Annotated in this window: 94 protein-coding genes (1 of these 94 only partly in view); 35 read left to right on the top strand and 59 right to left on the bottom strand. The window is 71.0% G+C overall.

Annotated features, from left to right (window positions below):
• Positions 1–103 precede the first annotated feature (103 nt).
• Positions 104–961, bottom strand: a complete 858-nt coding sequence (map, locus tag ACYUD3_RS18385) for a type I methionyl aminopeptidase (RefSeq protein WP_470970931.1) — start codon at positions 959–961, stop codon at positions 104–106.
• Between the two features lie 94 nt (positions 962–1055).
• Here map and ACYUD3_RS18380 point away from each other — a divergent pair, with 94 nt between their 5' ends.
• The gene (locus tag ACYUD3_RS18380; RefSeq protein ID WP_470970928.1) at positions 1056–1286 is read left to right on the top strand and encodes a hypothetical protein; all 231 of its coding nucleotides are present in this window, start codon (positions 1056–1058) and stop codon (positions 1284–1286) included.
• Positions 1287–1519: 233 nt separating this feature from the next.
• On the opposite strand, the gene ACYUD3_RS18375 is transcribed toward ACYUD3_RS18380, so the two are convergent.
• Positions 1520–2821 carry an MFS transporter gene (locus ACYUD3_RS18375; RefSeq protein ID WP_470970925.1) on the bottom strand — a complete coding sequence of 434 codons (1302 nt, stop codon included), beginning with the start codon at positions 2819–2821 and terminating at the stop codon, positions 1520–1522.
• Between the two features lie 714 nt (positions 2822–3535).
• Positions 3536–4135, bottom strand: coding sequence for a hypothetical protein (locus ACYUD3_RS18370; protein WP_470970923.1), 600 nt, complete (start codon positions 4133–4135; stop codon positions 3536–3538).
• A gap of 738 nt (positions 4136–4873) precedes the next feature.
• Here ACYUD3_RS18370 and npdG point away from each other — a divergent pair.
• Both npdG and ACYUD3_RS18360 read left to right on the top strand, forming a co-directional pair.
• Complete coding sequence (gene npdG / locus ACYUD3_RS18365; RefSeq protein ID WP_470970920.1) at positions 4874–5578, top strand: NADPH-dependent F420 reductase; 705 nt, start codon at positions 4874–4876, stop codon at positions 5576–5578.
• A 299-nt stretch (positions 5579–5877) separates the two neighbouring features.
• On the top strand, positions 5878–6060 hold the full coding sequence (locus ACYUD3_RS18360) for a hypothetical protein (protein ID WP_470970918.1): 183 nt from the start codon (positions 5878–5880) through the stop codon (positions 6058–6060).
• Between the two features lie 10 nt (positions 6061–6070).
• On the opposite strand, the gene ACYUD3_RS18355 is transcribed toward ACYUD3_RS18360, so the two are convergent.
• Positions 6071–6871, bottom strand: a complete 801-nt coding sequence (locus ACYUD3_RS18355; RefSeq protein ID WP_470970915.1) for a site-2 protease family protein — start codon at positions 6869–6871, stop codon at positions 6071–6073.
• A 255-nt stretch (positions 6872–7126) separates the two neighbouring features.
• Between ACYUD3_RS18355 and ACYUD3_RS18350 the strand changes: the two genes are divergently transcribed.
• Positions 7127–10615: an AfsR/SARP family transcriptional regulator gene (locus ACYUD3_RS18350; protein WP_470970913.1), complete on the top strand. Its 3489-nt coding sequence runs from the start codon at positions 7127–7129 to the stop codon at positions 10613–10615.
• Positions 10616–10629: 14 nt separating this feature from the next.
• Here the strand turns inward: ACYUD3_RS18350 and ACYUD3_RS18345 are convergent, their stop codons facing one another.
• From ACYUD3_RS18345 to ACYUD3_RS18320, 6 genes are all read right to left on the bottom strand, one after another.
• Positions 10630–11448 (bottom strand): ABC transporter permease, encoded by an 819-nt coding sequence (locus tag ACYUD3_RS18345; protein ID WP_470970910.1) that lies wholly within the window; start codon positions 11446–11448, stop codon positions 10630–10632.
• Positions 11445–12464, bottom strand: a complete 1020-nt coding sequence (locus ACYUD3_RS18340) for an ATP-binding cassette domain-containing protein (RefSeq protein ID WP_470970907.1) — start codon at positions 12462–12464, stop codon at positions 11445–11447. Before ACYUD3_RS18340 ends, ACYUD3_RS18345 begins: the two co-directional genes overlap by 4 nt.
• A 60-nt stretch (positions 12465–12524) precedes the next feature.
• A complete protein-coding gene (locus tag ACYUD3_RS18335) occupies positions 12525–13748 on the bottom strand; it encodes an MFS transporter (RefSeq protein WP_470970905.1) in 1224 nt (407 codons plus the stop codon).
• Positions 13749–13910: 162 nt separating this feature from the next.
• Positions 13911–14954, bottom strand: a complete 1044-nt coding sequence (locus ACYUD3_RS18330) for an endonuclease/exonuclease/phosphatase family protein (RefSeq protein WP_470970902.1) — start codon at positions 14952–14954, stop codon at positions 13911–13913.
• 185 nt (positions 14955–15139) lie between these two features.
• On the bottom strand, positions 15140–15739 hold the full coding sequence (locus tag ACYUD3_RS18325; protein ID WP_470970899.1) for a TetR/AcrR family transcriptional regulator: 600 nt from the start codon (positions 15737–15739) through the stop codon (positions 15140–15142).
• Between the two features lie 58 nt (positions 15740–15797).
• On the bottom strand, positions 15798–17375 hold the full coding sequence (locus tag ACYUD3_RS18320) for an MFS transporter (RefSeq protein ID WP_470970897.1): 1578 nt from the start codon (positions 17373–17375) through the stop codon (positions 15798–15800).
• Positions 17376–17566: 191 nt separating this feature from the next.
• On the opposite strand from ACYUD3_RS18320, the gene panB reads away from it, so the two are divergent.
• Positions 17567–18433, top strand: coding sequence for a 3-methyl-2-oxobutanoate hydroxymethyltransferase (gene panB / locus ACYUD3_RS18315; RefSeq protein ID WP_470970894.1), 867 nt, complete (start codon positions 17567–17569; stop codon positions 18431–18433).
• 220 nt (positions 18434–18653) lie between these two features.
• On the opposite strand, the gene ACYUD3_RS18310 is transcribed toward panB, so the two are convergent.
• From ACYUD3_RS18310 to ACYUD3_RS18295, 4 genes are all read right to left on the bottom strand, one after another.
• On the bottom strand, positions 18654–20408 hold the full coding sequence (locus ACYUD3_RS18310; protein WP_470970892.1) for an NAD+ synthase: 1755 nt from the start codon (positions 20406–20408) through the stop codon (positions 18654–18656).
• Between the two features lie 98 nt (positions 20409–20506).
• Positions 20507–22450 (bottom strand): S53 family peptidase, encoded by a 1944-nt coding sequence (locus tag ACYUD3_RS18305; protein ID WP_470970889.1) that lies wholly within the window; start codon positions 22448–22450, stop codon positions 20507–20509.
• A 233-nt stretch (positions 22451–22683) separates the two neighbouring features.
• Positions 22684–23313 (bottom strand): DUF305 domain-containing protein, encoded by a 630-nt coding sequence (locus ACYUD3_RS18300; protein ID WP_470970886.1) that lies wholly within the window; start codon positions 23311–23313, stop codon positions 22684–22686.
• A complete protein-coding gene (locus tag ACYUD3_RS18295; protein ID WP_470970884.1) occupies positions 23310–23987 on the bottom strand; it encodes a DUF3105 domain-containing protein in 678 nt (225 codons plus the stop codon). Before ACYUD3_RS18295 ends, ACYUD3_RS18300 begins: the two co-directional genes overlap by 4 nt.
• A gap of 319 nt (positions 23988–24306) precedes the next feature.
• Here ACYUD3_RS18295 and glnA (ACYUD3_RS18290) point away from each other — a divergent pair, with 319 nt between their 5' ends.
• The gene (glnA, locus tag ACYUD3_RS18290) at positions 24307–25668 is read left to right on the top strand and encodes a type I glutamate--ammonia ligase (RefSeq protein ID WP_416967012.1); all 1362 of its coding nucleotides are present in this window, start codon (positions 24307–24309) and stop codon (positions 25666–25668) included.
• A gap of 60 nt (positions 25669–25728) precedes the next feature.
• Here glnA (ACYUD3_RS18290) and ACYUD3_RS18285 read toward each other — a convergent pair whose 3' ends face one another.
• Positions 25729–26100 carry a peptidase inhibitor family I36 protein gene (locus tag ACYUD3_RS18285; protein ID WP_470970881.1) on the bottom strand — a complete coding sequence of 124 codons (372 nt, stop codon included), beginning with the start codon at positions 26098–26100 and terminating at the stop codon, positions 25729–25731.
• A 153-nt stretch (positions 26101–26253) separates the two neighbouring features.
• Between ACYUD3_RS18285 and ACYUD3_RS18280 the strand changes: the two genes are divergently transcribed.
• Positions 26254–26523, top strand: coding sequence for a hypothetical protein (locus ACYUD3_RS18280; RefSeq protein WP_470970878.1), 270 nt, complete (start codon positions 26254–26256; stop codon positions 26521–26523).
• Positions 26520–26960, top strand: a complete 441-nt coding sequence (locus ACYUD3_RS18275) for a type II toxin-antitoxin system VapC family toxin (protein ID WP_470970876.1) — start codon at positions 26520–26522, stop codon at positions 26958–26960. The genes ACYUD3_RS18280 and ACYUD3_RS18275 overlap by 4 nt, the downstream gene beginning before the upstream one ends.
• On the opposite strand, the gene ACYUD3_RS18270 is transcribed toward ACYUD3_RS18275, so the two are convergent.
• The 3 genes from ACYUD3_RS18270 to ACYUD3_RS18260 form a co-directional block, all read right to left on the bottom strand.
• A complete protein-coding gene (locus ACYUD3_RS18270) occupies positions 26953–27966 on the bottom strand; it encodes a TolB-like translocation protein (RefSeq protein WP_470970873.1) in 1014 nt (337 codons plus the stop codon). The genes ACYUD3_RS18275 and ACYUD3_RS18270 overlap by 8 nt on opposite strands.
• A 247-nt stretch (positions 27967–28213) precedes the next feature.
• On the bottom strand, positions 28214–29746 hold the full coding sequence (locus ACYUD3_RS18265) for an MFS transporter (protein WP_470970871.1): 1533 nt from the start codon (positions 29744–29746) through the stop codon (positions 28214–28216).
• A gap of 121 nt (positions 29747–29867) precedes the next feature.
• On the bottom strand, positions 29868–30755 hold the full coding sequence (locus tag ACYUD3_RS18260; RefSeq protein WP_470970869.1) for an alkaline phosphatase family protein: 888 nt from the start codon (positions 30753–30755) through the stop codon (positions 29868–29870).
• Between the two features lie 223 nt (positions 30756–30978).
• Here ACYUD3_RS18260 and ACYUD3_RS18255 point away from each other — a divergent pair, with 223 nt between their 5' ends.
• Positions 30979–33975, top strand: coding sequence for a bifunctional [glutamine synthetase] adenylyltransferase/[glutamine synthetase]-adenylyl-L-tyrosine phosphorylase (locus tag ACYUD3_RS18255; RefSeq protein WP_470970866.1), 2997 nt, complete (start codon positions 30979–30981; stop codon positions 33973–33975).
• Here ACYUD3_RS18255 and ACYUD3_RS18250 read toward each other — a convergent pair.
• On the bottom strand, positions 33972–34787 hold the full coding sequence (locus ACYUD3_RS18250) for a phosphatase PAP2 family protein (protein WP_470970863.1): 816 nt from the start codon (positions 34785–34787) through the stop codon (positions 33972–33974). The genes ACYUD3_RS18255 and ACYUD3_RS18250 overlap by 4 nt on opposite strands.
• Positions 34788–34906: 119 nt before the next feature.
• Entirely contained in the window at positions 34907–35935 is a 1029-nt protein-coding gene (locus tag ACYUD3_RS18245; protein WP_470970861.1) for a LacI family DNA-binding transcriptional regulator, read from the bottom strand.
• Positions 35936–36167: 232 nt separating this feature from the next.
• Between ACYUD3_RS18245 and ACYUD3_RS18240 the strand changes: the two genes are divergently transcribed.
• The 4 genes from ACYUD3_RS18240 (at position 36168) to ACYUD3_RS18225 (ending at position 41101) form a co-directional block, all read left to right on the top strand.
• Positions 36168–37439 (top strand): extracellular solute-binding protein, encoded by a 1272-nt coding sequence (locus ACYUD3_RS18240; protein ID WP_470970858.1) that lies wholly within the window; start codon positions 36168–36170, stop codon positions 37437–37439.
• Between the two features lie 13 nt (positions 37440–37452).
• Positions 37453–38454 carry a carbohydrate ABC transporter permease gene (locus tag ACYUD3_RS18235; protein WP_470970855.1) on the top strand — a complete coding sequence of 334 codons (1002 nt, stop codon included), beginning with the start codon at positions 37453–37455 and terminating at the stop codon, positions 38452–38454.
• Between the two features lie 13 nt (positions 38455–38467).
• Positions 38468–39319 (top strand): sugar ABC transporter permease, encoded by an 852-nt coding sequence (locus tag ACYUD3_RS18230; protein ID WP_470970853.1) that lies wholly within the window; start codon positions 38468–38470, stop codon positions 39317–39319.
• A 105-nt stretch (positions 39320–39424) separates the two neighbouring features.
• Complete coding sequence (locus ACYUD3_RS18225) at positions 39425–41101, top strand: glycoside hydrolase family 13 protein (RefSeq protein ID WP_470970850.1); 1677 nt, start codon at positions 39425–39427, stop codon at positions 41099–41101.
• Positions 41102–41166: 65 nt separating this feature from the next.
• Here ACYUD3_RS18225 and ACYUD3_RS18220 read toward each other — a convergent pair whose 3' ends face one another.
• Complete coding sequence (locus ACYUD3_RS18220) at positions 41167–43245, bottom strand: carbohydrate-binding module family 20 domain-containing protein (protein WP_470970848.1); 2079 nt, start codon at positions 43243–43245, stop codon at positions 41167–41169.
• Between the two features lie 211 nt (positions 43246–43456).
• Between ACYUD3_RS18220 and pulA the strand changes: the two genes are divergently transcribed.
• Positions 43457–48808 (top strand): pullulanase-type alpha-1,6-glucosidase, encoded by a 5352-nt coding sequence (pulA, locus tag ACYUD3_RS18215; RefSeq protein WP_470970846.1) that lies wholly within the window; start codon positions 43457–43459, stop codon positions 48806–48808.
• 65 nt (positions 48809–48873) lie between these two features.
• The gene (locus ACYUD3_RS18210) at positions 48874–49221 is read left to right on the top strand and encodes a 5-carboxymethyl-2-hydroxymuconate Delta-isomerase (RefSeq protein ID WP_470970844.1); all 348 of its coding nucleotides are present in this window, start codon (positions 48874–48876) and stop codon (positions 49219–49221) included.
• A gap of 12 nt (positions 49222–49233) precedes the next feature.
• Here the strand turns inward: ACYUD3_RS18210 and ACYUD3_RS18205 are convergent, their stop codons facing one another.
• From ACYUD3_RS18205 to ACYUD3_RS18190, 4 genes are all read right to left on the bottom strand, one after another.
• The gene (locus tag ACYUD3_RS18205; RefSeq protein WP_470970842.1) at positions 49234–49923 is read right to left on the bottom strand and encodes a TetR/AcrR family transcriptional regulator; all 690 of its coding nucleotides are present in this window, start codon (positions 49921–49923) and stop codon (positions 49234–49236) included.
• A 56-nt stretch (positions 49924–49979) separates the two neighbouring features.
• Positions 49980–51005 carry a PDR/VanB family oxidoreductase gene (locus tag ACYUD3_RS18200; RefSeq protein WP_470970839.1) on the bottom strand — a complete coding sequence of 342 codons (1026 nt, stop codon included), beginning with the start codon at positions 51003–51005 and terminating at the stop codon, positions 49980–49982.
• On the bottom strand, positions 51005–51916 hold the full coding sequence (locus ACYUD3_RS18195) for a metal-dependent hydrolase (RefSeq protein ID WP_470970837.1): 912 nt from the start codon (positions 51914–51916) through the stop codon (positions 51005–51007). Before ACYUD3_RS18195 ends, ACYUD3_RS18200 begins: the two co-directional genes overlap by 1 nt.
• Positions 51917–52002: 86 nt before the next feature.
• Positions 52003–53928: a hypothetical protein gene (locus ACYUD3_RS18190; protein WP_470970834.1), complete on the bottom strand. Its 1926-nt coding sequence runs from the start codon at positions 53926–53928 to the stop codon at positions 52003–52005.
• Between the two features lie 173 nt (positions 53929–54101).
• On the opposite strand from ACYUD3_RS18190, the gene ACYUD3_RS18185 reads away from it, so the two are divergent.
• The gene (locus tag ACYUD3_RS18185; protein WP_470970832.1) at positions 54102–54566 is read left to right on the top strand and encodes a hypothetical protein; all 465 of its coding nucleotides are present in this window, start codon (positions 54102–54104) and stop codon (positions 54564–54566) included.
• An 87-nt stretch (positions 54567–54653) separates the two neighbouring features.
• Here ACYUD3_RS18185 and ACYUD3_RS18180 read toward each other — a convergent pair whose 3' ends face one another.
• The 8 genes from ACYUD3_RS18180 to ACYUD3_RS18145 form a co-directional block, all read right to left on the bottom strand.
• Entirely contained in the window at positions 54654–56222 is a 1569-nt protein-coding gene (locus ACYUD3_RS18180) for a DUF1996 domain-containing protein (RefSeq protein ID WP_470970829.1), read from the bottom strand.
• Positions 56223–56350: 128 nt separating this feature from the next.
• Positions 56351–57001, bottom strand: coding sequence for a LuxR C-terminal-related transcriptional regulator (locus ACYUD3_RS18175; protein ID WP_470970827.1), 651 nt, complete (start codon positions 56999–57001; stop codon positions 56351–56353).
• Positions 56986–58251: a sensor histidine kinase gene (locus ACYUD3_RS18170; RefSeq protein WP_470970825.1), complete on the bottom strand. Its 1266-nt coding sequence runs from the start codon at positions 58249–58251 to the stop codon at positions 56986–56988. Before ACYUD3_RS18170 ends, ACYUD3_RS18175 begins: the two co-directional genes overlap by 16 nt.
• 111 nt (positions 58252–58362) lie before the next feature.
• The gene (locus tag ACYUD3_RS18165; RefSeq protein WP_470970823.1) at positions 58363–59367 is read right to left on the bottom strand and encodes an NAD-dependent epimerase/dehydratase family protein; all 1005 of its coding nucleotides are present in this window, start codon (positions 59365–59367) and stop codon (positions 58363–58365) included.
• Between the two features lie 92 nt (positions 59368–59459).
• Complete coding sequence (locus ACYUD3_RS18160; RefSeq protein WP_470970821.1) at positions 59460–60026, bottom strand: winged helix-turn-helix domain-containing protein; 567 nt, start codon at positions 60024–60026, stop codon at positions 59460–59462.
• A 335-nt stretch (positions 60027–60361) separates the two neighbouring features.
• Positions 60362–61393: a glutamine synthetase gene (gene glnII, locus ACYUD3_RS18155; protein ID WP_470970818.1), complete on the bottom strand. Its 1032-nt coding sequence runs from the start codon at positions 61391–61393 to the stop codon at positions 60362–60364.
• Between the two features lie 213 nt (positions 61394–61606).
• A complete protein-coding gene (locus ACYUD3_RS18150; RefSeq protein ID WP_470970816.1) occupies positions 61607–61888 on the bottom strand; it encodes a hypothetical protein in 282 nt (93 codons plus the stop codon).
• A 188-nt stretch (positions 61889–62076) separates the two neighbouring features.
• Positions 62077–62394 (bottom strand): hypothetical protein, encoded by a 318-nt coding sequence (locus tag ACYUD3_RS18145; RefSeq protein WP_470970814.1) that lies wholly within the window; start codon positions 62392–62394, stop codon positions 62077–62079.
• 131 nt (positions 62395–62525) lie between these two features.
• On the opposite strand from ACYUD3_RS18145, the gene ACYUD3_RS18140 reads away from it, so the two are divergent.
• Together ACYUD3_RS18140 and ACYUD3_RS18135 are read left to right on the top strand one after the other, a co-directional pair.
• Positions 62526–62885 (top strand): ArsC/Spx/MgsR family protein, encoded by a 360-nt coding sequence (locus ACYUD3_RS18140; protein ID WP_470970812.1) that lies wholly within the window; start codon positions 62526–62528, stop codon positions 62883–62885.
• A gap of 63 nt (positions 62886–62948) precedes the next feature.
• Positions 62949–63632, top strand: a complete 684-nt coding sequence (locus ACYUD3_RS18135) for a hypothetical protein (protein ID WP_470970809.1) — start codon at positions 62949–62951, stop codon at positions 63630–63632.
• Between the two features lie 18 nt (positions 63633–63650).
• On the opposite strand, the gene pspAB is transcribed toward ACYUD3_RS18135, so the two are convergent.
• The 5 genes from pspAB to glnA (ACYUD3_RS18110) all read right to left on the bottom strand — a co-directional run bounded on the left by pspAB (position 63651) and on the right by glnA (ACYUD3_RS18110) (position 70355).
• Positions 63651–64229 (bottom strand): PspA-associated protein PspAB, encoded by a 579-nt coding sequence (gene pspAB, locus ACYUD3_RS18130; protein ID WP_470970807.1) that lies wholly within the window; start codon positions 64227–64229, stop codon positions 63651–63653.
• A 122-nt stretch (positions 64230–64351) separates the two neighbouring features.
• Positions 64352–65275, bottom strand: coding sequence for a zinc metalloprotease HtpX (gene htpX, locus ACYUD3_RS18125; RefSeq protein ID WP_470970805.1), 924 nt, complete (start codon positions 65273–65275; stop codon positions 64352–64354).
• Between the two features lie 141 nt (positions 65276–65416).
• Positions 65417–68242 (bottom strand): S53 family peptidase, encoded by a 2826-nt coding sequence (locus tag ACYUD3_RS18120; protein WP_470970802.1) that lies wholly within the window; start codon positions 68240–68242, stop codon positions 65417–65419.
• Between the two features lie 363 nt (positions 68243–68605).
• Complete coding sequence (locus tag ACYUD3_RS18115; RefSeq protein WP_470970800.1) at positions 68606–68878, bottom strand: SCO2583/SCO2584 N-terminal domain-containing protein; 273 nt, start codon at positions 68876–68878, stop codon at positions 68606–68608.
• A gap of 67 nt (positions 68879–68945) precedes the next feature.
• The gene (gene glnA / locus ACYUD3_RS18110) at positions 68946–70355 is read right to left on the bottom strand and encodes a type I glutamate--ammonia ligase (protein ID WP_470970798.1); all 1410 of its coding nucleotides are present in this window, start codon (positions 70353–70355) and stop codon (positions 68946–68948) included.
• Positions 70356–70579: 224 nt separating this feature from the next.
• Between glnA (ACYUD3_RS18110) and ACYUD3_RS18105 the strand changes: the two genes are divergently transcribed.
• Complete coding sequence (locus ACYUD3_RS18105; protein ID WP_470970795.1) at positions 70580–71047, top strand: RDD family protein; 468 nt, start codon at positions 70580–70582, stop codon at positions 71045–71047.
• A 61-nt stretch (positions 71048–71108) separates the two neighbouring features.
• Here the strand turns inward: ACYUD3_RS18105 and ACYUD3_RS18100 are convergent, their stop codons facing one another.
• From ACYUD3_RS18100 to lipB, 4 genes are all read right to left on the bottom strand, one after another.
• Positions 71109–71813 carry a DUF4191 domain-containing protein gene (locus ACYUD3_RS18100; protein WP_470970793.1) on the bottom strand — a complete coding sequence of 235 codons (705 nt, stop codon included), beginning with the start codon at positions 71811–71813 and terminating at the stop codon, positions 71109–71111.
• 91 nt (positions 71814–71904) lie between these two features.
• A complete protein-coding gene (locus tag ACYUD3_RS18095) occupies positions 71905–72105 on the bottom strand; it encodes an SCO2195 family GlnR-regulated protein (protein ID WP_470970791.1) in 201 nt (66 codons plus the stop codon).
• Between the two features lie 239 nt (positions 72106–72344).
• On the bottom strand, positions 72345–73310 hold the full coding sequence (lipA, locus tag ACYUD3_RS18090) for a lipoyl synthase (RefSeq protein ID WP_470970789.1): 966 nt from the start codon (positions 73308–73310) through the stop codon (positions 72345–72347).
• Between the two features lie 129 nt (positions 73311–73439).
• Positions 73440–74225, bottom strand: coding sequence for a lipoyl(octanoyl) transferase LipB (gene lipB / locus ACYUD3_RS18085; protein WP_470970786.1), 786 nt, complete (start codon positions 74223–74225; stop codon positions 73440–73442).
• 245 nt (positions 74226–74470) lie between these two features.
• Here lipB and ACYUD3_RS18080 point away from each other — a divergent pair, with 245 nt between their 5' ends.
• Positions 74471–75907, top strand: a complete 1437-nt coding sequence (locus ACYUD3_RS18080) for a regulator (RefSeq protein WP_470970784.1) — start codon at positions 74471–74473, stop codon at positions 75905–75907.
• Between the two features lie 82 nt (positions 75908–75989).
• Here the strand turns inward: ACYUD3_RS18080 and ACYUD3_RS18075 are convergent, their stop codons facing one another.
• The 3 genes from ACYUD3_RS18075 to ACYUD3_RS18065 form a co-directional block, all read right to left on the bottom strand.
• Positions 75990–77480, bottom strand: coding sequence for an NAD(P)/FAD-dependent oxidoreductase (locus ACYUD3_RS18075; RefSeq protein WP_470970782.1), 1491 nt, complete (start codon positions 77478–77480; stop codon positions 75990–75992).
• A gap of 191 nt (positions 77481–77671) precedes the next feature.
• The gene (locus tag ACYUD3_RS18070) at positions 77672–78565 is read right to left on the bottom strand and encodes a TIGR01777 family oxidoreductase (protein ID WP_470970779.1); all 894 of its coding nucleotides are present in this window, start codon (positions 78563–78565) and stop codon (positions 77672–77674) included.
• A 161-nt stretch (positions 78566–78726) separates the two neighbouring features.
• Complete coding sequence (locus tag ACYUD3_RS18065; RefSeq protein ID WP_470970777.1) at positions 78727–79911, bottom strand: MarP family serine protease; 1185 nt, start codon at positions 79909–79911, stop codon at positions 78727–78729.
• A gap of 256 nt (positions 79912–80167) precedes the next feature.
• On the opposite strand from ACYUD3_RS18065, the gene ACYUD3_RS18060 reads away from it, so the two are divergent.
• Positions 80168–80413, top strand: a complete 246-nt coding sequence (locus ACYUD3_RS18060) for a hypothetical protein (protein ID WP_470970775.1) — start codon at positions 80168–80170, stop codon at positions 80411–80413.
• Positions 80414–80425: 12 nt separating this feature from the next.
• Here the strand turns inward: ACYUD3_RS18060 and ACYUD3_RS18055 are convergent, their stop codons facing one another.
• The 7 genes from ACYUD3_RS18055 to ACYUD3_RS18025 form a co-directional block, all read right to left on the bottom strand.
• Positions 80426–80944 (bottom strand): DUF4240 domain-containing protein, encoded by a 519-nt coding sequence (locus tag ACYUD3_RS18055; protein WP_470970984.1) that lies wholly within the window; start codon positions 80942–80944, stop codon positions 80426–80428.
• Positions 80945–81016: 72 nt separating this feature from the next.
• Positions 81017–81985: a helix-turn-helix transcriptional regulator gene (locus ACYUD3_RS18050; RefSeq protein ID WP_470970772.1), complete on the bottom strand. Its 969-nt coding sequence runs from the start codon at positions 81983–81985 to the stop codon at positions 81017–81019.
• 186 nt (positions 81986–82171) lie between these two features.
• Positions 82172–84874: a pyruvate dehydrogenase (acetyl-transferring), homodimeric type gene (aceE, locus tag ACYUD3_RS18045; RefSeq protein ID WP_470970770.1), complete on the bottom strand. Its 2703-nt coding sequence runs from the start codon at positions 84872–84874 to the stop codon at positions 82172–82174.
• 277 nt (positions 84875–85151) lie between these two features.
• On the bottom strand, positions 85152–85775 hold the full coding sequence (locus tag ACYUD3_RS18040; RefSeq protein ID WP_470970768.1) for a GntR family transcriptional regulator: 624 nt from the start codon (positions 85773–85775) through the stop codon (positions 85152–85154).
• A 188-nt stretch (positions 85776–85963) separates the two neighbouring features.
• Positions 85964–87763: a 2-oxoglutarate dehydrogenase, E2 component, dihydrolipoamide succinyltransferase gene (gene sucB, locus ACYUD3_RS18035; RefSeq protein WP_470970765.1), complete on the bottom strand. Its 1800-nt coding sequence runs from the start codon at positions 87761–87763 to the stop codon at positions 85964–85966.
• Between the two features lie 54 nt (positions 87764–87817).
• Complete coding sequence (lpdA, locus tag ACYUD3_RS18030; protein WP_470970763.1) at positions 87818–89206, bottom strand: dihydrolipoyl dehydrogenase; 1389 nt, start codon at positions 89204–89206, stop codon at positions 87818–87820.
• Positions 89207–89459: 253 nt separating this feature from the next.
• Positions 89460–90986 (bottom strand): leucyl aminopeptidase, encoded by a 1527-nt coding sequence (locus ACYUD3_RS18025; protein WP_470970760.1) that lies wholly within the window; start codon positions 90984–90986, stop codon positions 89460–89462.
• 391 nt (positions 90987–91377) lie between these two features.
• Here ACYUD3_RS18025 and ACYUD3_RS18020 point away from each other — a divergent pair, with 391 nt between their 5' ends.
• The 5 genes from ACYUD3_RS18020 to ACYUD3_RS18000 all read left to right on the top strand — a co-directional run bounded on the left by ACYUD3_RS18020 (position 91378) and on the right by ACYUD3_RS18000 (position 98479).
• Positions 91378–93399 (top strand): hypothetical protein, encoded by a 2022-nt coding sequence (locus tag ACYUD3_RS18020; protein WP_470970758.1) that lies wholly within the window; start codon positions 91378–91380, stop codon positions 93397–93399.
• A gap of 80 nt (positions 93400–93479) precedes the next feature.
• Positions 93480–95042 (top strand): GT4 family glycosyltransferase PelF, encoded by a 1563-nt coding sequence (gene pelF / locus ACYUD3_RS18015; RefSeq protein ID WP_470970755.1) that lies wholly within the window; start codon positions 93480–93482, stop codon positions 95040–95042.
• A 31-nt stretch (positions 95043–95073) separates the two neighbouring features.
• Complete coding sequence (locus ACYUD3_RS18010; protein ID WP_470970752.1) at positions 95074–96990, top strand: hypothetical protein; 1917 nt, start codon at positions 95074–95076, stop codon at positions 96988–96990.
• The gene (locus ACYUD3_RS18005) at positions 96987–97652 is read left to right on the top strand and encodes a spherulation-specific family 4 protein (protein ID WP_470970750.1); all 666 of its coding nucleotides are present in this window, start codon (positions 96987–96989) and stop codon (positions 97650–97652) included. Before ACYUD3_RS18010 ends, ACYUD3_RS18005 begins: the two co-directional genes overlap by 4 nt.
• Entirely contained in the window at positions 97649–98479 is an 831-nt protein-coding gene (locus ACYUD3_RS18000) for an endo alpha-1,4 polygalactosaminidase (protein ID WP_470970748.1), read from the top strand. Before ACYUD3_RS18005 ends, ACYUD3_RS18000 begins: the two co-directional genes overlap by 4 nt.
• Positions 98480–98486: 7 nt before the next feature.
• Here the strand turns inward: ACYUD3_RS18000 and ACYUD3_RS17995 are convergent, their stop codons facing one another.
• On the bottom strand, positions 98487–99269 hold the full coding sequence (locus tag ACYUD3_RS17995) for an adenosylcobinamide-GDP ribazoletransferase (protein WP_470970745.1): 783 nt from the start codon (positions 99267–99269) through the stop codon (positions 98487–98489).
• A 69-nt stretch (positions 99270–99338) separates the two neighbouring features.
• Between ACYUD3_RS17995 and ACYUD3_RS17990 the strand changes: the two genes are divergently transcribed.
• Positions 99339–100085 (top strand): hypothetical protein, encoded by a 747-nt coding sequence (locus ACYUD3_RS17990; protein WP_470970743.1) that lies wholly within the window; start codon positions 99339–99341, stop codon positions 100083–100085.
• On the opposite strand, the gene ACYUD3_RS17985 is transcribed toward ACYUD3_RS17990, so the two are convergent.
• Both ACYUD3_RS17985 and cobT read right to left on the bottom strand, forming a co-directional pair.
• A complete protein-coding gene (locus ACYUD3_RS17985; protein ID WP_470970982.1) occupies positions 100007–100720 on the bottom strand; it encodes a hypothetical protein in 714 nt (237 codons plus the stop codon). The genes ACYUD3_RS17990 and ACYUD3_RS17985 overlap by 79 nt on opposite strands.
• Positions 100721–101567: 847 nt before the next feature.
• Positions 101568–102665, bottom strand: coding sequence for a nicotinate-nucleotide--dimethylbenzimidazole phosphoribosyltransferase (gene cobT, locus ACYUD3_RS17980; RefSeq protein WP_470970741.1), 1098 nt, complete (start codon positions 102663–102665; stop codon positions 101568–101570).
• Positions 102666–102814: 149 nt separating this feature from the next.
• On the opposite strand from cobT, the gene ACYUD3_RS17975 reads away from it, so the two are divergent.
• Complete coding sequence (locus ACYUD3_RS17975; protein ID WP_470970739.1) at positions 102815–103693, top strand: class I SAM-dependent methyltransferase; 879 nt, start codon at positions 102815–102817, stop codon at positions 103691–103693.
• 86 nt (positions 103694–103779) lie between these two features.
• Here ACYUD3_RS17975 and ACYUD3_RS17970 read toward each other — a convergent pair whose 3' ends face one another.
• Positions 103780–104979 carry a bifunctional adenosylcobinamide kinase/adenosylcobinamide-phosphate guanylyltransferase gene (locus ACYUD3_RS17970; protein ID WP_470970737.1) on the bottom strand — a complete coding sequence of 400 codons (1200 nt, stop codon included), beginning with the start codon at positions 104977–104979 and terminating at the stop codon, positions 103780–103782.
• A 159-nt stretch (positions 104980–105138) separates the two neighbouring features.
• Between ACYUD3_RS17970 and ACYUD3_RS17965 the strand changes: the two genes are divergently transcribed.
• Entirely contained in the window at positions 105139–105348 is a 210-nt protein-coding gene (locus ACYUD3_RS17965; protein ID WP_470970734.1) for a hypothetical protein, read from the top strand.
• A gap of 70 nt (positions 105349–105418) precedes the next feature.
• On the opposite strand, the gene ACYUD3_RS17960 is transcribed toward ACYUD3_RS17965, so the two are convergent.
• Together ACYUD3_RS17960 and ACYUD3_RS17955 are read right to left on the bottom strand one after the other, a co-directional pair.
• A complete protein-coding gene (locus tag ACYUD3_RS17960) occupies positions 105419–106120 on the bottom strand; it encodes a class I SAM-dependent methyltransferase (RefSeq protein WP_470970732.1) in 702 nt (233 codons plus the stop codon).
• A gap of 80 nt (positions 106121–106200) precedes the next feature.
• A complete protein-coding gene (locus ACYUD3_RS17955) occupies positions 106201–106830 on the bottom strand; it encodes a DUF3043 domain-containing protein (RefSeq protein WP_470970729.1) in 630 nt (209 codons plus the stop codon).
• A gap of 237 nt (positions 106831–107067) precedes the next feature.
• Here ACYUD3_RS17955 and ACYUD3_RS17950 point away from each other — a divergent pair, with 237 nt between their 5' ends.
• Positions 107068–107865, top strand: coding sequence for a PspA/IM30 family protein (locus ACYUD3_RS17950; RefSeq protein WP_470970727.1), 798 nt, complete (start codon positions 107068–107070; stop codon positions 107863–107865).
• Between the two features lie 37 nt (positions 107866–107902).
• Complete coding sequence (gene pspAA / locus ACYUD3_RS17945) at positions 107903–108181, top strand: PspA-associated protein PspAA (protein ID WP_470970725.1); 279 nt, start codon at positions 107903–107905, stop codon at positions 108179–108181.
• A gap of 43 nt (positions 108182–108224) precedes the next feature.
• Here pspAA and ACYUD3_RS17940 read toward each other — a convergent pair whose 3' ends face one another.
• Positions 108225–108500 carry a hypothetical protein gene (locus tag ACYUD3_RS17940; RefSeq protein ID WP_470970722.1) on the bottom strand — a complete coding sequence of 92 codons (276 nt, stop codon included), beginning with the start codon at positions 108498–108500 and terminating at the stop codon, positions 108225–108227.
• A 154-nt stretch (positions 108501–108654) separates the two neighbouring features.
• On the opposite strand from ACYUD3_RS17940, the gene ACYUD3_RS17935 reads away from it, so the two are divergent.
• From ACYUD3_RS17935 to ACYUD3_RS17920, 4 genes are all read left to right on the top strand, one after another.
• Positions 108655–109476: a helix-turn-helix domain-containing protein gene (locus ACYUD3_RS17935; protein ID WP_470970719.1), complete on the top strand. Its 822-nt coding sequence runs from the start codon at positions 108655–108657 to the stop codon at positions 109474–109476.
• A gap of 2 nt (positions 109477–109478) precedes the next feature.
• Positions 109479–109676, top strand: coding sequence for a DUF397 domain-containing protein (locus ACYUD3_RS17930; RefSeq protein ID WP_470970716.1), 198 nt, complete (start codon positions 109479–109481; stop codon positions 109674–109676).
• Between the two features lie 23 nt (positions 109677–109699).
• Positions 109700–110026 carry a DUF397 domain-containing protein gene (locus tag ACYUD3_RS17925; protein ID WP_470970713.1) on the top strand — a complete coding sequence of 109 codons (327 nt, stop codon included), beginning with the start codon at positions 109700–109702 and terminating at the stop codon, positions 110024–110026.
• A 193-nt stretch (positions 110027–110219) separates the two neighbouring features.
• Positions 110220–110346 carry the start of a Uma2 family endonuclease gene (locus ACYUD3_RS17920; RefSeq protein WP_470970711.1) on the top strand. 452 nt of this gene lie beyond the right edge of the window, so 127 of the gene's 579 nt are visible here — the first part of the coding sequence; it begins with the start codon at positions 110220–110222; the stop codon falls past the right edge of the window.

Below are 110346 nucleotides of genomic sequence, written 5' to 3'. Positions count from 1 at the left end.
GCGCCTGTCTAGACTGCTCGCCACCACACGTCAGTGATCACGTGTTGCGACGACCTCTGGAATCCGCCCGAGCGCGGGGCGGGCTTCGCGGAAAGAACGGGGCCTACGGCAGCGTCAGCACGTCCGCGCCGCTCTCCGTCACCACCAGCGTGTGCTCGAACTGGGCGGTCCGCAGGCGGTCCTTGGTGACGACCGTCCAGCCGTCGTCCCACATGTCGTACTCGTGCGTCCCCAGCGTCAGCATCGGCTCGATCGTGAACGTCATGCCGGGCACCATCACGGTCGTCGCGTGCGGGCTGTCGTAGTGCGGGATGATCAGCCCGGAGTGGAACGACGTGCTGATCCCGTGCCCGGTGAAGTCACGCACCACGCCGTACCCGAAGCGCTTGGCGTACGACTCGATGACGCGGCCGATGATGTTGATCTGCCGGCCCGGCTTGACCGCCTTGATGGCCCGCTCCAGCGATTCGCGGGTGCGCTCCACCAGCAGCCGCGACTCCTCGTCGACGTCCCCGACCAGGTACGTCGCGTTGTTGTCGCCGTGCACGCCGCCGATGTACGCGGTCACGTCGAGGTTGACGATGTCGCCGTCGTTCAGGACCGTCGAGTCCGGGATGCCGTGGCAGATCACCTCGTTGACGGACGTGCACAGCGACTTGGGGAAGCCCCGGTAGCCGAGCGTCGACGGATACGCGCCGTGGTCGCACATGTACTCGTGGGCGACCTTGTCCAGCAGGTCCGTCGTCACCCCCGGCGCGATGTGCTTCGCGGCCTCCGCCATCGCCCGCGCGGCGATCCGCCCGGCGGTCCGCATCGCCTCGACCGTCTCCGGGGTCTGCACCTCGGAGCCGGTGTACGGCGTCGGCGCCGGCTTGCCGACGTACTCGGGCCGGCGGATGTTTCCGGGCACGGATCGGATGGGAGACAGCTCCCCTGGTACGAGCAGCGACTGGCCTGACATGCCGGTGAGTCTAACGAGCGGGGATGGGGGACCATGTCAGAGGCGAGTCAAGTGCCGGTTCCGGTGCCGGATCCGGTGGCGAAGGGAGCCCGCGATGGCCTTGTTCAAGCGGCGCACGGCCGGCAAGCCCGGCGAGTGGTACTACTGCCTGGAACACCAGAAGGTCGAGGAGGGCCCCGACTGCCCCGGCAAGGACCGCTTCGGCCCGTACCCGTCCCGCCAGGAGGCGGAACACGCGATGGAGACGGCGCGCGAGCGGAACCTTCAGTGGGAGAACGATGCGCGGTGGCATGACGGGGGGAAGGGCGGGGAGGGGGGCTCCTGAAGGGGAGCCTGAAGCGGGGGCTCCTTTAGGGGGCTCGCGAGGCGGGCGGTTCTTGTGGCGGGGGCCCTTGGAGCGGGCGGTTCTTGTAGCGGGGGCTGCTGAGGCGAGGGTCCTTGAACGGGAGGCTCGCGAGGCGGGTGGCTCTTGTAGCGAGGGTCCTTGAAGCAGGCAGTTCCTGAAGCGGGGGCTCGTGAAGCGGGCGGCGGGTTTCTGGAGGTCGCCGTGCCCGAGGGCTACGACCCCGTCGGTGCCCCAGCCGCCTCGGCCGTCCCGGCCGCCGCCCGCTGCGCCCGTACCCTCTCCGCGTTCGCGTCCGTCCGGCCGTCGTACCGCAGCAGCGCCGGCAGGAATGCCGCCAGCAGCCCCACGGCCCCCACGCACAGCACACCCCCGGACCACACCGAGGCCCGTACCCCGAGCCAGGTCGCGACGGAACCCGCGCGGACCTGGCCGAGGGTCGGGCCCACCGTGTAGGACAGCACCTCGATCCCCGCGAGCCGCCCCCGCAGCTCGTCGGGGATCGTCTGGTTCCACAGCGCGGACCGGAAGATCCCGCTGATCATGTCGCAGCCCCCGGCGCACATCAGCCCGAGCAGCACCAGCCACACGTTCCGCGAGGCCCCCGCCGCAGCGATCGCGAGCCCCCACCCGGCGGCGGCGAGCACGACGGCCCGCCCGTGCCGGTGCACCCGCGTCGTCCACCCGCTCGTCACACTCACCAGCAGCGACCCGGCGGGCAGGGCCGCGTACATCAGCCCCAGTGCCCAGTCCGCGTCCAACTCGTCGGCCAGGAACGGCAGTACGGCCAGCGGCATCGCCAGGAACATCGCCGCGAGATCGACCGCGTACGTCCCCAGCAGCTCCTTGCGCCCCCACGCGTACCGGGCCCCCTCCGCGACGGCCCGCAGCGACGGCCGGGGCGCCTTTTCCGCGGCCGGGGAGGAGGCGACGCGGGCCATGAGGACGATCGACAGGGCGAACGTCAGCAGATCGGCGCCGTACGCCCAGCCGAGGCCGGCGTACGCGACGACCACGCCCGCCAGCGCGGGCCCCGCGACCGCGCCGATCGTCCGCTGGAGCGAGCTGAGCGCGGCGGCGGCCGGGAGGTGTTCGTGGGCGATGATCCGGGGCCACAGCGAGTCCAGCGCGGGCCGCTGGAGCGCCGTCATCGCGGCGGTCAGCCCGGCGATGAGATACAGCGGCCAGACGGCGGGCGTGGGCAGCAGCGCGTTGACCAACAGCCCCGCACTCAGCAGCCCCTGCCCGGCCTCGGTCCACAGAATCAGCGTCCGCTTGTCCATCGCATCGGCGAGCGCGCCCCCGTACAGCCCGAAGACGACCAGCGGCACGAGCTCCACGGCCCCGATCGCCCCCACGGCGGCGGCGGACCCGGTCAACTCCTTGAGCTGCACGGGCAACGCGACGAACGTCAGAAAACTCCCGAACGAGGTGACCAGCCCCGACACCCACAACCGCCGAAAGTCACGAGAGGCATGCCAGGGGCGCAGATCGGGGAGCAGGGAGGAGAGGGTCACGAGGTGACATGGTCAGGAAGGGGGATCACTGACTGCAAACGGTTTTTCGTACGGGGGCTGGGGGCTGGGGGCTGGGGGCTGGGGGCGTGCGGGCTTCGGGGCCGGGCGACGCCGGGTGGCTGTCGCCGGGGCGGCCGTCGGATCGCCGAGACCGCAGTCCTCGCCGGCCGCCCGCAGGCATCCGTCGGGTGACGGCGGGCGCGCGGGGGGCGGGCCACAGGGTTTCGTCGGCGGGCCGGGGCTTCTGGCGGGCGCTCGCAGCTTACTGAGACCGTCGCTGACTCCAGCGAAGCGAACGCTGCCGTGCGCCTGGCTTCCGGCAACTCCCGCCGAGCGCCTGCCGTATCCCGCCCGGCCTCCGCCAATTCCCCCTGACTGGGCCTCCGGTAACTCCCGTGAAGCGAACGCTGCCGCTCGTCCGGTCTCCGGTACTCCGGTAACTCCCGTGAAGCGAACGCTGCCGCTCGCCCGGCCTCCGGTAACTCCCGTGAAACGAACGCTGCCGCTCGTCCGGTCTCCGGTAACTCCCGTGAAGCGAACGCCGCCGCGCGCCCGGCTTCCGGTAACTCCCGTGAAGCGAACGCTGCCGCTCGTCCGGTCTCCGGTAACTCCCGTGAAGCGAACGCCGCCGCGCGCCCGGCTTCCGGCAACTCCCGGCGCGCGCCCGTCGTACCCCACCCCGCCTCCGCCAACTCCCCCCGCCCGGACCCGGCTTCACCAAACCGCCGGTGGCGGAGCCGTCAAGGCGTCCGCGATCCTTGACAACCGGTCCCGGAAACGGCCCCGCCCCCGTCCCGTCGCCAGCGACTGTTCCCCCGCCCCCGCGCTGACCAGATGCTGCACGGTGTCCAGGTCCAGCTCGCTCCCCTCCGGTACGTCCAGCGTCTCGTGGGCCATCGCTCCCAGTTCGCCGCCGCCCGCCCCGAGCGCCAGGACCGTCACCCCGGCCCGCCGTGCCCCGTGCACCCGCTCCAGCAGCGCTGCGGGCTCCTCCGGTGCCACCACCAGCAGGGTCTCGCCGCGCCGCGCCCCCTCGATCCGGCCCAGGCCGACCGCGAGATGCGGGGGATCACCGGCGCGGACGCCGTGCCGTACGAGGGTCGGGGCCAGCTCGGGGGTGCCGGACCAGGCGGCCTCGTCCACGAGGTGGGCGGCGAGATGCCAGGGCTCGTACCCCGGCGTCCCCACCAGCAGCAGCCCGCCCCCGTGCGCCACCACCGACCCCCGCAACACCTGAGCGAACCGCCGCGTCACCCCCACCCACTCGGTCCCGGCGAGCACTTCACGCAGCAAGGCGACTCGTACGGCGTCCATGCGGCCGCATCCTGCCTGGCGAGGGGCGGACACGGGACCGGTACCACCGGTATTCACCCGACCGGGGAGGGGCGCTCGCAGGAGCCGACGCGGGGACCGGAAGCGGTGGGGACCGGAAGCGGTGGGGACCGGAAACGGCGCCCGGCGCACGCCGACGCGAAGACCGACGGCAGCCCTACGCGAGCTTCGGCCCTAAAGCTGGCGGCAGCCGTCTGCGCACCCCGACCTGAGGACCGGCGTCAGCCTCTGCGCCCCGCCTTGAAGACCGCCAGCGGCCGTCCGCGCACCCGCGCCTGAGGACCGGCGTCAGCTTCCGCACCCCGTCCCGAAGACCACTAGCAGTCGTCCCCGCACCCGCGCCCGATGACCGGCGCCCCCCCGCACCCCCTCCGCCCCGAAGACCGACAGCGGCCGTCCGCGCTCCCGTCCCGAAGACCGACAGCAACTGTCCGCGCCCCCCGTCCCGAAGACCGGCGGTAGCTGCCTGCGCCCCCGCCACGAAGACCGGCGGTAGCTGCCTGCGCACCCCGATCTGAAGACCCGCAGCAGCCGTTCGTGCACCCGCGCTTGAGGACCAGCGTCAGCCCCGCGCCCTCGCCAGCAGCCCTCCGCGCCCCTTGAACCGAAGATCGGCGCCAGCCCCCGTGCCCCCGGCCCCGAAGACCTCCAGCAGCCATCCCCGCCCCCGACCCGAGCACCCCCCGTCACCCCCCGCCCCCTCCCACGTAAAGTCGGCCCATGACCTCTACGGACAGTGCACACAAGCCCGGCCCCAAGGACCCCTGGGATCTGCCCGATGTCTCTGGGCTGGTCGTCGGTGTTCTTGGCGGGACCGGGCCGCAGGGCAAGGGGCTCGCCTATCGGCTCGCCAAGGCGGGGCAGCAGGTGATCATCGGCTCGCGGGCCGCCGAGCGCGCGCAGGAGGCGGCGGCCGAGCTGGGCCACGGCGTCGAGGGCGCGGACAACGCGGAGACCGCGCGCCGCAGCGACATCGTGATCGTCGCCGTCCCGTGGGACGGGCACGGCAAGACGCTGGAGTCGCTGCGCGAGGAGCTGGCCGGCAAGCTGGTCGTCGACTGCGTCAACCCGCTCGGCTTCGACAAGAAGGGCGCGTACGCGCTGAAGCCGGAGGAGGGCAGCGCCGCCGAACAGGCCGCCGCCCTGCTGCCGGACTCCCGGGTCACGGCCGCCTTCCACCACCTCTCCGCCGTCCTCCTCCAGGACCCGGAGATCGACGAGATCGACACCGACGTCATGGTCCTCGGCGAGGAGCGCGCCGACGTCGAGATCGTGCAGGCCCTCGCCGGGCGCATCGCCGGGATGCGCGGCGTCTTCGCCGGCCGGCTGCGCAACGCGCACCAGGTGGAGTCCCTGGTCGCGAACCTCATCTCGGTGAACCGCCGCTACAAGGCGCACGCGGGCCTGCGGGTCACGGACATCTGAGCGGATGGGGGACACTGGACGACGCACGTCCGGTGTCCCCCACCGAGCAAGCCGAGCAACCGAGCAAGCCGGGCGAGCCGAGCAACCGAGCAAGCCGACCAAGCTGGGCGAGCCGAGTAGCCCGAGCGAGCCGAGCAACTGAGCAAACCGACCAAGCCGGGTAGCCCGAGCAAGCTGAGCAGCCCGAGCAAGTCGAACAACCGAGCAAGCCGGGCGAGCCCAGCAGCCCGAGCAGCCCGACCAAGCCGGCCCCCCCCGGGTGCCCCCCCGGTGCCCCCCGACTAGGAGAAGCAGTCCCTATGCCCCGCCTGGCCCTTTACGCCCTCGCCGTCTGCGTCCTAGCCGTCGCCGCCGCCGTCGTCTCCTTCGTGCAGGGCAGTTTCCTCGGGATCATCTGGGTGCTGCTGGCCGGCCTCTCGTCCAACATGACCTGGTACTACTACAAGCGCGGCAAGCAGCGGAGCGGCCCGGTCGGCAGCTGACCCCGCCGGATCAGGACGCCACCTGGCAGATCTCGTTCGTCCCCTGCCAGAAGCGGAACAGGTTCTGCCCGCAGTACGTCCCGAACTGATCGACCCCCAGCCCCCGCAGAATCGCGTCCACGGCGTCGAAGAACACACTGTTGATCTCCGGCACCCACAGCAGCGCGAACACGAAGATCAGGCCGAACGGGGCGAACGGCTCGACCTGCCGCTTCACGCCGTACGACAGCCACGGCTCGATCACCCCGTACCCGTCGAGCCCCGGCACCGGCAGGAAGTTCAGGATCGCGGCCGTCACCTGGAGCAGCGCGAGGAAGGCCAGCGCGTAGCGGAACTCGGCGGGGACGCCGTCCAGCGCGTGCAGCCAGAACGGCGCGGTGCAGACGACCGCGAACAGGACGTTCGTCAGCGGGCCCGCCGCCGAGATCAGACTGTGTCTCCAGCGGCCCCGGATCCGGCCCCGCTCGATGAAGACGGCGCCGCCGGGGAGGCCGATGCCGCCCATGATGACGAAGATCACCGGCAGGACGATGCTCAGCAGCGCGTGTGTGTACTTCAGCGGGTTCAGCGTGAGGTAGCCCTTCGCGCCGACCGTGATGTCCCCGCCGTGCAGCGCCGTGCGCGCGTGCGCGTACTCGTGCAGACACAGGGAGACGATCCAGGCGGACGTCACGAAGAGGAACACGGCCACGCCGGGCGTCGCGGCGAAGCCGGTCCAGACGGCCCAGCCGGTGACCGCCATGACGGCGACGAGACCGAGGAAGACGGGGCTGATCCTCCGATCGCCGGCGCGGGAGGTGGTGGCGGTCATGCGGGGTGCTCCTGAATCTCTGCGGGACGGGTCTTGCGGGGTGAATCTTTCCGGGCGGGGCGAGGTCTACTGGAACAGACGCCCGGTGACCGTACAGCCATCGGGCGTACCGGGAAAACGCCTCGCGACCCGCGATCGGTTCCTGAGATGGTGTGGGTTTGCCGGATTCACCAGTTCGGGGGACGGTGTGTTCACCGTACTGACGTTCGACACCCCGGCGATCCCCCGTGACCCGTACCCGCTCCTCCGGAGAGAATGGACCCCGTGCGTTATCGCGTCCTCGGAACCACGCAGGTACTTCGTCCCGACGGCACCGCCGTCGCGGTGGGGGGCGCCCGGCTGCGTGCCCTGCTGACCGTGCTGGCGCTGCGGCCCGGCCGGACCGTGCCGACGGGGCTGCTGGTCGCGGAGGTGTGGGCCGGTGAGCCGCCCGCCGACGCGCAAGGCGCCCTCCAGGCCCTGGTCGGCCGGCTGCGCCGCACCCTCGGCGCCGGCGCGATCGCCTCGGCCGACGGCGGCTACCGGCTCACCGCCGCCCCCGACGACGTCGACCTGCACCGCTTCGAACGCCTCACCGCCGACGGCACCCGCGCCCTCGCCGACGGCGACCCCCGCAAAGCGGCCGGCCTCCTCGACGACGCCCTCGCCCTCTGGCACGGCCCCGCCCTCGCCGACCTCCCCGACCGCTCCGCCGAGTCCGCCCGCTGGGAGACCCGCCGCCTGGACGCCGTCCGCGCCCGCCACACCGCCGCCCTCGCCCTCGGCCACGCGGAGCAGTCCCTCCCCGAACTGACGGCCCTCTGCGACACCCACCCCCTGGACGAACCCCTCCAGTCCCTCCGCCTGCGCGCCCTGCGCGACGTGGGCCGCGCCGCCGAGGCCCTCGCCGCCTACGACGCCGTCCGCCACCTCCTCGCCGACCGCCTGGGCACCGACCCGGGCCCCGAACTCCGGTCCCTGCACGGGGAGTTGCTGAACCCGCCGGACAACCCCAAGCCCCGGCCCGCCACCGGCTACGACCCTCGGCGCGCCCCCGGTTCAGCCCCGGACGCCCGGGACGCCGACCCGTCCGCGCGCAGCGCCGGCCACCCGACGGCCCCGGCCCCGTCCTCGGCCCCGGCCCCGGACATACAGCGCGCCGACCGCCCAACTCCCGCCCCCGGCGAGCCCGTTGCCGACACCCCCGCCCCGCACCGGCCCACCCGCCCCCTGTCACCGCCCCCCGCCGCCCCCGGCAACCTCCGCGCCCGCCTCACCTCCTTCGTCGGCCGCGAATCCGACATCGAGGCCATCCGGGGCGACCTCGCCGCCGCCCGCCTCGTCACCCTCCTCGGCCCCGGCGGATCGGGGAAGACCCGCCTCTCGCAGGAGGCCGCCGAGACCGTCGGTGACGCCGCCCGCGACGGGGTCTGGCTCGCCGAACTCGCCCCCGTCACCGACCCGTCGGCCGTCCCGCAGGCCGTCGTCACGGCTGTCGGCGCGCGCGAGACCGTGCTGTACGGGGCCGGCGCCGAGGAGCTGCGGGCGGTGGGGGAGCGGCACGACGAACCGGTCGAGCGGCTGGTGGAGCACTGCGCCCGGCGCCGGATGCTGATCATCCTGGACAACTGCGAGCACGTCGTGGACGCCGCCGCCCGCCTCGCCGAGGAACTCCTGGCCCGCTGCCCCCAGTTGACGATCCTCGCGACCAGCAGGGAACCCCTCGGCGTCCCCGGCGAACTGCTGCGCCCGGTCGAGCCGCTGCCCGAACCGGTGGCGCTGCGGCTGCTCGCGGAGCGCGGGGCCGCCGCCCGGCCGGGGTTCTCGCCGGCCGCCGACCCCGAGGCGTGCGCGGAGATCTGCCGCCGCCTGGACGGACTGCCCCTCGCGATCGAGCTGGCGGCGGCCCGGCTGAGGATGCTGACGCCCCGTCAGATCGCGAGCCGGCTCGACGACCGCTTCCGGCTGCTCACCTCCGGCAGCCGCACGCTGCTGCCCCGGCAGCAGACGCTGCGGGCGGTCGTGGACTGGTCCTGGGATCTGCTGGACGCGCCCGAACGGGACGTCCTGGGACGGCTGTCGGTGTTCGCGGGCGGCTGCGACCTGCCCGCCGCCGAGGCCGTCTGCGGCCCGGCCGCGCTGGAGGCGCTGGGCTCCCTCGTCGACAAGTCCCTTGTGGTGGCGGCCCCTTCGGCGGACGGCGCGATGCGCTACCGGATGCTGGAGACGGTCGCCGAGTACGCGGGCGAACGCCTCGCCGAGGCGGGCCGGCGCCCCGAGGCGGAGCGCGCGCACGGCACGTACTACCGCGAACTCGCCCGCACCACCGACCCGTTGCTGCGCGGCCCGGGCCAGTTCGCCGCGATCGAAAGGTTCCAGGCCGAGTACGAGAACATCCGCATCGCCCTGCGCCGCGCCGTCGCCGCGCCGGACGAGCAGGAGGCGCTGTGCCTCGTCCACTCGCTGATGTGGTTCTGGCAGATGCGCGACATGCGGATCGAGGCCCGCGACTGGTGCAAGGAGGTCATCGACCTCGCCCCCGACCTCTTCGCGGGACCCGACCCGGCCGCCGTCGCCGTCCCCGTCTGGGAGCGGCTGACCGACTCCCCGCCGCCGTACGCCGGGGAAGCCCTCGCCGAGGGCCGGCGCGGGGTGCACCTCGCCCATATCGGCACCATGGACACCGAGTTGGGCGCCTGGCAGACCCCGGCGGGCGAGCGCAGGCTGCGGGTCGTCGCCCGGACCTACGAGCCCGGGATGCCGCAGCTGTGCCGGATGCCCGGCATCAACTACTTCTACGCCGCGATGCTCACCGGCACCCTCGACGACGTCGACCGCACCGTCGGCGCCGCTGTCCGCACCTGCCGTGAACACCCCGGTATGGAATGGGAGTTGGCGTTCTGCCTCCAGCTGCGCGGCAATCTGCTGGCCAACCGCGCCGACCGGGCCGCCGACGGCGCCCGCGACGCGGACGAGGCCCTGGAGATCTACCGCCGCCTCGGCGACGCCTGGGGCGCGGCCGAGGCGCTCGGCGCCCGCGCGGAGGCCCGCGAGCGGCACGGCGAGTTCCAGGCCGCCTACGACGACTACCAGGAAGCCCTCGTCCACGCCGAACTCCTGGGCGCCCGCACCCAGATGGCGGTGCTGCGGGTGCGGCTCGCCTCGGTCCTGCTGGAGAGCGACGACGCCGCCGACACCGCGCGCGGCGAGGCCATCCTGCGCGAGATCATCGCCCAGACCTCCGGCGTCGTCGGCGAGGCCCACCCCGCCGCCCGGCTCTTCCTCGGCAGCTGGCTCGGCATGACCGGGCGCTATACCGAGGCCCGTGAGCAACTCGGGCTGCTGCGCGAGGAGTTCGCCCTCTCCCACTTCGTCGTCTTCGACGCCTTCATCCTCGGCGTCGAGGCCTGGATGGACGCCGTCGAGGGCCACACCGAGCGGGCCCTGCAAGCCGTCCGCAAAGCCCTCGCCGCCGCGGCCGACCCGCTCGCCGCGATCATCGCCCCGCACATGCAGTCCCTGCACCTGACGGTCGCCGCGATCGTGCTCGCCCAGTCCGGCGGCGGCCAGGCCGCGGATGCCGCCCGCTGCCTCGGTACCGCCGAACGGCTGCGCCCCGGCGGCTACTTCGCCGGCCGCGCGGAACGCGAGATCCGCGACACCGCCGTCCGCCGGACCAGGTCGGCGCTCAGCGAGGAGGCGTACGCGACCGCCTACGCCGAAGGCGGCGCCCTCTCCTACGAAGAAGCCGCCGCCCTGGTCTGAGAAACCTGTCGACCTCAGGTCTTGGTGCGGAACTTGTGGATCGCGACCGGCGCCATCACCAGCGTGATCGCCGCCGACCAGCCCAGCGTCACCCACAGGTCGTGCGCCACCGGACCGCCCACCATCAGTCCGCGCGCCGCGTCGGCGAGCGTGGACAGCGGGTTGTAGTCGGTGAACGCACGCAGCCAGCCCGGCATCGAGTTGGTCGGCGCGAAGATCGACGAGCCGAACTGGAGCGGGAACAGCACCAGGAACCCCATCGCCTGCACGGACTGCGCGTTCTTCATGATCACGCCGAGGGTGAGGAACACCCACATGATCGAGGAGGCGAAGACCGCCGAGAGCCCGACCGCCGCGAGCAGCCCCGGCCAGCTGTTGATGTGGAAGCCGACCAGCAGCGCGACGACCATCAGCACCGCCGTCGCGAACAGCATCCGCACCAGCTCCACCGCGATCTTCGCGAAGAGCACCGAGCCGCGGCCTATCGGCAGCGACCGGAACCGGTCCATGACACCGGAGTTGAAGTCCTGGCTGAACCCCGTCCCCACGCCCTGCGACAGCGTCATGCTCATCATCGCGATCATGCCCGGGATGACGTACTGCACATAGCCGTCCTGCCCGCCGCCGAGCGCCTGCCCGATCGAGCCGCCGAAGACGTACACGAACAGCAGCGTGAAGATGACCGGCATCAGCAGAGCGTCGGCCATCGACTCCGGGTCCTGCCTGATCCACAGCAGATTGCGCCGGATCAGCGCCCCCGTGTGCCGCAGGTGGCCGCGCAGCGGGATACGGGCGTTGACAGGGGCGGGGGCGGCGGCTGTGGTCGCGCTCATACGGCGACCTCCTCACGGTCGTCGGCGGGCAGTCCGGTCTGCGGGGCGCTCGCGCGGTGCCCGGTCAGCGACAGGAACACCTCGTCCAGGCTGGGCAGTTCGGTGCTGATCGCGGAGAGCGTGACCCCGCGCGAGGTGACCGCGCCGACGACGGCCGTCAGCTGCTCGTCGCTCAGGATCGGCACCAGCAGGGCGCCGCCCGCCGTGTCCACCGTCGGCGCGGCGAGGCCGGTGATGCCGAGGTCGTCGAGGAACACCGACAGCGGCCGGAGGTCACCGGCGTCGGCCGGCCTGATCCGCAGCGTGCGCCCGCCGACCTTCGCCTTCAGCTCGTCGATCGCGCCGGCCGCGACGACCTTCCCCCGGTCCACGACCGTCAGCTCGGTCGCCAGCTGCTCGGCCTCCTCCATGTACTGCGTGGTCAGCAGGACGGTCACGCCGTCCCCGACCATGCTCTTGACCTCGTCCCACACCTCGTTGCGGGTGCGCGGGTCGAGCCCGGTCGTCGGCTCGTCCAGGAACAGCACCTGGGGCCGCCCGATCATCGACGCCGCCAGGTCGAGCCGGCGCCGCATGCCCCCCGAGTACGTCTTCGCCGGCCGCTTGGCCGCCTCCGTCAGCGAGAACCGCTCCAGCAGCTCGTCGGCCCGCGCCCGCGCGGCCTTGCGCGGCAGGTCCAGCAGCCGCCCGATGAGATACAGGTTCTCCCAGCCCGGCAGCTTCTCGTCGACCGACGCGTACTGCCCCGTGAGCCCGATCACCCGGCGCAGCTGGCGGGGCTGGCGGACGGCGTCGTAGCCGGCCACCGTCGCCTCGCCCGCGTCCGGTGTGATGAGCGTCGAGAGGATCCGCACCAGGGTGGTCTTCCCGGCGCCGTTCGGCCCGAGCACCCCCATCACGGTCCCCTCGCGGACCTCCAGATCGACCCCGTCCAGCGCCTTGGTCTCGCCGTAGTGCTTGACCAGCCCCCGTACGGTGACGGCGCTTCCCCCGCCGCTGGGCTTGATTTCCTTCATGCCGACCACGGTGCCAGCCCCCACCGACAAAGCACCGACAGGCCGCCGACAAGCAGGCACTCAGTGCCGTACGGCCTCCGCGCCGTCCACCGGTACGTGCCCGGCCACCACGCGCTCGTGTCCGTGCAGCGGGGCCCGGCGCCGGTCGACCGCGTACGCCGCCCCGGCGACCCCGAGGCCCAGCACCGCCAGCGCGGCGCCCGCGAGCGCCGGGGACGTCACGCTGAAGCCCGCCGCCAGGGCGAGCCCGCCGATCCAGGCGCCGCCCGCGTTGGCCAGGTTGAACGCGGCCTGGTTCGCGGAGGACGCCAGCGAAGGAGCCGTGGACGCCTTCTCCATCACCATCAGCTGGAGCGGCGAGCCGGTGATGAAGGCCGAGACGCCCAGCAGCGTCACCGCGAGGGCCGCGCTCCACCGCGTCGCCATCAGCGCCGGGAACAGCGCGAGGACGGCCGCGAGGGAGGTCATGCCGCCGAACAGGGTGCCGCGCAGCGAGTGGTCCGAGAGCCGGCCGCCGACCAGGTTGCCGATGGTCGCGCCGACCCCGAACAGCGCCAGCAGCAGCGTCACGCTGGAGGCGGCGTACCCGGCGGAGTCCGTGAGCATCGGCGTGATGTAGCTGTACGCCGAGAACAGCGCGCCGAAGCCCGCGATCGTCGTACCGAGCGCCAGCCACACCGGCAGCGACCGCAGCGCGGCGAGTTCGCCCCGGACGCCCGTCGTGCGGACCTGCTGCGGGCCGTCGTCGGGGATGAGCAGGGCGAGGGCGGCGATGGCGGCCAGGCCGATGGTGCTGACCGCGAGGAACGTGGCGCGCCAGCCGAAGTGCTGGCCCATGAGGGTCGCGGCGGGGACGCCCGCGACGTTCGCGACGGTCAGGCCGAGGAACATCAGCGAGACCGAGCGGGCCTTGCGCTCCGGCGCGGACAGCTGCGTCGCGACGACCGCGCCGACGCCGAAGAACGCGCCGTGCGGCAGCCCGCTGAGGAAGCGGGCGGCGAGGAGGGAGTCGTAGCCGGGGGCGAACGCGGAGAGGGCGTTGCCGGCCACGAAGAGGACCATCAGGCCGATCAGGACCTTGCGGCGGGCCATGCGCGAGGTGAGCGCCGCGAGCAGCGGGGCGCCGATCACCACGCCGAGGGCGTACGCCGAGACCAGGTGGCCGGCGGAGGGGAGGGAGACGTCCAGGTCGTATCCGACGTCGGGCAGCAGGCCCATCATCACGAACTCGGTGGTGCCGATGCCGAACGCGCCGATCGCGAGGGCGAGCAGGGCCAGGGGCATGGAAGGAGAGGCCTTTCGGGAGGCTGAGCGGAGGCAGGGCAGAAGGGGGCGGTACGTTTATCGTAACGCCTGTTTGTTCATCGTCGGAACAAACACTGCCTCGCGCTCTATTCCCCAGGGTTACGGCGCGGTGTCATTTGTAATTACATCAGCTCAAACACGTCAGCTCGTGCGGAGGTCCACCCGCGCCGCCACCGGCAGATGATCGCTCCCCGTCGCCGGCAGCGTCCACGACGTCACCGGCTCCACCCCCTGCACCATGATCTGGTCGATCCGCGCCATCGGGAACGCCGCCGGCCAGCTGAAGCCGAAGCCGCTGCCCGCCGCGCCCTGCGTGGAGCGCATCTGGGAGGTGACCGCGTTCAGGGAGCGGTCGTTCATCGTGCCGTTGAGGTCGCCCAGGAGGATCTTGCGCGGCAGCCGTTCGTCCTTGATGGCCTCGCCGAGCGCGTTGGCGCTCTTGTCGCGCTGCCGGGCGGTGAAGCCGGCCTCCAGCTTCACGCGCACGGACGGGAGATGGGCCACGAAGACGGCGATGTCGCCCTCCGGCGTCGTCACCGTCGCCCGCATCGCCCGCGTCCACCCCAGCTCCAGGTCGACCGCCTTGACCGCGCTCACCGGGTACTTGCTCCACAGCCCGACCGTGCCCTGCACCGAGTGGTACTGGTAGGTCGCCGCGAGCGTGCGCTCGTAGGTCGGCACCGCCGACGCCTTCAGCTCCTCCAGCGCCACCACGTCCGCCCCCGAGGCGGCGACGTCACGGGCGGTGCCGGCCGGGTCGGCGTTGTCGGCGTTCACGTTGTGGGTGGCGACCGTCAGGTCACCGCCGGTGCCCGTGCGGTCCACCAGCAGCCCGCCGAACGCGTTCAGCCACACCGCGACGGGCAGGACGACCGCGATCAGCGCCGTGGCCGAGCGGCGCACCAGCGCCAGCAGGAGCAGCAGCGGGACGGCCAGGCCCAGCCAGGGCAGGAACGTCTCGATGAGGCTGCCGAGGTTGCCGTAGCGGTTGGGGATGTGCGAGTGCAGCAGCAGCACCCCGGCCAGCGCCAGCGCGCACGCGGCGAGGATCAGCCCGCGCCGCCACACCCGCCGGTCGCGCCAGCCCGACAGCCACCGGCCGGTCAGGCGCCGGAACCGGTTTCCCCGCTGCTCGGACCCCGAGCCGCCGTTTGCCGTCTCCGCCAGATACGCCTGTTGCGCCATACCGCGATCGCCCTCACTGCCTGCCGTGCCACACCGTCGTCCCCCGGGTACGACCCTAGGGGATGATCGGCGCTGATCCGGTCGTCACATGACGACCACATGCGGAGTCAGACGGTCGTGGCCCGGTGCGCAGTTGCGTCATCCCTGTTCGGAGCCTTGACTGTGACGGAACTCAGACATTCGGATTAATCGGCGGGCGAGCTGACGGGCTGTAGCCCGGTGAGCAGAGTGTCCACGATGTCCCGGGCCAGCCCCTCCTTCAGATCCCCGTCGGGGCGCAGCACCGTGCGCACCAGCATCGGGCCGACGAAGATGTCGTTCAGGAGTTCCACGTCGACGTCGGCGCGCAGCTCGCCGTTCGCCTGGCCCCGGCGCAGGACTTCGAGGCCCATGAGGCGCCGGGGTTCGACGACGATGCTGTGGTAGGCCGCCCAGATCTTCGGGCTGCTCTTCATCTGGGCGTGCACGTTGTGCAGGATCGCCGAGGTGCGGTTGGCCAGGCCCCGGCGGCGCAGGGCCTCCAGGAGCGTCACGAGGTCGTCGCGCATGCTGGTGCCGGGCAGTTCGGGGTCGTCGGGCTCGGCGGCCCGCACCACCTCGACGAACAGCTCCTCCTTGCCGCTCCAGCGGCGGTAGATCGCCGCCTTGCCGACCCCGGCGGTGCGGGCGATCCGCTCGATGGACAACTCGCCCAGCGGCACGCCCTCTTCGAGGAGCTTCATCGTCCCTTCGAGGATCGCGCGCTCCACGGCCTCACTGCGCGGCCGGCCCCTCGTGATGCTCACGTCACCCGTCCTCTCCTCGTGCCACCAGGGCAATTGTCCGCCCCCGTGACCTCGCGCGTCACCGCACCAACTCGCCCTTGTGCTCCGCCTCCTGCCCGGACTTCGGCCGGCCCGGCAGGAAGACGGCGACGACGACGGCGCCGATCAGCGCCACCCCGGCCCCGCACAGCGCGGTCACGTGCATCGCGTGCAGGAACGCGTCGTACGCCGGAGTGACCAGCCCCCTGCCCTGGGCGCCGAGCTTGGCGGCGACGCCGAGGGTGGCCTCGATCGACTCGCCCGCCGTCTCCCGTACGGCGGGCGGCAGTTGACCGAGGTGGCGCTCGACCCCGTTGCGGTAGGTCGTGGACAGCACCGAGCCGAGCACGGCGATCCCGAGCGCGCCGCCGACCTGGCGGAAGGTGTTGCTCAGCGCGGACGCGGAGCCGGCCTTCTCGCGCGGCAGGGCCTGCATGATGACCACCGACGTCGGCGTCATGATGTGCGCCATGCCGGCGCCCATGAGGAAGAACACGATCTCCAGCAGCCAGATCGGCGTGCTCTTCCCGAACGTCGCGAACGCCATCAGCGTCGCCGCCAGCAGCACCAGCCCGCCGGTCGTCGTCGCCTTGTTCCCGAACCGGTCGACGACCAGCCGGGCGCGCGGCGCGAAGATCAGCTGGGCGACCGCCAGCGGGAGCAGCAGCAGACCGCTCTCCAACGGCGAGTACCCGCGCACGCTCTGCGTGTAGAACACCGAGAAGAACGTCACGCCCATCAGCGCGAAGAACACCAGCGTGATCGCGGCGATCGCGGCCGAGAACACCTTGTTCTTGAAGTACCCGATGTCGATGGACGGATGGTCGCTGCGCTGCTCGTGCACGACGAACCCGGCCAGCACCGTGAGCCCGGCGAAGATCGTCACGAGCACGGCCGGGTCCGTGAAGTCCGCCAGCTGGCCGCCCTTGATGATGCCGTACACCAGCAGCACGAGGCCGACGACGGACAGCGCGACGCCCACCGGGTCGATCCGCCCGGGATTCGGGTCGCGGGAGTCGGGGACCAGCCAGATCATCAGCGCGATCGCGGTCACCACGATCGGCACGTTGATGAGGAACACCGAGCCCCACCAGAAGTGGTCGAGGAGCAGCCCGCCGGTGATCGGGCCGATCGCGATCGCGAGGCCGACGCCGCCCGCCCAGATGCCGATCGCCTTGGGCTGCTCGTCGCGCTCGAAGACGTTCATCAGCACGGCCAGCGTCGCGGGCATCACGCACGCGGCGCCCAGCGCCATCAGCGCCCGGAACGCGATCAGCGCCCCCGGCGAACCCGACTCGGCGGCCAGCGCCGAGCCGATCCCGAACACCGCGAGCCCGCCGAGCAGGATCTTCTTGCGGCCCAGCCGGTCGCCCAGCAGCCCCGCCGAGAACAGCAGGCCCGCGAAGACGAGCGTGTAGGCGTTGATCGCCCACTCCAGCTCGCTCTGCGTCGCGCCGAGCCCCACCGGGGCCGGGGTGGAGATGGTCTTGATCGCGACGTTCAGGATCGAGTTGTCGAGGACGACGATCAGCAAGCTCAGCATCAGCACGCCCAGGATCGCCCAGCGGCGCCGGTGCACGGCCTCCGGGACGGTCGGGGCGGGAGCAGGAGAAGTCATGCCACGAGCCTAGGTCAATTCCGATACGGTGCCGTTCCGTATCGGAATTGCTTTACCCGACCCTTACCTGTACGTGGGGCGGATCACTGTCCACCGGGGTCCTCTGGTCCCCGCGAGGGCGAAGTGCCACCATGGGAGTGATCCGGGGACGCCGTAAGGGCGCCTCGAGATGACATAAGGAGCCGTTCACCATGACGCAGCTTCCGGCTGCCCAGAACACCTCCTCCGACGGCAGCAAAGCGCTGTACGGAGGCAAGGGCACCCGCCGCATCACGGTCCGCGACCTCGCCCTCGCCAAGGAGCGCGGCGAGAAGTGGCCCATGCTCACCGCCTACGACGCGATGACCGCGAACGTCTTCGACGAGGCCGGTATCCCGGTCATCCTCGTCGGCGACTCGGCGGGCAACTGCCACCTCGGCTACGAGACCACCGTGCCCGTCACCCTCGACGAGATGACGATCCTCTCGGCGGCCGTCGTCCGCGGCACGAGCCGCGCGCTCGTCGTCGCCGACCTGCCCTTCGGCTCCTACCAGGAGGGCCCGGTGCAGGCGCTGCGCTCGGCGACCCGGCTGGTCAAGGAGGCCGGCGCGGGCGCGGTCAAGCTGGAGGGCGGCGAGCGCAGCCACGCCCAGATCCAGCTCCTCGTCGAGGCCGGCATCCCGGTCATGGCCCACATCGGCCTGACCCCGCAGTCCGTCAACGCCATGGGCTACCGCGTCCAGGGCCGCGGCGAGGAGGCCGCCCAGCAGCTGCTGCGCGACGCCAAGGCCGTCCAGGACGCGGGCGCCTTCGCCGTCGTCCTGGAGCTGGTCCCGGCGGAGCTGGCCGCCGAGGTGACGCGGGTCCTGCACATCCCGACCGTCGGCATCGGCGCGGGCCCCGACACCGACGCGCAGGTCCTCGTCTGGACGGACATGATGGGCCTGACCTCCGGGCGGGTACCGAAGTTCGTCAAGAAGTACGCCGACCTGCGGGCCGTGATGACGGACGCGGCGAAGGCGTACGCGGAGGACGTGGTCGGCGGAACGTTCCCGCTGGAGGAGCACTCGGTGCACTGAGCTCCGCCGGATGTGCCGTGAGGGGCCGTCGTCCGGGTGCGGCCGCGTCGTGGCCGGTCGCGCCCCGCGGCGGAGCCGCTGACAGATACCGCCCCGCGCCCCTCGGGCGGCGCTGCCGGACCGCGGTCGCCTTCACCGGGTCCGCCTGGCCACTGCGGCACCAAAGCAGCCCGCCGGTCTTCCCCCAGCCGGCGGGCTGCTTCTGTTTCTTCGGAGCCGGTTATACCGACTCGCGCCAGCCGTTGGTGATCGGCAGGCGGCGGTCCTTGCCGAAGCCCTTCGCGGAGATCTTCGTGCCCGGCGGGTACTGGCGCCGCTTGTACTCGGCGGTGTCGACCATGCGGAGCGTCCTGACGACCAGTTCGCGGTCGTAGCCGGCGGCGACGATCGCGTCGGCGCCCTGGTCGCGGTCGACGTACAGCTCCAGGATCGCGTCCAGGACCGGGTAGTCGGGCAGCGAGTCGGTGTCGACCTGGCCGGGGCGCAGTTCGGCGCTCGGCGGCTTGCTGATCGAGTTCTCCGGGATCGGCGGGGTCTGGCCGCGCTCGGCGGCGGCCCGGTTGCGCCACTCCGCGAGCCGGAAGATCGACGTCTTGTAGACGTCCTTGATCGGGCCGTACGCGCCCACCGAGTCGCCGTACAGCGTCGAATAGCCCACCGCCAGCTCGGACTTGTTGCCGGGGGCGAGGACGATGTGGCCCTCCTGGTTGGAGATCGCCATCAGCAGCGTGCCGCGCAGCCGGGACTGGAGGTTCTCCTCGGCGAGACCGGTCAGCTCGGTGGCGGACATGTACGCGTCGAACATCGGGGCGATGGGGACCGTACGGAAGTTCAGGCCGGTGCGCCGGGCCAGCTCCGCCGCGTCGCCGATGGAGTGGTCCGAGGAGTACTTCGACGGCATCGCGACGCCGTACACGTGGGCGGCGCCGACCGCGTCGCAGGCGAGGGCGGCGACCAGGGCCGAGTCGATGCCGCCGGACAGGCCGATCAGGACCGACGTGAAGCCGTTCTTCTCGACGTACGCGCGCAGGCCCACGACGAGCGCCGAGTAGACCTCCTCGTCGTCGTCCAGGCGGTCCGCGTAGGCGCCGGCCATCGTCGGCTCGTACGCCGGGACGGGCTCCTCGCTGAGGATCACGCGGTCGATGCGCAGCCCGTCGTCCACCACACCGCTCGGGGCGGGGGTCGAGGCAGCGGGGAGGTCCAGGTCGAGGACCACGCAGCCCTCGGTGAACTGCGGGGCGCGGGCGATCACTTCGCCGGAGGCGTCGACGACGATCGAGTCGCCGTCGAAGACCAGCTCGTCCTGGCCGCCCGTCATCGCCAGGTAGGCGGTCGTGCAGCCGGCCTCCTGGGCGCGCTTGCGGACGAGCTCCAGGCGGGTGTCGTCCTTGTCGCGCTCGTAGGGGGAGGCGTTGACCGACAGCAGCAGGCCGGCCCGGGCGGAGCGGGCCGCCGGGACCCGGCCGCCGTCCTGCCACAGGTCCTCGCAGATCGCCAGCGCCACGTCGATCCCGCGCACCCGCAGCACCGGCATGGTGTCGCCCGGCACGAAGTAGCGGAACTCGTCGAAGACGCCGTAGTTCGGCAGGTGGTGCTTGGCGAAGGAGAGGACGACCTCACCGCCGTGCAGCACCGCCGCCGCGTTGCGCGGGGCGCCGGCCGGCTGGCCGTACTTCGGCTGCGCGGCCTCGGAGCGGTCCAGGTAGCCGACGACCACCGGGAGCTCCCCGAGGCCCTCCTCGGCGAGCTGGGCCGCGAGCGTCTTCAGGGCCGCGCGGGAGGCCTCCACGAAGGAGGAGCGCAGGGCCAGGTCCTCGACGGGATAGCCGGTCAGCACCATCTCGGGGAACGCCACGAGATGCGCACCCTGCTCGGCGCAGTGCCGGGTCCAGCGGAGGACGTTCGCGGCGTTACCGGCGATGTCACCGACGCGCGAGTCGATCTGGTTCAGAGCGAGGCGAAGTTGAGGCACGCCGCCCAGTGTAATCGTCAGAGCGACGCGATGGGGTGGCGCACGGTGTCGGGCACCTCACTGCGGAAGACCCGGCCGTACGCCACCCCGTGCGGGAGCTACTTCTTCTTGTACGACTCCACGTAGCCCGGGGCGGGCGAGCCCACGCCGGTCACGTCGTCGTAGCCGGTCACGGCCGACAGCGAGCTGTCCTTGCCGAGGCTGCGCACCGAGGTGGTGACACCGCCGGTGGCGTCGTAGCCGTTCACGAAGTCCAGGCGGGCGACCGCCAGGCCGGAGCCCGTGGGGTTGTCCGTGACGTCGTGGTAGGCCGGGGAGCCGTAGCGGGCGTAGATCTGCGGGTTGGCGAAGCCGATGGCCTTGCCGCCGCGCGCCTGCTGGGCGAGGGCCTGGACGGCGGCGATCACCGGCGAGGCCAGCGAGGTGCCGCCGATGCGGTACTCGCTGTACTGCTGCGAGCCGTCGGGGAAGGTCTGCGTCTGGCCCACCTTGAAGCCGGTGTTCGGGTCGGCGATCGCGGCGATGTCCGGGACCACGCGGTTACCGCTCGCGCTGTTGGCCTTGGCGAGCGCGTCCGGGACGACCCCCTTCTGGTAGAAGGGCTGCGCGACGGTCTTGCTGGTGCCGCCGCCCGCGCCGGAGGTGTAGGCGCCGGGGAAGTTCGTCCAGCTCTTGCCGTCGGCCGACAGGACGGCCTTCTCGGTGCCCCAGCCGGTCTCCCACAGGTACGTGTCGCCCTTGCCGACCGCCAGCGAGGTACCGCCGACCGCCGTCACCCACGCGGAGTTCGCCGGGGTGTCGACCTGCTTGGTGCCGGTGTGGGCGACCTCGTCGCCGTTGTCGCCGGAGGAGAAGTAGAAGCCGATCCCCTCGACCGCGCCGAACTGGAACACCTGGTCGTAGGCGGCGGCCAGGTCGGGCGTCTGGTTGGCCTCGACGTCGCCCCACGAGTTGGAGACGATGTCGGCGAGGTGCTTGTCGACGACCTTGTGCAGGGCGTCCAGCAGATCGTCGTCGGAGCAGGAGGCGGCGCCCACGTAGGTGACGTCCGCGTCCGGCGCGACCGCGTGCACGGCCTCGACGTCCAGGGTCTCCTCGCCGTACCAGCCGGCCGCGTCGCACCCGTCGGCGCCGGTGTTCGTGTACGTAGGCGGCAGCACCTGCTTCAGCTGGCCGGTCTTCCAGCGGGCGTCGCCGTGCGCCTTCGCGTACGTCGCCGCGTCGAACGCGATCGTCGGCGAGGCGTAGGCGTCCGTGATGGCGATCTTCACGCCCTTGCCGGTGTACTTGCCGGCGCCGTAGGCGGCCCGCAGCTGCTTGCCGGTGTAGCCCTCGACCGCGTACGGGATCTTCGCGCCGTAGGCGGCCGGCAGGGCGGCGGCGACGTTCGAGCCGTAGTACGACGAGAACGGGCCCGAGTTCTTGAACACCGTGCTGGGCGCGGGGAGCGTGTCCTTCGCGGTGGCCCGGTGCGGCGCGTTGTCGAGGCCGGTCACGGTCAGCACGGCGCCGTCGAGGCCGGCCGGGGCGCTGGCCGCCTTGGCGGGGGCGTGGTAAGTGTGCCCGCCCTTGCTGTAGTTGTGCAGCTGGGTGCCGAACGCCTTCTCGGCGGCGGCCACTTCACCGGTCACGGACACGTAGTGCGCCGTGGTGCCGGTGACCTTGAGCCCGGACTGGGTCAGCCACCGCTGAACGGCTTTGACCTGCGCGGGAGTCGCCCCGAAACGGGACTGCGCGGCCGGTGCGCTCAGGTACTTGCCGTAGGACGGCGAGGCGGGGTCGGAGACCGCCTTCGCGTAGGCGGCGAGGCCCTTGGCGTCACCGGCGAAGTACACCCGGACGCTCACCTGGGCGGAGTCCGCGGTGGCGCCCTTGTCGGCCTGCGCGGTGGCCCACGCCGGCTTGGTCCCGGCCAGCGTGTCGCGGGCCGGGCCGTCCGCGGCGTGGGCCGCGGGTATGCCGAGCGCGAGGACGCCGGCGACCATGGGCAGTGTCGCTGCCAGGCTCACTCCGGCGCGCAGCGCGGCACGGTTGGATCTCATAGGACCCCCTGGGAAAAGTGGTTCGACGCGGGGTGGATCACCCGAGACGGCCACTCTCACGATGAACTGTCCATGCCAGGGGAATGGAAAACCCAAGAGGAGCCCAAGCGGGTTCCAGGTGGGCGGATTTGGGCGGTATGGCCGTGAACTGTAGGGAAAACCCTAGGGGGTTACTGTGAACGGGGTGTTGCGCACGGGTCCGCCGGGTATCAGCGAGTTTTTCGCTCGAGGGGTCAACGCGCCGCCGCCCCCCGCTCCTTGAGCATCCCCGCCATCAGATCGATCTCCGACTGCTGCGCCGCGACCATCCCCTGCGCCAGCCGCTTCTCCACCCCCACCGAGCACGTGGAGACACAGCCCTGCGCCATGTGCACCCCGCCCTTGTGGTGGTCGGTCATCAGCTGGAGGTAGAACACCTCCGCCTGCTTCCCGCTCAGCGAACGCAGCTTCTCCAGCTCGGTGTTGGTGGCCATCCCCGGCATCAGCGAACCGTCCTTCGCCTCCACCATGTCCCCCATCCCCATCCACGTCATCGGCGCCTGCGAGGACACCTTCGGCAGCCCCCACAGATCGAGCCAGCCCAGCAGCATCCCGCGCTGATTGGCCTGCGTCTGCGCGATGTCGTAGGCGAGCCGGCGTACCTCCTCGTCCTGCGTGCGGTCGCGCACGATGTACGACATCTCCACGGCCTGCTGATGATGGACGGCCATGTCCCGGGCGAACCCGGCGTCGGCCGAGTCGGCGGCCGGCACGCTCAGCGTCGTCGCCGAGCCGTTGTCCTCGGCCACCGCGTACGTGATGCCGCCGGCGGCGAGCAGCGCGGTCACGGCCGCGCCCGTGACGAGTCCCGTGGTCAGCTTCACTGGGCGAGCCCGCCCGTGCACGCGGCGCCCGGCTCCGGCGTCTGCTCGCCCTGGACGTACTTCGCGAAGAACTTGTCCACATCCGGATCGGCCGCCGACGTCACCGTCCGCTGGTGCCCCCACGCCGTCATCATGATCGGATCGGCCTGCTTGTCGTCCGGGCTCATCAGCGTGTACGGCGTCTTCTTCACCTTCTCCGCCAGCGCCTCGACATCGCTCTTCGCGGCCTTGCTGTTGTACGTCACCCACACCGCGCCGTGCTCCAGCGAGTGCACCGCGTTCATGTCGTTCAGCGCCTTGGTGTACACGTCACCGTTGCAGTTCTGCCAGATCGCGGCGTGGTCCCCGCCGACCGGCGGCACCGTCGGGTAGTGCACGGTCTTCGTCACGTGCGTGCGGCCCAGCGTGCCCTGCCAGGTCTTCACCCCGTCCGAGCCGGTCTTGAACGACCCCGATGCCTTCGCGTCGGCGGCGGCCTGGGCGTCGTTGTCGTCCTTGTTCTTCTGGATGACGAAGACACCGCCCGCGACCAGCGCGGCCACGGCCACGACGCTCCCGGCGATCACCAGCACCCGGCTGCGGCGCTCCCGGGCCTTCTCGGCCCGCCGCATCTCCTCTATTCGCGCTTTGCGCTCGGCACTGCCGGCCTTGTTCGTCTTGTTCGCGGAACCCATGGCTGTCTGTCCTTCTGGGCGGGCGGTGGGGGGTGTTCGATGCGTTCGAGTCCGGACGATGGTAATGGGGGAGTGGTCGATCGGGCGAGGTCCGGTCGGGGTGGGCGCCCCGGGCATTACGGATGTCCGTCCGAGCAGGCAAGATGGGGTACAGAGCGGTACACCTGGCGTATGTGAGGCGTTCAGGCGGAGGCCGGACGGCCGATCATGGTCGGCAACGCGCATGAAATGGTGTTGTGGTGTGATGCTCAGGTGCCCGACCGCCTCTCGAAGGGACCCGAGGCAGGCGGCCTGACCAGCAAGGATGGGGAAGCGGAAGATGGACAAGCAGCAGGAGTTCGTGCTCCGGACCTTGGAGGAGCGCGACATCCGGTTCGTACGCCTGTGGTTCACGGACGTACTGGGCTTCCTCAAGTCGGTCGCCGTGGCCCCGGCGGAGCTGGAGCAGGCGTTCGACGAGGGCATCGGATTCGACGGCTCGGCCATCGAGGGCTTCGCCCGCGTGTACGAGTCCGACATGATCGCCAAGCCCGACCCGTCGACGTTCCAGGTCCTGCCCTGGCGCGCGGAGGCCCCCGGCACCGCCCGGATGTTCTGCGACATCCTCATGCCCGACGGCTCCCCGTCCTTCGCGGACCCCCGGTACGTCCTCAAGCGCGCCCTCGCCCGCGCCTCGGACCTCGGCTTCACCTTCTACACCCACCCCGAGATCGAGTTCTTCCTCCTGAAGGACCGCCCCCTCGACGGCTCGCGCCCCACCCCGGCCGACAACTCCGGCTACTTCGACCACACCCCGCAGAACATCGGCATGGACTTCCGCCGCCAGGCGATCACGATGCTGGAGTCCATGGGCATCTCGGTCGAGTTCTCCCATCACGAGGGGGCGCCCGGCCAGCAGGAGATCGACCTGCGCTACGCCGACGCGCTGTCGACGGCCGACAACATCATGACGTTCCGCCTCGTCATGAAGCAGGTCGCGCTGGAGCAGGGGGTGCAGGCGACGTTCATGCCCAAGCCGTTCTCGGAGCACCCCGGCTCCGGTATGCACACGCACCTCTCGCTGTTCGAGGGCGACCGCAACGCGTTCTACGAGTCCGGCTCGGAGTACCAGCTCTCCAAGGTCGGCCGCTCCTTCATCGCGGGCCTGCTGAAGCACGCGGCGGAGACGTCCGCGGTGACGAACCAGTGGGTCAACAGCTACAAGCGGATCTGGGGCGGCACGGAGCGCACGGCGGGCGCCGGCGGCGAGGCCCCCTCGTACATCTGCTGGGGCCACAACAACCGCTCGGCCCTGGTCCGCGTCCCCATGTACAAGCCCGGCAAGACGGGCTCGGCCCGCATCGAGGTCCGCTCCCTGGACTCCGGCGCGAACCCGTACCTGGCGTATGCGCTGCTGCTGGCGGCGGGCCTGAAGGGCGTGGAGGAGGGCTACGAACTCCCGGCCGGCGCCGAGGACGACGTCTGGGCCCTCTCCGACGCCGAACGCCGCGCGATGGGCATCGAGCCGCTGCCGCAGAACCTCGGCGAGGCGCTGACCCTGATGGAACGCAGCGACCTCGTGGCGGAGACCCTGGGCGAACACGTCTTCGACTTCTTCCTGCGCAACAAGCGGCAGGAGTGGGAGGAGTACCGGTCCGAGGTGACGGCGTTTGAGCTGCGGAAGAATTTGCCGGTGCTGTAGGGGATCACGCGGAGGGGGCCGACGGTCACGAACCGTCGGCCCCCTCCGCGTGCGTACCGGCTACTGGGGCTTGAACGACCGGATCTGGTAGTCGCCCTGGAGGTTGCCGCCCGCGACGGCCGGGGTGGACCCGACGCGGCTGTTGTAGTTCGTGTTCGTGTAGTACTGCACGCGATGCGCGGTCCCGTTCCAGAGCGAGCGCACCTTGTCACCGCGCCGGATGAAGGAACAGAGGTCAGCGGTGTTCGCCACCTGCGCCTGCGACCACTGACAGCGGGTGCCCCCGCCGTTCCAGTCGCTGTAGATGCAGAAGTACCCGGAGGTGCAGTTGTAGGCCGGCGGCACGGCGGGCGCCGCCACCGCGGCGGGCACGCTCCCGAGCACAGCCGCGAAGGCGGCGGCGGTGACGGCTAACGACTGGATGCGGCGCATGAAGTCTTCCTCTCCCTCATGGGCGGTGCGGATTTCTCACACCATTGGACAATCTTGGCCAATCGCCCAGAAGGTAAACGGAGAACAAAGAGTCGACATGTCGCTTAATAGGGTGAGCGGCGGTCCAAGGTACACATCCTGTACCTTGAGGGCATGGCTCTGAAGCGCACCAACGTCTACGCCGACGACGGCGACCTGGCCCTGATCAAGGACGCCGCCGCGCGCCTGGGCGTGCCGGAGGCGGAGCTGATCCGGGAGGGCATCCACCGGATCGCGCTGTCGCACCGGGTCTGGGACGAGCCGTTCGTCTCCGACGAGGAGACCTTCGACTTCGGCGGCCCCGTGGAGCGCGAGGAGGTGCGGGCGGCCGTGACCGAGGGATACGAGGCGAAGGAGCGCCGCAACAACGGGCGCGCCGCGTGATCGCCGTCGCCGACACCTCCGGGATCCTCGCCCTGTTCAACCGCTCCGACCCGGCGCACCACGCGGCGAGGAAAGCCGCCGACCAGTGCGGTTTCCTCGTGGCGACCCCGCTCGCCCTCACCGAGGTCCACCAGGTCGCCACCAGCCGCGCGGGCCGCGCCGCCGCCGACGCGATCCTCCGCTCGCTCACCGCGCGGGTGCGCCAATTGCGGCTGGTCCTCGCGCCGCCGACCCCCGAACTCCTCGACGCCGCCCTGACCGTGCGCGCCCGCTACGGCTCCCTCGACCTCGACCTGGTCGACGCGGTCAACGTCGCCCTGGCCGCCGAGTACGACACCGACGCCGTCCTCACCCGCGACCTCCGCGACTTCAGAGCCGTACGCCCCCTCGGCGGCCGGTACACCCACTTCCGGGTGCTGCCCGACGACCTCAGCTGATGAACGCCGGGGACACCGCCGCCGTGCTGATGCGTTGGGGCTTGCCCGTCCCGTCCGCCGGGAGTTCGTACAGGTCCGCCCCGTAGTCCCCGGGTAGCGCGTACACCACCGTGTGGTCGTTCTTCCAGACCGCCTGGTCGTCCACGCTTCGGGGCTCCGCCAAGGGGGTTTCTTGGAAAGTGTGCAGGTCCAAGGTGTACAGGTGCCACGGGGCGTCCTTCGGGAGGCCGGGGACGCGTTTTTTGTAGGTGATTTTGGTGGCGTCGGGGGAGAGGGACGGGCACTCCACGTTCTCGTGCAGGGTTGTTGCGGTGTGTGTGGTCAAGTCGCCCTTGATCAGGTATGTCTTGCCCTTTGTCGACAGTGTCGCGTAGAACGTGCGGTCGTCCCCCGCGAACGTCACGCCCCAGAAGTTGACGTCCGGCGCCCGGTAAGGGCGGCCGTCCTTCAGGACCCTGAACTCCTCCAGTGTCGGGATCAGCACCCCCGTACGCGTGTCCACGATCGCCGTGCGCGTCGAGAAGTTCGTCCCCGCGTACGAGTCACCGCCCACGAACGCCGTCCAGGCCGCGAAGTGACCGGTGGGGGAGACGCGGGCGCGGGAGGGGATGCCGGGGACGTCGTACCGTGCCCGCTCCTTGAGATGTGCGTCCAGGATCAGCGCGCGGTACGTGTCCGAGACCGGGCCGTGCTCCGCCTGGAGGCAGACTCCGGTGCCGGCGGCGGCGTAGAAGCGGAGGCATTTCAGGTGCGAGGCGGTGCGGGGGCCGGAGGGGGCGGTGACGGCCGAGATCTCGTCCCGGTGCGGGCCCCACGCCATGTTCCGGAACACCATCAGCCCTGGTGACGTCAGGTCCACCGCACCGGAGGTGACCTCCGGGCCGCCGGGCTGCGCCTGGTCGCGGCGCTCGGCACGTGCGGAGGCGTGCAGGACTGAGGCTACGGCGATGGCGGCTAGGACGAGTACGGCGGCGGCTAGGACGAGGAAGCGGTTACGGATGCTCATGTCGGGTTCCTCGCGATGTCGTCGGAGCTCGGGTGTACGGAACGCCTGTTCATGCCGGCCCTCGGGTGTACGGCACGCCTCTTCACGCCGGCCCTCGCGCTCGTGTCACGCCTGTTCACGCCGGACCCGGGGTTCGCGGCACGCCTCTTCACGCCGACCTCCGGGTGCGCGGCACGCCTGTTCATGCCGGACCCGGGGTTCGCGGAACGCCTGTCCACGCCGGACCCCAAGTTCGCGGAACGCCTCTTCACGCCCCCTCCCGCACCCGCAGCAACCCCACCGACACCACCGCCCCGCACGCCAGCACCCCCGCCGAAACCCCCAGCGCCGCCCGGTCCCCCCACACCGTCCACATCGCCCCGAACCCCAGCGAACACGCGAACCGCGCCGCCGACTGCCCCGTCTGGACCAGCGCGAGACCCGACGAGCGCAGCTCCTCCGGCACGCTGTCCGAAGCCGCCGCCATCAGCACCCCGTCGGTCGCCGCGTAGAACCCCCCGTGCAGCAACAGCACCAGATACGGCAGCGCCGACCCGTGCCAGGACGTCAGCAGCACCGCGTACGCGGCGAGCAGCGCGGCATGCCCGGCGAGGAACACACGCAGCCGCCCGGCCCGGTCGGCGAGCCGCCCCAGCGGCACCGCGAGCAGCAGGAACGCGGCGGCCGTACCGAGCGGCAACAGCGCGAACCAGCGGTCCGGCACCCCCAACCGCCGTTGCAGCAGCAGATACACGAACGAGTCACTGACGGTCGCGAGCCCGAGGAGCAGCGCGCAGAGTGTGGTGCGGCGAAGGGCGCGGTGGCGGAGGAGGGAGAGGGCGGCGCGGAGGGTGGGACGAGGGGCGCCCGGAACGCCGGAAGTCTCAGCGCGGGGTACGCCGGAAGTCTCAGCGCCGGGAACACCGGAAGCCTCAGCGCCGGGAACGTCGGAAGTCTCAGCACGGGGTACGCCGGAAGTCTCAGCGCGGGGTACGCCGGAAGTCTCAGCGCGGGGTACGCCGGAAGTCTCAGCGCCGGGAACACCGGAAGCCTCAGCGCCGGGAACGTCGGAAGTCTCAGCACGGGGTACGCCGGAAGTCTCAGCGCGGGGTACGCCGGAAGTCTCAGCGCCGGGAACACCGGAAGCCTCAGCACGGGGTACACCCGAAGCCTCAGCGCCCGGAACGCCGGACCCCCCGCCGCCAAGCCCCCTCGAAGCCCCGCCCCCGGCCCCACCCCCCGGCACGAACAGCACCAACACCACCACCCCCACCACCGCCACACAAAAACTCACCGTGAACACGGCGTCGTACCCCTCCACCGCCTCCCGCAGGATCAGGAACGCCACCAGCGGCCCCAGCAACGCCCCCGCCGTGTCCATCGCCCGGTGCACCCCGAACGCCCGCCCCCGGTTCTCCGCCGTGGACGACAACGAGATCAGCGCGTCACGCGGCGCCGTACGCAGCCCCTTGCCCGTGCGGTCCGCCGCGAGGATCAGGCCGATCGGGGTCAGGGAGTGCGCGAGCAGCAACAGGGGTTTGCAGACCGCCGAGAGGGCGTACCCGAAACCCGCCACCCACTTGTGCCGCCCCCCGCCCCGGTCCGCGAGATGCCCGCCCACCAGGCGGACGACGGCGGAGAAGCCGTTGTACACGCCGTCGAGGAGGCCGAAGCCCAGGGGGGAGAGGCCGAGACCGGCGACGAGGTACAGGGGGAGGACGGCGGTGACCATCTCGGAGGAGACGTCCGTGATGAGACTGACCGCGCCGAGCGCGAGGACGGTGGGGGCGACCCGGGCCACACGCGACCCCCGGAGCGCCGGGGACGCCCCCACCGACGGCTCGGACACCCGCGCCCCCGGCCCGGACACCGGCCCCTCGGACACCGGCCCCTTGGAAGAACGGCTGTCCGCTACATACACCTCAGGACGCCCAGACCCCGGAGATGTCCTTCGCGCCCGCCGCGTTCCCCGCATGGCTCGAAAGCCCCTGCGTGTCCTCGATCGTCCGCAGCAGGTCGTAGTGGTTGTACGTGGTCGCCGACGACGACCCTGCGGTCACCGGCTGCCCGTACAGCACCGTCGGGATCCGGTTCCCGGCGAGCCGGTTGTCCTCGTCGAAGGTGACGACGAGGAGGCTGTTGTGGGTCTTGGCCCAGCTCGCGTACGCGCCGAGGTTGTTCTTCAGCCAGGTGTCCCCGGTCCCGACCGAGCAGTCGTGCATGTCGCTGCACAGGTTCGGCACCACGAAGGAGACGTCGGGCAGGGCCGAGTAGTCGGTGGGGAACTGGGCGAACGTCTTGGCCGTGGAGGTCGGGACGTTGCTGAAGCCGAACCACGGGTTGTGCTTGCGCGCGTAGTCGCCGCTGCCGCACGTCGTCGAACCCTGGCTCGGCAGCGTCTCGTTGTAGCTGGCCCAGGTGCGGCCGGCCGCGATCAGCTCGGAGGCGAGGTTGGCGGCGGAGGAGAAGCCGGGGGTGTAGCAGCTGTCGTCGGTGATCCCCTGGGTCGAACCGGAGAACAGGGCGAAGTAGTTGGGCTGGCTCGGGTGCGTCTCGGCGTACGCCTGGGTGAGGTTGGCGCCGCCGGAGACGAGGGAGTTGATGTACGGCGCGCTGGAGGAGCCGATGACCTGGTTGTAGGCGTGGTTCTCGAACATCACCACGACCACGTGATCGGGGGACGGTACGGCCGCCGCCGCGTGGGCGGAGTCCTGGCCGAAGCCGGTCCAGACGCCGGCCGCGGCGGCGGTGAGAGCGGTGACGGACGCCAAAGCGGTGAGCGCACGGCGCAAAGGGGTGGTGCCGGACACATCGACCTCCGGTGGGGGGTGAGGCGGAGCTGACGGTGCGGGCAGATCATGTACACGCTAAAAATCGAGCGTACGACTTCGGCGGCCCACCCGGATGAAGTCCGCGTGAACTGCCGTGACGCGAACGCCCCCTGCCGCACGGACCGGCGCTCACCCCACCCCGGAGCGTTACGCTCGACGTTGATCGACCCGCCGTACGCCCGTGACAGCCAGGAGGCCGAGGATGACCGTGCCCGGTCGCCGCAGCAGCACCTTCAGCCGCCTGCTCCGGCACGGATTCACCGACCCCTCCGCCGCCGAACGCCTCCTGGACGGCGACGGACTCACCGCCGTCCGCAACGACCCGGTCCTCCTGGAGGCCCTCGGCGCGACCGCCGACCCCGACCTCGCCCTCCAGGGCCTCGCCCGCCTCCTGGAGGCCCAGCCCGGACCCACCGCCCGGCGGGAACTGCTCGACACGGTGATAGCGGCCAAACCGCTGCGCGACCGGCTGCTGGGCGTCCTCGGCTGCTCCGCCGCCCTCGCCGACCACCTCGCCCGCCACCCCCGCGACTGGGAGGTCCTGGTCACCTACGAGCCGCGCGACCTCCACCCGGGGGTGGAGGAGTTCGCCCGCGGACTCGCCGGCGCCGCCGACCCCGTCGCCCTGCGCGTCGCCTACCGCCGCTGCCTGCTCTCCATCGCCGCCCGCGACGTCTGCGGCACCACGGACCTCTCCGAGACCGCCGCCGAACTCGCCGACCTCGCCACCGCGACCCTGCGCGCCGCCCTCGCCCTCGCGAGCGCCGCCGCCCCCGCCGACGCCGCGCTGTGCCGGCTCGCCGTCATCGCCATGGGCAAGTGCGGCGGCCACGAGCTGAACTACGTCTCCGACGTCGACGTCATCTTCGTCGGCGAGGCCGCCGAGGGCGCCGACGAGGGGAAGGCGCTGCGGGCCGCGACGAAACTCGCCTCGCACATGATGCGGATCTGCTCGGAGACGACCGTCGAGGGCACGATCTGGCCCGTCGACGCCAACCTCCGCCCCGAGGGCCGTAACGGACCCCTCGTACGCACCCTCTCCAGCCACCTCGCCTACTACCAACGCTGGGCGAAAACCTGGGAGTTCCAGGCCCTCCTCAAGGCCCGCCCGGTCGCCGGCGACCTCACTCTCGGGCAGGCCTACGTCGACGCGCTCGCGCCGATGGTGTGGCAGGCCGCCGAGCGGGACAACTTCGTCGCCGACGTGCAGAAGATGCGCCGCCGCGTCGTCGAGAACATCCCCGCCGCCGAGGTCGACCGCGAACTCAAACTCGGCCCCGGCGGGCTGCGGGACGTCGAATTCGCCGTCCAGATGCTCCAGTTGGTCCACGGCCGCGCCGACGCCTCGCTGCGCAGCGGGACCACCCTGAACGCCCTCCAGGCCCTGGCGACGGGCGGTTACGTCGGCCGCGCGGACGCCGTCCAGCTCGACGAGGCGTACCGGTTCCTGCGCTCCATGGAACACCGCATCCAGCTCTACCGGCTGCGCCGCACCCACCTCGTCCCCGAACAGGCGGAAGACCTGCGGAGGTTGGGCCGCTCGCTGGGCCTGCGCGCCGACCCCGTCGCCGAGTTGACCCACGAATGGAAGCGGCACTCGGGCGTCGTACGGCGGCTGCACGAGAAGCTGTTCTACCGGCCGCTGCTCGACGCCGTCGCCCAACTCGGGCCCGGCGAGGTCAGGTTGAGCCCCGAGGCGGCCCGCGAACGGCTCGTCGCCCTCGGGTACGCCGACCCCGCCGCCGCCCTGCGCCACCTCGAGGCGCTCGCCTCCGGCGTCACCCGCAAGGCCGCCATCCAGCGCACCCTGCTGCCCGTCCTGCTCGGCTGGTTCGCCGACTCCGCCGACCCCGACGCCGGACTGCTCAACTTCCGCAAAGTGTCGGACGCGTTGGGCAAGACCCCTTGGTATCTGCGGCTGTTGCGCGATGAAGGCGCCGCCGCCGAGAACCTCGCCCGCGTCCTGTCCGCCGGGCGCCTCGCCCCCGACCTCCTCATGCGCGCGCCCGAGGCCGTCGCCCTCCTCGGCGACGGTGACGGCAGCGGTCTGGAGCCGCGCGGGCGCGCCCAGCTGGAACAGGAGATCCTCGCCAACGTGGGCCGCGCCGACAGCGGCGCCGACGGGGTGCGCGCGGCCCGCGGGGTGCGCCGCCGCGAGCTGTTCCGCACCGCCGCCGCCGACATCGTCGACTCCTACGGCACCGAGACCAACCCCGCCGAACCCGACCAGGGCGCCCTCGTCGACCGCGTCGGCGCCGCCGTCTCCGACCTCACCGCCGCGACCCTCGCCGGCACCCTGCGCGCCGTCGTCCGCGACGGCTGGGGCGACACCCTGCCCACCCGGTTCGCCGTCATCGGCATGGGCCGCTTCGGCGGCCACGAACTCGGCTACGGCTCCGACGCCGACGTCGTCTTCGTCCACGAACCCCGCGACGGCGTCGGCGAGCAGGAGGCCGCCCAGGCCGCCAACAAGGTCGTCTCGGAGATGCGCCGCCTCCTGCAACTCCCCAGCGCCGACCCGCCGTTGCTCATCGACGCCGACCTGCGCCCCGAGGGCAAGTCAGGACCGCTGGTGCGCACCCTCAAGTCGTACGAGGCCTACTACCGCCGCTGGTCCCTGGTCTGGGAGTCGCAGGCGCTGCTGCGGGCCGAACAGGTCGCCGGGGACGAGGAGTTGGGCGCCCGCTTCATCGCACTCGTCGACCCGCTGCGCTATCCGGCCGAGGGGCTCGGCGACGACGCCGTGCGCGAGATCCGGCGGCTGAAGGCGCGGATGGAGTCGGAGCGGCTGCCGAGGGGCGCCGACCCGAAGCTGCACACCAAGCTGGGGCCCGGCGGGCTCTCCGACGTCGAGTGGACCGTACAGCTCATCCAGCTGCGCCACGGCTGGTCGCGGCCCGGCCTGCGCACCACCCGCACCCGCGAGGCGCTGGCCGCCGCCCGCGCGGCGGACCTGATCGACGCCGAACACGCGGCCGTCCTGGACGAGGCGTGGGTGCTGGCGACGCGCGTGCGCAACGCGGTCATGCTGGTGCGGGGGCGGGCGGGGGACACCTTCCCGACCGAACCGCGCGAACTGGCGGCCGTGGGGCGGTACCTGGGGTACTCGGCGGGCCATGTGGGAGACATGCTGGACGCGTACCGGCGCACCGCACGGCGGGCCCGGGGGGTCGTGGAGGAGCTGTTCTACGGGGGCTAGGTCCCGTCGGGCACCGTCTGCGGCAGCGTGTACGGCAGCGATCCGTACCACAGCCGGGCGACCGTGAAGCCGAAGGCCAGGCAGATCATGCCGCCCACCGCGTCCAGCCAGAAGTGGTTGGCGGTCGCGACGATCACGGTCAGTGTCGCCATCGGGTAGAGCAGGCCGAGCACCCGCACCCACGGGATCTTGGCCAGCGCGAAGATGGTCAGGCCGCACCACAGGGACCAGCCGATGTGCATGGACGGCATCGCGGCGTACTGGTTCGACATGTGTTTCAGATCGCCGGAGGCCATCGAGCCCCACGTCTGGTGGACGACCACCGTGTCGATGAAGTCGCCGCCGTTCATCAGGCGCGGCGGGGCGAGCGGATACAGGTAGTAGCCGACCAGAGCCACCGCGGTGGTCGCGAACAGGACGAGCCGGGTCGCCGCGTACCGGCCGGGGTGCCGGCGGTACAGCCACACCAGGACACTGAGCGTGACGACGAAATGGAGCGTGGCGTAGTAGTAGTTCATCCCGACGATCAGCCAAGTCACCGAGTTCACGGCGTGATTGACCGACTCCTCGACGGCGATCCCCAGATCGTGCTCCACCCGCCAGATCCAGTCGGCGTTGCGCAGCGCCTGCGCCTTCTGTTCGGGGACGGCGTTGCGGATCCGGGAGTACGTCCAGTAGCTCACCGCGATCAGCAGGATCTCGAACCACAGCCGCGGCCGGCGGGGGGTGCGGATACGCCGGAACCGGGCCGTGACGGGATGAGGAAGGGCCTGATCACGGCCTTCCGGACTGGTCACGGTGGTTTCGCCCATGGACATGAAGTCTGCCAGAAAACGACTGTCCACCCGATCATCCCTTGGGTGGGTTCACCCCGCACGTCCTACGGCGAACAGACCGGGGCGAACTACACCCTGGGTACGAGAAGGCCCTTTCAGTCGCCCCGGGTCCGCGCCGACGCCGTCGACCCCCGTACCACCAGCTCCGGCATGAACACGAACTCGCTGTGCGGCGCCGGCGTCCCCCCGATCTCCTCCAGCAGCGTCCGCACCGCCGCCTGCCCCATCGCCGGGACCGGCTTGCGCACGGTCGTCAGCGGCGGGTCGGTGAAGGCGATCAGGACGGAGTCGTCGAAACCGACCACGGACACGTCCCGGGGCACCGCGAGCCCCCGCTGCCGGGCCGCCCGGATCGCGCCGAGCGCCATCATGTCGCTGGCGCACACCACGGCCGTGCAGTCCCGCCCGATGAGCGCGTCCGCGGCGGCCTGCCCGCCCTCCAGCGTGTACAGCGAGTGCTGGACCAGCTCCGTCTCGACCACGGCGGCCGCGAGCCCCAGCTGGTCCTGCATCGCGCGGACGAAACCCTCGATCTTGCGCTGCACCGGCACGAACCGCTTCGGCCCGAGCGCGAGCCCGATCCGGGTGTGCCCGAGCGAGACGAGATGGGTCACCGCGAGGGTCATGGCGGCCCGGTCGTCGGGGGAGATGAACGGCGCCCGCACCTTCGGCGAGAACCCGTCGACGAGCACGAACGGCACGCCCTGCGCCCGCAGTTGCTCGTAGCGCTGCATGTCGGCGGTGGTGTCCGCGTGCAGTCCTGAGACGTAGATGATGCCGGCGACGCCCCGGTCCACCAGCATCTCCGTCAGCTCGTCCTCGGTGGAGCCGCCCGGCGTCTGGGTCGCGAGGACCGGCGTGTACCCCTGCCCGGTCAGCGCCTGGCCGATGACCTGGGCCAGCGCCGGGAAGATCGGGTTCTCCAGCTCGGGGGTGATGAGACCGACGAGGCCCTCGCTGCGCTGGCGCAGCCGTACCGGGCGCTCGTAGCCGAGGACGTCGAGGGCGGCCAGCACGGACTGGCGGGTGGTGGCGGCGACGCCCGGCTTTCCGTTGAGGACCCGGCTGACCGTCGCTTCACTCACCCCCGCCTGCGCGGCGATGTCGGCAAGCCGTGTGGTCACAGACGTCGACTGTACCGGCCGGCGCCGGCCGCGCTGCTGTGGCATCGCGCTCCTCATGAAAGTGGTGGCAAGAGCTTGCAGAGTCTTTCATAGGTGCGAGCCGCTTGATCAGGGGCCTGCGGGGGCGGACTTGACAGGTTTCTTGCACTTTTTTTCTGCAAGGTCTTTCGTACGGCTTGCAACGCTGTTACGTTCCCTGACGCCTACCCGGGCATCACCCAAGGAGAGACACATGCGGCGTGGCAATGCGGCCACCGTGCTGGTGGCGACCGTCGCCCTCACGGCGACGGCCTGTGGCGGCGGCGGCGACGGCGGCGGCAAGACGTCCGGCCCGGTGACCATCACCTGGTGGGACACCTCCAACGCCACCAACGAGGCCCCCGCCTACCAGGCGCTCGTCAAGGAGTTCGAGGCCGCGAACAAGGACGTCAAGGTCAAGTACGTCAACGTCCCCTTCGACCAGGCGCAGAACAAGTTCGACACCGCCGCCGGTGCCTCCGGCGCCCCCGACGTGCTGCGCTCCGAGGTCGGCTGGACGCCCGCCTTCGCCAAGAAGGGCTACTTCCTCCCCCTCGACGGCACCCAGGCCCTCGCCGGCCAGGCCGAGTTCAAGCCCAGCCTGATCAAGCAGGCCCAGTACGAGGGCAAGACGTACGGCGTCCCCCTCGTCACCGACACCCTCGCCCTCGTCTACAACAAGTCCCTCTTCGCCAAGGCCGGCGTCGCCGCCCCCAAGACCTGGGACGAGCTGAAGACCGCCGCCGCGACCATCAAGGACAAGACCGGCGTGGACGGCTACTGGGGCTCCACCCAGGCCTACTACGCCCAGCCCTTCCTCTACGGCGAGGGCACCGACATCGTCGACGCGACCGCCAAGAAGATCACCGTCGAGTCCGCCGCCGCCAAGAAGGGGTACGCCACCTGGCTCGGCCTCTTCGACGGCAAGGGCCTGCACAAGGCCGACACCACCGCCGACGCCTACGCCCACATCCAGGACGCCTTCGTCAACGGCAAGGTCGCCGCGATCATCCAAGGCCCCTGGGAGATCACGAACTTCTATAAGGGCACCGCCTTCAAGGACAAGGCCAACCTCGGCATCGCCACCGTCCCCGCCGGCGGAGCCGGCAAGGCGGGCGCCCCCACCGGCGGCCACAACCTCTCCGTGTACGCCGGCTCCGACGCCGCGCACCAGAAAGCCGCCTTGCGCTTCCTGGACTTCATGACCTCCGCGCCGTCGCAGGCCGCGATCGCCCTGAAGAACTCCACCCTGCCGACCCGCGACGACGCCTACACCCCCGCCGTCAAGGCCGACCCGGGCATCGCGGGCTTCCAGACCGTCCTCGCCGCCGCCCAGCCGCGCCCCGCCCTCCCCGAGTACAGCTCCTTCCTCCCGCCGCTCGACACCGAACTGCTGAAGATCGCCGGCGGCAAGGAGTCCCTGGACCAGGGCCTCGCGAGCGCGGACCTAGCCATCCAGAAGCTGGTCCCGGACTTCAGCAAGTAGAGGCTGCGCAACCATGACCGTCGTCATCGACCGCGCGACCGGCAAGCGCCGCGGCGAGCGCGCCCCCCGGCCGGGCCCCGGGCAGCGCCTGAAGCGGGCCTACCAGCGGCACTGGTACGCCTACGCCATGATCGCCCCGGTCGCGATCGTCCTCGGCGTCCTCGTCCTCTACCCCCTGCTGTACGGCCTCTACCTCACCCTCACCGACGCAAACAGCCTCAACACCGCCCGCACGATCGGCGTCCACCACATCGACGCCACCTACAAGTTCATCGGCCTGCACAACTACGCCGACATCCTGTGGGGCCCGACCGCCTACGACCGCTTCTGGTCCCACTTCCTGTGGACCGTCGTCTGGACGGCCCTGTGCGTCACCCTGCATTACACGATCGGCCTCGGCCTCGCGCTGCTGCTCAACCGGAAGATGCGCGGCCGGACCCTCTACCGGCTGTTGCTCGTCCTGCCCTGGGCCGTACCGACGTTCGTGACCGTCTTCGGCTGGCGGTTCATGCTCGCCGACAGCGGCATCCTCAACACCGCCCTCGACGCCTTGCACCTGCCCACCCCGCAGTGGCTGGAGGACACGTTCTGGCAGCGGGCCGCCGCCGTCATGGTCAACACCTGGTGCGGGGTGCCGTTCATGATGATCTCCCTGCTCGGCGGCCTCCAGTCCATCGACAACTCCCTTTACGAGGCAGCCGAGATGGACGGCGCGAACGCCTGGCAGCAGTTCCGGCACATCACCCTGCCGGGCCTCAGAACGGTCAGCTCCACCGTCGTACTCCTCGGTGTCATCTGGACGTTCAACCAGTTCGCCGTCATCTTCCTGCTGTTCGGGAACACCGCGCCCGACGCGCAGATCCTCGTCACCTGGGCCTATTACCTCGGCTTCGGCCAGCAGCCGCGCGACTTCGCCCAGTCCGCCGCCTACGGCATCCTGCTGCTCGCCGTCCTGACCGTCTTCACCTCGTTCTACCGCCGCTGGCTGAACCGCGACGAGCAGCAAGCGATCTGAGGAGGCAGCCTTCATGAGTACGACGACCCGACCGCGCGGCACGGCCCGCCCGCTGACCTCCCTCGCCTCGCACGCGACCCTGGTCCTGGCCAGCCTCATCGCCCTGTTCCCGGTCGCCTGGCTGGTGTTCCTCTCGCTCGGCCCCGACAAGGACGACTACCTCCACCCCGGGCGCATCTGGTCCAAGATGACGCTCGACAACTACAGCTTCGTCCTGCGGCACACCAGCTTCTTCGACTGGCTGAAAAGCTCCCTCATCGTCTCCCTCGGCACGACCGTCCTCGGCGTCCTCGTCGCCGCCACCACCGGCTACGCCGTGTCCCGGATGCGCTTCCCCGGCTACCGCAGGTTCATGTGGGTCCTGCTGCTCACCCAGATGTTCCCGGTCGCCGTCCTGATGGTCCCGATGTACCAGATCCTCGCCGACCTCCAGCTCATCGACAGCTACCTCGGCCTGATCCTCGTCTACTGCTCCACCGCCGTGCCCTACTGCGCCTGGCTGCTCAAGGGGTACTTCGACACCATCCCCTTCGAGATCGACGAGGCCGGCCGCGTCGACGGGCTCACCCCCTTCGGCACCTTCGCCCGCCTCATCCTCCCGCTCGCCCGCCCCGGCCTCGCCGTCGCCGCCTTCTACAGCTTCATCACGGCGTTCGGCGAAGTCGCCTTCGCCACCACCTTCATGCTCGACGACAAGAAGTACACCCTCGCCGTCGGCCTCCAGAGCTTCGTCAGCGAACACGACGCCCAGCGCAACCTGATGGCCGCCACCGCCGTCCTCATCGCCCTCCCCGTCTCCGCGTTCTTCTACCTCGTCCAGAAGAACCTGGTCACCGGGCTCACCGCCGGTGGCACAAAGGGCTGACAAACAGCTGATTTTTACGAAACTCCCGCTCATGTCCTCCGATCCCTTTGATACGGATGGCCTGAGCCACGCCGATCCAGACCGAGCGACTAGCACAAGGACGCCATGAGCCAGCAGCACCCCGCAGCCGACCAGGCCCCGACGACCGCCGCCCCCGCCACCGCCCTGGCCCGCCGCCGGGACTGGTGGCGGGACGCCGTCATCTACCAGGTCTACCCGCGCAGCTTCGCCGACGCCGACGGCGACGGCACCGGCGACCTCCCCGGCATCCGCGCCCGCCTGCCCTACCTGCGCGACCTCGGCGTCGACGCCGTATGGCTCAGCCCCTTCTACGCCTCCCCGCAGGCCGACGGCGGCTACGACGTCGCCGACTACCGCGCGATCGACCCCATGTACGGCACGCTCCTCGACGCCGACGCCCTCATCCGCGACGCCCACGAACTGTCCCTGCGGATCATCGTCGACCTCGTCCCCAACCACTCCTCCGACCAGCACGAGTGGTTCAAACGCGCTCTGGAGGAAGGCCCCGGCTCCCCGCTGCGCGAGCGCTACCACTTCCGCCCCGGAAAGGGCGAGAACGGCGAACTCCCGCCCAACGACTGGGAGTCACTGTTCGGCGGACCCGCCTGGACCCGCACCCCCGACGGCGAGTGGTACCTGCACCTCTTCGCCGCCGAACAGCCCGACTTCAACTGGGACCACCCGGCCGTCGGCGACGAGTTCCGCTCCATCCTGCGCTTCTGGCTCGACATGGGCGTCGACGGATTCCGCGTCGACGTCGCCCACGGCATGGTCAAGGCGCCAGGACTGCCCGACATCGGCCACGGCGAACAGGTACGCCTGCTGGGCAACGATGTCATGCCGTTCTTCGACCAGGACGGCGTCCACGCCATCTACCGGCAGTGGCGCACCATCCTCGACGAGTACTCCGGCGACCGCATCTTCGTCGCCGAGGCCTGGACCCCGACCCTGGAGCGCACCGCGAACTACGTGCGCCCCGACGAACTCCACCAGGCCTTCAACTTCCAGTACCTCAGCACCTATTGGGACGCCGAGGCGCTGCGCGAGGTCATCGACCTCACCCTCGCCGCGATGCGCCCCGTCGGCGCCCCCGCGACCTGGGTCCTGTCCAACCACGACGTCACCCGGCACGCCACCCGCTACGCCAACGAACCCGGCCTCGGCACCCAGCTCCGGCTCGCCGGCGACCGCGCCCTCGGCCTGCGCCGCGCCCGCGCCGCCTCCCTGCTGATGCTCGCGCTGCCCGGCTCCGCGTACGTCTACCAGGGCGAGGAACTCGGCCTCCCCGACGTCGTCGACCTGCCCGACGAGGCCCGCCAGGACCCCGCGTACTTCCGCGCCGACGGGCAGGACGGCTTCCGCGACGGCTGCCGGGTGCCGATCCCCTGGACCCGCGAGGGCAGCTCCTACGGCTTCGGCCCGGGCGGCAGCTGGCTGCCGCAGCCGGCCGGCTGGGGGGAGCTGAGCGTGGCCGCGCAGGAGGGGGCCGAGGGGTCGACGCTGGAGCTGTACCGGACCGCGCTGGCCGTCCGGCGCTCGCATCCGGACCTCGGGGCGGGGGACTCGGTGGAGTGGCTGAAGGCGCCGCAGGGTGTACTCGCCTTCCGGCGGGGGGAGTTCGTGTGCGTCGCGAACACGACCGGGGGGGCGGTGCATGTGCCGGCGTACGGGCGGGTGCTGGTCGCCAGCGGGGAGGTCGAGGAGGGGGCCTCGGAGAGCAAGGTGCCGGGGGACACGACGGTGTGGTTCGGGGCCGAGTAGTCCTGGATGTACGGGAGTTGGCCGGCTCTCCCGGGAGAGCCGGCCAATTTGCTTCACGGGGTCCGCTACTTCCAGGTGTCGCTGACCGAGTACCCCGTCGAACCACCCGTCGTGTACGACCGGTTGGCCCCCGACTCCCACGTCACCGCCCCCGAGGCGTCCTTCTTCAGGTACTTGTACGCGAAGGCGGTGCTCTTCGGCACGATGACCGTCCTGGACCACACCGGGTACGACGCGGACGACAGCGGGATCGCGTCGGCGGTGTTCCAGGAGCCCAGCGAGGCGATCGAGCCGACGACGTAGACGTTGGTGCCCGAGACCGTGGTGGCGTTCTCGTTGAAGGTGACGTCGGTCGCGTCCGCGTTCGCCACGTTCCAGGAGTTGTTGAGGGTGAGCGCCGAAGTCCCGCTCGTGGCAGTCCTGTTGGCGTTCGACTCCCAGGTCACGGTGCCCGAGGAGTCCTTCTTGATGTACTTGTACTCGAAGCTGGTGCTGGTCGGTACGGACACTTGGCCCGACCAGACCGGGTAGCCGCTCGACGACAGCTGGATCGCCTTGGAGGTGTCCCAACTGCCCAGCGCGGCAAGGGAACCGACGACGTAGACGCTGGTGCCGGACGTCGTCGGCGCGTACGCGTTGAAGGTCGCGGCGACCGTCGACGAACCGCCACCGCCACCGCCGCCCGGGGTCTGGCAGGTGATCGGGCAGGTATAGGTGCCGTTGAAGAAGGCGATCGCGCCCTTGGCGGGGACGGTCAGCGAGGCGCTGCCGCCGGAGACGGTGACGGTGGTGCTGCCGCCGTCGATGACGTTCTTGTAGGTGCCGTCGGCCATCCCGGTCGTGAAGGAGTAAGTCGCCGCGGAGGAACCGTTGTTGACGGCGAAGAAGCCCTTGCCTGAGCGGCCGAACCCGATCACGCTCGACGACTTGGTCTGCCAGTCGGAGACCGCCGCCTGGTCGGTCGCGTTGTGCCAGGCGACCATCCCGACCACGGCCGTGTCCCGGTTCAGGCAGTACCACTGGCCGCCGGAGCAGTCCGTGTCCGTCACGAACCCGGCCGAGTTCGGCGGCGCCTGATCGCTCTGCGTCCACTCCCAACTCGCGTACACGGTGGGCGTCGACCACTTGTAGGCCAGCTGGAAGAGGTTCGCCAGCCGGTAGGTGTCGCCGTCCTTGTACGACAGGTGCAGGCCGTTGCGCTCGGTGTCGTGGTTCGTCACGAACGACACCGAGTTCGCGGCCGGGAGGATGCCGCTGCCCGAAATCGACGCCAGGTCACTGACGTTGCCCTGGAACGCCGACTTCAGCTTGCTCGCGTAGGTGAAGTCCAGGACGTCACCGGAGGGGTAGTAGTCGGCCGGCTGCGGGGTCGAGCCGGGGTAGATCTCCTGGAAGACGTAAGGGGCCGTCCCTGACGTGGTGTTGGTGAGCTTGCCCTCGATCGCCTTGAGGTCGGTCTCCGGGATGTGCTTGGCCGCGTCCACCCTGAATCCGTCGACGCCCAGGGCGAGTTGGGAGTTCAGGAAGTCGGCGAGGCCCGCGCGGACCGAGTCCGACTCGGTCTTCAGGTCGGGCAGGCCCAGGAGTTCGCAGTTCTGGACCTGCGTGAGGTTGGAGTAGTCCTGGATGGTCAGGTCGGACGTGGGGCACTGCGAGGAGTCGTGGTAGTCGCCCCGGCTCCAGTTGGGCGTCGCGTACTTGTTGCTGATCGTCGTCCCGTTGTAGCCGGTCCCGGTCTGGGCGGCCGTGTGGTTGATGACGGCGTCGGTGTATACCTTCACGCCCGCCGTGTGACACGCGTCGATCATCGCCTTGAACTTCGCCGCTGTCCCGAAACGGCTGTTCAGGCTGTACGAGTAGGGCTGGTAGACGTCCCACCAGTAGTACGACGGCTGCTTCAGCGACTCCTGGGGCGGCGCGACCTGCACGGCGCCGTAGCCGGCCGGGCCGAGCACGTTGGTGCACTCGGACGCGACCGAATCCCAGTTCCACTCCCACAAGTTGGCGATGACATCGCCTCTCGCGGTCGGGGCGGCCGAGGCCTGGGCGGCGGGCAGGGCGATCGCACCGGCCAGCGCGAGGGCGCCGGCGGCGGCCAGGTGTCCGGTGCGGCGGACAGCGCCTTTGGATCTGTGTGGGGTCATGTGCGGCTCCGTCACTCAGAGTTGGGGGGAGGCAACGGTGTACTGCAAGGGGTTACAACCCGTGAGATTGAGCCAGCGGAGAAGGGCACGTCAAGGCCGCGGTTGAAATTTCTTTCCGTGTGTTGCAGACATCTTGCAGTAACACTTGCGACGGGGATACGGTCACGCGGGGTTGTAGTAACCGCCAGGCGAACGCTAGGAGTTCCCGCCCGTGAAACGCCGCAGACGGACCGCAGCCGTAGTTCTCATCGCTCTGGCTGCCGCTCTCACCCCGCCGCTCGCCGCCCGCGCGGCCGCCCCGCCCGCGCCGCCCTCGGACGCGAGGCTCGCCGCCGAGCCCGCCCGGCACGACGCGACCCGGGAGCAGTTCTATTTCGTCCTCCCGGACCGCTTCGCCAACGGCGACACCTCCAACGACCGCGGCGGCCTCACGGGTTCACGGCTGGAGACCGGCTACGACCCCACCGACAAGGGCTTCTTCCAGGGCGGCGACCTCAAGGGCCTCACCCAACGCCTCGACTACATCAGGGGGTTGGGCACCACGGCCCTCTGGATGGCCCCCATCTTCAAGAACAAGCCCGTCCAGGGCACGGGAGTCAACGCGTCAGCGGGCTACCACGGTTACTGGATCACCGACTTCACCCAGGTCGACCCGCACTTCGGCACCGACAAGGACCTCGAAACCCTCATCTCCAAGGCCCACGCCAAAGGCATGAAGGTCTACTTCGACGTCATCACCAACCACACCGCCGACGTCGTCGACTACGACCCCAAGTCCTACGACTACCTCTCCAAGGGCGCCTTCCCGTACCTCACGAAGGACGGAAAGCCCTTCGACGACGCCGACTACGCGGACGGCAGGCGCAAGTTCCCTGCTGTGGACGCCAGTTCGTTCCCCCGCACCCCGAAAGCCGCGAGCAACGCCAAGGTCCCGGCCTGGCTCAACGACCCCACGATGTACCACAACAGGGGCGACTCCACCTACACCGGCGAGTCCACCACCTACGGCGACTTCTCGGGCCTCGACGACCTGTGGACCGAACGCCCCGAAGTCGTACGGGGAATGGAGAAGATCTACGAGCGCTGGGTGAAGGACTTCCGCGTCGACGGTTTCCGCATCGACACCGTGAAGCACGTCAACATGGAGTTCTGGACCCAGTGGGCGACCGCCCTCGACGCCTACGCCGCGAAGCAGGGCCGCCCGGACTTCTTCCTGTTCGGCGAGGTCTACTCGGCCGACCCGGACGTCACTTCGCCGTACGTCACCCAGGGCCGCCTCGACGCCACGCTGGACTTCCCCTTCCAGGACGCCGCCCGCGCGTACGCCTCCCAGGGCGGCAGCGCGCGATCCCTCGCCCAGGTCTTCGCCGCCGACTACAAGTACACGACCGACAAGGCCAATGCCTACGAACAGGTCACCTTCCTCGGCAACCACGACATGGGCCGCATCGGCTCCTTCCTCAGACAGGACAACCCGAAGGCCACGGACGCCGAACTCCTCGCCAAGGACGGGTTCGCCAACGAGCTGATGTTCCTCAGCCGGGGCAACCCGGTCGTCTACTACGGCGACGAACAGGGCTTCACCGGCGCGGGCGGCGACAAGGACGCCCGCCAGACCATGTTCGCCTCCCGCGTCCCCGACTACCTGGACGACCCCGAGATCGGCACCACCCGCACCCACGCGAGCGACGCCTACGACCCGACCGCCCCCCTCTACCGGCGGATCGCCGCGCTGGCGAAGCTCCGCAAGGCGAACCCGGCCCTGACGGACGGCGTCCAGACCGAGCGCTACGCGGCCGAAGGCCCCGGCGTCTACGCGTTCACGCGCACCGACAAGAACAACGAGTACGTGGTCGCCCTCAACAACGCGCCCGAGCCGAGGACGGCGACCTTCACGACCTCCTCGCCCGGCATGAACTTCCAGGGCGTCTACGGCACTTCGGCCGCCATCCGCTCCGACCGGACGAACCAGGTCACCCTCACCGTCCCGCCCGGCAAGGCCCTCGTCCTCAAGGGCGGCCTGGCGAAGCCGACTTCACCGCCGGAACTCACCCTGACCGCGCCGCCGGCCGGAGCGACCGGCACTGTAGAGCTGTCCGCCGACGTCACCGGCGGCCGGCTCAACCGGGTCGTCTTCGCCGCCCAGATCGGCAACGGCCCCTGGCGGACGCTCGGTTCGGCCGACCACGCCCCGTACAAGGTCACGCAGACCATCACCGCGGCTGCCGGAACTCCCGTGCGCTACAAGGCTGTTGCCGTCGACTCGGCGGGCCGCAGAGCCTCGGCGACCGCCGCCACGGTCACCGGCACCCCGCCCGTCGCCCAGCCCCCCACCGCCGCCGCCCGCGACTACGCGATCGTCCACTACAAGCGCCCCGACGCCGACTACACCGGCTGGAACCTGTACGCCTGGGGCGACTTGGCCGACGGCGAGGCGACCACCTGGCCGGCCGGACACCCCTTCACCGGCCGCGACGCGTACGGCGCCTTCGCCTACGTCAAGCTGAAGCCCGGCGCCTCCTCGGTCGGCTTCCTGGTGGTCGACAAGGACGGCAACAAGGACGTCTCCGCCGACCGCACGATCGACGTCACCAGGACCGGCGAGGTCTGGATCGAGCAAGGCAAGCCGGACATCCGCACCGACCGCCCCGCCTACCCCGCCCAGGACAAGACCAAGGCGGTCCTCCACTACCACCGCGCCGACGGGAACTACGACGGCTGGGGCCTGCACGTCTGGGCGGGCGCGGCTACCCCCACCGACTGGGCGAGCCCGCTGAAGCCGGCGCGCGTCGACACGTACGGAGCCGTCTTCGAAGTCCCCCTCAACTCCGGTGCCACCAGCCTGAGTTACCTTGTCCACAAGGGCGACGAGAAAGACCTCCCCACGGACCAGTCACTCGACCTCACCGCCGACGGACATGAGGTGTGGCTCTTGAACGGCCAGGAGAAACACCTGCTCCCGCAGCCCGCCGGAAGCGCCGCCGACCTCGACCTGACGACCTCCAAGGCGATCTGGATCGACCGGGACACGGTCGCCTGGAACGGCGCCGAAGGGGCCGCCTCCACGCAGCTCCTGTACTCCCACGACGGCTCGATCAAGGCCGAGAACGCCGCCCTGACCAGCGACGACGAACGCTGGCTGCGGCTGTCCAAGACGACCCTCACCGCCGTCCAGAAGGCCAAGTTCCCCCACCTGAAGGACTACACGGCCTGGACCGTCGACCCCCGCGACCGCCCCCGGGTCCGCGAAGCCCTGCGCGGCCAGCTGGTCGCTTCCCAACGCACCACCGACGGCGCGGTCCTGGCCGCGACCGGCGTCCAACTCGCGGGCGTCCTCGACGACTTGTACGACGCGACGAAGGCGCGACTCGGCCCGACCTTCAGCCACGGCCGCCCCACCCTCGCGGTCTGGGCCCCGACGGCACAGAGCGTCCGGCTCGAACTGGACGGCTCTGCAAGGGAGATGAAGCGGAACGACACCACCGGCGTCTGGTCCGTCACCGGCCCCGCGTCCTGGAAGAACAAGCCTTACCGGTACGCCGTCAAGGTCTGGGCCCCCAGCGTCCGCGAGGTCGTCACCAACCACGTCACCGACCCCTATTCCCTCGGCCTCACCGCCGACTCCGAGCGCAGCCTGATCGTCGACCTCAACGACAAGTCCCTCGCCCCGCACGGCTGGACGACCTACGCCAAGCCCAAGGCCGTCCCGCTGAAGGACGCCCAGATCCAGGAACTCCACATCCGGGACTTCTCGATCGCGGACCGCACCTCTCAACACCCCGGCGAGTACCTGGCGTTCACCGACAAGAACAGCGACGGCTCGAAGCACCTGAAGGAGCTGGCGCGGGCCGGTACCGGCTACGTCCACCTCCTGCCCGCCTTCGACTTCAGCACGGTCCCCGAGAAGAAGTCCGAACAGGCCACCCCGCCTTGCGACTTGGCCGCCTTCCCCGCCGACTCCGACCAGCAGCAGGCGTGCGTCGCCAAGACCGCCGCGAAGGACGGCTTCAACTGGGGTTACGACCCGTACCACTTCACGGTCCCCGAGGGCTCGTACGCCTCGGACCCCGACGGCACCGCCCGCACGCTGGAGTTCCGCGAGATGGTCAAGGCGCTCAACGCGGACGGTCTCCGGGTCGTCATGGACGTCGTCTACAACCACACCGCCGCCTCCGGCGAGGCCGGCACCAGCGTGCTCGACCAGGTCGTACCCGGTTACTACCAGCGGCTGTTGGCGGACGGCAGTGTCGCGAACAGCACGTGCTGTGCCAACACCGCGCCGGAGAACGCGATGATGGGCAAGCTGGTCGTCGACTCGGTCGTCACCTGGGCGAAGGAGTACAAGGTCGACGGGTTCCGCTTCGACCTCATGGGCCACCACCCCAAGGCCAACATCCTGGCCGTCCGCACGGCACTCGACGCCCTCACGCTCCGGAAGGACGGCGTGGACGGCAAGAAGATCATCCTGTACGGGGAGGGCTGGAACTTCGGCGAGGTCGCCGACGACGCCCGGTTCGTGCAGGCCACGCAGCGGAACATGGCCGGCACCGGCATCGCGACGTTCTCCGACCGCGCCCGGGACGCCGTACGCGGCGGCAGCCCCTTCGACGCCGACCCCGGTGTGCAGGGCTTCGCCTCCGGGCTCTACACCGACCCCAACTCCTCGACCAGTAACGGCACTTCGGCCGAGCAGAAGGCGCGGCTGCTGCACTACCAGGACCTCATCAAGGTCGGGCTGAGCGGGAACCTCGCCGGGTACCGGTTCACCGACACCTCGGGGCGTGCCGTGACCGGCGCCCAGGTCGACTACAACGGGCAGCCCGCCGGGTACGCCGCCGCCCCCGGCGACGCCCTCGCCTACGCCGACGCCCACGACAACGAGTCCCTCTTCGACGCCCTCGCCTACAAACTCCCGCCGCGCACCTCCGCCGCCGACCGGGCCCGTATGCAGGTTCTCGCCATGGCGACCGCCGCCCTCTCCCAGGGCCCGTCCCTCTCCCAGGCCGGCACCGACCTGCTGCGCTCCAAGTCCCTGGACCGCAACTCCTTCGACAGCGGCGACTGGTTCAACGCGATCCACTGGAACTGCGCCGACGGCAACGGCTTCGGCCGGGGCCTGCCCATGGCCGCCGACAACGCGGACAAGTGGCCGTACGCCAGACCCCTGTTGACGTCCGTCCGCGTCGACTGCCCCCAGATCACGGCCACTTCGGCGACCTACCGCGACCTGCTGCGGATCCGCACCACCGAGAAGGCGTTCTCCCTCGGCACGGCCGCCCAGGTCCAGGCTCAGCTGTCCTTCCCGCTGTCCGGGGCCGACGAGACACCCGGGGTGATCCTGGCGCGCCTCGGCGACCTCGTGATCGTCTTCAACGCGACGCCGGACACGCGGGAGCAGCGGGTGAGCGCGCTCGCCGGTACCGGTTTCCGGCTGCACCCCGTCCAGGCGGCGGGCGCCGACCCGGTGGTCAGGTCCGCGCGCTACGACGCCGGCACGGGCACGTTCACGGTTCCGGCGCGCACGGTCGCGGTGTTCACCGGCGCGGGCGGCGCAAGGGGCTGAGGCTAGGCTGACCCCAGCCGTCCCCTTCCGGTCACCCGCCCGGTCGTCCCACGTCAGGAGCGCTCATGCCGCAGATCACCGTCGACCACACGCCCCTCCCCGGCCTCGACCGCGCGGCCTTCGCCAAGGACCTGCACCGGGCCGTCGTCGAGATCGCCGCGGCCAAGCCGGAGGCCTGCAAGACCCTCTTCCGCGCCGCCGACCACACGGCGTACGCGTACGAGGACGACGGTCACGCCGTCGTGCACGTCACCCTCGGCCTCCTCGCCGGCCGCACCGAGGAGACCAAGTCCCGTTTGACGGCAGCGGTGTTGGAGCTGCTGAAGAAGCACATCGAGGACGACGGGATCGGCCTGCACATCTCGGCGGAGGTGCGCGAGCTCGACCCGTCGTACACCAAGTCCGAGCGCTAGAACCCGAGTTGCCTACGACGCCAGGGCGATGAGCCTGGCCGCCAGCAGTCCGAAGGGGCCGTCGGCCGGCTCGTCGCCCAGCACCGGGCGCAGCAGCAGCCGCAGTTCGTCGTCGTGGGCCGCGGTCACGGCCGTCAGCGCGGCGAAGTCGTGCACGAGCTGGAGTTCCAGCTCCTCGCGCGGGATGCGGCGGCCGTCGAGCCAGAGCAGCGCCGTCGACTCGGCGAGGGAGATCCAGGAGCGGACGAGGAGTTCGAGCCGGGGCGGCGCGTCGGTGATGTCCAGGTGGGACAGGATCTGCTCGTAGGCGGCCTGCCGTACGGAGTCGATGAGCGCGTTCGTCGTCGAGGAGCCGACCGCCGGGCCGCCGCGCATCAGCGCCGCGAAACCGGGCCCGTGACCGTCGACGAAGTCGAAGTAGCGCCGCATCACCCGCAGCAGCCGCCCGCCCAGCGAACCCTCGCGCGCCACCACGAACCGGCCCGCCAGATCCTGCGCCGCCCGCTTCAACGCCGCCTCGTACAGGCTGAGTTTGCCGGGGAAGTAGTGGTAGACCAGCGGCCTGGAGATCCCTGCCGCCGCCGCTATCTCGTCGATGGACACCTCGTCGGGGGAGCGGCGGGCGAACAGTTCCAAGGCGACGCCGATCAACTGCTGCCGCCGCTCCTCCACACCCATTCTGCGGCGAACCCCGGTTGTCATACCGCCAACCTTACCGACCGGTCCGCCCGCCAACTGCCCCGACCTGCAAAGGACGTTCACATGTCCAGCACCAGACGTCCACCACGCGCCCGCGACACACAGATCAGCATCGAGTCCCGCCGCTCCCGATCGGTGAGCAGTTCGTCCCGGTGCTCGACCTCCCCTTCCAGCACCCGCTGCCGGCACGTCCCGCAGAAACCCTGCTCGCAGGAGTACAGCGTGCCGGGCAGCTCGGCCCGCACGGCGGCGAGCACCGACGAGTCACCGGGCACCGTCAACACCCGTTCGCTGCGCCGGAGTTCGACCTCAAAAGCTTCCCCGCCCGCACCGGCGGCACCGAACCGCTCGACCCGCACCGACGGCACCCGCCGTGAGACGTCCGCCATCAACTCCTCGGGCCCGCAGCAGTAGACGACGGTGCCGTCCGCCAACTCGCCCAGCACGGAGTCGAGTTCGGGCCGCCCCTCGACGACGGTCGCGCGCCCGGTCCTCTCGACCTCTTCGAGGAACGGCATCGAAGCCCGCGACCGCCCGCAGTACACCACCCGCCAGTCGGCCCCCTCCGGCAGCGCCCGCAGCATCGGCAGGATCGGCGTGATCCCGATCCCGCCCGCGACGAAGAGATACGAGGGCGCCCCGGCGACCAGCGGGAACCGATTGCGCGGCCCGCGCACCTCGACCTCCACGCCCTCCCGCAACTCCTCGTGCACCTCCCGCGATCCGCCCCGCCCGCCCGCGACGAGCCGCACCGCGACCGTGTACGCCGACCGGTCCCCGGGGTCCCCGCACAGCGAGTACTGCCGCACCGCCCCCGAAGGCAGCACGAGATCGATGTGCGCCCCCGGCTCCCACGCGGGCAACTCCCGCCCCTCGAACCGCAGTTGCACGACCCCTTCGGCGACCGCCGTCCGCCGGGCGACCCGCAGCCGCAGCGCCCGGCTCCGGGGCCGCCCCGATATGGGTTCTTCCAGCGCGGGCATCGGCCACAGCGGCGAGGCCTCGATGCGCCTGCGCAGCGCCCGTTTCACCAGCAGCGCGGCCCCCGCGACCGCGACGGCCGCCACCGGCCGGACCACCGCCATCAGGACACCCTCTTCTCAGCGGCGAGGGCGGCGGCGCGCGCGGCCGGCGACTCCGCCAGATAGGCGACAGCCTGCGCGGTCGAAGCCTCCTGCGACGGATGGTACGAGTGACGGAGATAGCGCGGGATCGACTTCAGCAGCTCCCCGGTCGCCGGCAACGTCCCCTGCCTGCCCCGCAGATAGAAGTCCTTCACGCTCGCCCGCCCGACGGGAACGGTCGGGTCGTTCGCCATGAAGAACCGTGCCCCGCGCTGCCACAGGAACACCAGCGTCGTAAACCCCGTCGCCCAAGTCCGCACCCGGCGCCGGTAGTTGCCGTCGACATGCATGAACAGGTCGAACGCGACGGACCGGTGCTCGACCTCCTCCGCGCCGTGCCAGCGCAGCAGATCCAGCATCGTCGCGTCCGCCCCGCACCGGTCCAGCTCGTCGGCGTTCAGCACCCAGTCGCCGAGGAACGCCGTGTAGTGCTCGATCGCCGCGATGAACGCCACCCGCTCCATCAGCCACCAGTGCCGCGCCCGCCCAGGCGGCAGCGTCCGGTCGCCCAGCAGCTTCTCGAACATCCAGTCCACCTGCGCGGTGTACGGCGTCGGATCGAGCCCCAACTCCCGCAGATGCGGAAGGACTTCGTCATGGGCCTGGGAGTGCGTCGCCTCCTGCCCGATGAACCCGATGACGTCCGCGCGCAGTTGCTCGTCCCGGATGAGCGGCAGCACCTGCTTGTAGACCTGCACGAACCACCGCTCACCCGCCGGCAGCAGCAGATGCAGCACATTGATCGTGTGCGTGGCGAACGGGTCGTTCGGCACCCAGTGCAGCGGCGTGCCCTCCCACGAGAACGACACCTTGCGCGCCCTGAGGTCCACCCGCTCACCCGCGACGGGAAGCGGCTCCGGCTTGTTAGACATGTTGTCAATGTACTGATGGGTACAACGGGGGTGAACCCCTGTGCACGGCTTTTCTGCACAGGGGCGAAGCCCCGCCGGGCCGGGATTCAGCGCAGCCCGCTGATCGCCCTCCCGCCCTCCAGCGTCCCCTCGAGCCCCGCCTGGACCCCCTGCTTGGTCCGCACGGCCAGCAGATTGCCCTCCGACGTGGCGGCGACCCCGCCCGTCGTCCGGATCGACGCGGTGGCGTTGTCACCGGCGGCCAGCAGATACCAGGCGCTGTCCTTCGCCTTCCACAGCACCCCGGCCAGCACGTGCGGATCACGCGGACCGCACGCCGGCACGTCCCCCGCCTTCGCCGCGACCGCCCCGAACAGCCCGCCCGGCGTGTGGAATTGGGCGTACGTCCGGGTGCCGTCCCCGCGCCAGGTCTCGGCGCGGCTGCACACCCAGGACGCCGAACCGCTCCCGTCGGGCAGCGGCTGCCGCGCGAACTGCCAGATGTTCACGGACCGCACGCCCTGCGCCCGCACATCCGCGAGCGAGCACGCGTACGGCGCCCAGGTTCGCAGCGCCTCCGCGCCGGTCACGTCACCGGCCGCGCCGGGCCGCCCCGACGTCAGCCGGGCCGGGATCAACTCGCCGAGGTCGCTGAGGAGTTGGGTGCCCTGGCCGCCGGTCAGCTGGAGGACGTTCCACGTCGTGCACGTCCCGCTCGTCGTCGCCGGGGACGCCATCGGCGCCGTGACCCCGTCGGTCAGCGCCAGCTCCATCACCCCGGCGCCCGGCTTCGACAGGTCCCGCTCGCCCGCGCGGGTCACCCAAGGGGCCGTCAGATAGCGGACGTTGCTGTCGGAGCGGCTCACCACGACCGCGCCCGACTCGGCGCCGGACGCCCCGTCGACCCGGGCGAAGTCCAGCGCCGCCCCGGCGGTGCCGTCCTTCGGCTCGGCGTAGCGGGCGATGCGCAGTCCGTCGTACAGGATGACGACGCGCGCGTTGTCGACCGTGCCCGCGTACAGGAGTTGAGGTGGGCCCGCCGGGCCGCCGGTCGGGGTGTCGGGGGTCGAGGAGACGTGGACCGAGGTGCCGGGGCGGGCCCAGACGGCCAGGGCGCGGTGCAACAGGCCGGTGTCGGTGGTGAGTTCACCGCGTGCGGGCCAGGCGGAGAAGTCGGTGCGGGCCGAGGTCTTCCACGCGGCCGGGGAGATCTTCAGCAGCCTGCCCGGGTCCAACGCGGCCTCCGCGGCCGGGTTCTGCGCGTACAGCGGGGCCGCCGCGCCGTCCGGGCCCCAGCCGCCGCCCGGCAGCAGGACCAGCGCCCCGCACACCGCGAGCGCCGCCCCCGCCGCCAGCGCGGCCTTCATGTGCTGCCGCCTGCGCATCAGGTCGGTCGGCCGCGCCTGGAGCGAACAGGGGTCGAACTCGGGGGAGTTGAGCAGCTCGTACCGCTCCTCCACCTCGCTCGCCCCGGCCAGCGCCGCGTCGATCTCCTCGACCCCGCAGGCGCCCAGGATCTTGCGTACGTCGCCCTCCGGCAGCTTCTCCAGACCGCGCAGCGCGTACGCCGCCCGCGCCGGGCCCGCCAGCTCCGACAGCCGCTGTTCCAGGGCGAGTTCGTCGGCGCCGCCGGAGCGCGGGAAGAGCCGCAGCCCCCGCACCTGGGGGAGCAGGGGCGGGAGCTGGGCCCGCTTGGGCCAGGCCCGGCGCCTCAGCGGCAGGCCCGCCGCCAGCGCCGTACGCACCACCTGGAGGCGGACGAAGGCGTAGCCGGGGTCGCCGTCGCGGCCGGTGGACTGGGCCGGGATCGCCGGGGCCGATGTGCGCCGGCGCGGCAGGGCGCGCTGGACGAGGGCGTGCGCGGTGAGGACGCGGCGGCCCCGGGGAAGTGTCGGGGGCAGCACCAGGTAGGCGAGCCGGACGAGCCGCGGGTAGTGCTCGACGAGCGCGGCCTCGGCCTGCTCGACATCGAGGACCTGACCGGCGGGGCCGGAACCGGGGTGGGGGCGCGGGGCGACATCCTGTGACTGCACGCCGGGGAAAACGAGCGAACCGGCGGTTGGTCACCGCCGGGTGGGTGAGCAGGGGTTTCGGCCCGTTCACGAACGCCGGTCCGGCACACCGGGGTTGAGCGGCGCACCGGTTGAGTGCTTCGGCGCCGGCAGCCGTATCGAAGGGGAGGTACCCGCAGGGAGGAACTGGACAGATGAAGCTGACCCGACCGACGCCGGTGGCCGTGGCGGCCCTGGCCGCGCTGGCGCTCGCGCTGACGGGCTGCGGCTCCGGCGGCTCCGGTGACTCCGGCGGGGCGAAGGCCTCGGCGGTGCCCGTGGCGGCGACCGGCAGCCTGGAGCAACTGGCCGCCAAGGTCAAGTGCGACCCCAACATGCAGACGGACGCCGATGAGTTGAGGCAGGCCATCTGCAAGACCGGCGCCGGCAAGTTCATCCTCCTCACCTTCGCGACCGACCGCGGCCAGCGGGAGTGGATCAACGGGGCGAAGGACTACGGCGGTCACTACCTCGTCGGCCGCAAGTGGATCGCCGTGGGCGACGAGACCAGCACCGTCTCGACACTGCGCCGGACGCTCGGCGGCGACATCGAGGAGGGCATCGACCACTCGGCGCACGAGGGCGGCGGCTCCGCGAGCCCTTCGCACGCCGGGCACTGAAGCTCCCCCGTACCGACAGAACAGGCAGACAGAGAGCGGGCGGTGGGATCTCCCACCGCCCGCTCTCTCATGAACCCTGTGCCGCTACTAGCACTTACGCCCGCTGTTGATGCAGTTGACCATCTGGTTCATCGTGTTCTTGGAGAAGAAGTTGATGAAGTCGTTGTGGTCGGTGATCGGCTTGTGCAGCTGCTCGGGGAAGGTGTCGACCGCGTACGCGTTCTTCACCGCGCCGTTCTGGACGACCGGCTGCGGAACGTTGTAGGTCAGCCGGACCTGGAGCTGCGGGATCGCCTTGAACCCGTTCGCGCACTGGCCGTTGCCCTGGACGAACGACACGTGCGTACGGTGGTTGGCGGAGTCGATGTTCTGCCCGTCCCAGCAGCTCTGGAAGTTGCTGAGGCGCACGACCTGGCTGCCCTGCGGGCAGATCGGGTACTTGTCCTTCAGCTGCACCTTGTTCTCGAAGCCGGTGCAGCTCCAGTTGACGTTCGCGTTGGCGTTGCCGTTGACGAACGCCTTCGCGTCACCGGTGATGATGCGCAGCGCGGTGGGCATCGCGACGACCGGGCCGCGCTTGTTGCCGACGAACTTCAGCTGGGCGGAGGTCGGCTGGAGGATCTTGCCGACGTTGCCCTCCTTGCCACCGCCGTCGTTGTTCTGGTCGAAGTCCTGCGTACCGTCCTGGACCCGCAGCACCGGCCAGAAGTACGACGACTTGTCGCCCTGGTTCTGGCAGCTGGTCTGCGCCGCCGCCAGCTCCTGGTCGCTCGCGAACGCGTCGTTGGACTGGTTGCCGACGTAGTCGTGCAGGTGGTGCGCGCCGTTGGCGACACCCGGGGCCACGATCACGTTGTCCGTGTTGTGGTTGTCGTTGCCGTTGGTGCCGCACTTGCTGGTGAAGCTGCCGCGCGAACCCGAATTGCCGTTCGCGGCGAGGCCGTTGTTGCCGACGCCCAGCGCCACGTTCTGCTGGACCTTCGTGATGTCCACGAAGTCGTTCGCGGTCGGGCCGTTGCCGCCCTGGCCGCCGTTGCCGTTGCCGTTGTTCTGGCCGTTGCCGTTGTTGTTCTGGCCGTTGTTGCCGTTCTGGCCGTTGTTGTTATTGCCGTTGTTGTTGTTCTGCCCGCCGTTGTTGTTCTTGCCCCCGTTGCTGTTGTTGCCACCGGCGTTGGTCTGGGCGTCGGCGGTCTGCGCGGTGCAGGCGGCGAGCTGGCTGAGCGAGTTGTCGAACTGCCCGCCCACCCGCGTGATGTCGATCCGGATCCGGTCGATCGTCGCGGCCCGCTTGTCCTTCAGCGGACCGTTGATCGCGTTCTGGACGAAGCCCGCGTCCTGCGCCTGCGCCTGGCGCGTGGAGGCGAGGCGGGCGTACGCCTCGGTGATCTGCTTGTCCAGCAGCGCCAGCTCCTTGTCGACGCCCGCGCGCGCCGACTGCGGCACGTTCGTGAGCTTCTGGCCGACGTCGGGGCAGGCGATCGTCGCCACCTGCGCCGCGGCGGCCTTGACCTCGTTCTGCGCCGAGTTGTTCGACTCGTGCGCGGATGCGTAGAAGTTCGCCCAGATCAGACCGCCCCCACCAAGAGCTAGTGCGGCCGACGCGGCTATGGCCTTGTTGGCCATCGACGAACGGCGTTTACGTATGTTGCGTCCCATGGAACTCCTCTGACCTTCCTTGGCGGGGCGGCAGCGAGGCGCCCGACAGGAGTGAAGCGGCGCCATTCCATACGCAGCCCGTCGCAGGGGTGTTCAGCCGTCACAGAAAAACCTGAGCGGACCCCGGGTCACCGGTCCCGGTCCAGATACGCCAGCACCGCCAGTACCCTGCGGTTGTCGTCGTCGGACACCTCGAGACCGAGCTTCTGGAAAATGTTGGCTGTGTGCTTCGCCACAGCCCGCTCGGTGACCACGAGCTTCCCCGCGATCGCCGCGTTCGACCGCCCCTGCGCCATCAGCTCCAGCACCTCCAGCTCCCGCGGCGTCAGCCGCGCCGGCAGCCGGTCCTCAGCGCGCCGCGCCAGCAACTGCTGGATGACCTGCGGATCCATCACCGTCCCGCCCGCCGCGACCCGCCGCACGGCGTCCACGAACTGCTCCGCGTCGAACACCCGGTCCTTCAGCAGATACCCCACGGCCCCGTTGCGGTCCGCCAGCAACTCCCGTGCGTACAACTGCTCCACGTGCTGCGACAGCACCAGCACCGGCAGCCCCGGCCGCTCCTGCCGCGCCCGCAGCGCGCACTGCAACCCCTCGTCGGTGTGCGTCGGCGGCAGCCGTACGTCCACCACGGCCACGTCCGGCTCCAACTCCGCGAGCGCCCGCTGGAGTTCGGGCCCCGACTCGACCGCCGCCGCGATCTCGAACCCGAAGGCCTCCAGCAGCCGCACCAGACCGTCCCGCAGCAGGAACAGGTCTTCGGCTAGGACAACGCGCACGGAATCTCCAGAGTCGCCAGAGTGGGACCGCCGGCGGGCGAGCTGACGGCCAGGACACCGTCGAAGGTACCCAGCCGCCGCTCCAGCCCGGCCAGCCCCGACCCGTGACCGACCACGGCCCCGCCCCGCCCGTCGTCGGTCACCGACACCCTCAACTTCCCTTCCCGGTAATGCAGATCGACCCAGACCCGATCGGCCTGCGCATGCTTCACCGCGTTCGTCAGCAGTTCGCTCACCGCGAAGTACGCCGCCGACTCCACCGGCGCCTCGGCCCGCCCCGGCAGCTCCACGGCCACCTCCACCGGCACCGGCAGCCGCAGCGCCAACGCCCGTACGGCGTCCCCGAGTCCACGCTCGGCCAGCACCGGCGGATGGATCCCGCGCACCAGGTCCCGCAACTCCTCAAGGGCCTCCGCCGAGTGCCGCCGCGCCTGCGCCAGCAGCTCCTTCGCCTTCGCGGGGTCCCGCTCGACCAGCGCCTCGATCGTCCCGAGATCCATCCCCATCGCCACCAGCCGCGCCTGCGCCCCGTCGTGCAAGTCCCGCTCGATCCGCCGCAGTTCGGCCGCCGAACTGTCCACCGCGTCCCGCCGCGTCTCCGTCAACACCCTTACCCGCTCGGTGAGTTCGGCATGGTCCGCCGCCAACAGCGCCCGCGTCAGCCGGAAATGGACACCGATGAGACGCGGGTTGTACCGGTACGCCGCGTACAGCACCGCCGCGCCCAGCACCCCGGCGCCCAGCGCCGAGGCCTGGCCCGTCACCGGCACGAACCCGTACCAGTACGTCCCCTCGCCCAGCCGGCCGGTGAACACCCGCCGCCACAGCCCGGTGGCGAGCAGGATCCCCTCCGCGCCGAACGCCAGCGTGACCACGGGCAGCAGCGCCGTCATCAGCCCCGCCGTCATGTCGACCGGCAGCCACACCAGATCCCGCCGCACCTGCGGATCCCGCAGCAGCGCCCACGTCCGCGCCCACCCCCGGGCGTCCGCCGGCACCTCCCGGTACGCCGACACGACCCGCGCCCCGCTCCACTCCGACGCGATCTCCCGCCGCTTCTCCGCGTACTCCCGCACCCCGCGCAGCAGCGGAGGGGTGGTGACCAGGCCGACGCCCAGCGGTATCAGCACGAAGGAGACGAGCAGCAGACAGAGCAGCAGCACGGTGACCGACGGCATCGCCATCGCCAGCACGAGCCCCCGCACCGCCGCGAGCAGGGCCGCGCGGATCTTCGACCTTGTGGTGTCCATACAGTAAGTCTCGCGGACCGGCACGCCGCCGGTCACGGGCGTAAGGCCCCGGATCAGGGGGTGGTGCCAGGTACACCCTGGTACGTCCCCGGGGACGCGCCCGCCCGAGAGCTACGCCCTGGGGACGCGCCCGCCCAGCACCCTCGCCTCCACCTCCGGAGCCACCCCCAGCGTGACCCCCTCCCGCCGGGGCACCTCCCCGCCCGACGCCCGCAGCCACGCCCACGTGTCGGCGACCGTCTCCTCAACCGGCCTGCACACCAGCCCCGTCGACACCGCCACCGACACATCGGCGTCGTGCAGGGCGTCGTACATGTCGCTGTCCGGCGGGGTCCACACCGGCAGGTCCGTCCATGGCGCGATGCCCGCCGCGAGGACGGTCTCCGGGGGTGTCCAGCGCAGGTCCGCGTCCGAACCGGTCACGGAGACACAGGAGTTGAGCAGGGAGCCCATGGTCGCGTGGCCGCGCGGGCTGACCAGGTTGACCGGGCCGCTCACCTCCCGCTCGACGGCGCCGAGCACCCACGCGGCGAGGTCGCGGGCGTCCACGTACTGAAGGGCCAGATCACGCGGACCCGGCGCGAGGACCGGGCCGCCGCGCGCGATACGGGTCAGCCACCACGGCAGCCGGCCGATGTTCTCGCGCGGCCCGAGGATCAGCCCGGCCCGCACGAACACCGACCGCCGCGCCCCGAACGACTCCAGCGCGGCCAGCTCACCGCCGAGCTTGTCGCGCGCGTAGTCCGTCCGGTCCGCGTCCGCCCGCGCACCCTCGACGAGCGGCGCGTCCTCGGCGTGCCCGCCCGGCGGCGCCCACGCGTACACCGAGCAGCTGGACACGTACACATACCGCCCGGCCCGCCCCCGCAGCAGCCGGGCCGCCGCGTCGACCGCGCGCGGCTCCCGCGACCAGGTGTCGACGACGGCGTCCCAGCGCCCTTGTCCGAGCGCCGCGAGCCCACCGGCGGCGGCCCGGTCACCGACCAGCGAACGGGCCCCGGGGACGGGAGCCAGCCGCCCCCGGTTGAGAACGGTCACGTCCCACCCCCGCCCGACCGCGCCCTCGACGACGGCCCGCCCCACGAACTCCGTACCACCCAGCACCAGAAGTCTCATGAGACGGACTCTGCCCGCTGGGGGCTGGGGAGGGAACGGGGATCTGCCGAGGGCAGAGGACCGGGGCCGGGCCGGGAGGGTGCCGGCCGCGCTCAACTCCCCGTCGGCGGCGTGTACTTGTACCCCACCCGGCGGACCGTCTGGATCGCCTGCCGGTGTGCGCCCAGCTTGCGGCGCAGGCGGGCGATGTGGACGTCGACGGTCCGGCCGTCCCCGACGTGCCCGTACCCCCACACCGTCGTCACCAGCTGATCGCGCGTGTGCACCCGGTTCGGATGCGCCACCAGATGCGCGAGCAGCTCGAACTCCAGGTAGGTCAGGTCGAGTTCACGCCCGTCGACGGCGGCCGTGCGCTGCACGGGGTCGACCCGTACGAGCGTCCCGGCGCCGGAGGCCGCCTGAGGGGCCTGCTCCGGGCCGGGCACCGCCACCGGCAGGAACGGCGGCTGCTGATCGGCCGGTACGAGCACCAGGTACCCGATCATCGGCGGCTGCCCCGGCAGCGTGGGCAAGGTGTGCTGCGGAGCCGGCAGCCAAGTGGCCCCCGGCGGAAGGAAGTCCGCCATGTCGACCACCTCGTCCCGGTCCACGGCGCGCAGCCGGTGCCGGGCGGGGGCGGGGGAGGGGACAGGGGACGGCAGAGAACGAGTGGTCGCCATGAGAGGTCAGCTCTTTCGCGCGAGAAGTCCGTCAGGGGTGGGACGTACGGGTCGCGCTGGCCGAAGGCCGAAGGGGTGTGACGGCTTTAGAGGGCCCGCGCGTTCGTCGCGCGACAACACACCCGGTCGAAGTCATGATGCTGACGGGACGGCCAGAAGGGCTCAAGGTCCTGGCGACCTGTCGCGAGGTACTTCCGGAAGCTGGCCATGCTTCATTGAAGCAGACAGGACGCCGTTGGAGGACCCTTCTCTCACTGCTTGGACGCTTCCTTGACGGTCCAACGCCGAAGGGACGCCCGCCGCGAACGGCGGACGTCCCTTCAGGAAGCGGGAACTCAGACCTGGCCGGCCTTCTCCAGGGCCTCGCAGCACGTGTCCACGATCAGCCGCGTCACGACGTACGGGTCGACGTTCGCGTTCGGGCGGCGGTCCTCGATGTAGCCCTTGCCGTCCTTCTCCACCTGCCACGGGATACGGACGGACGCGCCGCGGTTGGAGACGCCGTAGGAGTACTCGTTCCACGGAGCCGTCTCGTGCAGCCCGGTGAGGCGGTCGTCGATGCCGGCGCCGTAGTGCTTGACGTGGTCCAGCGGCTTGGAGCCCTCGCCGAGGGACTCGCAGGCGGTGATGATCGCGTCGTAGCCCTCGCGCATCGCCTTCGTGGAGAAGTTGGTGTGCGCGCCCGCGCCGTTCCAGTCGCCCTTCACCGGCTTCGGGTCCAGCGTCGCGGTGATGCCGAACTCCTCGGCGGTGCGGTAGAGCAGCCAGCGGGCCACCCACAGCTGGTCGGCGACGGTCAGCGGGGACAGCGGGCCGACCTGGAACTCCCACTGGCCGGGCATGACCTCGGCGTTGATGCCGGAGATGCCGAGACCGGCCGCGAGGCAGTTCTCCAGGTGCTCCTCGACGACCTCACGGCCGAAGATCTCGTCCGAGCCGACACCGCAGTAGTAGCCGCCCTGTGGGGCCGGGAAGCCGCCCTTGGGGAAGCCGAGGGGGTAGCCGTCCTTGAAGAACGTGTACTCCTGCTCGATGCCGAAGATCGGCTCCTGCGCGGCGTACCGGGCGTCGACCTCGGCCAGCGCGGCGCGGGTGTTGGAGGAGTGCGGGGTCATGTCGATGTCCAGGACCTCGCACAGGACCAGGACGTCGTCGCCGCCGCGGATCGGGTCCGGGCAGCTGAAGACCGGCTTCAGGACGCGGTCCGAGGCGTGCCCCTCGGCCTGGTTGGTGGAGGAGCCGTCGAAGCCCCAGATCGGCAGCGCGCCGAGACCCTCGAAGTCACCCGTGACGATCTTCGTCTTGGAACGCAGCTTGGCCGTCGGCTCGGTGCCGTCGATCCAGATGTACTCAGCCTTGAAGGTCACGGACCCACATCCTTCGGGGTATGTCCTGGCGCACTTGCGGGTGCGGTGCTGCGGCGCTACGGCACTGGGGCGCTGCGGTGGAATAGCCCGCACCCTGTCAACAGGCGATTTCCCGATCATTGCCCGAGTGTGAACCCCGTGTTACCTGCGTGTTCTGTGCGCGGATTCACACCCGGGGCAACGCGCGGGCGTCAGGAGGGGGTGACGCCCACGTCAGAAGAAGCTGCGCTCACGCTGATAGCGCCGCTCCCACCGGGCCTGCTGGTCCCGCCGCCGGCGGTACGCCTTGTACGACTTGTACGAGGTGTGCGGCGTCGGCAGCGAGCCGGAGCCGCCCGGCTTGGGGGACGACGGGGGAGGGGGCGCCCCGGACCCCAGATCGACGCCGTACTTCACATACAGATAGAGGACGGCGGTCGCGATGAGCCAATAGACGTGGTTCTCGAAACCGAACAGCACCAGGACCGCGGTCCCGGATAAAACGACGGTGCCCATGAGCCTCCGTGTGCCGAGTGCCAAACGGCGAGGGAAGATCGCCGATTAAGCGTAGCCACTCCGTCACGGACAGTGCATCGTCTTTTTTGGTCAAGGGACCCCGGCATATTCACACCCCGCCCGACCTGCGCGAGGCCTCGTAGAGCGGATCGGGCGCCGCCCTCGCGAGCGGCACCCGAGATTTCCGGTCAGCGTGTGTATCGCATCAGCGCCCGCACCATATGGCACGTCGTCGCCGACGGCGGACGCACCCCTATCAGCTCGGCCGTGTCCCGGATCCGCTCGTCCCGGGCCTGGTTCGGCACATACACCCCCAGATCCAGCAGGGCGATGGCCAGGCGCATGGCCTTCAGCTTGCGGTTGTGCGCGATGTACCACTCACGCGGGCGGCCCGGCGGGAGCGCGTGCTTCTCCAGCGGGGTGTACGGCAGGTCGAGTCGGACAGGGCGCTTCGCGGTGGACCGGGTCGGCAGCGGCTTCGTCTTCCGTACGGCGGCAGCGGGCACAGGCATCCTCCTGGCGCGTTCGAACACTGCTTCTATTCTACTGCCGACCACTGACAATCGCCCCTGGCCAGAGCCCTTTTCAGGGGCGCACAGGCGCACTCGCGCACGCCCCTCGGCACTACCTTTGACCCATGGAGATCTGGATCAACCCCGCCTGTTCCAAGTGCCGCGGCGCCCTCACCCTCCTCGACGCCGAGGGCGCCGGCTACACCGTCCGCCGCTACCTGGAGGACGTCCCCACCGTCCCCGAGATCGAGGCCGTCCTCGCCCGCCTCGGCCTGGAGCCCTGGGACATCGTCCGCACCCAGGAACCCGCCGCCAGGGAACTCGGCCTGAAGGACTGGCCCCGCGACGCCGCCGCCCGCCCCCGCTGGACCGAGGCCCTGGCCGCCCACCCCAAGCTGATCCAGCGCCCGATCATCACCGCCGCCGACGGCACCGCCGTGATCGCCCGCACCGAGGAGGCGGTACGCGACGCGCTCGCCCGCTGAGCGATCCCGCCCGGGATCCCGTACCTACCCGAGTACGTTCCCCGACCTCTTCAGGAGGCGCGCATGTCGCGTAGGAGAAGACTCGGTACGGCCCACAAAGCCGCGCTGCTGACGGGCGCGGCCGCGCTCGCGGCGGGCGGCGCGTTCGCGCTCGCGGCGACGTCCAATGCCGCCCAAGTGCCGCGGACGGCGGCCGAGTCGACCGTCTGCCAGGGCCTGGCCACCGCCCTCGGCGACAACCAGCGGTTCATCGCCGGCCAACAGGCGGCCCCCGACGCCCAGTCGGCGGCCAGGATCGCCAACAGGGAAGCGGTGATCACCCAGATCAAGGTGCAGCAGGAGGCGTCAGGTTGCGCGGTGGGGGAGTCGGTCGGCGGGACAGGGGAGTCGGCTCAGGACTCCCAGCCCGGCGCCGGAAGCCCCGCCGAAAAGCCTGCCGAAACCCCCGCCCAGCCCACCCCGATCGCCTCCAATCCGCCTACCGGAACCGGCACTTCGGCCCAGCAGGTCTGCGTCGGCTCCACCGTCACCCTCTCCGGCGAGGCCGGCGCCCCCGCCGCCTCCAGCGACCGGTTCCCGAGCGGCACCACCCTCAAGGTCACCAACCTCGACAACGGCAAGTCGACGACCGTACAGGTCACTTCGGTCTCCGGCAGCTGTGCGCTGCTGAACGACGCCGCGTTCGAACAGGTCCGTGAGCCCGGCAAGTTCCTGATCCGCCGGGCGCTGATCGAGAAGCTGGGGTGAGTACCGGGGGCGTCAGGGCTACAGCCCCGGCGCCCCCCACACCGGGAACCACCGGCTCAGGTCCTGCTCCACCCGCAGGTCGTTCCCGAGCGCCGACTTCACCTGCAACTCCAGCGCGTTGTCCCGGCGTTGACCACCCAGCGGGGCGAACGGGAAGAACGTACCCCGCTTGTAGAGATAGACCAGCGCCAGCCGCCGCCCGGCGTCGTCCGCGAAGGACGCGAGGGAGCAAAGCAGCCCCGGGCCGAAGCCGTTGACCTCCATCGAGCTGTTCACCGCGTGCAAGTCGTTGACGAGCAGGGAGAGTTCGTCGGGGGCGCGCTGCGACAGCAGCCAGGAGTAGCCGAAGTCGTCCCGCAGCAGCTGGACCGGGGGGCCGGTGCGGTCGGTGTCCGCGTCCAGGAGCGCCTGGACCTCCCGGTGGGTCTGCTCGAAGGCCCCGCCCTCGACGGTGGCGAAACAGACCGCGCCCTGCCCGGTCGGCGTGAGACCCGTCGCCGCCTCCAGCGTGACCGCCGCCGAGGGCAGCGCGAACAGCTGGTCGAGATCCGGTACGACCGGCTTGCTCCGCCCGAGCAGAATGTCCAACAACCCCATGTCCTTTAGTCCCTGCTCCCCATGGATCGGTCCACTGCTCTCACGTCCCGCTCTCCCGACTCGCCCGGCACCCGAACCGGCCGCGCACACCTAGAATCCGCCGATACCCCGCAGGCCGCAGCTCAGCCGGCCCGCCCCGGCCGCGCCGCTTCCCCCAGCTCCGCCGAGATCCGCCCCAGCTGCTCCAGCCGCTGCTCCAGGCTCGGGTGGGTGGAGAAGTACCGGGCGATGCCCGGCTCCGCACCCAGCGCCGGCGTGAAGTAGAACGCGCTGAACGCCTGCGCGGTGCGCAGATCCTTCGACGGGATACGGGCGATGTCGCCGTCCACCTTGGTCAGCGCGGACGCGAGCGCCGAGGGCCGCCCGGTGAGCAGCGCGGCGGCCCGGTCGGCGGCCAGCTCGCGGTACCGCGACAGCGCCCGGATCAGCAGGAAGCTCAGCGCGTACACGGCGGCCGAGACGCCCATCACGGCGGCGAAGACGGCGAGGGTGTTCTGGTCCTTGCGGCCCCGCCCGCCGAACAGCTCGGAGTAGAAGGCGAAGCGGACGATCAGCCCGGCGATCACGCCGAGGAAGGAGGCGATGGTGATGACGGCGACGTCCTTGTGGGCGACGTGCGACAGCTCGTGCGCCACCACCCCCTCCAGCTCGGCCGGCTCCAGCCGGCGCAGCAGCCCGGTGGTCACACACACCACCGCGTTCTGGGGGTTGCGCCCGGTCGCGAAGGCGTTCGGCATATCCATGTCGGACACGGCGACGACGGGCTTGGGCATGTCGGCGAGCGCGCACAGCCGGTCCACCACGGCGTGCAGCTCGGGATACTCCTCCCGCTCCACGACCCGCCCGTGCATCGCGAACAGCGCGATCCGGTCGGAGAACCAGTACTGGGCCGCGAGCATCCCGCCCGCGACCACCACGACCAGGATCCAGGACTTCAGCAGGACGATCAGAGCGGCGACGAACGCCACATAGAGCAGTCCCAGCAGAAACATCGTGACCGTCATCCGCACGGTCAGCTGCCGGTCGCTCCGGAAACGGCTGCGCATCTGCATCACCCCGCAGTCAAGCACTCGTCCCTGATCTCCAGTGTGCCTCGTGACCACCCCATGAACGGGGCCCGAACGCCCCCGGTCCAGGCAAAAAAAGGCCCGGCCCCCGAGGCGGGGACCGGGCCGGTGGGAGCGCCGCTACAGGTAGTAGCCGAAGAGATCGGCGATCACATGGACGCTGCCCGCGTTGGGCCGGAAATCGATCTTCCCGTTGACGACCGGGACGGTCACCAGGTTGGCGACGGTCTGCCCCTTGGTCCAGTTCAGGTTGGACGCGTTGGGCAGGGCCGTGCCGTCGGGCCACACGGTCAGGAAGCCGTTCGACGTCGGCGCGGTGACCGTCACGTTCAGGACGACCGCCTTCGCCTTGGCCAGGGTGTGCCCGTCGGCCAGGCTCAGCACCAGGTTCGCCCCGCCGGGCACCGGCGTGCTGCGGGCGGTGCCGAGCGCGTACCGGGTGTCCAGCAGCCGGCTCGGACCCGCCGTGTGGAAGGACGAGCCCTCCGCCGCCTGCGTGTAGTACCCGAAGACGTCCGCGACGAAGTGCACGCCGCCGGTGCCCGCGTTGTACAGGTCGACCTTCCCGTCCGGGCCGATCGGCAGGACGACCATGTTCGGCCGGGTCTCGCCCTTCAGCCAGTTGATGTTCGACGCGGTCGGCCGGGCGCTGCCGCTCGGGTAGGCGATCAGATGCCCGGTCGAGGCGGCGGCGGTGGCCGTGACGTTCAGGACGACGGCGGTCGCGCCGGCGGCCGGCACCCCGCCCTTGCCCGCGACCGTCAGCGCGACGGTCCCCTTGCCCGCGACGGCCGTCTTGGTGCCGACGCCGATGGCGTTACGGGTGTCCAGGATGCGCGCCGGGCCCTTCGGCAGGTACGTGCTGCCGCCGGTGTCCGTCGCGTAGTACCCGGAGACGTCCGCGACGAAGTGCGTCGTCCCGCTGCCCGCGTTGAACAGGTCGACCGAGCCGTCCTTGCCGACCGGAACGGTCACCAGGTTCGGCACGATCTGGCCCTTCAGCCAGTTCATGTTCGACGACGCGGGCCGGGTCGTACCGCTCGGGTACGCGATGAGGTGCCCGGTCGCGGTCGGGTTCACGGCCGTCACGTTGACGACGACCGCGGTCACGCCGCTCGCCGGGACCCCGGCGGTGCCGGTGACCTTCAGCTTGACGGTGCCGTTCGCGGCGACCGGAGTGGTGCCGGCGCGGCCGACGCCGTACCGGGTGTCCAGGACGCGGGCCGGGGTGAGCGCGGTGAACGTCGACGCCGGGGTGGCGGGGACGGCCGAGCACAGGCCCTTGACGATCTCCTTGCCGTTCGGCGTACCGAGGCCGGTCGCCAGGTCGTAACCGGCGCCGGCCTTGTACAGGCCTGAGTAATTGCCGGAGTTCGTCTGGTTGTTGTGCCCGGTGGTGACGTCACGGAAGGCGGCCGTGGGCAGCTGGTACAGCGCCGGGTTGGCGTACCCGACGGGGCCGTTGGCCTGGCAGGCCAGGTCCTGGTTGGCCTGCGCGAACAGCGCCGCCCAGACGGGGGCCGCGCCGCTGGTGCCGCCGATGATGTTCCAGTACTGGGTGCTGCCCTCGTGCCCGAAGGCGACCGGGTAGCCGGTGGCCGGGTCGGCGAGCCCGGAGACGTCCGGGACCTGCCGGCAGGCCTGCCCGGTGGGAGACGTGCACGTGTAGCCGGCGGCGGAGGTCCTGCTCTGGTAGCCGTCAGCGGGCAGCGTGAACCGCGAGGAGACGCCGCCGCCGGACCCGACCCACGTGGTCTGGTTGCCGACGGCCGTCCGCATCGTCGTCCCGCCGACACCGACGACGTACGGCGACGCGGACGGGAAGTCCGTGGCCAGCGTCGAGGCGTTCGGCATGTTCGCGTACGAGGAGTAGCAGCCCGTGGAGCCGCTGTCGCCGGACGCCACGACGACCGTCTGCCCCTGCGCCGCCGCCTGCTGGAACAGCAGGTTCTCGGCGTTCATGACATCGGTCGGGGTGTTCAGCTCGCACAGCCCCCAGCTGACCGAGACGACCTTCGCGCGGTTCTCGCTGACGATCTTCCGGTAGACGGCGACGCCGTCGTCCCAGGTGTTCTCGCCCTGGTAGACGAGGACCTTCGACTGCGGGGCGAGACCGATCACCGTCTCGACGTCCAGCGCGGTCTCCATGCCGACGCCCGTGTCGATGTCGGAGGGGTCGCTGGGACCGCCGTTCACGCGCACCGAGCTGACCGGGACCTTCGTGCCGTGGCAGGCCTGGTAGCTGTTGATGTCCCGGAGGTCGTAGTTCTCCAGGGAGTAGATCGCGACCGTGGTGCCGTTCTGGACGTTCGCCTGGTCCGCCATGTTGTAGGCGGCGGCGAGCGAACGGGCGCTCCAGTAGTCGGTCTTGTCGTACGCCGCCGTCCAGCCGCCGGAGGTGTCCGCGTACAGGTCGCGGATGCCCGCGCACATCGTCGGGGTCGTCCCCGTCAGCCGCGACTGCTGGGCCCCGCCGCCGGTGTCGGCCTTGCGCAGCTTCACGTCGGTGTTGTTGGCCTGCCGGGACCCGAGGGTCGACAGCCCGACAACGGCCTTGACGTCACCGGCGGTTGATCCGCTGAACTGCGGCGCGCGGGTGTTGACGAACCCGTCCTCGCCGTCCTTCAGCCGGTACCCGGCGAAGTCGGTGGCGAAGGCCTTCCCGGCGCCGGCGACGGTGGTGGTGACCGGCAGGGTGAGCCCGTCGTCCGCCAACTCCCCGACGGTGAGGCCCTTTTCCTCCAGCTCCGCGCGCACCCGCTCGACGGCGGCGGGCGCGGCCCCGAAGGTCTCGGCGAACTCGCCGGTCCGCAGGTACTTCTTGTAGTTCGGCGAGGCGGGATCGGACACCTCGGCCACGAACCGGCTGAGCGCGTCCGGGTCCCGGGGCTCCAGCACGACACTCAGACCGACGGCCTCCGCCCCTGCGGGGTCAGCCGTCTTCACGGCGCCCTGCGGCACCTTGGGCGCGCCCCCGACCCGCTGCGGTCCAGGTCCCTCGGCATGCGCGACAGGCGCCACACCAGCGGCGACGGCCACTGCGGCGACCCCCGCGACTCCCCACCGGAACACCGGACCACGGGTATCTCTTCGGCCCATGCAACTCCCTCTCCTCGAACGGAGGGTGGTGACGGCACGGGAAGAGAGACGGCGTGACGGAAAAGGCCCTGCGGGCGTGCGAACAGCCCGAGCGCGAACCTGTGTTGAGCTCCCCCCGGCAGCATCACCACACCAACACAGATCGGCGACAGCCAGAACACAAGTTCTATCAGGTGTGAAAACGCTTCACAAAAGTAAGGGAACAGATGGTTACGGGACCGTGATCCCGAAGTACCCCAGCAAGAGGATCAACACCCCAACTCCCCCGAAAACCACCACCACGGGACCCCAGGAGACCCCGGCGAACGCCCCCCGCACCCGCCGCCCCCACCCCGCCCGGCTCTCCCCCCGGAACGGCACCGCCTCAGGCGGCCGCTCCTTCCACCGCGCAGCCAGCATCCGAGCCCGAGCGGAAGGCTCCTTGACCCCCGCATCGGCCCACCGGACATCGAACTCCCGCTCCTCGTCGTTCTGTTCAGCCATAGGGGCAAGATACGACGGCGCCCCCGCCCCGGGGAACGGGGCGAGGGCGCCGGTGAGGCGGGCTCGGTCACACGTCGAAGTACAGCTCGAACTCGTGCGGGTGCGGCCGCAGTTGGAGAGGGGCGATCTCCGTCGTGCGCTTGAGGTCGATCCACGTCTCGATCAGGTCGGGCGTGAAGACGCCGCCCGCGAGGAGGAACTCGTGGTCGGACTCGAGGGCGTCGAGGACCGCGTTGAGGGAGGTCGGGACCTGGGCGACGCCCGCGTGCTCCTCGGGGGCCAGCTCGTAGAGGTCCTTGTCGATCGGCTCGGCCGGCTCGATCTTGTTCTTGATGCCGTCGAGGCCCGCGAGCAGCAGGGCGGAGAAGGCGAGGTACGGGTTGCCGGAGGAGTCGGGCGCGCGGAACTCCACGCGCTTGGCCTTCGGGTTGGACCCCGTGATCGGGATGCGCATCGCCGCCGAGCGGTTGCGCTGCGAGTACACCAGGTTGATCGGCGCCTCGAAGCCCGGGACCAGGCGGTGGTAGGAGTTCACCGTCGGGTTGGTGAACGCCAGCAGCGACGGCGCGTGCTTGAGGATGCCGCCGATGTAGTAGCGGGCGGTGTCGGAGAGGCCCGCGTAACCGGCCTCGTCGTAGAACAGCGGGTCGCCGTTGGTCCACAGGGACTGGTGGACGTGCATGCCCGAGCCGTTGTCGCCGAAGATCGGCTTCGGCATGAAGGTCGCGGTCTTGTTGTTGCGCCAGGCCACGTTCTTCACGATGTACTTGAAGAGCTGGAGGTCGTCGGCCGCGGCGAGCAGCGTGTTGAACTTGTAGTTGATCTCCGCCTGGCCGGCCGTACCCACCTCGTGGTGCTGGCGCTCGACCTTGAGACCGGACTTCTCCAGCTCCAGGGAGATCTCCGCGCGCAGGTCGGCGAAGTGGTCCACCGGGGCCACCGGGAAGTAGCCGCCCTTGTAACGGACCTTGTAACCACGGTTGTTCTCGACGGCGCCGGTGTTCCAGGCACCCGCCTCGGAGTCGATGTGGTAGAAGCTCTCGTTCGGACCCGTGGCGAACCGCACGCTGTCGAAGACGTAGAACTCCGCCTCCGGACCGAAGTACGCGGTGTCCGCGATCCCGGTCGACGCCAGGTACGCCTCCGCCTTCTTCGCCACGTTGCGCGGGTCACGGGAGTACTGCTCGCCCGTGATCGGGTCGTGGATGAAGAAGTTGATGTTCAGCGTGGTGTCACGGCGGAACGGATCGATCTTCGCGGTGCTGAGGTCGGCCCGCAGCGCCATGTCCGACTCGTGGATGGCCTGGAAACCGCGGATCGACGAGCCGTCGAACGCCAGCTCCTCGTCCGGGTCGAACGCGTCGACGGGCACCGTGAAGTGCTGCATCACGCCCGGCAGGTCGCAGAAGCGGACATCGACGAACTTGACCTTCTCGTCGGTGATCAGCTTCTTGATGTCGTCGGCGTTCTGGGACATCCAGCTCCTCCTACTCCCGGCCGGCTCGGGGACCGGGGTGGTAGTTCGTTCGTGCGGCCAGTGCGGTGGCACACGCTCGTCCCGACCCTAGGGATGGGTGATTTCTCGGGCGTGACCCATTTGTTTCACCGAAGTTAACCGGATTCGGTGCCGGGCGGCCCGACGACCCGGCCCACCTGCCCCCTCCTGTCCCTGCGTCCCGGCGCGCCCAGTACCGTGGACTTGTGGACAAAAGGCAAGCACTCGGATCGTGGCTCTCCGGCCCCCGCGCGGCCCTGGAGGAGGCGGGCGCCGACTTCGGCTACCGCGGCGAACAGCTCGGCCTCCCCGAGACCGGCCCCGGCTCCCTGGCCCGCCCCGGCCGCCGCCTGGGCGCCCTCGCCGTCGACTGGGGCCTCAGCGTCTTGATCGCATACGGCCTCATCACGGACGGCTACACTCCGTCCACCAGCAACTGGGCCCTGGGCGTCTTCTTCCTGATGGGCGCCCTCACGGTCACCACCATCGGCTTCACCCCCGGCAAACGCCTCTTCGGCATCAGAGTCCTCCACCTGGACACAGGAACGGTGAACCCACTGCGGGCCCTGATGCGAACGGCCCTGCTGTGCCTGGCGATCCCGGCACTGGTGTGGGACAAGGACGGCCGGGGCCTGCACGACAGACTGGCGCGAACGGTAGAGGTACGGATCTGAGATCCGGATACGACGAAGGGGGCGCCCAGAGCAACTCGGGCGCCCCCTTTCTCGTCACCTGCTAACGCCCCTTGGGGCCACCGCCCTTCGGCAGCTTCATCCCCTTCGGCATCGGACCCTTGGGCAACGGCATGTTGGACATGATGTCCCCCATCGCCCGCAACCGGTCATTGGTGGTCGTCACCTGGGGACCGGTCAGCACCCGCGGATACTTCAGCAACGTCGTCCGCAGCTTCTTCAGCTCGGTCTGCCCCTCACCGACCCCGACGATCACGTCGTGCACCGGCACGTCCGCGACGATCCGGTTCATCTTCTTCTTCTCGGCCGCCAGCAGCGTCTTCACCCGGTTCGGATTGCCCTCCGCGATCAGTACGATCCCGGCCTTCCCGACCGCGCGGTGCACGACGTCCTGGCTGCGGTTCATCGCCACGGCCGGAGTGGTCGTCCAGCCCCGCCCGATGTTGTCCAGAACGGCGGCGGCAGCGCCCGGCTGCCCCTCCATCTGCCCGAAGGCGGCCCGCTCCGCCCGGCGCCCGAACACGATCGCCGACGCGAGGAAGGCGAGCAGGAAGCCCAGGATGCCGAGGTAGACCGGATGGCCGATCAGGAAACCGATCGCGAGAAAGACACCGAAGGTGATGATGCCGACAGCCGCGAGTACAAGACCGATCTTCTTGTCGGCCTTGCGGGTCATCTTGTACGTCAGGGCGATCTGCTTCAGTCGCCCGGGGTTCGCGGCGTCCGCCGCGTTGTCCTTCCTCGCCATGGCAGGAAGTCTACGTGCCCCCTGGAGCGCCCTCTCCCCGGGAGGGCGGCAGCCAAGACGGCGAGGGTGCTGCGGGCTTTGGGCGGGAGCCTCAGAACCGGTCGGAGCTGACCGCTTCGAGCACGCGCTGCGCCTCGACCCGGTCCTTCGCACGGCGGCGGTCCTCCAGGACGGAGGTCCAGGCGTTACGGCGGGCGGTGCGCTGGCCACTGCTCAGCAGCAGCGACTCGACGGCGCGCAGAGCGTCGGTGAAGGTCGGGATGGCGGTGGCGCGTACGGGCGCGGCCTGCATGGAAGGTCCCCCCTCAGGAGCGGCTTTGGGTATGGGCCTACGTGACGTGATAACAGAGTCACTGATTGGTGTTACCAGGGCGTGACCGACCGGTCAAACACCAATGAAACCTGGGTGCGCCCTTGAAAACTTTCGGCGCGGCCCCGAGACGCCCCGCCACCTGCGGAGACGATCAGGGCCGCGCCGTATCGGCCATTACTGACCGGTAGCCTCTTGTGCGGGAATTCACACAGGCCGGATCAGACGGCTTGCGCCGCGATGAAGGAACCACGCTTCTCAATGGCCATCTGGTACAGCCGGCCCGCTCGGTACGACGACCTGACCAGCGGACCCGACATGACCCCGGAGAACCCGATCTGGTCGGCCTCCTCCTTCAGCTCCACGAACTCGTGCGGCTTGACCCACCGCTCGACGGGGTGGTGGCGCACGGACGGCCGCAGGTACTGCGTGATCGTGATCAGCTCGCACCCGGCGTCGTGCAGCTGCTTCAGCGCCTCGCTGACCTCCTCGCGGGTCTCGCCCATGCCGAGGATCAGGTTGGACTTGGTGACGAGCCCGAAGTCCCGCGCCTGCGTGATGACGTCCAGCGAACGCTCGTACCGGAAGCCCGGCCGGATCCGCTTGAAGATGCGCGGCACGGTCTCGACGTTGTGCGCGAACACCTCGGGCCGCGACTCGAAGACCTCCCGCAGCAGCTCCGGCACGGCGTTGAAGTCCGGCGCCAGCAGCTCCACCTTCGTCCGGCCGTCCGCGCGGGCCGCCGTCTGCTCGTGGATCTGCCGGACGGTCTCGGCGTACAGCCAGGCCCCGCCGTCCTCCAGGTCGTCGCGGGCGACGCCGGTGATGGTGGCGTAGTTCAGGTCCATCGTGACGACCGACTCGCCGACCCGGCGCGGTTCGTCGCGGTCCAGGGCCTCGGGCTTGCCCGTGTCGATCTGGCAGAAGTCGCAGCGCCGCGTGCACTGGTCGCCGCCGATGAGGAAGGTCGCCTCGCGGTCCTCCCAGCACTCGTAGATGTTGGGGCAGCCGGCCTCCTGGCACACCGTGTGCAGGCCCTCGCCCTTCACGAGGTTCTGCATCTTCGTGTACTCGGGACCCATTTTCGCCCGGGTCTTGATCCACTCGGGCTTGCGCTCGATGGGGGTCTGGCTGTTACGGACCTCCAGGCGCAGCATCTTGCGTCCGTCGGGTGCGACTGCGGACACGACCGGCTCCCTGTAGCTTCGATTCTTCGGCGTACACCAGGGTACGCCCGTGCTAATTCAGCTCCGCGCTGAGCCCAACCCCGCAGGAGCGAGGTGCATTCCCCCGCTTATATGAGGAGAGCGCCCTGTCTAGGCCGACGCCTTCTCGATCTCCCGCGGCTTCGGCTCGGCACTCCCCAGCACATCCGCCAGATACCGCTCGACAACAGGCAGCACCTCGTCGACGGAGACATCCCGCCCCAGTTCGTCCGCCAGCGACGTCACCCCGGCATCCCGGATCCCGCACGGGATGATCCGGTCGTACCACTTGTTGTCGGGGTTCACGTTGAACGCGAACCCATGCATCGTGACCCCCTTCGCCACCCGGATCCCGATCGCCGAGATCTTCCGGTCCTCCCGCCGCTGCCCGGCGTTGGAGGGCGCGTACTCGGGACCGTTGAGCCGGGGGTCGAACTCCTCGTCGGTGAGCCGGGGATCGAAGTCCAGCGAGAGCCCCCCGGGCGCCGGCCGCCGCTCGACGGGATCGCCGAGCACCCACACCCCGCTGCGCCCCTCGACCCGGCTGGTGGCCACCCCGAACTCCGCGCAGACCTGGATCAGCGCCTCCTCGAGCCGCCGCACGTGCGCGACGACGTCGACCGGCCGGGGCAGTTTGAGGATCGGGTAGCCGACGATCTGGCCCGGACCGTGCCAAGTGATCTTCCCGCCCCGGTCGACGTCGACGACCGGCGTCCCGTCGAGCGGCCGCTCGCTGTCCGAAGTCCGCCGCCCGGCCGTGTACACCGGAGGATGCTCGAGGAGCAGCACGGTGTCCGGCACCTCGTCGGCGAACCGCGCCGCGTGCACACGGCGTTGCTCGTCCCAGGCCGCCCGGTACTCGACGGTCCCCATGCGGACGAACCGCAGCTCACTCACGGAAAACGCCTCCTCGACGTGGTAAGGCACGAAACACCTCCACGCCACTGTACGACTGTGTGCGGCCCGTCAGTCCGGCAGGCGATCCTCACACGATCGGATGAATAGCAGCCGGATTGTGCGACTGGTTGTTCACTCTCCGCTACATTCGCGCCGTCCACAGGCCGACTGGGCTGCTCACACGCAATCCGGGCACTTCATCCGGGCACGTCAGACGTACCGGAAGGCAGGAGACCGCACCGCAGATGACGGAACGACCCGCGCAGCGCACTCCCAACCGCCAGCTCGCCGCGCTCATCGCAGAAGCGGGGTTCTCCAACGCGGGACTGGCCCGCCGGGTGGATCAGCTCGGGCTCGAACACGGCCTGGACCTCAGATACGACAAGACGTCCGTCACCCGCTGGCTGCGCGGCCAGCAGCCCAGGGGCACGACACCGGCGCTGATCGCCGAGGTCTTCACCCGCCGCCTCGGCCGCCGGCTCACCGCCCAGGACCTGGGCCTGGACGCCTGCGCCCCGGTCTACGCGGGCCTGGAGTTCGCCGGCACCCCCGAGGAGGCCGTCGACATCGTCAGCGGCCTGTGGCGCAAGGACTCCGGCAGCCACGCCGAGCTCCGCAAGATCGCGTTCACCCCGGCGGGCCTCGTCGTACCGAGCCGCGACTGGCTGATCGGACGGCCTGACGAGAAGGTCGCCCGTACCGAGCCCAACCCCCGCCTCCCCGCGCAGGGCCGCCCCCTCGTACCCCGCCAGCGCGTGCAGGGGGAGCGCGGGGTGAAGGTCACCGGCGGGGACATCTCCGCCCTGAGGTCGGTGGGCGAACTCTTCCGGGCGCTGGACAACCGCTACGGCGGCGGCCACGCCCGCCAGGCCCTCGTCCGCTACCTGGAGCACGAGTGCGAGCCCATGCTGAGGGGGATCTACGGCGAACAGACCGGCCGCCGCCTCTTCGCCGCCGCCGCCGACCTCACCCGCCTCGCCGGCTGGACGTCGTACGACATCGGCGCGCACGGCCTCGCCCAGCGGTACTTCGTCCAGGCCCTGCGGCTCGCGCAGGCCGCCGGTGACCGGGCCTACGGCTCGTACGTGCTGGTCACGATGAGCCGCCAGGCCGTCTACCTCGGCCACGGCCGCGAGGCGGTCCAGCTGGCGCGAGTCGCCCAGCAGGGCGTCGGCACCAACGCCGCCCCCACGGTCCAGGCCCTCCTGCACGCCGTGGAGGCGCGCGGGCACGGGGTGCTGGGCGAGGTGCGGGCCTGTACGACGTCCCTGGTCCGCGCGGAGCGGGCGCTGGAGGCGTCGAAGCACACGGGCGCGGAGGAGGCCCCGTACTGGGCCCGCTTCTTCGACGAGGCCCAGCTGGCCGACGAGTTCGCCCACTGCCACCGCGACCTGCACCAGTTCCGGGCCGCCGCCCAGCACGCCGAACGCTCCCTGCACCTGCGCCCCAGCACATACGCCAGGAGCCGCCTGTTCTGCCGGGTCGTCCTGGCCACCGCCCGCCTCTCCCTGGGCGAACTGGACCAGGCCTGCCGCCACGCGGCCGAGGCGGCCACCCAGGCCTCCGAGATGCGCTCCGCGCGGGCCGTCGAGTACGTCCGGGACTTCGAGCGGCGGCTGGAGCCGTACAAGGACGCCTCGGCGGTGCGGACCTACCGGGAGAAGGTGGCGGCGCTGGGGTGAGGGCGGGCCTATAAGGGGCGGGGCTGCGGTCCCGGGGGGTGGCGCGCCCCTCGGGACCGCTCGCCTCACACCGTGTCTGACCTCACGCCGCCTCGGACACCGTCGCTGGCGGGTCCGCCAGGGCCGTTCCGGCGGTCAGGTCCGACAGGAGGGCCGCCGCCGCGCGGTGGGCGGAGTGCAGGGCGCCCTGGACCGTGCTGGTGTCGCGGTGGTCGCCGCAGAGGTACAGGCCCGCCAGCAGCCGGACCGGGCGGCGCAGATCGTGCGGCGGGCGCATCGCGGGGACCGCCTCTTTCGTGTGATGGACCGTCAAAGTCTCCCAGCGGTGGGTCGGTATGCCGTACAGGCGGGCCAAGTGCGCCCGTACCGCCCTGTCCACGTCCTGCGGGGGAGCCCCCAGGACCGTCGACGAGATCAGCGCCCGCCCGGCCGGCGCCCGCGTCGGGTCGACCTCGCTGATCACCGCCGTGTGCGACACCGGACCGCCCCGGTCGGAGTCCAGCAGCAGCGCCGCGCCCGTCTCCGGCGGCTCGTCGGTGGTGTGGTGGACGACCGTCACGGGGTGGAAGTCCGGCACCCGTAACCCCGGCAGCAGCTCGGCGGCCGTACGGGCGTCCGTGGCCAGCAGGATCGCGCGGCACCGGAAGACGCCGTGCTCGGCGGTCACGGCGGACGTCGTCGACACCGACGTCACCCGCACCCCCGTCCGCACACTCCCCTCCGGCAGCAGCCCCGCGAGCAGCTCGGGCAGCGCGTCGGCGCCCCCCTCGGGCACACACAGCCGCCCCCCGGCGAACGCCCGCAGCGCGAGGTCGGCGCACCGGCTGGACGTGCTCAGCTCGGGGTCGCAGAGCAGCGCGGAGAGCAGGGGCCGCAGGAACCCGTCCACGGTCCGCGCGGGCAGCCCCCGCGCGTACAGCGCCTCCCTGGCAGCCGCCTCGGGCCGCGCGAGCAGCCGCTCGACCGGCACCCCGGCGACCCGAGCGAGCGCACCCCGCAGCCGGGCCTGGTCGAGCGCGGAGATGAAGGGGGTACCGGGGCGGGCGCGGTTCGGTACGAGGCTCCGGGTGTCCGGGGTACCGGGGCGGGCGCGGTTGGATACGAGGCTCCGGGCGTCCGGGGTGCCGGCGGAGGCGCCCACCTGCTCAACTCCCTTGTCCGTCAGCCCACTTGACGGCCTCCCGCTCGCCCGGCCCAGCGGCGCTCCCGCCAGCGCTCGTACCGCGTGGAACGCGCCCCGCGCGCCCCCTGCGCCCCCGGCGCTCGCCGGTGCGCCCGCGCGCTGCCTGCGGCCCTCGCTGTGCAGCAGCACCCCGGGTGTGAACGGCCGCAGCACCAGGGACCGCAGCCCCGGGGCGAGCGCCAGTTCGGGGTAGGCCGTGGACAGCAGCTGTCCGATCCGGTCGAGCCGGAAGCCGTCGACCTTCTCCGTCGACATCCGCCCCCCGACCCAGGGCGCGGACTCCAGCACCGTCACCGTCAATCCTGCGCGGACCAGCCGGAGCGCGGCGGACAGCCCGGAGACCCCGGCTCCCACCACGATGACGTCTGACCTGTTCGCGGGCTCACGCACGTGCCCCTCCTCGCGGTTACGCGGCCGGTGAGGGCGTGCTGCCCTCGACTCGCCGTCGGGATACCCGAGTTCCGGTCGAGGGTAGAGCCGAAACCGATCAGTAACAGTCGCGCATGAACAGAGCACGGGCGCACAACGGTCGCATACGGTCCCCAGCCGTGCGACCCGAGGCGGCTCCCGGCGCCGTGCTTCTACTTCAGCGCCGCCCGGACCGCCTCCTCGATCCCCGGGAACGTGAACCGGAACCCCGACTCCAGCAGCCGCCCCGGCACCACCCGCGCGCTCCCCAGCACATCCCCGGCCATCTCCCCGAGGACCGCCTTCAGCACCGGCGCCGGCACGGCGAACAGCTTCGGCCGGTGCAGCACCCGCGCCATCGCGTCCGTGATCTCCCCGTTCGTCAGCGGCTCCGGCGCGGTCAGGTTGAACGCGCCCGACAGGTCCTCCCGGTCGAGGAGATGCCGGATCGCCGCGACCTCGTCGTGCAGCGCGATGTACGACCAGTACTGCCCGCCGTTCCCCATCCGCCCCCCGAGCCCCGCCTTGAACAGCGGGAACAGCTTCCCCCAGGCCCCGCCGCCGCGCGCCACGACCAGCCCGGTGCGCACGAATACGGTCCGGATGCCGGCGTCCCGCGCGGGAGCCGCGGCCCCCTCCCAGTCGACGCACAGCTCGGGAAGGAACCCGGAGGCGGCGGGCGCCGACTCGTCGACGGCACGGGTCCCGGTCTCGCCGTAGATGCCGATCGCGCTGCCGTTGACGAACACGCGCGGGGGAGCGGCGAGCCCGGCCGCCGCCTCCGCGAGCGCCCGCGTCCCGTTGACCCGGCCGTCCCGGATCGTCTTCTTGTAGCCCTCCGTCCACCGCCGGTCGCCCACCCCGGCCCCGGCCAGATTGACGACGGCGTCCACCCCGGCGAGGCCCGCCGCGTCGACCCGCCCCGCCTCGGGGTCCCACCGCACCTCACCGGGCCCGCCCGGCGCCCGCCGCACCAGCCGCACCACCTCGTCCCCGTCGGCCTCAAGAGCCCGGACCAACGCACTGCCGATCAGACCGGAAGCGCCGGCCACCGCGATTCGTCGCATGCGCTCATCCTGCACGGGAGGGGGTAAAGGGGGCGTTTGAATATTCAAGCGTGGCTGCCAGGGGGTGCTGCTGGCGGGGCGAAGCTGCCGCGGGCGCCGGTCTCTCGCGCGAGCGCCCGAAGTTGCTGAGGGCGCCTGCTTCTCGCGCGAGCGTCCCGCCCTCAGCCGCTGATCAACTCCCCCGTGTCCACCGCCCGCGTAGCCGTCGCCCCCCGCTCGGCGTCCCCCGCCACCTCCGCCGCCGTCAGCACGTACCCCGTCTCGTCGTCGGACGTCGACCGCGCGAAGACCACCCCGAAGACCTGCCCGTCGGTCGTCAGCAGGGGGCCGCCCGAGTTGCCGGGGCGCACGGTCGAGCGGATCGAGTAGATCTCCCGGGTCACCGTCGCGTCGTTGTAGATGTTCCGGCCGGTCGCGTTCACCTTGCTCGCGACCGTCGCCGCCTGGAGGTTGAGGTCACCGTCCTGCGGATAACCGGCGACCACCGCCTCGTTCCCGCGCGCGGCGCTCCCGTCGAACTCCAGGACCGGCGCCCGCAGCCCGCGCACATACAGCACGGCGACGTCCTTGTTGGGATCGAAGAGCACCACCCGGGCCTCGTACGAACGGCCCACCCCGCCGATGCGTACGGTCGGACGGTCGATGCCGGCCACCACATGGGCGTTGGTCATGACCCGCTCCCGGGCGAACACGAAACCGCTGCCCTCGCGGCCCTGCGTCCCGGACGCGCCCTCGATCTTGACGGTGCTCAGCTTGGCCGCGTTCGTCGCGCTCGCCGTCACGCTGTCGCCGGACGGCTTGGCGACCTCGGCCGTCGACTCGTTCTCGAACGGGTTGAAGACCTGGGGGAAGCCCGCCTGGGTCAGCGCCGACGTCGCGTTCGAGAACCACGCCGGAGTGGTGGCCGGCATGGCGTCCTGGACCGTACCCAGCACCTTGGAGTCCCGGATCGCCGACGTCACCAGCGACGACGAGGACGCGCCCAGCACACTCGCGGCGACCCACGCCACGATCAGCACCGCCACCGCGTTCGCCGCGGCGCCGCCTATCCCGTCCAGCACCCGCAGCGGACCCCGGTCCAGCTCGCGGCGCAGCCGCAGCGCGAGGCGGCCCGCGAGGCCGTGCGCCAGCACCGCCGGCACCAGCACCGTGAACACCGCGGTCACCGTCGCCGCCGTCGTACCCGGCGTGACCAGCTTCATCACCCAGGGCAGCAGCCATACGCCGATCACCGCGCCGCCCACGAAACCGGCCAGCGAGACGCAGCCGGCCACCAGGCCGCGCCGGTACCCCGAGCCGGCGTACGCCAGCACGACCAGCACCAGCAGGATGTCGAGCAGGTCCACGCCAGCCGCCTTTCTCTGGAACCCTTCCATACGTGGGGGACGGTCCCTTTGATCAGCGACGCCCCGGAAGGCGTCACCTCGTCACCTCGGAAAACGCCCGGAACGGGGCGATGGTTCCAACGAGTGGCACACGGCATATCCCACCCGTCTTCGGGTGGGGCGCACGTTCACAGGAACGCCTCAGGGAGCATTCAGAGTTCTCCCATGAGCGGCCCCTAGATTCATGGTCGTCAGCAGCCACAGGAGGGCGGGGACCATGAACAACAGCCGTACACAGCAGGCCACTTCGCAGCGGGCCACCGGATGGGCGAAGGCCGCGCGCAACCCCTGGACCGTCCTCTGCGCGGTCGCCGCCGTCGTCCTCGGCCCGGCCGCCACCACCGCGTCCGCACTGGAACAGGCCAACCGGGCCCCGCTGCACCACGCCGTGTACAAGACCGAGCAGCCCCAGGCGTACCTCCCGGCGGACACCGGCGGGCGGCGCAAGACCGCGGCAGCCTGACCGGCCGGCCGCCTACCCCCTGAACCGCTCCCACAGCCGCGGGAACCGCTCCGCGAGCGCCGACTCGTCCTCGAAGTCGACCGGCGTCCCCAGCGGCTCCGCGGGCGCCGGCGGGATCCCGAGGTCCGGGGCGACGACCCCCGTCAGCTGCTCGTACGCCTCGTCGGCCGCGTACCCCAGCTCCTCGCCGTCGCCGTCGATCTCCTCGTCGAAGTCGCCCAGCAGCTCGGCCAGCGCGTCCGGCTCGTGCACCGCGGCCTCGAAGACCTCCCGGCCCTGCCCGATCAGCCAGCACCGGAAGTAGTCGAAGGCGTCGTCGCTCGCGCCGTCCAGCAGCACGCTCGCGGCGCCCCACAGATCCCACAGATACGCCCGGTTGTAGCGCGCCTCGAAGTGACGGGCGAAGTCCAGCACCGCCTCCGGGTCGAGCCCCAGCAACCGCGTCACCAGCACATCGGCCTGCTCCTCGGGATCACCCTCGGCAGCCTCCCGAGCGCCGTCCACCAGCTCCCAGAACTCCGTCTCGTCCATCACCCCCTCAGCATCGGCCCTCACGGCACCCCGCGCACGCGGAGGTACAGATCGTTATGCGCGCGCGGTGACTCAGGAGCCGTACAGCGCCACGAGCCGCGCCGCGTCCCGCGCGAACCGCTCCCGCAACGCCCGGGGCGCGACCACCTCCGCCTCCGGCCCCAGCGCCGCGAGCTGCCCATAGGCCACCTCCTCCGACTCCACCCCCAACGTCACCGTCACCCACCCCGCCCCGTCCGCCTCAGGCCCCCCGCCCAGCGCCTCCCGCGCGGCCACCGCCCCCACCGCGTACGGCAGCCCCCGCACCCCGTCCGGCGACAGCCGTACGACGACCTCCGCGCGCAGCATGTCCCGCGCGAACTCCTCCGCCCGCTCGGCCCAGAACGCGGCGAGGTCGAACCCGCCGTCCCGGTCGAACCGCTCCTCCCCGGCGACGACCGACACGAACCGCTCGACCCGGTAGACCCGGAAGTCCCCGCCGGCCCGCGCGCACACGTACCAGACCCCCGCCTTGAGGACGAGCCCGTACGGCTCCAGCTCCCGCTCGACCTCCCCGCCCCGCCCGAGATACCGCCCCCGGATCCGCCGGTCGTCCCACACGGCCTCCGCGACCGCCGCCAGCGTGTCGGGCACGGAAGGCCGGGTGAACCAGTTGGGCGCGTCGAGGTGGAACCGCTGGGCGGCGCCGAACGGCGCGTCCCGCAGCGACGGCAGCAGCGCGGCCGACACCTTCAGCCGGGCCGCCGAAGCGGCGTCCTCAAGCCCCATGTCCCGCAGCGCGCCGGGCACCCCGCTGAGGAACAGCGCCTCGACCTCGTCCCGCGCGAGCCCCGTCAGCCGCGTCCGGTACCCCCCGACCAGCCGGTACCCCCCGGCCCGCCCCCGGTCCGCATACACCGGCACCCCCGCCTCCGACAGCGCCTGCGCGTCCCGCGTCACGGTCCGCTCCGACACCTCCAGCTCCCGGGCCAGCTCAGCGGCGGTCATCGAGCCCCGCCCCTGCAACAGCAACACCATCTTGATCAGCCGAGCAGCACGCATACCCCCATGCTGCCCGCCGCCACTGACAACGGCCGGGCACGGAGAAACCCGCCCGGACCGTGAACCGATCGGCCCGCTCGATGCGATGGAAGGGCAAGCAGACGACAGGAAGGGGCGGAGATGGCAGCAAACCCCGAAGGGGTACGACCGAGTCGGCCGTACCCCTTCAGCGAACCTCAGCGGCGGCTACAGCCCGTAGCGCTCCCGGGCTTCCTTCACCGACGTCGCCTTCGCCTCGCCGCGCCGGACGAGCTGGGCGAGCGCGGCGACCACGATGGACTGGGCGTCCACGCCGAAGTGCCGGCGCGCCGCCTCCCGGGTGTCCGACAGACCGAAGCCGTCGGCGCCGAGCGAGCTGTAGTCCTGCTCCACCCACTGCGCGATCTGGTCGGGAACCTGGCGCATGTAGTCCGACACCGCGAGCACCGGACCCTCGGCGCCCTGAAGCGCCTGGCGCACGTACGGGACGCGCTCCTCGCCGCGCAGCAGTGCCGCGTCGGCCTCCAGCGCGTCACGCCGCAGCTCCGTCCAGGAGGTCGCGGACCACACGTCGGCGGCCACCCCCCACTCCTCGGCCAGCGTCCTCTGCGCCTCCAGCGCCCAGTGGATCGCCGTACCGGAGGCGAGCAGCTGGATGCGGGGGGCGTTCGCGGCGGGGGAGAGGCCCGCGGACTCGGCCGTGTTGAAGCGGTACAGGCCCTTGACGATGCCCTCGTCGATGCCGAGGCCGGCCGGCTTGGCGGGCTGCGGCATCGGCTCGTTGTAGACCGTCAGGTAGTAGAAGACGTTCGCGTCCTCGCCGGGCGCCGCCTCGCCGTACATGCGGCGCAGGCCGTCCTTGACGATCGTCGCGATCTCGTAGGCGAACGCGGGGTCGTAGGACAGCGCCGCCGGGTTCGTCGCGGCGATCACCGGGGAGTGGCCGTCGGCGTGCTGGAGGCCCTCGCCCGTCAGGGTCGTACGGCCGGCCGTCGCGCCGACGAGGAAGCCGCGGCCGAGCTGGTCGCCGAGCTGCCACATCTGGTCGGCCGTGCGCTGCCAGCCGAACATCGAGTAGAAGATGTAGAACGGGATCATGGCCTCGCCGTGCGTCGCGTACGCGGTCGACGCGGCGATGAAGTCGGCCATCGAACCGGCCTCGGTGATCCCCTCGTTGAGGATCTGCCCGTTCTTCGCCTCCTTGTAGTACATCAGCTGGTCGCGGTCGACCGGCTCGTACGTCTGCCCCTTGGGGGAGTAGATCCCGAGCGACGGGAACAGCGACTCCATACCGAAGGTCCGCGCCTCGTCGGGCACGATCGGCACCCAGCGCTTGCCCGTCTCCTTGTCACGGACCAGGTCCTTGACGAGCCGCACGAACGCCATGGTCGTCGCGACACTCTGCGTCCCGGACCCCTTGTCGAACGACGCGAACGCCTTCTCCGACGGCGTCGGCAGCGGGGCGATCGCGTGCGTACGACGGGCCGGGGCCGGGCCGCCGAGGGCCGCGCGGCGCTCCTGGAGGTAACGGACCTCCGGGGAGTCGGCGCCGGGGTGGCCGTAGGGGACCACGCCGTCCACGAACTGCGCGTCGGAGATGGGGAGTTCGAGCAGGTCGCGCATCGTCTTGAACTCGTCCACCGTGAGCTTCTTCATCTGGTGGTTGGCGTTCTTCGACGCGAAGCCCGAGCCCAGGGTGTGCCCCTTGACGGTCTGCGCGAGGATCACGGTCGGCGCGCCCTTGAACTCCAGGGCCGCCTTGTACGCCGCGTACACCTTGCGCGCCTCGTGACCGCCGCGCGAGAAGTGGAAGACCTCGAGGATCTTGTCGTCGCTGAGCAGCTTCGCCATCTCGGCGAGCGCCGGGTCCTTGCCGAAGAAGTCCGCGCGGATGTAGGCCGCGTCCCGCGTCTGGTACGTCTGCACCTGCGCGTCGGGCACCTCACGCAGCCGCCGCACGAGCGCGCCGGTCGTGTCGAGCGCGAACAGTTCGTCCCACGCCGAGCCCCACAGCGTCTTGACGACGTTCCAGCCGGCGCCGCGGAACTGCGCCTCCAGCTCCTGCACGATCTTGAAGTTCGCGCGGACCGGACCGTCGAGGCGCTGGAGGTTGCAGTTGATGACGAAGGTCAGGTTGTCCAGACCCTCGCGCGAGGCCAGCGCGAGCGCCGCCGTCGACTCCGGCTCGTCCATCTCGCCGTCGCCGAGGAACGCCCACACGTGCGACGGCGAGACGTCCTTGATGCCGCGCGCGGTGAGGTAGCGGTTGAAGCGGGCCTGGTAGATCGCCGAGAGCGGGCCGAGGCCCATGCTCACCGTCGGGAACTCCCACAGCCAGGGCAGCCGCCGGGGGTGCGGGTACGACGGGAGGCCGCCGCCGCCCGCCTCCTGGCGGAAGTTGTCCAGGTGCGCCTCGGTGAGGCGGCCGTCCAGGAAGGCGCGGGCGTAGATGCCGGGGGAGGCGTGGCCCTGGATGTAGAGCTGGTCGCCGGAACCGTCGGCTTCCTTGCCCTTGAAGAAGTGGTTGAAGCCGGTCTCGTACAGCCAGGCCGCCGACGCGAACGTCGCGATGTGGCCGCCGACGCCGTGTTTCGCGCCCCGGGTCACCATGGCGGCGGCGTTCCACCGGTTCCACGCGGTGATCCGCTGCTCCATCGCCTCGTCACCCGGGACGGCCGGTTCGGCGGCCGTCGGGATGGTGTTGAGGTAGTCGGTCTCCAGAAGCTTGGGCAGTGCGACACCGCCGGCCTCGGCCCGCTCCAGCGTGCGCCGCATCAGATACGCGGCGCGGTGCGGTCCGGCCGCCTTGGCGACCGCGTCCAGTGAGGCCTGCCATTCGGCGGTCTCCTCCGGGTCGCGGTCCGGGAGCTGGTCGAGCGCGCTCGCCTGGCTGGCGTTGGGGTCGGTCATGTCGCCGCCTTCCTCAGTCGAAGGGGGTTCCCTCACGGGTAAGGGTTCGGGGTTGCCCTAGGTCTTTGGCAGGACAGGGCGGGGCCCTCGGTAGAGGTCCGTCGGCGACTCTAACGCGCTGATCGATGATCGATCAAAGGGTTGAAGGGCAAAACTTCTCGAACCCGAGAAAGTAGGCACGGGGTGCCTTTCGGACAGGCACCGGGTGCCGCTCATTTCGGGAGTTTTCGCAGGTGGGCGAGGGGCGGTGCAGGTGAGCGGACCGACGGGGACAGCTTCAGGGGCGCGGCGCGCAGCCCAGCACGTGTGCCTTCACCAGGTCCGCGATCCTCGGGTCCCGCCGCTTGAACGCCGCGACCAGCTCCTCGTGCTCCTCCGCGTACGACTGCTGGACGGTGCCGAGCCAGCGGATGGACAGGGCCGTGAACACCTCGATGCCGAGCCCTTCCCAGGTGTGCAGGAGCACCGAGTTGCCGGCCGCCCTGACCAGCTCGCGGTGGAAGCCGACGGTGTGCCGGACCTGGCCGGTGCCGTCGGAGCGGCGGTCCGCCTCGTACAGCGCGGCGACGTGCGGTTCCAGCGCCGAGCAGTCCTCCGCGAGGCGCTGCGCGGCCAGCTCGGCGGCGATCGCCTCCAGGCCGGCCCTGACCGGGTAGCTCTCCTCCAGGTCGGCCGCCGTCAGATTGCGTACGCGTACGCCCTTGTTGGGGGCGGACTCGATCAGGCGCAGCGACTCCAGCTCGCGCAGGGCCTCTCTGACCGGGGTCTGGCTGACCTCCAGCTCCGTCGCGATCCTGCGCTCCACGATGCGCTCGCCCGGCTTCCAGCGTCCGCTGACGATGCCCTCCACGATGTGCTCGCGGATCTGCTCGCGCAGCGAGTGGACGACGGGCGCGGTCATGGCGGGCTCCTTAGGGCGTTCGACGTTTAGACCATAAGGCCGGGGGCCGGGCGGGACGGGATGCATGGGGGTGCTTTTACGCAGGTGAGACGAGACTTACACGCTGTTGCGCAAAAGAGGATGCCCCCACCCGGAAACTCCGGGCGAGGGCATCCTCGTCAGCAGAACTCTCAGCGGACCGCCGAGGATCAGAGCCCCAGCTCGACCTCGAACTCGCCCGCCTCCAGGATCGCCTTCACGGCCGTCAGGTAGCGGGCCGCGTCGGCGCCGTCCACCAGGCGGTGGTCGTAGGACAGGGTCAGGTAGGTCATGTCGCGGACCGCGATGACCGTGCCCTCCTCCGTCTCCAGGACGGCGGGGCGCTTGACCGTGGCGCCGATGCCGAGGATCGCGACCTGGCCCGGCGGCACGATGATCGTGTCGAACAGGGCACCGCGCGAACCGGTGTTGGAGATGGTGAAGGTCGCGCCGGACAGCTCGTCGGGCGTGATCTTGTTGGCGCGGACCTTGCCGGCCAGGTCGGCCGTGGCCTTGGCGATACCGGCGATGTTGAGCCCGCCGGCGCCCTTGATGACCGGGGTCATCAGGCCCTTCTCGGCGTCCACCGCGATCCCGATGTTCTCGGAGTCGAAGTAGGTGATCGTGCCCTCGGCCTCGTTGATCTTCGCGTTGATGACCGGGTGGGCCTTGAGCGCCTGGGCCGCGGCCTTCACGAAGAACGGCATCGGGGAGAGCTTGACGCCCTCACGCGCGGCGAAGGAGTCCTTGGCCTGCGCGCGCAGCTTCATCAGCTTGGTGATGTCGACCTCGACGACCGAGGACAGCTGCGCCTGCTCGTGCAGCGCCTTGACCATGTTGTCGCCGATGACCTTGCGGATGCGCGGCATCTTGACGGTCTGCCCGCGCAGCGGGGACGCCTCGAGGACCGGAGCCGTCTTCTTCGCGGCGGCGGCGACCGGGGCAGCGGCGGCGGGCGCCGGAGCGGCGGCCACCTTGGCGGCCTCGGCGGCGGCCACGACGTCCTGCTTGCGGATCCGGCCACCGACGCCGGTGCCCTTGACGTCCCCGAGGTCGACACCGCTCTCGGCGGCGAGCTTGCGGACCAGCGGAGTGACGTACGCACCGTCGTCACCGGCGGTCGCGACCGGCGCGGCGGCCGGAGCGGCGGCGACGGGGGCGGGCGCGGCGACCGGGGCGGCGGCCACCGGCGCGGGGGCCGGAGCAGCCGGGGCGACTGGGGCGGCGGGCGCGGCGGCGGCCGGAGCCGGAGCGGCTGGGGCGACAGGCGCGGGAGCCGGGGCGGCGGGCGCGGCCGGAGCCACGGGAGCCGCGGCCACCGGGGCCGGAGCGGCGGCGGCGGGCGCGGCCGCCGGAGCCGCGCCGGGCGCGCCGACGACGGCCAGGCGTGCGCCGACCTCCGCCGACTCGTCCTCGGCGACCAGGATCTCCAGCAGCACACCGGCGACCGGCGAGGGGATCTCGGTGTCGACCTTGTCGGTGGAGACCTCGAGCAGCGGCTCGTCCTCGGCGACCTCTTCGCCGACCGACTTCAGCCAGCGGGTCACGGTGCCCTCGGTGACGGACTCACCGAGCGCGGGCAGCACGACGTCCGTGCCGGAGGCGGCGGGGGCGGCAGCGGCGGGCGCGGCGGCCACCGGCGCCGGGGCGGCCGGGGCGGCGGCGACAGGCGCCGGGGCCGGGGTCTCGACAGCGGCAGCCGCCGGGGCCGGGGCGGCCACCGGCGCACCCGTCCCGTCGTCGATGATCGCCAGCTCGGAACCGACCTCTACGGTCTCGTCCTCGGCGACCTTGATGGAGGACAGCACGCCGGAGACCGGCGAGGGGATCTCGGTGTCGACCTTGTCGGTCGACACCTCGAGCAGGGGCTCGTCGGCCTCGACGCGCTCACCCTCGGCCTTCAGCCAGCGGGTGACGGTGCCCTCGGTGACGCTCTCACCGAGCGCCGGAAGGGTTACGGAAACCGCCATGGTTTCGGTTGCTCCTTACGAGTTGCGGAAAGTCTGTGTTCTCGACCGAGGGGGTCAGTCGTGCGCGTGCAGCGGCTTGCCGGCCAGCGCCAGGTGGGCCTCGCCGAGCGCCTCGTTCTGCGTCGGGTGGGCGTGGATGAGCTGGGCGACCTCGGCCGGCAGCGCTTCCCAGTTGTAGATCAGCTGCGCCTCGCCGACCTGCTCGCCCATCCGGTCGCCGACCATGTGGACGCCGACCACGGCACCGTCCTTGACCTGGACGAGCTTGATCTCCCCCGAGGTCTTCAGGATCTTGCTCTTCCCGTTGCCCGCCAGGCTGTACTTCAGGGCGACGACCTTGTCCGCGCCGTAGATCTCCTTGGCCTTGGCCTCGGTGATGCCCACGGAGGCGACCTCGGGGTGGCAGTACGTCACCCGGGGCACGCCGTCGTAGTCGATCGGCACGGCCTTGAGGCCGGCCAGCCGCTCCGCCACCAGGATGCCCTCGGCGAAGCCGACGTGCGCGAGCTGGAGCGTCGGGACCAGGTCACCGACGGCCGAGATCGTCGGGACGTTGGTGCGCATGTACTCGTCGACCAGGACGTAGCCGCGGTCGATCGCGACGCCCTGCTCCTCGTAGCCGAGACCGGCGGAGACCGGGCCGCGGCCGACGGCGACCAGCAGGACCTCGGCCTCGAACTCCTTGCCGTCGGCCAGAGTGACCTTCACGCCGTCGGCGGTGTACTCGGCCTTGGAGAAGAACGTGCCCAGGTTGAACTTGATGCCGCGCTTGCGGAACGCGCGCTCAAGAAGCTTCGAAGAGTTCTCGTCCTCGACGGGGACGAGGTGCTTCAGACCCTCGATGACGGTGACGTCGGCACCGAAGGACTTCCACGCGGAGGCGAACTCGACGCCGATGACACCGCCGCCCAGGATGATCGCGGACTTGGGCACGCGGTCCAGGACGAGGGCGTGGTCGGAGGAGATGATCCGGTTGCCGTCGATCTCCAGGCCCGGCAGCGACTTCGGCACCGAGCCGGTCGCCAGCAGGACGTGCCGACCCTGGACGCGCTGGCCGTTGACGTCGACGGAGGTGGGGGAGGACAGCCGTCCCGCGCCTTCGATGTAGGTCACCTTGCGGGAGGCGACGAGACCCTGGAGGCCCTTGTACAGGCCGGCGATGACGTCGTCCTTGTACTTGTGCACCCCCTCGATGTCGATGCCCTCGAAGGAGGTCTTCACACCGAACTGGGCCGCCTCGCGCGCCTGGTCGGCGATCTCGCCGGCGTGCAGCAGGGCCTTCGTCGGGATGCAGCCGTTGTGCAGGCAGGTGCCGCCGAGCTTGTTCTTCTCGATCAGGGCGACGTCCAGACCCAGCTGAGCCCCGCGCAGAGCGGCGGCGTAGCCGCCACTGCCACCGCCGAGGATCACTAGGTCGAAAACGGTGCTGGCGTCGTTCGCCACGTCACGTCCTCCATGCATGTGCGCCGTACGCCGGTCGTCACTGACCGGCAGGCGGCTGGTGTCCGGCCGCTCTTTGCTTCGGCCCTTCGGTGGGGGCCCTGTCCTGCCGAGAGCCATCCTCGCACTTGTCGGAGGCGGACGAGACACGGGGATGGGGTGTGAGACACCACACGGCGGACGCCGTCACAGCTGATACACGGCCGCGCCGCGCGGGGTCCGTCACAAGATCCCCGCGCGGCGCACAGCGCTGTCTTCAGCCGAGGTCGCCCGCGGCGGTCAGCTCGGCCAGCCGGACCAGCGTCCGTACGGCCGACCCGGTGCCGCCCTTGGGCGTGTACCCGAACGGGCCGCCCTCGTTGAACGCGGGCCCGGCGATGTCGAGGTGCGCCCAGGTGATGCCCTCGCCGACGAACTCCCGCAGGAAGAGCCCGGCGACGAGCCCGCCGCCCATGCGCTCGCCCATGTTGGCGAGGTCGGCGGTGGGGGAGTCCATGCCCTTGCGCAGGTGCTCGGGCAGCGGCATCGGCCAGGCCGGCTCGCCGACCTCCTCGGCCGCCTCGTGGATCGTGGTGCGGAACGCGTCGTCGTTGGCCATGACGCCGAACGTGCGGGCGCCGAGCGCCAGCATCATCGCGCCGGTGAGGGTCGCGACGTCGACGATCGCGTCGGGCTTCTCCGCCGACGCCGCCCACAGCGCGTCCGCGAGGACGAGCCGCCCCTCGGCGTCGGTGTTGAGCACCTCGACGGTCTTCCCGCTGTACATCCGCAGCACGTCACCAGGGCGCACGGCGGTGCCCGACGGCATGTTCTCGGCGAGCGCGAGCCAGCCGGTCACGTTGACGGGCAGCTCCAGGCGGGCGGCGGAGACGACGGCGGCGAACACGGCGGCGGCACCGCTCATGTCGCACTTCATCGTCTCGTTGTGCCCGGCCGGCTTCAGCGAGATGCCGCCGGAGTCGTAGGTGATGCCCTTGCCGACGAACGCCAGGTGCTTGGCCGCCCCGGGGTGGCTGTACGACAGCTTCACCAGCCGGGGGGTGGCCGCCGAGCCGCCGCCGACGCCGAGGATGCCGCCGTAGCCGCCCTTGGCGAGGGCCTTCTCGTCGAGGACCTCGACCGTGAGGCCGTGCTCCTTGGCGGTGCGCTGGGCGAGCGCGGCGAAGACGGCCGGGGTCAGGTCGTTCGGCGGGGTGTTGACCAGGTCACGGGCCCGGTTCAGCTCCTCGGAGACGGCCGTGGCGCGGGCCAGGGCGGCCTTGTGTGCGGCGTCGCGGGGCTTGCCGCCCAGCAGCGCGGCCTCCCCGAGGGGCGCCTTGCCGCCCTTGCCCTTGGCGTCCTTCGGGGTCTCCTTGTACGTGTCGAAGGAGTACGCGCCGAGCAGGACGCCCTCGGCGACCGCGCCGACGTCGGCGGCGTCGGCCAGCGGCAGCGCGAACGCGGCCTTCTTCACGCCGGACAGGACACGGGCGGCGCTTCCGGCCGCGCGGCGCAGCGCCTCGGCCGGGAAGGAGGCGTCGTCGGCGGGCTCAGTACCCAGCCCCGCCGCGATGACGAGCGGTGCCTTGAAGCCGGCCGGCGCGGGCAGCTTCGTGACCTCGCCCTCGGCGCCGGACGCGCCGAGAGTCTCCAGGACGGCGGCGAGCCGCCCTTCGTAGGCCTGGTCCACGGCCTCCGCGCCCGGTGCGACGACCGGACCCTTCGGGCCCTTGGCGACACCGATCACGATCGCGTCGGCCCGGAGGCCGGGCGCCGCGGCGGTGCTGAGGATGAGAGCAGTCACGGTAGTGAGTTCTCCGCTTCCGTTTGAGGGTTTGCTGTGGCCGAACGGTGTGGGTCGACCGGGCCCGACGGACGACCTTAGGTCGGCGCCGGCGCACGGTCGCGGGCGGGTCCGGTCGCTCCGGCGCGGCGAACCGAGGCGACAGATCCCGCCATGAGCCTACGCGGGTGTGTGCGTTCGCTCACTCCTGCGAGTGTTCACCCCTCCGAGGTGTCATGGCCATTTCCAGCACCCCTCGGGCCATGAGGTGGGTCACACTCACCCGGTTCCGGTGAGGTGATGTGCTCACCGCTTTGCATGATTTACATGAAATCAACGGATCTTCCGCATCGGTGACACGTGTCGTACGCCGTCCCCGCAACCGGAAGGTCCCTGTCCCAGGGGAGGGGCCATGGTGCGCAGCGCGCAGTTATGGAGAAGGACCGCCGCGACGACGGCGGCAGCGGGCCTGATGGCCGTGGGCCTGAGCGCCCCCGTGGCGACCGCGGCGACCGAGCCGCGCATCGACCTGAGAGTCCTGGTGGTCGACGACGGGACAGAACCCGTCCGCGCCATCGCCGACCGCCTGAGAAGCACCGGCATCCCGTACACGACCGTGAATCTCACGGACACCGCCCGCCCGAGGATCGATTCCGCTTTCCTCAGCGACACGGCCGGCGGCACCCCCCGCGCCAAGTTCCAGGGCGTGGTCCTGCCCGACGAGGCCCCTTTCGGCCAAGGCTCCGCCGAACAGACCGCGTTGGAGACCTACGAACGCGCCTACGGCATCCCGCAGGTCGACGCCTACACCTGGGCCCACCCCGAAGTGGGCCTCGACTACAGCACCTACAGCGGCCCCCTCGACGGCGAACAGGCCCGCATCACCCAGGCGGGCAAGGCCAGTTGGTTCGGCTACCTCAACGGCGACCTCACCTTCGAGGACAACCTGCCCGCCGGCGAGGAGAGTTACGGCTTCGTCGCCACCCCCCGAGAAGGCTTCACCTCCTACCTCGACACCACGGTGAACGGCCAAAGCGGCACGCTGCTCGGGGAGTACGCCCACGACGGCCGCCGCGAACTCGTCGTCACCTTCGCCTACAACGAGCACCAGCAGCAGTTCCAGCTGCTCGCCCGGGGCATCGTCGAATGGCTCACCCAAGGCGTCCACCTCGGCAGGGACCGCAACTACTTCGCCGTCCACGTCGACGACGTCCTCGCCCCCGACGCCCGCTGGGACACCGAACGCAACTGCACCCCGGGCGACTTCGACTGCGTGGGCGGCGACGGCGAGGGCACCGAACCGATCCGCATGACCTCCGACGACGCCGCGTACCTGGCGCAGTGGCAGACGCAGCAGGGCTTCACCCTCGACCTGGCGTACAACGCGGGGGCGGGCGAGGAGTGGAAGACCGAGAACGGCGGCACCGACGCGCTGGCCGTGAAACTCCTCGCCGACAAAGCCAAGTACCGCTGGATCAACCACACTTACACCCATCAGTTCCTCGGCTGCGTCCAGGACACCACCACCGTCCCCTGGACCTGCGCCAAGAACGCCGACGGCAGCACCCAGTACATGAGCCGCGCCGGCATATCCGCCGAGATCGGCAGCAACTACAGCTGGGGCACGGCCAACGGACTCCCGCTGGACCGCACCGAACTCGTCACCGGCGAACACTCGGGCCTCAAGAGCCTCCCGCAACAGCCCGCCGACAACCCCAACTTGGCCGGCGCGCTGTCCGCCAACGGCATCAAGTGGACGGCGTCGGACAACTCCCGCGAGTCCCAACAGCGGGCGGTCGGCGCCGCGTCGACGGTCCCGCGCTACCCGATGAACGTGTACTACAACACCGCCACCAAGGCCGAGATGGCCGACGAGTACAACTGGATCTACACCTCGGCGGCCGACGGCGGAAGTGGCGTCTGCGAGAACAACCCGACGTCCACCTGCCTCCCGGAGCCCCTCGACACCGAGACCGGCTACGACGACCACATCGCCCCCCAAGAGGCCCGCACCGACCTCGGCCACGCCCTCGCCAACGACCCGCGCCCGCACTACGCCCACCAGTCCAACCTCGCCGAGGACCGCATCCTCTACCCGGTCCTCGACAAGGTCCTGACGGACTACCGCGCCCTGTTCACCTCCGGCACCCCCCTGGAGAACCTCCGCCAGAGCGCGATCGGCACGGAACTCCAGAACCGGGCGGCCTGGCAGTCCGCGCTGGACGCGGGCCGCGTGACGGCGTACCGGACCGGCACGACGGTGACGGTGACGGCCCCGTCAGGAGTCCAGATCCCGGTCACCGCCCCAGAGGGCACAAAACGCCAACTCCTGCTGGGGAGCGACGTATTCGGCACTCCGTACGCGGGGAAGCGGTCGGGGTGGACGACGCCGGGGCTGTTGCAGGGGTCGCTGACGCTGCGACTGCCGGCGTAAATCCATGAGGCGCGCCCCGGGTCCACCGGGGTGCGCCCTTCTACGAGCCGAACACCGTTCCATTTGGGGGGAACCCGCGCATGACGCGCACCGGCCGTCACGTCACCATGCTCACCGAAGGCACCTACCCGCACGTCCACGGCGGCGTCAGCACCTGGTGCGACCAACTCGTCAAAGGCATGCCCGAAGTCGCCTTCCACATCCTGTCGCTCACCGGCAGCGGGCGCGAACCCGTCACCTGGGAGCTGCCGCCGAACGCCTACCGCCACACCACCGTCCCCATGTGGGGCCCGAAACCCGCCCGCACCCGCCCCCTCTTCGGCGCCCCCCGCCGCCGCTTCATCGACGCCTACGAACGCTTCCTCCTCTCCTTCCTCGACCCCGAATCCCCCTGCGACTTCGGCGAAAGCCTCTACGAACTGGCCCAGTTGGCGAGGGACGGCCGCCTCTCCGCAGCCCTCCGCACCGAGGCGGCCGTCCGCTCACTGACGTGGATCTGGACGATGCCCCACGTCCCGACCGCCGCCGCCCGCCCCACGCTGCACGACGCCCTCACCGCCACCGACCTCCTCGAACACGCCCTGCGCCCACTCGGCGTACGCGTCCCGCAGGACTCCGTCGCGCACGCGGTCAGCAGCGGCCTGGCGACCCTCCCGGCGCTCGCGGCACGGCACTTCGACGGCGTCCCCTTCCTCCTCACCGAACACGGCATCTACCTGCGCGAACGCTACTTGGGCTACCGCCAGGGCGCCCAGAGCCGCCCGGTGAAGTCGTTCATGCTCGGCTTCTACCGCGCACTCAACTCCCTCGGCTACCGCGCCGCCGACCTCATCACCCCCTGCAACCAGTACAACCGCCGCTGGGAGGAGCGCGGAGGAGCGGACCCGGCGAAGATCCGCACGGTCTACAACGGCGTCGACCCGCACGCCTTCCCGCACGCAGGCCCCGAACCCGACGTCCCCACCCTCACCTGGTGCGGCCGGATCGACCCCATCAAGGACCTGGAGACCCTGCTGCGCGCGTACGCCGAGGTCCGCGCCCAACTCCCCACCGCCCGCCTGCGGTTGTTCGGCCCGGTCCCTCCGGGCGGCGAACCGTACAAGACCCGCCTGGAGAAACTGGCGGCCGAACTGGGCATCACTGACGGCCTCACTTTCGAGGGCCGCATCACGGAGGTCTGGCGCGCCTACGCCGCCGGCCACCTCGTCATGCTCTCCTCCATCTCCGAGGGCTTCCCGTTCTCCATCATCGAGGCGATGTCCTGCGGCCGTACGACGGTCTCGACCGACGTCGGCGGGGTCCGCGAGGCGGTCGGCGACACGGGCCTGGTCGTCCCGCCCCGCGAGCCGGAGAAGATGGCGGCGGCCGCGCTGACGCTGCTCAAGGACGACGAACGGCGGCTGCGGCTGGGGGAGTTGTCCCGGCAGCGGGTGATCGACCGGTTCACGCTGCGCCGCTCGGTGGACAACTTCCGGACGATTTATCAGGAGTTGGCGGGGTTGCCGGGTGGGGGTGCCCCCTGGTCGAGCGCAGCCGAGAGCTCGGGGGAGTACGAGCCGACGGTGGAGACGGTCCTGGACTGGACCGAGGAGCTGCGGGACCCCTGGTACGCGGCTGTGGCGACCGAGGGGGTCGGCCGGTGAGAAATCCCGTGACGGCCAGGGGAGTTGACCGATGAGCGGCTCCGTCTGGCTGCCTCCCGGCGCCCGCCCCGACAGCCTGCCCGCGATCCCGCGCCAGCAGCGCAAGGCCGCCCCCTCCTGGGCGGGCCCCGACCCCATCGACGAACTCGCCGTACGCATCGAGGAGTTGGTCACCCACGCCGTCCACCCCGACGAAGTGGCCGCCCTCCTGGAGTCCGACGGCCTCTCCGACGACCAGATCCGCGAACGCTACGGCGTGAAGAACTCCTTCGCGCTGGCCGAGGAGTTGTACGAGCGCGTACCCCGCCCCGCCGCGCAGCCCCGCACCCGCCCCGCCGACGCCTGGCACACGAACCTCGCCAACTGCCTTCTGCGCGGCCTGATCTTCGCCCTCCCCGGCTTCGCGTACGTCCTCGGCGCCCCCTGGCTCTCGACCCCGCCGGGCCCGCTCGGCCTCCCCTCGGGAACGGTCCCGCTCCTCACCGGGGCACTGTTCGGCTGGGCCTGGAACCAGGGGCTGTCCCATCGGGCGTACACCTGGCTGGGGTTGGGCGACAAGGACGCGGCCCGCCGGAGCCTGCTGCTCGGGGCACCGGCGGGCGCGGCGCTGGGCGCGCTGCTCGCGTGGGCGGCGACCGGATACGCGCATCCGGCGGCATGGGCGTTCACGGCCGGCCAGTCCTGCTACCTGGGCGCGTCGACGGTCCTGCTGGTACTGGGCCGCGAACGGGCCCTGCTGGCGGCGCTGTCGCCGATGGCGGCGGGCGCGGGGGCGGTGTGGTGGCGGCCGGTCCCGGAGGGGTTCAGGGCGGCACTGCTGCTGGGTTCACTGATGGCGGTGCTGTGGCTGGCGGGGCGTGAGGTGGGGTCAGGGCCGGTGAAGTTGAGGCGGACCTGGCCGAAGTCCCTCCGCGTCGGCGGCTCGCCGAAGCACCTTCGTGGCGGCGGATCGCCGGAGTCTCCTCGCGCGGGCGGATCGCGGAAGTTTTTCCGTGCCGCCCGGTTGCCGGAGTCTCTCCGCGTCGGCGGATCACCGGAGTCTCCTCGCGCGGGCAGATCGTGGAAGTTTTTCCGTGCCGGCGGATCGCCGAAGTCCCTTCGCGGCAGCGGATCGCCGGAGTCTCCTCGCGCCGCCGGATCGTGGAAGTTTTTCCGTGCCGCCCGGTTGCCGGAGTCTCTCCGCGTCGGCGGCTCGCCGAAGTTCCTTCGCGGCAGCGGATCGCCGAAGTCCCTCCGCGTCGCCCGATCGCCGAAGCCTCCCCGCGCCGCCGGATCGCCGAAGCCCTTCCGCGTCGGCCGATTCCGGACCACCTCCCGCAACACCCCCCGCAACACCCCCCGCGATCAGACACCCCCACAACCCCTCACCGTCCCCGCCCCCTCCCTCACCGCCTCCCTCCCCCACACCCTCGCCGGCCTGGGCACCGGCACCCTCGTCCTCTGTCTGGCCCTCGCCGACGCCCTGAGCGGTGAGGCCGGCTCCCTCGCCGCGCCCTCTGCCGTCGCCCTCACCCTCAGCATGGGCCCCGCCGAATGGCTCCTGCACCGCTTCCGCAGCGGCGGCACGGCCGGGCTGCACGGCAGTCGCACGGCCAGGGCGTTCCGCCGGACGGCCGCGCGGGTCGTCGCCCTCTGCCTGGGCGGCTACCTCCTGATCCTGCTCACCCTGGCCCTGGCCGCCGACCACCTCCCCGCCACCCCCACCGACACCCACTTCGCCGCCCTCCTGCTGCTCGGCGTCGTCCTGTGGACGGGCCTGCTGCTCCAGTCCCTCGGCGCGGTGGGCGCGGCGGCGGCCGTCTCCTGCACGGCGGCCCTGGCCCAAGTGGCGGCGATAGCAGCCGGCTTGCCCGCCCTCCCGGTGGCCCTCACGGTGTACGGCACGGCGGCGGTGGCCCAAGTGACCCTGGCCTACGCCCTGTCGGGAAGAGCGACGGCACACCGATGAGCGAACTCCCCGACGCCCCCCGCGACTTGCTGCTCCCGTACTACGAACACCCCGCCCACCGCCCGGCGGAATGGGCGGCGATCCTGAAAGCGGCCCCCCGCCTCTACGGCGCGGTCCTGAACCCGGCGAGCGGCCCCGGCACCCAACAGGACCCGCACTTCGCGGAGTTGGCGGAGAAGCTGCGCACGGCGGGCGTGAAGGTCCTCGCCTACGTCGACACGGACTACACCCGCCGCCCCCTGGCCGAGGTCGCCGAAGACCTGTCCCGCTACCACGCCTGGTACCGCCCCGACGGCGTCTTCCTGGACCAAGTCACCTCCACCCGCCCCGAGTTGCCGTACTACCGGACGGCGGCGAGAGCGGCGCGCGCGGCGGGCTGCACGACCCTCGCCCTCAACCCCGGCACGTACCCCGACCCGGCGTACGCCCGCGTCGCCGACGTCGTCGTCACCTTCGAGGGCACCTGGGAGTCGTACCGATCCCTCGCAGCCCCCCACCCCAGAACGGACGCCCGGCACTGCCACCTGGTCCACGGAGTCCCGCCCGGAGCGGACTGCGAAGGGCGGGCGCGGGCGCTGGGGGCGGACCTGCATTGCGGGGTGCCCGGGGCGGGAGTCCATCCTTGGGGTACGTTCCCCCACACACTGGAGCAGTTCCGTTGAAGAAGCGCGTCCTCCTGTCCGCCGCCCTGCTGTTGCTCCTCGCGGCCTGTACGAGCACCCCGGACGACGACGGCGGCGACGGCACGGACCCGTCGAGTCCCGCCCCGGTGCCCTCCGCCCCGGCGGGCGCCCGCTGGCAGCCGAAGCCCGGCGTGGCCTGGCAGTGGCAGCTCAACGGCAAGCTCGACACGTCCGTCGACGTCCCCGTCTACGACGTCGACGGCTTCGACCAGTCCCAGCAGACCGTCGCCGCCCTGCACGCCAAGAACCGCAAGGTCATCTGCTACCTCTCCACCGGCGCGTACGAGGACTGGCGCCCCGACGCCGGTGACTTCCCCCAGCAGGTGCTCGGCAAGGGCAACGGCTGGGAGGGCGAACGCTGGCTGGACATCCGCCAGTTGGCCGTCCTGGAGCCCTTGATGGCCAAGCGTTTCGACATGTGCAAGAAGAAGGGCTTCGACGCGATCGAGCCGGACAACATGGACGGCTACCTCAACGAGACCGGCTTCCCCCTCAAGGCGGCGGACCAGCTCCGCTACAACCGCCTGATAGCGAAGATGGCCCACGACCGGGGCATGGCCGTCGGCTTGAAGAACGACATGGACCAAATCCCGCAGCTGGTGGGGAACTTCGACTTCGCGGTCAACGAACAGTGCGCTCAATACAACGAGTGCGACACCCTCACCCCTTTCATCGACGCGGGCAAAGCGGTCTTCCACGTCGAGTACGAACTCCCGACGAGCAAGTTCTGCGCGGAGTCGAAGGAGCTGAAGCTCAGCTCGCTGGAGAAGAAGTACGAACTGGGGGCGTGGCGCAAGTCCTGCTGAAACAGGGCTAGTTGGAGCCGACCGCTAGTGCAGCCAGTGCGACCGTACCGGCGGTCTCGGCGAGCCCCCCGAACACATCGCCGGTGACTCCGCCGAACCGGCGCCGACAGCGTCGTAGCAGCGACTCGGCGGCGCAGAGGCCGAGGACGACGGCGGGTCCGGCGCCGGGGGAGCCGAGCCACCAGCCCGCCGCGCCCGCCGCGAGGGCGATGCCGATCGCGACGCCCCAGGCGGCCCGCGCCGGGACGACCCCCGCCACGGCCGCCCCCAGCCCCTCGGGCCGGGCGGCCGGGACGCCGGCGCGGGCGGCGAGGGTGAGGGCGAGGCGGGCGGTGGTCGCGCAGAGCAGGGCCGCGAAGGCGCCCCGGGTCCAGGAGGCGTCGTACAGCTGGGACAGGGCCGCGACCTGGGCCAGCAGGGTCAGGACCAGGGTCAGGACGCCGAACGGGCCGATGTCGGACTGCTTCATGACGCGCAGCGCGTCGTCCGCCGGCTTGCCGCTGCCGAGGCCGTCGGCGGTGTCGGCGAGCCCGTCGAGGTGCAGCCCGCGCGTGAGGACGGCCGGTACGGCGACCGTCGCGACCGCCGCGAGCAGCGGCCCCGTGCCCAGCGCCAGCAGGACGAGACCGGCCGCCGCCGCGCAGCCGCCGACCACCAGCCCCGCCAGCGGCGCGGCCAGCATGCCGCCGCGCGCCGCGTCCCGGTCCCAGCGGTGGACCCGGACGGGCAGGACGGTCAGGGTGCCGAAGGCGAAACGCAGACCATGGAGGGAGGGCCGGGGTGTGGACACCGGGGCAGATTACCCGTAGGCCGTACAAGCACCGGCTGATCATCGACCCCCGAGGGATATTGTGCGCTTATGGGACATTGGCTGAATCGCAACATCGTCGAGCCCGGCAAACTCCCCCTGCTGCTCGCGCTCACCGCCTTCGTCCTCACCTTCCTGGTCACCCGGATCGTCACCCGCCTGATCCGCGCCGGCAAAGGCCCCTTCGGCAACGTCAAAGCGGGCGGCCTGCACATCCACCATGTCGTTCCCGGGGTCGTCCTGACCGTCGTCGGCGGCTTCGGGGCGGTGGCGGCCGGGCAGCACGGCGCCGGGGCGGCCGTCGCCGCGATCTGCTTCGGCATGGGCGCGGGGCTTGTCCTCGACGAGTTCGCGCTGATCCTGCACCTCGACGACGTGTACTGGAGCGAGGAGGGCCGCAAGAGCGTGGAGGTCGTCGTCCTCACGGCCGCCCTGGTCGCTCTGGTCCTGCTCGGCTACTCCCCGCTGGGCGTCGACGACGTCTCGCAGGGCGAGGCCGAGAGCCGGGGTGCGGCGATCACCACGGTGGCGATCAACTTCGTGTTCTCCCTGATCGCCCTCTACAAGGGCAAGGCCCGCATGGCGCTGTTCGGCGTGATCGTCCCGACCGTCGCCCTGATCGGCGCGCTCCGCCTCGCCCGCCCCGGCTCCCCCTACGCCCGCCGCTTCTACACCCGCCGCCCCCGCGCCCGCGCCCGCGCCGAACGCCGGGCGGCACGTCACGACCGCCGCTGGTCGCGCTGGCGGCGGGGGCTGGAGGAACTGGTCGGGGGCAAGCCGGACACGTCGTCGCGCTGAAGCCGGTTCCTCAGCTCCGCGCAGCCGATGATCAGCAGGGCGGCGCAGATGGCGGCGATGTGTTCCTTCCCGGCGAGATTCGCCTTGACGACGACCTCGACGACCATGGCGGTGATGACGACGGCGCCGGTGACGTACGCCTGATAGCGCCAGGCCAGGACCACCGCGAGGCCTACGACGGCGGCGGAGGGGCCGGTGTCGACGATCCGCGCGTCCGAGGCGGGCAGGCCGAGCCACGGGACCCCGGGTCCCATGTCGATCCCGACCCGCGCGTACAGCGTTCCCGCGAGGGTCGCCGCGTACGCCACCCCGAGGGTCCGCCACCAGCCCAGGCAGATCTCCGCGAGCCCGAACACCAGCAGGATCTGCGCCAGGGCGCCCCATACCGGGAGGTCGAGGGCGGGGACGAAGAGGGAGAGGGGGGTGCGGGCGAGGGCCAGCGGCAGGGGGTCCTGCGCCCGTACGGCGCCCAGATCCTGTACGAGCGGGTAGCCCCAGTCCTGGTTCTGGATGCCCTGGAGGAGGGAGGTCAGGCAGACGGCGGCGACGGTCATGACCGGAGCGGTGCGGCGGGCCAGTACGGCGTAGTAGAGGGATCCCCATTCACGGACGGCGAACCGTTTGACGGCATTCAGCGCAACTGCTCCCGCTTCTTGAGGAATGGGGACGGGGGTGCCTGGAGGGGCGGGCCGCCACATTCAGAGACGGGGTGAGGGGGCGGGAAGTTGAGCGGGCGGAGGGAGAGTGGCGCGCACAACAACTGACTTCGACTGAAAAACGCACCCATGCAATACCGCCTGTCCCGGGAGGCTTACTGGCTTGGGCGCCATTCTTTGGGTTTATGGGGGGTTTCGGGTGGTTAGGTGGGGGGTGTTTTGGGGTTGCGGGGGGTGGGGGTGTCTGGCGGGGGGAGGGTGGGGGAGCATTCCCGCTTGTGCGGGGCAAACGCCGCCGGGAGCGCCTTGATCTGGGCGGTCATCGGAACACCCCCGCCCATGCGGGGCAAACCTGCGCCGCCTCACCCCCGAACAGCGCCGCCGCGGAACACCCCCGCCCGTGCGGGGCCGACTCGGCCTCCGCGTCCAGGAGCGTGTCCACCGCTGGAACACCCCCGCCCGTGCGGGGCAAACTCCCGGTACACCGAGGGCTCGCTGAGCGGCATCGGAACACCCCCGCCCGTGCGGGGCCGACCGCAGCGTCGGCCCGATCCAGTCGCCGCCGTTGGGAACACCCCCGCCCGTGCGGGGCCGACACTTCCCGACCTCCAGCGTTCAGATCAGGAAGCCCCGTTTCCCTTCACCTGTATTCCACCCCAGCCCCCGCCCCGCCAACCCGCCACCCCCGTACGCCAAGCAGACAAGTCCCCCCGACCCTACCGCCCACCCCCAACAAGCCCCCGAAGTTCCCCCAACTCCCCGTCGCCATCAGCCAATTACGGCCCCCACCCCCTCAAGGCGGCGGGGACCCCCAAGCCGCGCCCCCCTACACCTCCCCGCCCGAACCCTCCCCCTTCTCCAACCCCTCATCCCCAGCCCCCACCTTCTCCGGCAACTCCGCCGCCAGCGCCGCCGCAGCCTGGACCAACGGCAGCGCCAGCACACCCCCAGCCCCCTCCCCGACGCTGAGCCCCTGCTCCAGTACCGGCTCCAGCGCCATCCGGTCCAGCGCCTTCGCCTGCCCCGGCTCCCCACTCCGATGCGCCGCCAACCACCAATCCGGCGCCCGGAACGCAACCCGCTGCCCCACCAACGCGCAGGCCGCCGCCACCACCCCATCCAGCACCACAGGCAACTTCCGCACCGCACACTGCAACAAGAACCCGGTCATGGCGGCAAGGTCGGCCCCACCGACCGTCGCCAGCAACTGCAACTGATCCCCCAGCACAGGCCGAGCCCGCCGCAACGCATCCCGGATCGCCGCGCACTTCCGCATCCAGGCGAGGTCGTCGATGGCGAGCCCACCCCGACCGGTCACCACAGACGCGTCGGTCCCGCACAACGCGGCGATCAACACCCCCGCAGCGGTCGTCCCCCCGACACTCACATCCCCCAGCACCACCAGATCCGTCCCCGAATCCGCCTCCTCGTCGGCGACCGCCATCCCCGCCCGGAACGCCGCCTCCGCCTCCTCCGGCGTCAACGCGTCCTCGACATCGATACGCCCGCTGCCCCGCCGCACCCGATACCGCCCGACATCGGCGGGGAAGCGGTCCGCGGGACAGTCGAGGGACATGTCCACCACCCGCACGGACACCCCCGCCCGCCGAGCCAGCACAGAAACCGGCCGGCCCCCCTCCAGCACCTCACGCACCAGCTCCGCCGCACTCCCCGCGGCCCGTGCGGACACCCCGAGTTCGGCCACCCCATGGTCACCGGCGAACAGCACGACACGCGGCTTGTCGACGGGCCGCACCGGCACCGAACCCTGCGCCGCGGCCAGCCACTCACCCAGTTCGTCAAGGCGCCCGAGCGCACCGGGAGGCACGATCTGCCGCTCACGGCGGGCCTCGGCGTCGCGGCGGACACCGCCGTCGGGGCGCTCGATCAGATCGGTGAAGTCGTCGAGATTAAGCGGGCTCATTCGCCGAACAGTACCGGCACGGATGGAACGGAATCCGCGCCACGTCACCAGCCCACGGGCACGGAGTCGTTGCACCCAAGATCGCGATCCCATACGTTCCGTTTCGCGAAGTTTGTCCCCCATCTCGACGGACACCACCGGGGAGCCCCATGCAGGACCTACAGCAACCCGACTCCCAGACCCCCCGACCGCAAGAGCCGCACCCCCAGACCCCCGAACTCCAGAACCCCCAGCCCCAAGCCCCGCCCCCGCAGAACCCGCACCCCCCGCAGACCTGCCCCTGGTGCACCTCCCCCCACCTCCACCCCCGCACCCCCGACCTCACCACCTGCCAAGCCTGCGCCCACACCTTCCGCACCCCCGGACACGCGCACCCCCGCCCCACCCCATCCCCCTCCACCCGCCACCTCCGCACCACCGCCCGAGCCCTCCTCCGCCTCGCCGCCCCCGAACCCGAGAGCTGGCTCGACATCGGCACCGGCGACGCCCGCTTCCCGGCGGCGGCGAAAGAGCTGTACACGTACACGTCCTTCGACGGAGTCGACACCTCCCCCCAAGTCGAACGCGCCCGCGCCGCGGGCCGGGTGGAAGAGGCGCACAGAGCCCTCACGCCCCGCCTGACGGCCCGCTACGACGTCGTGAGCCTCCTGGGCCACCTCGCCCGCACGGCCGACCCCAGAGGGGAACTCACGGCCGCCCTGCGCACCCTGCGCCCCGGCGGCCACCTCCTGATCGAACTCCCCACCCCCGCCGACACCTGGAGCCGCCCCCGCCACCTCATCCCCCCGGACAACCTCCGCGCCGAACTGGAGTCCCAGGGCTGCCGCGTCCTCACCGTCGACCACCGCACGGCCCACATCCCCTACGACCTGACAGCCGCAGCCGCCCGCCTGACCACCGGCATCCCCGCCCTGGCCACCCCCGCCCGCCTGACGGCGACAGCCCTGGACCACGCCCTGGCCCCTCTCCTCAGCAGAACCCGCCACGCGAACACCTACCGAGTGATCGCCCAGAAAAAAGCCCCCTAGCGGAAACCCCTTAGAGGAAGGCCCCCAGAGACCCCCGGCCCCCAGAGACTCCCGGCCCCCACCTCACCCCCACCCCACCCCCACCCTCACCCCCGCAACACCACCGCCTGCCCCGCCACCACCAGCACCACCTGCTCGCACTCCCCGCCCACCGCCGCGTTCAGCCGCCCCAGCTCATCCCGGTACCGCCGCCCCGAAGCCGTCGCCGGAACGATCCCCGACCCCACCTCGTTGGACACCAGCACAACAGTCCGCGAAGCGTTCCGCACCGCCCCCGCGAGATCCGCGACCCGCTCCCGCAAGGCCTTCTCCCCGCCGTCCGCCCACACGGCGTCGTCCCACGCCCCCACGGAGTCCATCGCGTCCGTGAGCCACAGCGAAAGGCAGTCGATCAGCAGCGGCGGCCCCGCCTCGGCGAGCAGCGGCAGCAGATCGCAGGTCTCCGCCGTCCGCCAGGACCCCGGCCGCCGCTCACGGTGCACGGACACCCGCGACGCCCACTCGGTGTCCCCGCCCCGGCTGCCCCCCGTCGCGACGTACAGCACATCCGGAAACGCCTCCAGCCGCCGCTCCGCCTCCACCGACTTCCCCGACCGGGCCCCGCCGAGGACGAGGGTGCGCCGGGGGACGTCGGGTACGTCCTCGTACACCCCGACCGCCAGCGCCGCGCCGTCCGGCACCGCGCGCGCTCCAGCCGCCGCCAGCCGGCGGGCCAGCTCCGGGCCCGGCGGCACGTCGTGGTCGAGGTGCACGGCGACCACGTCCGTCGTCGCCCCCACCGCGCCCACCGCCCGCAGCCGCGCCAGCGCGTCGGGGCGGCCCACGACGTCCAGCAGGACCAGGTCGTACCGCTGCTGCCCGGCGCCGAGGCCGGCCGGTGCGCCGCCCGGCGGGAGGTACAGCAGCCGCTGGCCGTCGGGGCCCGTCACGGCGTACCCGGTGCCCCCCGCGTCCATCGCGACCGCCCGCACCCGGTGGCCCGTCAGCAGCGCCAGCTCGCGGCCGTCCGGGACCCGGCCGGGGCGGGGCAGGCCCACCGGGACCTCGACCGCCGGGCCGTCGTGCGGATGGGACAGCAGCACCTGCCGCACCCCGCCCAGCGACTGGCCGGCCCGCGCCGCCGCGAACGCCGCCCCGGGCGTCAGGTCCAGCAGCAGCGCCCCGTCGACCAGCACCGCCGTCGCCGCCCGCGCGGCGGCGCCGAGGGACACCGCGCACACCGCGCACGCACAGCCGGGACGAGGCAGCCCCGCAGGCGCACCGGTACCAAGGAGAGTCAATTCCACGGAACGATTTTCACCTGAAGGAGATCCCGACGCGCGCCGGTGACCGCAGCGGGAGCGGGAATCCGAACCCCCTGGGACCCCGACGCCCTATAACAACCCCCGGCCCGAACACATACCCTGCGACCAGCACCCGGACCAAGATCAGACCAGGAGGCGTACATGGCGGCATGGACGTGGCGGTTCGAGAAGGCCGACGGGACGGAGGTCGAACCGGCGGTCGAACCCGAGGAGTTCACCACCCAGGGCGACGCCGAGTCATGGATCGGCGAACAGTGGAAGGCCCTCGCGGCAGGCGGCGCCGACCAGGTGTTCCTCTTCGAGGACACCACCCAGATCTATGGCCCGATGAGCCTGCACGCCGACGCCTGAAGCCTTTGCCCACGACGACGGCGGCGCCCGGTGGCATGAAGCACCGGGCGCCGCCGTCGTCGTACGGGAACTACCCGCGCACCCCGCACAGGTGCAGCAGCGCCGCCACTCCCCGGTACGGGTCCGTGCGGCCCGCGCGTTCCTCCGCCGCCAGGAGGTGGGGGAGGTCGTCCGGGACGGGGGCGTCGTCGGGGGCCGTGTCCGTGAAGACGCGGACGCCGTACCAGGCCTGGAGGGGGGCGCCGATGCCGGCCAGGGCGTCCGTCAGGGTGGAGAGGCGGTCGGCGCGGACCGGGAGGCCCAGGCGGTTGGTGTACGTGACCGTGTCGAACGCCCCCGAGGCGGCCGGCCAGTCACCGGACAGACCCGGGCGCATCGCCAGAGCGTCCGCGTTGCGCACCAGCAGGGACAGCAGACCGCCCGGGGCCAGCATGCGGCCCAGACCCGCCAGGAGCGCGTCCGGCTCCTCCACGTACATCAGGACGCCGTGGCACAGCACCACGTCGAAGCTGCCCGGGAGGAAGTGGACCCCCGTGTCCCGGCCGTCCCCCTCGATGATCCGGACCCGCTCGCGGATGCCCTCCGGCTCCGCCGCCAGCGTCTCGCGCGCGACCGCCACCATGGCCGGCTGCTGCTCGAGACCCGTCACCTGATGCCCGAGCCGGGCAAGGCGCAGCGCCTGAGTGCCCTGCCCCATCCCGACGTCCAGCACCCGCAGCCGCTGCCCGACGGAGTACCGCCCGGCTATCTGCTCATCCAGCTGCCGCGCCACCAGCTCCTGCCGTACGACGTCCCGCAGTCCGCCGAGTTTTCGCAGCCACGCCTGCGCGGCATCGTCGGTGAACGGCGCGCTCAGAGCTTCGTCCCCCGCTTGACCTGCGGCTTCGGCAGCCGCAGCCGGCGCATCTGGAGCGAGCGCATCAGCGCGTAGGCGATGGCGCCCCGCCGGGGCTCGTCACCGAAGCGGGCACCGAGCGCCTTGCGCAGCCGGAACCCGGAGAGGACCGAGTCCAGGACGATCAGGACGATCACGACCAGCCACAGCAGCAGCGCGACCGTCTGCAACTGGGCGACCTGGACCATGCTCAGGACGAGGATGACGACCGCCATGGGCAGGAAGAACTCCGCCACGTTGAAGCGCGAGTCGATGAAGTCACGGGCGAACTTGCGCACCGGCCCCTTGTCCCGCGCGGGCAGATAACGCTCGTCACCGCCCGCCAGCGCCTGGCGCTGCTTCTCCAGCGCGGCACGGCGCTCGTCGCGCTGCCGCTTGGACGCCTCCTTGCGCGTCATCGACGTATTGGCCACGCTGCGCCGCTGGGACTGGGCCTCGCTCCGCTTGGGAGTGGGCCTGCCCTTCGGGGCCTGCGGGTCACGGGTCTGCTTGGAGTCGGTCACCTGGGCCTTGTCGGCGTCCTGGGCCTTCTCTTCCTTGGCACGGCTACGGAACACAAAACCCAAGGGTAAGCGCTCATCCGGCATGGACCCCAGCCGCACGGGGAACGATCCGGCAACACCACTCGTCCTGTACAGCAGGGGCGCACCTACTCCCGCACAGGGGTGCACCTACTCCTTACGCCGGATCAGGGAGGTGGGCGATCGTCCTTGGGGATGAGCGCATCCGGGCCGGAACGGTGCGTCAATGGAGACAGGGCCCGTACTGTGGGTTCTGTCGCAGATCGTGAGCTGGAGTCCGTCAGAAGGGGGCGCGCGAAGCCCATGAGCGGTGTCATGAAGCGTATGGGGATGATCTTCCGCGCGAAGGCGAACAAGGCCCTTGACCGGGCCGAGGACCCGCGCGAGACCCTTGATTACTCGTACCAGAAGCAGCTGGAGCTGCTCCAGAAGGTCCGCCGGGGAGTGGCCGACGTCGCCACCTCCCGCAAGCGCCTGGAACTCCAGCTCAACCAGTTGCAGTCCCAGTCCTCCAAGCTGGAGGACCAGGGCCGCAAAGCCCTCGCCCTCGGCCGTGAGGACCTCGCCCGCGAGGCCCTGTCCCGCCGCGCGGCGCTCCAGCAGCAGGTCACAGACCTGGAGACGCAGCACGCGACGCTCCAGGGCGAGGAGGAGAAGCTCACCCTCGCGGCCCAGCGCCTCCAGGCCAAGGTCGACGCCTTCCGTACGAAGAAGGAGACCATCAAGGCCACCTACACCGCCGCCCAGGCCCAGACCCGTATCGGCGAGGCCTTCTCCGGCATCTCCGAGGAGATGGGCGACGTCGGCCTCGCCATCCAGCGGGCCGAGGACAAGACCGCCCAGCTCCAGGCCCGCGCCGGCGCGCTCGACGAGCTGCTGGCCTCCGGCGCCCTGGACGACCCGACCGGCCTCGCCAAGGACGACCTCCAGGCCGAGCTGGACCGGCTCTCCGGCGGCACGGATGTGGAGCTGGAGCTCCAGCGCATGAAGGCGGAGCTGGCGGGCGGCCCGACGGCCTCCCAGCAGGCGATCGAAGGCGGCACCGGCCAGCCCCAGCCCCAGCAGCAGCCAAAGGACACCCCGCGCTTCGACAAGCAGTGAGCGCGGTCTTCGCTTCGCGGCCAAGGAGGGCGGCGACATGATCGTACGGATCATGGGGGAGGGCCAGGTGAGGCTCGACGACGCTCACCTCACCGAGCTGAACAAGCTGGACGACGAGCTGCTGGCGGAGGTCGAGTCGGGCGACGACCCCGGCTTCCGCCGCACGCTCTCGGCTCTGCTGGAGGCGGTGCGGAGGCTGGGGTCACCGCTGCCGGACGACGCCCTGGAGCCGTCGGATCTGATTCTGCCGGGGGCGGATGCGACGATTGATGAGGTGCGGGAGATGCTGAACGACGATGGGCTGATTCCGGGGTGAGGGCGGGGCTTCGCCGAATTCCGGGAAGCTTTAGCCAAGGGGTTCACCATTCCTTGGCTTCCAGCCGTCCCCCACGGCTCTTCGCGATCAGCAGAGTGTCCTCCAGCGCTTCCGCCAGCCGCGTGCTCGTGAACTTCAACTCCCCGTCGTACAGCATCGGTTCTTTCAGCAGCTCCCTGGCGTGACACAGCACGGTCCGGGCGGAGGCGAGGAGTTCGGCCTCCACCCTGTCGGCGAGGCGGGAGACGCGGCTGTCGGGGCTGTCGGTACTCAGATAACAGGGCGTTCCCGTGTCCGAGTTCCAGGGGAGGAGCCGCATCGGACGTCCGTTTGAATCGCGCACTGGGGTTTCTCACTTTCCCTCGCGTCGTCACCTTCTGTGCCACCATCATTGCTGTCCGCAGGGACTCCAAGGACCGTTCTCCAGTCCCGTTTTTGAGAATGGGACACAGGCGAAAGAGGGGGCGCGAACAGTGACGTTCACACCGCAGGAGTTGAACCCTTTTCTCTCGGCCCGCCACTACTTCGGATCGGAAATGCGCAGGGACCGCGAGCGGCTGGGCCTGTCGCTCGTCCAGCTCGCGGGTGTCGTCGCCTCCAGCAAGAGCACGCTGGCGCGGGTGGAGACGGCGGAGTTGATGCCGCCGGCGGATCTGCCGCCGCGGCTCGATGTGGCGTTCGGGACGGAGGACAAGTACTCCAACTTGTATGAGCTGGCGAGGAGGGAGGCTCATCCGGACCAGTACAAGAGGTTCATGGAGTTCGAGGCGCGGGCGGTGGTGATCGAGACGTACGGGCCGCAGGTGGTGCCCGGGTTGTTGCAGACCAGGGAGTACGCGCACGCGCAACTGAGTCTTCGCGAGGATCTGCCTCCGGAACAAGTCGAGCAGCGTGTGAGCGCCCGTCTCTCGCGGCAGGATCGCCTTCGCACACCCAAGCGCCCCAAGTACTGGGCGGTCATCGACGAGTCCGTCATCAGGCGGCGGGTCGGCAGCGCGGAGTGCATGCTCAGCCAATTGGCTTACCTGCTCGAACGGGTGGATACTCCGGACAGCAAGGTCCAGGTGGTCCCTTTCAGCTCTGGTCTGCATTACCTGATGGGCGGCACGCTGACCCTGCTGACGCTTCCCAATGGCTCCGTCGTGGCCCATGAGGAGGGCATCGAGGTCGGTCACCTCTACGAGGACCGGGACTCAGCCGAGGAGTGGCAGTGGCACTACAACCTGCTCCGTGCCAACGCCCTGTCCCCGGCGGCTTCGACGAAGCTGATCCAACAGGTGATGGAGGACTACTAGCAATGCGACACACCCCCGAGCTGAACTCCGCCCGCTGGCGCCGGAGCAGCTACAGCAACGCCAACGGGGGCGATTGCGTCGAGATCGCCGAGGACTACCCCGGAGTTGTCCCCATCCGCGACAGCAAGACCCCCAACGGCCCCGCCCTCACCGTCCCAACCCCCGCCTGGGACGCGTTCATCAGCTCCCTCAAGTCATAGGCCCCGCCACGACGGAGGAACCCATGCTGCCCAACACCCGCTGGCGTCGAAGCAGTTACAGCAACACCAACGGCGGCAATTGCCTAGAAGTCGCCGAGCTGAGCAACATCCCCTGGCGCCGCAGTAGCCACAGCAACGCCAACGGGGGCGAATGCGTCGAGGTAGCCGAGCTGGCCAACACCCCTTGGCGCCGCAGCAGTCACAGCAACGCCAACGGCGGGAGCTGCCTAGAAGTCGCCGACGACTTCCCCGGCATCGTCCCGGTCCGCGACAGCAAAAACCCCAGCGGCCCCGTCCTCACCGTCCCAGCCCCCGCCTGGGACAGCTTCGTCAGCTTCCTCAAGGCGTAAGCCGAGACGCGAAACGGCCGGGACCCGTAGTCGTACGGGGCCCGGCCGTTGTGGGGGCGATGCGTGCGCTGTTCGCAGACGTGGATGTGGATTGATTCGTGTGACACGATCGAGGGAACGGTTCCCGATCTCTCGGACACGTGATCGTCCGGTGTCCCAGTCTTCTGAGCGACAGACAAGGGAGGGGCTTGACATGACGGCCATGGTCCATGAGTCGCTTCAGCAAGAAGACTTCCTGCTGGACGGCTTCCTCGCCCTGGGCACTCCGGAAGGTTTCCGGGCGGAGTTGATCGAGGGGGAGATCATGGTGACGTCGCCGC

The organism is Streptomyces sp. AMJ-169, from assembly GCF_055597585.1.
Note: the sequence above shows the minus strand (reverse complement) of the source record. Positions and strands in the feature narration are given on the sequence as shown.

What these genes read in the sequence shown, in the direction of transcription:
- map (WP_470970931.1), bottom strand. Translation starts at nt 961, where the DNA reads ATGTCAGGCCAGTCGCTGCTCGTACCAGGGGAGCTGTCTCCCATCCGA.
- ACYUD3_RS18380 (WP_470970928.1), top strand. Translation starts at nt 1,056, where the DNA reads ATGGCCTTGTTCAAGCGGCGCACGGCCGGCAAGCCCGGCGAGTGGTAC.
- ACYUD3_RS18370 (WP_470970923.1), bottom strand. Translation starts at nt 4,135, where the DNA reads ATGGACGCCGTACGAGTCGCCTTGCTGCGTGAAGTGCTCGCCGGGACC.
- npdG (WP_470970920.1), top strand. Translation starts at nt 4,874, where the DNA reads ATGACCTCTACGGACAGTGCACACAAGCCCGGCCCCAAGGACCCCTGG.
- ACYUD3_RS18360 (WP_470970918.1), top strand. Translation starts at nt 5,878, where the DNA reads ATGCCCCGCCTGGCCCTTTACGCCCTCGCCGTCTGCGTCCTAGCCGTC.
- ACYUD3_RS18355 (WP_470970915.1), bottom strand. Translation starts at nt 6,871, where the DNA reads ATGACCGCCACCACCTCCCGCGCCGGCGATCGGAGGATCAGCCCCGTC.
- ACYUD3_RS18350 (WP_470970913.1), top strand. Translation starts at nt 7,127, where the DNA reads ATGGACCCCGTGCGTTATCGCGTCCTCGGAACCACGCAGGTACTTCGT.
- ACYUD3_RS18345 (WP_470970910.1), bottom strand. Translation starts at nt 11,448, where the DNA reads ATGAGCGCGACCACAGCCGCCGCCCCCGCCCCTGTCAACGCCCGTATC.
- ACYUD3_RS18340 (WP_470970907.1), bottom strand. Translation starts at nt 12,464, where the DNA reads ATGAAGGAAATCAAGCCCAGCGGCGGGGGAAGCGCCGTCACCGTACGG.
- ACYUD3_RS18335 (WP_470970905.1), bottom strand. Translation starts at nt 13,748, where the DNA reads ATGCCCCTGGCCCTGCTCGCCCTCGCGATCGGCGCGTTCGGCATCGGC.
- ACYUD3_RS18330 (WP_470970902.1), bottom strand. Translation starts at nt 14,954, where the DNA reads ATGGCGCAACAGGCGTATCTGGCGGAGACGGCAAACGGCGGCTCGGGG.
- ACYUD3_RS18320 (WP_470970897.1), bottom strand. Translation starts at nt 17,375, where the DNA reads ATGACTTCTCCTGCTCCCGCCCCGACCGTCCCGGAGGCCGTGCACCGG.
- panB (WP_470970894.1), top strand. Translation starts at nt 17,567, where the DNA reads ATGACGCAGCTTCCGGCTGCCCAGAACACCTCCTCCGACGGCAGCAAA.
- ACYUD3_RS18305 (WP_470970889.1), bottom strand. Translation starts at nt 22,450, where the DNA reads ATGAGATCCAACCGTGCCGCGCTGCGCGCCGGAGTGAGCCTGGCAGCG.
- ACYUD3_RS18295 (WP_470970884.1), bottom strand. Translation starts at nt 23,987, where the DNA reads ATGGGTTCCGCGAACAAGACGAACAAGGCCGGCAGTGCCGAGCGCAAA.
- glnA (WP_416967012.1), top strand. Translation starts at nt 24,307, where the DNA reads ATGGACAAGCAGCAGGAGTTCGTGCTCCGGACCTTGGAGGAGCGCGAC.
- ACYUD3_RS18285 (WP_470970881.1), bottom strand. Translation starts at nt 26,100, where the DNA reads ATGCGCCGCATCCAGTCGTTAGCCGTCACCGCCGCCGCCTTCGCGGCT.
- ACYUD3_RS18280 (WP_470970878.1), top strand. Translation starts at nt 26,254, where the DNA reads ATGGCTCTGAAGCGCACCAACGTCTACGCCGACGACGGCGACCTGGCC.
- ACYUD3_RS18270 (WP_470970873.1), bottom strand. Translation starts at nt 27,966, where the DNA reads ATGAGCATCCGTAACCGCTTCCTCGTCCTAGCCGCCGCCGTACTCGTC.
- ACYUD3_RS18255 (WP_470970866.1), top strand. Translation starts at nt 30,979, where the DNA reads ATGACCGTGCCCGGTCGCCGCAGCAGCACCTTCAGCCGCCTGCTCCGG.
- ACYUD3_RS18250 (WP_470970863.1), bottom strand. Translation starts at nt 34,787, where the DNA reads ATGGGCGAAACCACCGTGACCAGTCCGGAAGGCCGTGATCAGGCCCTT.
- ACYUD3_RS18240 (WP_470970858.1), top strand. Translation starts at nt 36,168, where the DNA reads ATGCGGCGTGGCAATGCGGCCACCGTGCTGGTGGCGACCGTCGCCCTC.
- ACYUD3_RS18235 (WP_470970855.1), top strand. Translation starts at nt 37,453, where the DNA reads ATGACCGTCGTCATCGACCGCGCGACCGGCAAGCGCCGCGGCGAGCGC.
- ACYUD3_RS18230 (WP_470970853.1), top strand. Translation starts at nt 38,468, where the DNA reads ATGAGTACGACGACCCGACCGCGCGGCACGGCCCGCCCGCTGACCTCC.
- ACYUD3_RS18225 (WP_470970850.1), top strand. Translation starts at nt 39,425, where the DNA reads ATGAGCCAGCAGCACCCCGCAGCCGACCAGGCCCCGACGACCGCCGCC.
- ACYUD3_RS18220 (WP_470970848.1), bottom strand. Translation starts at nt 43,245, where the DNA reads ATGACCCCACACAGATCCAAAGGCGCTGTCCGCCGCACCGGACACCTG.
- ACYUD3_RS18210 (WP_470970844.1), top strand. Translation starts at nt 48,874, where the DNA reads ATGCCGCAGATCACCGTCGACCACACGCCCCTCCCCGGCCTCGACCGC.
- ACYUD3_RS18205 (WP_470970842.1), bottom strand. Translation starts at nt 49,923, where the DNA reads ATGACAACCGGGGTTCGCCGCAGAATGGGTGTGGAGGAGCGGCGGCAG.
- ACYUD3_RS18200 (WP_470970839.1), bottom strand. Translation starts at nt 51,005, where the DNA reads ATGGCGGTGGTCCGGCCGGTGGCGGCCGTCGCGGTCGCGGGGGCCGCG.
- ACYUD3_RS18195 (WP_470970837.1), bottom strand. Translation starts at nt 51,916, where the DNA reads ATGTCTAACAAGCCGGAGCCGCTTCCCGTCGCGGGTGAGCGGGTGGAC.
- ACYUD3_RS18185 (WP_470970832.1), top strand. Translation starts at nt 54,102, where the DNA reads ATGAAGCTGACCCGACCGACGCCGGTGGCCGTGGCGGCCCTGGCCGCG.
- ACYUD3_RS18180 (WP_470970829.1), bottom strand. Translation starts at nt 56,222, where the DNA reads ATGGGACGCAACATACGTAAACGCCGTTCGTCGATGGCCAACAAGGCC.
- ACYUD3_RS18170 (WP_470970825.1), bottom strand. Translation starts at nt 58,251, where the DNA reads ATGGACACCACAAGGTCGAAGATCCGCGCGGCCCTGCTCGCGGCGGTG.
- ACYUD3_RS18165 (WP_470970823.1), bottom strand. Translation starts at nt 59,367, where the DNA reads ATGAGACTTCTGGTGCTGGGTGGTACGGAGTTCGTGGGGCGGGCCGTC.
- ACYUD3_RS18160 (WP_470970821.1), bottom strand. Translation starts at nt 60,026, where the DNA reads ATGGCGACCACTCGTTCTCTGCCGTCCCCTGTCCCCTCCCCCGCCCCC.
- ACYUD3_RS18150 (WP_470970816.1), bottom strand. Translation starts at nt 61,888, where the DNA reads ATGGGCACCGTCGTTTTATCCGGGACCGCGGTCCTGGTGCTGTTCGGT.
- ACYUD3_RS18140 (WP_470970812.1), top strand. Translation starts at nt 62,526, where the DNA reads ATGGAGATCTGGATCAACCCCGCCTGTTCCAAGTGCCGCGGCGCCCTC.
- ACYUD3_RS18135 (WP_470970809.1), top strand. Translation starts at nt 62,949, where the DNA reads ATGTCGCGTAGGAGAAGACTCGGTACGGCCCACAAAGCCGCGCTGCTG.
- pspAB (WP_470970807.1), bottom strand. Translation starts at nt 64,229, where the DNA reads ATGGGGTTGTTGGACATTCTGCTCGGGCGGAGCAAGCCGGTCGTACCG.
- htpX (WP_470970805.1), bottom strand. Translation starts at nt 65,275, where the DNA reads ATGCGCAGCCGTTTCCGGAGCGACCGGCAGCTGACCGTGCGGATGACG.
- ACYUD3_RS18115 (WP_470970800.1), bottom strand. Translation starts at nt 68,878, where the DNA reads ATGGCTGAACAGAACGACGAGGAGCGGGAGTTCGATGTCCGGTGGGCC.
- glnA (WP_470970798.1), bottom strand. Translation starts at nt 70,355, where the DNA reads ATGTCCCAGAACGCCGACGACATCAAGAAGCTGATCACCGACGAGAAG.
- ACYUD3_RS18100 (WP_470970793.1), bottom strand. Translation starts at nt 71,813, where the DNA reads ATGGCGAGGAAGGACAACGCGGCGGACGCCGCGAACCCCGGGCGACTG.
- ACYUD3_RS18095 (WP_470970791.1), bottom strand. Translation starts at nt 72,105, where the DNA reads ATGCAGGCCGCGCCCGTACGCGCCACCGCCATCCCGACCTTCACCGAC.
- ACYUD3_RS18080 (WP_470970784.1), top strand. Translation starts at nt 74,471, where the DNA reads ATGACGGAACGACCCGCGCAGCGCACTCCCAACCGCCAGCTCGCCGCG.
- ACYUD3_RS18070 (WP_470970779.1), bottom strand. Translation starts at nt 78,565, where the DNA reads ATGCGACGAATCGCGGTGGCCGGCGCTTCCGGTCTGATCGGCAGTGCG.
- ACYUD3_RS18060 (WP_470970775.1), top strand. Translation starts at nt 80,168, where the DNA reads ATGAACAACAGCCGTACACAGCAGGCCACTTCGCAGCGGGCCACCGGA.
- ACYUD3_RS18055 (WP_470970984.1), bottom strand. Translation starts at nt 80,944, where the DNA reads ATGGACGAGACGGAGTTCTGGGAGCTGGTGGACGGCGCTCGGGAGGCT.
- ACYUD3_RS18050 (WP_470970772.1), bottom strand. Translation starts at nt 81,985, where the DNA reads ATGCGTGCTGCTCGGCTGATCAAGATGGTGTTGCTGTTGCAGGGGCGG.
- aceE (WP_470970770.1), bottom strand. Translation starts at nt 84,874, where the DNA reads ATGACCGACCCCAACGCCAGCCAGGCGAGCGCGCTCGACCAGCTCCCG.
- ACYUD3_RS18040 (WP_470970768.1), bottom strand. Translation starts at nt 85,775, where the DNA reads ATGACCGCGCCCGTCGTCCACTCGCTGCGCGAGCAGATCCGCGAGCAC.
- sucB (WP_470970765.1), bottom strand. Translation starts at nt 87,763, where the DNA reads ATGGCGGTTTCCGTAACCCTTCCGGCGCTCGGTGAGAGCGTCACCGAG.
- ACYUD3_RS18020 (WP_470970758.1), top strand. Translation starts at nt 91,378, where the DNA reads ATGGTGCGCAGCGCGCAGTTATGGAGAAGGACCGCCGCGACGACGGCG.
- pelF (WP_470970755.1), top strand. Translation starts at nt 93,480, where the DNA reads ATGACGCGCACCGGCCGTCACGTCACCATGCTCACCGAAGGCACCTAC.
- ACYUD3_RS18010 (WP_470970752.1), top strand. Translation starts at nt 95,074, where the DNA reads ATGAGCGGCTCCGTCTGGCTGCCTCCCGGCGCCCGCCCCGACAGCCTG.
- ACYUD3_RS18005 (WP_470970750.1), top strand. Translation starts at nt 96,987, where the DNA reads ATGAGCGAACTCCCCGACGCCCCCCGCGACTTGCTGCTCCCGTACTAC.
- ACYUD3_RS17990 (WP_470970743.1), top strand. Translation starts at nt 99,339, where the DNA reads ATGGGACATTGGCTGAATCGCAACATCGTCGAGCCCGGCAAACTCCCC.
- cobT (WP_470970741.1), bottom strand. Translation starts at nt 102,665, where the DNA reads ATGAGCCCGCTTAATCTCGACGACTTCACCGATCTGATCGAGCGCCCC.
- ACYUD3_RS17975 (WP_470970739.1), top strand. Translation starts at nt 102,815, where the DNA reads ATGCAGGACCTACAGCAACCCGACTCCCAGACCCCCCGACCGCAAGAG.
- ACYUD3_RS17965 (WP_470970734.1), top strand. Translation starts at nt 105,139, where the DNA reads ATGGCGGCATGGACGTGGCGGTTCGAGAAGGCCGACGGGACGGAGGTC.
- ACYUD3_RS17955 (WP_470970729.1), bottom strand. Translation starts at nt 106,830, where the DNA reads ATGCCGGATGAGCGCTTACCCTTGGGTTTTGTGTTCCGTAGCCGTGCC.
- ACYUD3_RS17950 (WP_470970727.1), top strand. Translation starts at nt 107,068, where the DNA reads ATGAGCGGTGTCATGAAGCGTATGGGGATGATCTTCCGCGCGAAGGCG.
- pspAA (WP_470970725.1), top strand. Translation starts at nt 107,903, where the DNA reads ATGATCGTACGGATCATGGGGGAGGGCCAGGTGAGGCTCGACGACGCT.
- ACYUD3_RS17940 (WP_470970722.1), bottom strand. Translation starts at nt 108,500, where the DNA reads ATGCGGCTCCTCCCCTGGAACTCGGACACGGGAACGCCCTGTTATCTG.
- ACYUD3_RS17930 (WP_470970716.1), top strand. Translation starts at nt 109,479, where the DNA reads ATGCGACACACCCCCGAGCTGAACTCCGCCCGCTGGCGCCGGAGCAGC.
- ACYUD3_RS17925 (WP_470970713.1), top strand. Translation starts at nt 109,700, where the DNA reads ATGCTGCCCAACACCCGCTGGCGTCGAAGCAGTTACAGCAACACCAAC.